Annotated in this window: 99 protein-coding genes, 7 tRNA genes and 1 pseudogene (1 of these 107 running past the window's edge); 87 read left to right on the top strand and 20 right to left on the bottom strand. The window is 44.7% G+C overall.

From position 1 onward, the window contains the following. From H8704_RS05565 to H8704_RS05600, 8 genes are all read left to right on the top strand, one after another. A partial coding sequence (locus H8704_RS05565; protein WP_249297625.1) for a hypothetical protein occupies window positions 1-497 on the top strand: 497 nt, incomplete at its 5' end. Next, window positions 494-2,701, top strand: a complete 2,208-nt coding sequence (locus H8704_RS05570) for a S8 family peptidase (protein WP_249297626.1) — start codon at window positions 494-496, stop codon at window positions 2,699-2,701. The genes H8704_RS05565 and H8704_RS05570, both read left to right, overlap by 4 nt. 12 nt (window positions 2,702-2,713) lie before the next feature. Continuing rightward, window positions 2,714-3,973, top strand: coding sequence for a leucine-rich repeat protein (locus H8704_RS05575; RefSeq protein ID WP_249297627.1), 1,260 nt, complete (start codon window positions 2,714-2,716; stop codon window positions 3,971-3,973). A 149-nt stretch (window positions 3,974-4,122) separates the two neighbouring features. Beyond that, window positions 4,123-4,593 (top strand): S8 family serine peptidase, encoded by a 471-nt coding sequence (locus H8704_RS05580; protein WP_408611192.1) that lies wholly within the window; start codon window positions 4,123-4,125, stop codon window positions 4,591-4,593. A gap of 10 nt (window positions 4,594-4,603) precedes the next feature. Further along, the gene (locus H8704_RS05585) at window positions 4,604-5,857 is read left to right on the top strand and encodes a leucine-rich repeat protein (protein ID WP_249297628.1); all 1,254 of its coding nucleotides are present in this window, start codon (window positions 4,604-4,606) and stop codon (window positions 5,855-5,857) included. 19 nt (window positions 5,858-5,876) lie between these two features. After that, window positions 5,877-7,313 (top strand): AMP-binding protein, encoded by a 1,437-nt coding sequence (locus H8704_RS05590; RefSeq protein ID WP_249297629.1) that lies wholly within the window; start codon window positions 5,877-5,879, stop codon window positions 7,311-7,313. Continuing rightward, window positions 7,303-7,737, top strand: a complete 435-nt coding sequence (locus H8704_RS05595; RefSeq protein ID WP_249297630.1) for a DUF6483 family protein — start codon at window positions 7,303-7,305, stop codon at window positions 7,735-7,737. Before H8704_RS05590 ends, H8704_RS05595 begins: the two co-directional genes overlap by 11 nt. Window positions 7,738-7,889: 152 nt before the next feature. Continuing rightward, entirely contained in the window at window positions 7,890-9,599 is a 1,710-nt protein-coding gene (locus tag H8704_RS05600) for an AAA family ATPase (RefSeq protein WP_249297631.1), read from the top strand. A 68-nt stretch (window positions 9,600-9,667) separates the two neighbouring features. Here H8704_RS05600 and ispE read toward each other — a convergent pair whose 3' ends face one another. Then, window positions 9,668-10,549: a 4-(cytidine 5'-diphospho)-2-C-methyl-D-erythritol kinase gene (ispE, locus tag H8704_RS05605; RefSeq protein ID WP_249297632.1), complete on the bottom strand. Its 882-nt coding sequence runs from the start codon at window positions 10,547-10,549 to the stop codon at window positions 9,668-9,670. Between the two features lie 334 nt (window positions 10,550-10,883). Here ispE and H8704_RS05610 point away from each other — a divergent pair, with 334 nt between their 5' ends. From H8704_RS05610 to H8704_RS05620, 3 genes are all read left to right on the top strand, one after another. Further along, window positions 10,884-12,074: a M15 family metallopeptidase gene (locus H8704_RS05610; RefSeq protein ID WP_249297633.1), complete on the top strand. Its 1,191-nt coding sequence runs from the start codon at window positions 10,884-10,886 to the stop codon at window positions 12,072-12,074. Between the two features lie 35 nt (window positions 12,075-12,109). Continuing rightward, on the top strand, window positions 12,110-12,838 hold the full coding sequence (locus H8704_RS05615) for a lysophospholipid acyltransferase family protein (protein WP_182439548.1): 729 nt from the start codon (window positions 12,110-12,112) through the stop codon (window positions 12,836-12,838). Between the two features lie 71 nt (window positions 12,839-12,909). Further along, window positions 12,910-13,440: a hypothetical protein gene (locus H8704_RS05620; protein ID WP_022464727.1), complete on the top strand. Its 531-nt coding sequence runs from the start codon at window positions 12,910-12,912 to the stop codon at window positions 13,438-13,440. Here the strand turns inward: H8704_RS05620 and H8704_RS05625 are convergent, their stop codons facing one another. Both H8704_RS05625 and spoIIR read right to left on the bottom strand, forming a co-directional pair. After that, on the bottom strand, window positions 13,441-13,875 hold the full coding sequence (locus tag H8704_RS05625) for a DUF1934 domain-containing protein (protein ID WP_022464726.1): 435 nt from the start codon (window positions 13,873-13,875) through the stop codon (window positions 13,441-13,443). A gap of 57 nt (window positions 13,876-13,932) precedes the next feature. Then, complete coding sequence (gene spoIIR, locus H8704_RS05630) at window positions 13,933-14,733, bottom strand: stage II sporulation protein R (RefSeq protein ID WP_249297634.1); 801 nt, start codon at window positions 14,731-14,733, stop codon at window positions 13,933-13,935. 279 nt (window positions 14,734-15,012) lie between these two features. On the opposite strand from spoIIR, the gene H8704_RS05635 reads away from it, so the two are divergent. The 9 genes from H8704_RS05635 (at window position 15,013) to H8704_RS05675 (ending at window position 24,911) form a co-directional block, all read left to right on the top strand. Next, on the top strand, window positions 15,013-17,457 hold the full coding sequence (locus H8704_RS05635) for a transglycosylase domain-containing protein (protein WP_249297635.1): 2,445 nt from the start codon (window positions 15,013-15,015) through the stop codon (window positions 17,455-17,457). Between the two features lie 5 nt (window positions 17,458-17,462). Next, complete coding sequence (locus H8704_RS05640; protein WP_249297636.1) at window positions 17,463-18,317, top strand: YdcF family protein; 855 nt, start codon at window positions 17,463-17,465, stop codon at window positions 18,315-18,317. Between the two features lie 41 nt (window positions 18,318-18,358). Then, complete coding sequence (locus H8704_RS05645) at window positions 18,359-19,048, top strand: AzlC family ABC transporter permease (protein WP_249297637.1); 690 nt, start codon at window positions 18,359-18,361, stop codon at window positions 19,046-19,048. 18 nt (window positions 19,049-19,066) lie between these two features. Beyond that, entirely contained in the window at window positions 19,067-19,384 is a 318-nt protein-coding gene (locus H8704_RS05650; protein WP_022464721.1) for an AzlD domain-containing protein, read from the top strand. Window positions 19,385-19,405: 21 nt separating this feature from the next. After that, window positions 19,406-20,365, top strand: a complete 960-nt coding sequence (locus H8704_RS05655; protein WP_249297638.1) for a glycosyltransferase family 2 protein — start codon at window positions 19,406-19,408, stop codon at window positions 20,363-20,365. Window positions 20,366-20,515: 150 nt separating this feature from the next. Beyond that, window positions 20,516-21,094 carry a DUF4358 domain-containing protein gene (locus H8704_RS05660; protein ID WP_182458391.1) on the top strand — a complete coding sequence of 193 codons (579 nt, stop codon included), beginning with the start codon at window positions 20,516-20,518 and terminating at the stop codon, window positions 21,092-21,094. Between the two features lie 30 nt (window positions 21,095-21,124). Continuing rightward, entirely contained in the window at window positions 21,125-22,261 is a 1,137-nt protein-coding gene (locus H8704_RS05665; RefSeq protein ID WP_249297639.1) for a DHHW family protein, read from the top strand. Between the two features lie 16 nt (window positions 22,262-22,277). After that, window positions 22,278-23,723 carry an MBOAT family O-acyltransferase gene (locus H8704_RS05670; protein ID WP_249297640.1) on the top strand — a complete coding sequence of 482 codons (1,446 nt, stop codon included), beginning with the start codon at window positions 22,278-22,280 and terminating at the stop codon, window positions 23,721-23,723. A 27-nt stretch (window positions 23,724-23,750) separates the two neighbouring features. Next, on the top strand, window positions 23,751-24,911 hold the full coding sequence (locus tag H8704_RS05675; protein ID WP_249297641.1) for a DHHW family protein: 1,161 nt from the start codon (window positions 23,751-23,753) through the stop codon (window positions 24,909-24,911). 58 nt (window positions 24,912-24,969) lie between these two features. Here the strand turns inward: H8704_RS05675 and H8704_RS05680 are convergent, their stop codons facing one another. From H8704_RS05680 to H8704_RS05690, 3 genes are read right to left on the bottom strand one after another with little or no spacing between them, the layout of a single operon-like run. Then, window positions 24,970-25,920: an AEC family transporter gene (locus tag H8704_RS05680; RefSeq protein WP_118679046.1), complete on the bottom strand. Its 951-nt coding sequence runs from the start codon at window positions 25,918-25,920 to the stop codon at window positions 24,970-24,972. Between the two features lie 44 nt (window positions 25,921-25,964). Further along, window positions 25,965-26,294 carry a rhodanese-like domain-containing protein gene (locus H8704_RS05685; RefSeq protein WP_249297642.1) on the bottom strand — a complete coding sequence of 110 codons (330 nt, stop codon included), beginning with the start codon at window positions 26,292-26,294 and terminating at the stop codon, window positions 25,965-25,967. Between the two features lie 55 nt (window positions 26,295-26,349). Continuing rightward, the gene (locus H8704_RS05690; RefSeq protein WP_249297643.1) at window positions 26,350-26,547 is read right to left on the bottom strand and encodes a hypothetical protein; all 198 of its coding nucleotides are present in this window, start codon (window positions 26,545-26,547) and stop codon (window positions 26,350-26,352) included. Window positions 26,548-26,766: 219 nt separating this feature from the next. On the opposite strand from H8704_RS05690, the gene H8704_RS05695 reads away from it, so the two are divergent. From H8704_RS05695 to H8704_RS05730, 8 genes are all read left to right on the top strand, one after another. Then, window positions 26,767-30,258: an InlB B-repeat-containing protein gene (locus tag H8704_RS05695; protein WP_249297644.1), complete on the top strand. Its 3,492-nt coding sequence runs from the start codon at window positions 26,767-26,769 to the stop codon at window positions 30,256-30,258. A gap of 31 nt (window positions 30,259-30,289) precedes the next feature. After that, the gene (ybaK, locus tag H8704_RS05700; RefSeq protein ID WP_249297645.1) at window positions 30,290-30,769 is read left to right on the top strand and encodes a Cys-tRNA(Pro) deacylase; all 480 of its coding nucleotides are present in this window, start codon (window positions 30,290-30,292) and stop codon (window positions 30,767-30,769) included. Window positions 30,770-30,882: 113 nt separating this feature from the next. After that, the gene (locus H8704_RS05705) at window positions 30,883-32,262 is read left to right on the top strand and encodes an Ig-like domain-containing protein (protein ID WP_249297646.1); all 1,380 of its coding nucleotides are present in this window, start codon (window positions 30,883-30,885) and stop codon (window positions 32,260-32,262) included. A 46-nt stretch (window positions 32,263-32,308) separates the two neighbouring features. Further along, window positions 32,309-32,932, top strand: coding sequence for an NUDIX hydrolase (locus H8704_RS05710; RefSeq protein ID WP_283241949.1), 624 nt, complete (start codon window positions 32,309-32,311; stop codon window positions 32,930-32,932). Between the two features lie 322 nt (window positions 32,933-33,254). Further along, window positions 33,255-34,661: an ABC transporter substrate-binding protein gene (locus H8704_RS05715; RefSeq protein ID WP_022464709.1), complete on the top strand. Its 1,407-nt coding sequence runs from the start codon at window positions 33,255-33,257 to the stop codon at window positions 34,659-34,661. A 95-nt stretch (window positions 34,662-34,756) separates the two neighbouring features. Beyond that, window positions 34,757-35,677, top strand: coding sequence for a carbohydrate ABC transporter permease (locus tag H8704_RS05720; protein WP_249297647.1), 921 nt, complete (start codon window positions 34,757-34,759; stop codon window positions 35,675-35,677). A 2-nt stretch (window positions 35,678-35,679) separates the two neighbouring features. Then, on the top strand, window positions 35,680-36,558 hold the full coding sequence (locus H8704_RS05725; protein WP_022464707.1) for a carbohydrate ABC transporter permease: 879 nt from the start codon (window positions 35,680-35,682) through the stop codon (window positions 36,556-36,558). 176 nt (window positions 36,559-36,734) lie between these two features. After that, entirely contained in the window at window positions 36,735-38,735 is a 2,001-nt protein-coding gene (locus H8704_RS05730) for an ABC transporter substrate-binding protein (protein WP_249297648.1), read from the top strand. Between the two features lie 84 nt (window positions 38,736-38,819). Here the strand turns inward: H8704_RS05730 and trhA are convergent, their stop codons facing one another. Continuing rightward, the gene (trhA, locus tag H8704_RS05735) at window positions 38,820-39,545 is read right to left on the bottom strand and encodes a PAQR family membrane homeostasis protein TrhA (protein ID WP_022464705.1); all 726 of its coding nucleotides are present in this window, start codon (window positions 39,543-39,545) and stop codon (window positions 38,820-38,822) included. Window positions 39,546-39,786: 241 nt separating this feature from the next. Between trhA and H8704_RS05740 the strand changes: the two genes are divergently transcribed. The 7 genes from H8704_RS05740 (at window position 39,787) to H8704_RS05770 (ending at window position 42,577) form a co-directional block, all read left to right on the top strand. Next, entirely contained in the window at window positions 39,787-39,981 is a 195-nt protein-coding gene (locus tag H8704_RS05740; RefSeq protein ID WP_022464704.1) for a DUF951 domain-containing protein, read from the top strand. Between the two features lie 82 nt (window positions 39,982-40,063). Further along, a tRNA-Pro gene (locus tag H8704_RS05745) sits at window positions 40,064-40,138 on the top strand. 58 nt (window positions 40,139-40,196) lie between these two features. After that, window positions 40,197-40,267, top strand: a tRNA-Gly gene (locus H8704_RS05750). A 4-nt stretch (window positions 40,268-40,271) separates the two neighbouring features. After that, window positions 40,272-40,345, top strand: a tRNA-Arg gene (locus H8704_RS05755). 92 nt (window positions 40,346-40,437) lie between these two features. Then, window positions 40,438-40,511, top strand: a tRNA-His gene (locus H8704_RS05760). Window positions 40,512-40,597: 86 nt separating this feature from the next. Then, a tRNA-Gln gene (locus H8704_RS05765) sits at window positions 40,598-40,669 on the top strand. Window positions 40,670-40,891: 222 nt separating this feature from the next. Beyond that, a complete protein-coding gene (locus H8704_RS05770; RefSeq protein WP_249297649.1) occupies window positions 40,892-42,577 on the top strand; it encodes an AAA family ATPase in 1,686 nt (561 codons plus the stop codon). A 121-nt stretch (window positions 42,578-42,698) separates the two neighbouring features. Here H8704_RS05770 and H8704_RS05775 read toward each other — a convergent pair whose 3' ends face one another. Continuing rightward, complete coding sequence (locus H8704_RS05775; protein ID WP_249297650.1) at window positions 42,699-44,570, bottom strand: leucine-rich repeat domain-containing protein; 1,872 nt, start codon at window positions 44,568-44,570, stop codon at window positions 42,699-42,701. 378 nt (window positions 44,571-44,948) lie between these two features. On the opposite strand from H8704_RS05775, the gene H8704_RS14370 reads away from it, so the two are divergent. From H8704_RS14370 to H8704_RS05810, 8 genes are all read left to right on the top strand, one after another. Continuing rightward, window positions 44,949-45,104, top strand: a complete 156-nt coding sequence (locus tag H8704_RS14370) for an ATP-binding protein (RefSeq protein ID WP_022464701.1) — start codon at window positions 44,949-44,951, stop codon at window positions 45,102-45,104. Continuing rightward, the gene (locus H8704_RS05780) at window positions 45,043-45,711 is read left to right on the top strand and encodes an AAA family ATPase (RefSeq protein WP_334299399.1); all 669 of its coding nucleotides are present in this window, start codon (window positions 45,043-45,045) and stop codon (window positions 45,709-45,711) included. The genes H8704_RS14370 and H8704_RS05780 overlap by 62 nt, the downstream gene beginning before the upstream one ends. A gap of 31 nt (window positions 45,712-45,742) precedes the next feature. Continuing rightward, entirely contained in the window at window positions 45,743-46,639 is an 897-nt protein-coding gene (locus tag H8704_RS05785; protein WP_249297652.1) for a glycosyltransferase family 8 protein, read from the top strand. Then, window positions 46,632-50,660 (top strand): leucine-rich repeat domain-containing protein, encoded by a 4,029-nt coding sequence (locus tag H8704_RS05790; protein ID WP_249297653.1) that lies wholly within the window; start codon window positions 46,632-46,634, stop codon window positions 50,658-50,660. The genes H8704_RS05785 and H8704_RS05790 overlap by 8 nt, the downstream gene beginning before the upstream one ends. Window positions 50,661-50,770: 110 nt before the next feature. Beyond that, on the top strand, window positions 50,771-51,292 hold the full coding sequence (locus tag H8704_RS05795) for an RNA polymerase sigma factor (RefSeq protein WP_249297654.1): 522 nt from the start codon (window positions 50,771-50,773) through the stop codon (window positions 51,290-51,292). Beyond that, the gene (locus H8704_RS05800) at window positions 51,282-52,424 is read left to right on the top strand and encodes a hypothetical protein (RefSeq protein WP_249297655.1); all 1,143 of its coding nucleotides are present in this window, start codon (window positions 51,282-51,284) and stop codon (window positions 52,422-52,424) included. Before H8704_RS05795 ends, H8704_RS05800 begins: the two co-directional genes overlap by 11 nt. A 209-nt stretch (window positions 52,425-52,633) precedes the next feature. Beyond that, the gene (locus H8704_RS05805) at window positions 52,634-52,960 is read left to right on the top strand and encodes a PadR family transcriptional regulator (protein WP_022464080.1); all 327 of its coding nucleotides are present in this window, start codon (window positions 52,634-52,636) and stop codon (window positions 52,958-52,960) included. A gap of 36 nt (window positions 52,961-52,996) precedes the next feature. Beyond that, window positions 52,997-54,544 carry a permease prefix domain 1-containing protein gene (locus H8704_RS05810; protein ID WP_249297656.1) on the top strand — a complete coding sequence of 516 codons (1,548 nt, stop codon included), beginning with the start codon at window positions 52,997-52,999 and terminating at the stop codon, window positions 54,542-54,544. Between the two features lie 13 nt (window positions 54,545-54,557). On the opposite strand, the gene H8704_RS05815 is transcribed toward H8704_RS05810, so the two are convergent. Both H8704_RS05815 and H8704_RS05820 read right to left on the bottom strand, forming a co-directional pair. Continuing rightward, window positions 54,558-55,391: a hypothetical protein gene (locus H8704_RS05815; protein ID WP_249297657.1), complete on the bottom strand. Its 834-nt coding sequence runs from the start codon at window positions 55,389-55,391 to the stop codon at window positions 54,558-54,560. A 17-nt stretch (window positions 55,392-55,408) separates the two neighbouring features. Further along, complete coding sequence (locus H8704_RS05820) at window positions 55,409-56,161, bottom strand: hypothetical protein (RefSeq protein ID WP_249297658.1); 753 nt, start codon at window positions 56,159-56,161, stop codon at window positions 55,409-55,411. A 152-nt stretch (window positions 56,162-56,313) separates the two neighbouring features. Between H8704_RS05820 and H8704_RS05825 the strand changes: the two genes are divergently transcribed. The 5 genes from H8704_RS05825 (at window position 56,314) to H8704_RS05845 (ending at window position 63,004) form a co-directional block, all read left to right on the top strand. Next, the gene (locus H8704_RS05825; protein WP_249297659.1) at window positions 56,314-57,750 is read left to right on the top strand and encodes a spore germination protein; all 1,437 of its coding nucleotides are present in this window, start codon (window positions 56,314-56,316) and stop codon (window positions 57,748-57,750) included. A 165-nt stretch (window positions 57,751-57,915) separates the two neighbouring features. Next, window positions 57,916-59,367 (top strand): sodium:proton antiporter, encoded by a 1,452-nt coding sequence (locus tag H8704_RS05830; protein WP_249297660.1) that lies wholly within the window; start codon window positions 57,916-57,918, stop codon window positions 59,365-59,367. Between the two features lie 109 nt (window positions 59,368-59,476). Continuing rightward, window positions 59,477-60,244 (top strand): TatD family hydrolase, encoded by a 768-nt coding sequence (locus tag H8704_RS05835; RefSeq protein ID WP_249297661.1) that lies wholly within the window; start codon window positions 59,477-59,479, stop codon window positions 60,242-60,244. A gap of 12 nt (window positions 60,245-60,256) precedes the next feature. Further along, window positions 60,257-61,120 (top strand): 16S rRNA (adenine(1518)-N(6)/adenine(1519)-N(6))-dimethyltransferase RsmA, encoded by an 864-nt coding sequence (gene rsmA / locus H8704_RS05840; RefSeq protein ID WP_249297662.1) that lies wholly within the window; start codon window positions 60,257-60,259, stop codon window positions 61,118-61,120. 84 nt (window positions 61,121-61,204) lie between these two features. Next, a complete protein-coding gene (locus tag H8704_RS05845; protein ID WP_118676801.1) occupies window positions 61,205-63,004 on the top strand; it encodes an aminopeptidase P family protein in 1,800 nt (599 codons plus the stop codon). 12 nt (window positions 63,005-63,016) lie between these two features. On the opposite strand, the gene H8704_RS05850 is transcribed toward H8704_RS05845, so the two are convergent. The 3 genes from H8704_RS05850 to H8704_RS05860 form a co-directional block, all read right to left on the bottom strand. Further along, window positions 63,017-63,703, bottom strand: coding sequence for a phosphatase PAP2 family protein (locus H8704_RS05850; protein WP_249297663.1), 687 nt, complete (start codon window positions 63,701-63,703; stop codon window positions 63,017-63,019). Window positions 63,704-63,803: 100 nt separating this feature from the next. Then, on the bottom strand, window positions 63,804-64,364 hold the full coding sequence (locus H8704_RS05855; RefSeq protein ID WP_249297664.1) for a DUF5662 family protein: 561 nt from the start codon (window positions 64,362-64,364) through the stop codon (window positions 63,804-63,806). Between the two features lie 101 nt (window positions 64,365-64,465). Then, window positions 64,466-65,362 (bottom strand): helix-turn-helix domain-containing protein, encoded by an 897-nt coding sequence (locus H8704_RS05860; protein ID WP_249297665.1) that lies wholly within the window; start codon window positions 65,360-65,362, stop codon window positions 64,466-64,468. A gap of 222 nt (window positions 65,363-65,584) precedes the next feature. Between H8704_RS05860 and H8704_RS05865 the strand changes: the two genes are divergently transcribed. The 5 genes and pseudogenes from H8704_RS05865 to H8704_RS05885 all read left to right on the top strand — a co-directional run bounded on the left by H8704_RS05865 (window position 65,585) and on the right by H8704_RS05885 (window position 71,541). Next, a complete protein-coding gene (locus H8704_RS05865) occupies window positions 65,585-67,312 on the top strand; it encodes an ABC transporter ATP-binding protein (RefSeq protein WP_249297666.1) in 1,728 nt (575 codons plus the stop codon). A 22-nt stretch (window positions 67,313-67,334) separates the two neighbouring features. Next, window positions 67,335-69,116 (top strand): ABC transporter ATP-binding protein, encoded by a 1,782-nt coding sequence (locus H8704_RS05870; protein WP_249297667.1) that lies wholly within the window; start codon window positions 67,335-67,337, stop codon window positions 69,114-69,116. Window positions 69,117-69,203: 87 nt separating this feature from the next. Beyond that, a pseudogene (locus H8704_RS05875) lies at window positions 69,204-69,386 on the top strand (AAA family ATPase); the annotation flags it as partial. A 255-nt stretch (window positions 69,387-69,641) separates the two neighbouring features. Beyond that, window positions 69,642-70,988, top strand: a complete 1,347-nt coding sequence (locus H8704_RS05880) for an ATP-binding protein (protein ID WP_249297668.1) — start codon at window positions 69,642-69,644, stop codon at window positions 70,986-70,988. 28 nt (window positions 70,989-71,016) lie between these two features. After that, entirely contained in the window at window positions 71,017-71,541 is a 525-nt protein-coding gene (locus tag H8704_RS05885; RefSeq protein ID WP_249297669.1) for an NADAR family protein, read from the top strand. Window positions 71,542-71,613: 72 nt separating this feature from the next. Here the strand turns inward: H8704_RS05885 and H8704_RS05890 are convergent, their stop codons facing one another. After that, the gene (locus H8704_RS05890) at window positions 71,614-72,945 is read right to left on the bottom strand and encodes an ATP-binding protein (protein ID WP_249297670.1); all 1,332 of its coding nucleotides are present in this window, start codon (window positions 72,943-72,945) and stop codon (window positions 71,614-71,616) included. Window positions 72,946-73,397: 452 nt separating this feature from the next. On the opposite strand from H8704_RS05890, the gene H8704_RS05895 reads away from it, so the two are divergent. From H8704_RS05895 to H8704_RS05935, 9 genes are all read left to right on the top strand, one after another. Further along, window positions 73,398-75,221 carry a DUF885 domain-containing protein gene (locus tag H8704_RS05895; RefSeq protein WP_249297671.1) on the top strand — a complete coding sequence of 608 codons (1,824 nt, stop codon included), beginning with the start codon at window positions 73,398-73,400 and terminating at the stop codon, window positions 75,219-75,221. 103 nt (window positions 75,222-75,324) lie between these two features. Next, on the top strand, window positions 75,325-75,825 hold the full coding sequence (locus tag H8704_RS05900; protein ID WP_249297672.1) for a Gx transporter family protein: 501 nt from the start codon (window positions 75,325-75,327) through the stop codon (window positions 75,823-75,825). Between the two features lie 14 nt (window positions 75,826-75,839). Further along, window positions 75,840-76,520: a response regulator transcription factor gene (locus tag H8704_RS05905; RefSeq protein WP_249297673.1), complete on the top strand. Its 681-nt coding sequence runs from the start codon at window positions 75,840-75,842 to the stop codon at window positions 76,518-76,520. A gap of 90 nt (window positions 76,521-76,610) precedes the next feature. Next, on the top strand, window positions 76,611-77,516 hold the full coding sequence (locus H8704_RS05910; RefSeq protein ID WP_249297674.1) for an ABC transporter ATP-binding protein: 906 nt from the start codon (window positions 76,611-76,613) through the stop codon (window positions 77,514-77,516). Between the two features lie 84 nt (window positions 77,517-77,600). After that, entirely contained in the window at window positions 77,601-78,464 is an 864-nt protein-coding gene (locus H8704_RS05915) for a hypothetical protein (protein WP_249297675.1), read from the top strand. Between the two features lie 80 nt (window positions 78,465-78,544). After that, entirely contained in the window at window positions 78,545-79,453 is a 909-nt protein-coding gene (locus H8704_RS05920) for a sensor histidine kinase (protein ID WP_249297676.1), read from the top strand. 55 nt (window positions 79,454-79,508) lie between these two features. Beyond that, a complete protein-coding gene (locus tag H8704_RS05925) occupies window positions 79,509-80,501 on the top strand; it encodes a protein kinase family protein (RefSeq protein WP_249297677.1) in 993 nt (330 codons plus the stop codon). Window positions 80,502-80,624: 123 nt separating this feature from the next. Further along, window positions 80,625-81,980: a PEGA domain-containing protein gene (locus H8704_RS05930; protein ID WP_249297678.1), complete on the top strand. Its 1,356-nt coding sequence runs from the start codon at window positions 80,625-80,627 to the stop codon at window positions 81,978-81,980. A gap of 122 nt (window positions 81,981-82,102) precedes the next feature. Then, the gene (locus H8704_RS05935; RefSeq protein ID WP_022464107.1) at window positions 82,103-83,833 is read left to right on the top strand and encodes a phospho-sugar mutase; all 1,731 of its coding nucleotides are present in this window, start codon (window positions 82,103-82,105) and stop codon (window positions 83,831-83,833) included. A 168-nt stretch (window positions 83,834-84,001) separates the two neighbouring features. On the opposite strand, the gene H8704_RS05940 is transcribed toward H8704_RS05935, so the two are convergent. Continuing rightward, complete coding sequence (locus H8704_RS05940; protein ID WP_022464108.1) at window positions 84,002-84,892, bottom strand: AraC family transcriptional regulator; 891 nt, start codon at window positions 84,890-84,892, stop codon at window positions 84,002-84,004. Between the two features lie 140 nt (window positions 84,893-85,032). On the opposite strand from H8704_RS05940, the gene H8704_RS05945 reads away from it, so the two are divergent. Next, window positions 85,033-87,408, top strand: coding sequence for a cellulase family glycosylhydrolase (locus tag H8704_RS05945; protein WP_249297679.1), 2,376 nt, complete (start codon window positions 85,033-85,035; stop codon window positions 87,406-87,408). A gap of 301 nt (window positions 87,409-87,709) precedes the next feature. Next, window positions 87,710-89,944: a 1,4-alpha-glucan branching protein GlgB gene (gene glgB, locus H8704_RS05950; RefSeq protein WP_249297680.1), complete on the top strand. Its 2,235-nt coding sequence runs from the start codon at window positions 87,710-87,712 to the stop codon at window positions 89,942-89,944. 83 nt (window positions 89,945-90,027) lie between these two features. Here glgB and H8704_RS05955 read toward each other — a convergent pair whose 3' ends face one another. Then, window positions 90,028-91,827, bottom strand: a complete 1,800-nt coding sequence (locus H8704_RS05955; RefSeq protein WP_249297681.1) for a GH25 family lysozyme — start codon at window positions 91,825-91,827, stop codon at window positions 90,028-90,030. Window positions 91,828-91,980: 153 nt separating this feature from the next. Then, window positions 91,981-92,053, bottom strand: a tRNA-Lys gene (locus H8704_RS05960). A 181-nt stretch (window positions 92,054-92,234) separates the two neighbouring features. On the opposite strand from H8704_RS05960, the gene H8704_RS05965 reads away from it, so the two are divergent. From H8704_RS05965 to coaBC, 12 genes are all read left to right on the top strand, one after another. After that, the gene (locus tag H8704_RS05965) at window positions 92,235-92,999 is read left to right on the top strand and encodes a CAP domain-containing protein (RefSeq protein ID WP_249297682.1); all 765 of its coding nucleotides are present in this window, start codon (window positions 92,235-92,237) and stop codon (window positions 92,997-92,999) included. Between the two features lie 136 nt (window positions 93,000-93,135). Beyond that, a tRNA-Lys gene (locus H8704_RS05970) sits at window positions 93,136-93,208 on the top strand. 192 nt (window positions 93,209-93,400) lie between these two features. After that, a complete protein-coding gene (locus H8704_RS05975; protein WP_249297683.1) occupies window positions 93,401-94,585 on the top strand; it encodes a pyridoxal phosphate-dependent aminotransferase in 1,185 nt (394 codons plus the stop codon). 45 nt (window positions 94,586-94,630) lie between these two features. Further along, entirely contained in the window at window positions 94,631-95,695 is a 1,065-nt protein-coding gene (hisC, locus tag H8704_RS05980) for a histidinol-phosphate transaminase (RefSeq protein WP_249297684.1), read from the top strand. Window positions 95,696-95,913: 218 nt separating this feature from the next. Then, entirely contained in the window at window positions 95,914-96,201 is a 288-nt protein-coding gene (rpsF, locus tag H8704_RS05985) for a 30S ribosomal protein S6 (RefSeq protein ID WP_118559033.1), read from the top strand. Between the two features lie 22 nt (window positions 96,202-96,223). Then, window positions 96,224-96,679: a single-stranded DNA-binding protein gene (locus tag H8704_RS05990; protein WP_022464127.1), complete on the top strand. Its 456-nt coding sequence runs from the start codon at window positions 96,224-96,226 to the stop codon at window positions 96,677-96,679. Window positions 96,680-96,716: 37 nt separating this feature from the next. After that, window positions 96,717-96,983 carry a 30S ribosomal protein S18 gene (gene rpsR, locus H8704_RS05995; RefSeq protein ID WP_022304837.1) on the top strand — a complete coding sequence of 89 codons (267 nt, stop codon included), beginning with the start codon at window positions 96,717-96,719 and terminating at the stop codon, window positions 96,981-96,983. A gap of 330 nt (window positions 96,984-97,313) precedes the next feature. Further along, on the top strand, window positions 97,314-98,168 hold the full coding sequence (locus H8704_RS06000; protein ID WP_249297685.1) for a Rossmann-like and DUF2520 domain-containing protein: 855 nt from the start codon (window positions 97,314-97,316) through the stop codon (window positions 98,166-98,168). A gap of 137 nt (window positions 98,169-98,305) precedes the next feature. Further along, a complete protein-coding gene (gene panB / locus H8704_RS06005) occupies window positions 98,306-99,133 on the top strand; it encodes a 3-methyl-2-oxobutanoate hydroxymethyltransferase (protein ID WP_118676869.1) in 828 nt (275 codons plus the stop codon). A 25-nt stretch (window positions 99,134-99,158) separates the two neighbouring features. Next, window positions 99,159-99,998, top strand: coding sequence for a pantoate--beta-alanine ligase (gene panC, locus H8704_RS06010; RefSeq protein ID WP_022464130.1), 840 nt, complete (start codon window positions 99,159-99,161; stop codon window positions 99,996-99,998). Window positions 99,999-100,109: 111 nt separating this feature from the next. Then, window positions 100,110-100,493 (top strand): aspartate 1-decarboxylase, encoded by a 384-nt coding sequence (panD, locus tag H8704_RS06015; protein WP_022464131.1) that lies wholly within the window; start codon window positions 100,110-100,112, stop codon window positions 100,491-100,493. 43 nt (window positions 100,494-100,536) lie between these two features. Continuing rightward, on the top strand, window positions 100,537-101,733 hold the full coding sequence (gene coaBC, locus H8704_RS06020) for a bifunctional phosphopantothenoylcysteine decarboxylase/phosphopantothenate--cysteine ligase CoaBC (RefSeq protein ID WP_022464132.1): 1,197 nt from the start codon (window positions 100,537-100,539) through the stop codon (window positions 101,731-101,733). Between the two features lie 62 nt (window positions 101,734-101,795). Here the strand turns inward: coaBC and truA are convergent, their stop codons facing one another. Beyond that, window positions 101,796-102,554, bottom strand: a complete 759-nt coding sequence (gene truA, locus H8704_RS06025) for a tRNA pseudouridine(38-40) synthase TruA (RefSeq protein WP_249297686.1) — start codon at window positions 102,552-102,554, stop codon at window positions 101,796-101,798. Window positions 102,555-102,827: 273 nt separating this feature from the next. Between truA and H8704_RS06030 the strand changes: the two genes are divergently transcribed. The 3 genes from H8704_RS06030 (at window position 102,828) to H8704_RS06040 (ending at window position 104,726) form a co-directional block, all read left to right on the top strand. Then, window positions 102,828-104,045, top strand: a complete 1,218-nt coding sequence (locus tag H8704_RS06030) for an iron-containing alcohol dehydrogenase (RefSeq protein WP_249297687.1) — start codon at window positions 102,828-102,830, stop codon at window positions 104,043-104,045. Window positions 104,046-104,207: 162 nt separating this feature from the next. Continuing rightward, the gene (locus H8704_RS06035; RefSeq protein ID WP_022464135.1) at window positions 104,208-104,378 is read left to right on the top strand and encodes a DUF362 domain-containing protein; all 171 of its coding nucleotides are present in this window, start codon (window positions 104,208-104,210) and stop codon (window positions 104,376-104,378) included. Window positions 104,379-104,519: 141 nt separating this feature from the next. Further along, window positions 104,520-104,726 carry a DUF1858 domain-containing protein gene (locus tag H8704_RS06040; RefSeq protein WP_022305294.1) on the top strand — a complete coding sequence of 69 codons (207 nt, stop codon included), beginning with the start codon at window positions 104,520-104,522 and terminating at the stop codon, window positions 104,724-104,726. Between the two features lie 137 nt (window positions 104,727-104,863). On the opposite strand, the gene H8704_RS06045 is transcribed toward H8704_RS06040, so the two are convergent. Next, on the bottom strand, window positions 104,864-105,697 hold the full coding sequence (locus H8704_RS06045; protein ID WP_249297688.1) for an adaptor protein MecA: 834 nt from the start codon (window positions 105,695-105,697) through the stop codon (window positions 104,864-104,866). Between the two features lie 514 nt (window positions 105,698-106,211). On the opposite strand from H8704_RS06045, the gene H8704_RS06050 reads away from it, so the two are divergent. The 7 genes from H8704_RS06050 to H8704_RS06080 all read left to right on the top strand — a co-directional run bounded on the left by H8704_RS06050 (window position 106,212) and on the right by H8704_RS06080 (window position 112,395). Next, window positions 106,212-106,445: a hypothetical protein gene (locus H8704_RS06050; protein WP_022464137.1), complete on the top strand. Its 234-nt coding sequence runs from the start codon at window positions 106,212-106,214 to the stop codon at window positions 106,443-106,445. Between the two features lie 280 nt (window positions 106,446-106,725). Next, window positions 106,726-108,447: a glycosyl hydrolase family 18 protein gene (locus H8704_RS06055; RefSeq protein WP_249297689.1), complete on the top strand. Its 1,722-nt coding sequence runs from the start codon at window positions 106,726-106,728 to the stop codon at window positions 108,445-108,447. A 63-nt stretch (window positions 108,448-108,510) separates the two neighbouring features. Next, on the top strand, window positions 108,511-109,215 hold the full coding sequence (locus H8704_RS06060; protein ID WP_118676879.1) for an N-acetylmuramoyl-L-alanine amidase: 705 nt from the start codon (window positions 108,511-108,513) through the stop codon (window positions 109,213-109,215). Between the two features lies 1 nt (window position 109,216). Then, window positions 109,217-110,272 carry an L-threonylcarbamoyladenylate synthase gene (locus H8704_RS06065; RefSeq protein WP_022464140.1) on the top strand — a complete coding sequence of 352 codons (1,056 nt, stop codon included), beginning with the start codon at window positions 109,217-109,219 and terminating at the stop codon, window positions 110,270-110,272. 16 nt (window positions 110,273-110,288) lie between these two features. Continuing rightward, window positions 110,289-110,801 carry an arsenate reductase/protein-tyrosine-phosphatase family protein gene (locus tag H8704_RS06070; protein ID WP_249297690.1) on the top strand — a complete coding sequence of 171 codons (513 nt, stop codon included), beginning with the start codon at window positions 110,289-110,291 and terminating at the stop codon, window positions 110,799-110,801. Beyond that, on the top strand, window positions 110,798-111,226 hold the full coding sequence (rpiB, locus tag H8704_RS06075) for a ribose 5-phosphate isomerase B (protein WP_249297691.1): 429 nt from the start codon (window positions 110,798-110,800) through the stop codon (window positions 111,224-111,226). The genes H8704_RS06070 and rpiB overlap by 4 nt, the downstream gene beginning before the upstream one ends. Window positions 111,227-111,369: 143 nt before the next feature. Beyond that, the gene (locus H8704_RS06080; RefSeq protein WP_249297692.1) at window positions 111,370-112,395 is read left to right on the top strand and encodes a branched-chain amino acid aminotransferase; all 1,026 of its coding nucleotides are present in this window, start codon (window positions 111,370-111,372) and stop codon (window positions 112,393-112,395) included. A gap of 213 nt (window positions 112,396-112,608) precedes the next feature. Here the strand turns inward: H8704_RS06080 and H8704_RS06085 are convergent, their stop codons facing one another. Beyond that, window positions 112,609-114,210 carry a DUF3794 and LysM peptidoglycan-binding domain-containing protein gene (locus H8704_RS06085; RefSeq protein ID WP_182458247.1) on the bottom strand — a complete coding sequence of 534 codons (1,602 nt, stop codon included), beginning with the start codon at window positions 114,208-114,210 and terminating at the stop codon, window positions 112,609-112,611. A gap of 167 nt (window positions 114,211-114,377) precedes the next feature. Between H8704_RS06085 and H8704_RS06090 the strand changes: the two genes are divergently transcribed. Further along, window positions 114,378-115,343 carry the 5' portion of a methyl-accepting chemotaxis protein gene (locus tag H8704_RS06090; protein WP_249297693.1) on the top strand. It continues 807 nt past the right edge of the window, so 966 of the gene's 1,773 nt are visible here — the first part of the coding sequence; the start codon lies at window positions 114,378-114,380; its stop codon lies beyond the right edge, outside the window.

Genomic DNA, 115,343 nt, shown 5'->3' on the forward strand with positions numbered 1-115,343 from the left:
TAGAAAAATTAAATGAGTTTCTACATCCCAAAAAGACAGAACAGGTTGAGGGGGATATTCACATTTATGGAAGCAATATATATGAAAAAATATGTAGGGAATTGACAGATTCTACAGATGAACTAAAAACGGTAGATCTTCGCACCTTTCATTTACTTTATGAACAAAAAATAGTGATAAGGGATCGAATATCCTTTATCATGCATAAATATCACCTTAATGAATTATTAAAAGTAAAAGAGGATTATGAACAAATTGTAGATAGATTTAGAGATATCCGTCTTGTATATTTAAAACAGTTGTATCAAGAAGATGGATATGAGGTAGGAGAAATACAAAGAGTATATTCAAAGGAGGTAAATAATCGTATTGGGAACATGGTTAAAAATGCACAAAAGGAGGAGCGGAAAGTTTTATTAAATTTAGAGGAATTATTGCAAATGATAATTAAAAATAATATTACATATTCAGTTGATGCAAAAGGAGGAAATCAATGAAGAAGAACTTTATTAAGGGAATATCAATTGCGTTATCAATGGTTGTTGCAATGGTTTCCTGTACTCAGGAAATAAAAACAGCAAAGGGATTTGTCGGTGGCTTGTTTTCAGGTAATACATATCAGATTCGTGTAGATGATCAAGGAGAAAGGGAGGGATATATTGTAACGACAAAAAGTCAGAAAGCGTATGAAGGAATAAAGAAAAATCTTCAAAACGAAAAATTAGAAAGCGAGATGTATAAGCAAGAGTCTATTTTTGAAAATGAAAAAATTCTTGTTATGAATCTTACAAAGGAAGAAGCAGAACAAATTGATCAAATGAAGGATGTTGAAACTGTTGAAAAAGATGTGCAGGTTACGGCAAATGAGGTAGTTCCGGTTAATAAGGAAGAGGTTGACCGAGTGGTAAAGGAGAAACGGGAATTTCAGCTTGATCAGTGGAATTTAAAGGCGATTGATTGTGTGGAAAAGGAGATCGATTGTGGAACCCAAGATAAGGAGGAGACATCTCGGGAAAAGGTTAAAGTGGCTGTTTTAGATTCTGGAGTTAGTTATAATGAAGGGATTGATGTGTGTCAGAGGGTTAATTTAGTAAATGAGAGTAATATAAATCCTTGCTTTGAGGATGCAACAGGACATGGAACTGGAATTGCAGGAATGATTGTGGGCAACAAAGAAAAAGGGGGGCTTGATGGAGTATCAAACGATATTGCATTGTATTCGGTACAGGTTTTAGATCAAAATAATGTTGCTCCTGTTAGTCGGATTGTAGAAGGGATTTATTGGTGTATTAATAATGGGATAGATGTTATTAATCTGAGTTTAGGATGTAAATATGATACTGAAATTCTATCAACTGCAGTTCGGGATGCTATAAATGCAGGCATTATTTTAGTTGCTGCTGCGGGCAATGCCGGTGAGGACAATGGACAATTAGAGTATCCGGCTGCCTATAATGAGGTTGTAGCAGTCGGATCTAGTGATGAACATAATCACGTTTCGACTTTTACTTCTGGAAAGAATCAGATTGATGTGATGGCACCGGGAGAAAAGATATGGACTTATAGTATGTTAGGCGGCTATATGGCAGTTGATGGCACAAGTATCGCAACCGCCCAGGTTACAGGAGCTGTTGCCAGAGTTTTACAGGTAAAAAAAGATGCGGATGCAGCATATATCCGAAAGCTGTTGAGGGTAAGTACTACACGGGAAGATGAGTCACAAAAAGTTGGTGTATTGAGTGTAAAGAATATGCTTCAAATAACCGAAACAAATAGTAATATCAATGTGGATATTGATGCAAGAAATATAAAAAAAGATGTTCATTACGATGTTGATAATATTGTGTCGGGGTGCTGGGGAAAAGGAACCCATGAAATAATTGTTAGAACGCAGTATTCTGGCGCATATGTAGATTTAATGGCCAAAGCGGCATATACTGCAGATGAGTTGTTCTCTGCAGACAAAATGTTACATGGACAACATAATTATGTGAGAAATTTACATTTTTTGTATATGGTTGCAAGACGGATTAAAAATAGCTCGACAACTATTAATAATCAGACGAAATTAAACAATTTGTTAAATAGTGTTACGACTACGAATAATAAGGATGGTCATTTTGGAACGGATGATGTGAACAAATTAAGACAAATATTAGTGGACTATTTAAATATAACAGGAATTAGCACAAGTAATGCTGAAAAAGGAGCACGTGTTATAGGATTAGCATCTCATTTATTAGGAGATAGCTTTGCTCATCGAACGATGGTTCCCAAGGATGATACATTGGTAAGTTCGGATTTGTTTAGCAAGGATATGTGGGAAACCTTTAATTGGAAAAAAATACATTTTGTAATTGAAACAAGGGATTTGAAGTTTTTTGATTTGGCAACAACTAATTATGAGGATAATGTATCATTTTACAATCAGCGTTATATGGTGACTCGTACAAGCGTAGGTAACCTCTTAAGTATGTATGGAAGTGATCAGGCTTTTTCTGCGAGATCTATTTATGGGGTGTCGTATGATATGAAACTAAATAATCTTAAAGCTTATGGAGAGAGTAATGGTTGTGTAAATGATGGATTGGAGGCAATCAGTACAGACGTGTATCGTGTAAATAGGAATCATCGAGAACCTTCAAAGTATATATTCGGAAATGAAGACGACTTTTTACAGTATAATTATTTTGTATGTTAGGGAGGTAACACTATGAGAAGACATGGTAAAACAATATTTCTGACAGCAATTTTGGCAATCATTACAGTGTTTGTGATTATGGACAGAGGTTATACGGGAGCAGACAATACGACGGTTGAGACGGATGCTAAGAAAGTTGGTGCGGCAAAGAAAAATCCGGGACCATTCTGGACACTGTCACCAGATGAGCAAAGATGGGTTGATGTGGAAAAAGACGGTCTTTGCTATGATAAAACAATTGCCGTGGATATCTGGGATCATCCGGAGAAATACGGCTTTAAATATTTGGATGACGTGTATCAGCTTATTGCCTTTAAACAGGAATTTGATTCGGAAGGAAATGCAAAATATACAGATGTTACAGTTCCCGAAAAATTGAATGGCATCCCGGTGGTGAATCGTTATTGTTTTGAAGGGCATTACGAGTTAAAAAGCCTTCGGATAAGAGCAAGATACAGCTGCAGGAATGACATTATCTGGTCGGCAATGCCCAGCGGTGACCCCAAATCAATAAAGGGCTGTACGGGTCTGGAACATTACGAGCTGCCAAGGGATGTGCAGTGGCTCAGCAACGATGATCTGGCAGATTGCACTACGATCAAGTCTTTAAATATTCCAAAGAATGTGACTGCTATTATGGAGGATGCGTTTCGCGGGTGCAAAAATTTAAACACCTTTACGTTTGACAAGTTTTCCAATTTGAATAATGTAGACGGATTGCGTAAAACATCATGGTGGAAAGAAAATACACAAAAAAATGGTATGACAATTTATCAAAAATGTCTGGTCGATGCAGGAAGAAAAGGAGGAACGATCACTTTACGGGGGGATAAGGTGGAAAAGGTTCTGGACAGTGCTTTCCGAAACAGCAGAGCGAAAACAATCCGACTGGAAAATATAAAGACACTGAGTTATTCGGCACTGGCGTACAATAAGGCGGAGAAGATTGTTTTGGGAAAAGGAATCCGTACGATTCCGGAGGGTTGCTTTAGCGGTGATAAAAAACTAAAGGAGATCAGAATCACCTCAAAAGAAAAAATAATCTGGGGGAAAAGTGTTGATACAGAGGATAGTTACTATACCGTTGTCGGTTTGGAACAGGAAGCGTTAAAGAAAAATCAAAAAATTGACATCTATATTTACAATGACAAGCTTCACCAAAAGTCGCTTTACCGGGCGAATTTGTCGGCGAAGAAGGTGACACTGCATGTTCCGGCAAAAATGGTGTCGAAGTATCGTGATTGTGTGAAATGCAGGGTGGTGTCGTTATAATACATAATGTCTGCTGATTAAACAGAAAGACACAGATTTACAATCCTATATCTGTCCTAAATCCGGTACAGATGTAAAAAGGAAAAAAGTATTCGTCTCTGCATCTTAAACAGATTCGTAACAAATACGGATAATGCGATGGATGTAAGCTGGGTTTTCTCCAGCTTGGTGGTAATACAGCTCATGCCGTAACAACGTTTGCTTATCCGGCTGCCTATAACGAGGTTGTAGCAGTCGGATCTAGTGATGAACATAATCACGTTTCGACTTTTACCTCTGGAAAGAATCGGATTGATGTGATGGCACTAGGAGAAAAGACATGGACTTATAGTATGTTAGGCGGCTATATGGCAGTTGATGGCACAAGTATCGCAACTGCCCAGGTTACAGGAGTTGTTACCAGAGTTTTACAGGTAAAAAAAGATGTTCATTACGATGTTGATAATATTGTGTCGGGGTGCTGGGGAAAAGGAACCCATGATAATATTGTAAAAGAGGTATGTTCTGGAAATTATATTCATTTAATTTCTCAAGGGGCATATATTGCTGACGACGATTATAGCAAAGTAGTTTTTGACAATGAAGATGATTACTATCTATATGATTATTATATCTGTTAGGGGGGATAGTTTGAAAAAAATAGAATATTTTTTGATTGCAATTCTGTTCATTGGTGGAGGACTCATAATATATGACGGTATTGGTTGTAAAGAAAAAACTGAGATTATTTCCGATACAAAGAGAGCCGGTGCAGCAATGAAAGAAAAGAGCCCTTTTAGCACCTTGTCTCCAGATGATAATAATAAATGGATTGCCTTAAAAAAAGAGGGGTTGTGTTATAATAAAACGACAGCAGTGGAAATCTGGGATTACCCGGAGAAACTGGGGTTTGAATATGATGATCCGGTATATCAGCTTGTGGCATTTGAACAGGAGTTTGATGAGAAGGGGAATGCAAAATATACAGATATTGTGGTCCCTAAAGAAATAGATGATATTCCTGTTGTGTATTGCAAAAGTTTCGCAGGACATTATGAAATTAAAAGTTTACGTGTGGAATCGATGTACAGCAGTTATTCTAATCTTGTTTTGTCGCAGAGCCAGGAAGCCCATGTAGCATCTGTCAGTGGATGTACCAGTCTGGAGTATTACGAACTGCCTATGGGTATACGAACACTATCCGAGGGGGATTTTAAGGATTGTAAGGCGTTAGGTTTTGTTAGAATACCCAAAGATGTAGAATGGATAGGGAGTAAGACTTTTCAAGGATGTAATAACTTAAAGAATATTACATTTGATAAATTCTCCAATATGCGTAATGCGGATGGCTTGAAAACTCTGAATTGGTGGATAGAACATAAGGATAAAAATGGTGGGATAGTTTACAAAAAATGTTTCGTGAATGCGGGGGATAATGCGAGAAAAATTGCTGTTCGGGGACAAAAGGTAAATAAAATATTGGAGAATGCATTTCAATCCAGCAGAGCCAAGAAGATTACATTAGAAAATGTAAAGAAATTGGAGAATTATGCTATGGCTGGTAGTCAGGCAGAAGAAATTGTTTTAGGAAAAGGAATTAAAATAATTCCGACAGGATGCTTTGATAGAAATAAAAATCTGAAAAAAATTAAAATAACTTCAAAGGAAAGAATTATCTGGGGAAAGGATATGCGCACAAGCGGAGAGTTTTATTTGGAAGTCGGACTGGAGCAGAATGCGTTAAGGAAAAATCAAAAAGTTGACATTTACATTTATAATGACAAGATTCACCAAAAGTCGCTTCGTCAGGTGGATTTGTCGGCGAAGAAGGTGACACTGCATGTTCCGGCAAAAATGGTGTCGAAGTATCGTGATTGTGTGAAATGCAGGGTGGTACCGTTATAATACATATTGGAGTGCTTAAATGACAGGATCAGTAATTGATAAAACTGTGATACGCAGAGAAGCAGAGCATATAAACAGGATATACCCGGAGACGACTTCGCAGAAAAAACTGATCCTGTTGGTCAGTGACAATTCATTGGAGACCATCGCTCTGTATTGTTATCATATGATGAAGAGAAATACCGTGCTGTTGGTGGGAGATAAGAAGGTTTCAGATATCGGGGCGTTGATCAGACAATTTATGCCGGATGAGATATTTATGAATCGGAAGAAAGTGAGGGATGCGGAGGCAGAGCCGGATCTGCACAGATCAATGGAGGATTATCAGACGTGCTTTCCATATTATCAGTATGTGCGGTTTCGAAGGAAACGGAGGTCGCCTGATACATTATCATTATATGATGATCTGGCATTACTGATGGTGACCTCCGGCAGCGTTGGTAATGGGAAGCTTGTGGCATTATCTTATGATAATCTCAAAAGTAATGCGCAGGCAATTATTCAATCGCTGGAAATTGATGAAAATGACAGCGCAGGGGTGCTGCTCCCGGTATCCTATGTGTATGGTCTGTCGGTGGTAAACAGCCATCTGCTGGCAGGCGGGAGTCTTCTGCTTCCCGCAGGAAGTATGTTTCAGAGGGGATACTGGGACTTTTTGGAGGCCTGTGGTGTGACGTCCTTCTGCGGTGTTCCTTATACTTATGAAATCTTAGACTGGTTAAGGATATTATCCAGACCATGGAAGAAACTGAGACTTTTGACGCAGGCAGGAGGAGCCATGAGCCGGGATATGAAACAGAAGCTGCTGGAGTGGATCTATGATAGGAGGCATCAGGGTATTACGACACATCTGGCAGTGATGTATGGGCAGACGGAGGCGACAGCAAGGATGAGTACATTCTTTTTGGATCAGCATCCGGATAAGCTGGATAGTGTGGGAAGAGCTGTTCCGGGTGGGGCCTTTCAGATAAAAAACGGAGATTATACAGGAGCCGGCGATATTTACTACCGTGGAGCGAATGTGTGTCTGGGGTATGTGATGGAAAGGGCAGATCTGTCGGGAAATGCAGCTATATGGAGACAGAGTGCCGGGCTTTTGGACACGGGGGATGTAGGGAGGCTGGACGATGAAGGATATCTTTATATTACCGGCAGGAAAAAGAGATTTATAAAATGTAATGGCGTGCGGATCAGTTTAGACGAGTTGGAAAGAAGCATAGAAAACAGATGGAAGGTACCGGTGGTGTGTATTGCAAAGGTTTCCAATGAGCAGTTGACACTGTTTATACGTACAGAGGATTTTGGAAACCTTGATCGAGTGGAACTGGAGGGATATCTGCGGCAGCTTGGGATAACGAAAGGACAGTGTCAGGTTCGGAAGGTTCGGGAATTTCCTTACTGTGACAATGGAAAAATTGATTATGCCGGTTTTTGTGAAGGGCGGAATGGAGAGTAGTGTGGAATTTGAAAATAACGGGTTAAAAAACAGCATTGCCGGAACCCTGCGATTAGTCGGAATACTGCTGTCAGGAGCGTGGAATGATAAATATAAGCAGCCGAGGTTTGTGGAAAATGCGGCACAGGAGGATTTTTATCAGAGGCTTCTGCAGCAGATCGACCGGGGGGAGATCAACGAGGCAGAAAATGAATTGCTTGCATATGTGGAGGAGGCAGAAAGCAGATTGCTGGAAACACAGGAGAGAAGAAAGAGGGCGGAGGATACTGTACTAAATATGGGACTTAGTGTATATGGCTATATGAATGAAAAAGGGGATGACTTTTTGGAGAAAAGTCATTACTGCCGGGATGAGATTGAAGATGGGGTGAGGGGACTGCTGATGCGGTTTGGTGTCAGGATTCCGGTGGAGAAAATCCTATAAATGACACTGTGGAATGCCTTGTGTCAAGGGGAGGATATTGTTATAATATACGCAAAGGTTACTATTCACAGCAGTTTTCTGTGGGTTCTGGCGGTCGTGAATAGCAACACGCAAAGGCGGAGAGTGCAGCATCCGGGAAAGCAGGTGAGCGTATGGCAAAGGTGATAAGCATTGGAAAGCAGAGCTTTTCGGCTTTAAGAGAACAGGATTATTTTTTCGTAGATAAGACCAATTTGATCAAAGAATGGTGGGAGAAGGGGGATGACATTACCCTGATCGCTCGTCCCCGACGTTTTGGCAAGACGTTGAATATGAGTATGTTGGAATGTTTCTTTTCGAATAAGTATGCAAACAGGGCAGATTTGTTTGAAGGTCTTTCCATCTGGGAGGAGGAGAAATACCGAAATCTGCAGGGAACGTATCCGGTGATCTTTCTAAGCTTCGCTTCCGTGAAAGCAGGAAATCCGGAGGATGCAAAAACGCAGATCAAGCAGGAGATCGTGAGACTGTATGAAGAAAACCGATATCTGTTACAAAAGGATATCCTGAGTGATAATGAACGGAAAATATATGATGGAACGACGGTTACCATGGGAGATGCTGCGGCACAAAATGCGCTGAAAAATATGTCGGCATGGATGGAACGTTATTATGGCAGGAAGACGATCATCCTTTTGGATGAATATGACACGCCGATGCAGGAGGCATATGTGCAGGGATACTGGGATGAGTTTACCACGTTTATCCGGAGTCTGTTCAATGCCACATTCAAGACGAATCCCTATCTGGAGCGGGCAGTTATGACAGGTATCACAAGAGTGTCCAAGGAATCTATTTTTTCAGATCTGAATAATCTGGAGGTTGTCACAACGACTTCAGAGCCGTATTCAGACTGTTTTGGATTTACAGAAACGGAGGTATTTACGTCACTGGATGAGTTTGGAATGTCGGATAAAAAAGACGAGGTAAAGCAGTGGTATGATGGGTTTACCTTTGGAAAGCATCACGATATCTATAATCCATGGTCGATCACGAATTATCTGCGAAAGAGAGAACTTCACCCATACTGGGCATCGACCAGCTCCAACAGTTTGGCAGGGAAACTGATACGGACGGCGTCGGCAGATGTAAAGGAGAAGATGGAGGATCTGCTGCAGGGGAAGCAGATCACGGTGAATTTTGACGAGCAGATTGTCTATAATCAGCTGGATCACAATGAAAATGCGATCTGGAGTCTTCTGCTTGCCAGTGGCTATCTAAGGGTGGAGGATGTGGATTACCGGGGGATCACAAGGGAGCCATGGTATAATTTGAGCATTACCAATATCGAGACGCTGAGTATGTTTATGAACATGTTTCGCGGATGGTTTACAAGCAGCGATGCGAAATATGGAGATTTTATTAAAGCATTGGTGGAGAATGATCTGGATGCAATGAATTATTATATGAATAAAATTTCGATGGCAACGTTTAGTTATTTCGATGTTGGAAGTGGAAATAAGGAAAGCGTTGAGCCAGAGAGATTTTATCATGGATTTGTGCTGGGGCTGATTGCGGAGAGAGCAGAGGATTATGAAATACGGTCCAACAGAGAAAGTGGCTTTGGAAGGTACGACATTATGATGATACCAAAGGATATCAGAAAATATCCGGCGATCATCATTGAATTTAAGGTATGTGGACGGATGAAAAAGGAAACCATGGAAGATGCCGTGCAGTCTGCTTTGAAGCAGATTGCAGAGAAGAATTACGATGCAGAGCTGCTGTCGCAGGGGATTCCGGCAGACCGAATCCGGCATTATGGATTTGCATTTGAAGGGAAAAAGGTGCTGATCGGAACGGAACCTGCAGTCTGCCTTTGACAGTTATGCACAGGCATTGAACTATTATTACTGCCGTTATGATTTTATTGCAGAGCTTATGAGGCGGCTTACGCCTCCGGAAGCCGGGTACGGCACAGGATGATATCGTAGTCAGGATATCTTTCCTGTGCTTTTTTTAATGCCATGCGGGCAAGGATTTCATCCTGATAAAGTCCGTATGTGGTAGGACCGCTGCCGCTCATCAGAGAGCCGATCGCACCATTATCCTTCAAAAACTGCTTTAATTCCTCTAAAACAGGATATTCCGGAATCGTAACAGTTTCCAGTACATTGGACAACCGGCGGGCAAGAGAGGCGTCGTCGTGGCGACGGATGCAGTCGATCAGATGCTCGGTATCCGGCCGGTCTGTGATCTCGTCAAGCTTCAGATGAGTATATACATAGCCGGTACTGACAGAAATATCCGGTTTGATCAACAGTGCCCATAAAGGAGACAGGTCCGGCAGCCGGGTAAGGATTTCCCCGATTCCCTCGGAAAGCATAGTTCCCTTCTGAAGGCAGAATGGCACATCAGCGCCCAGAGAAACTCCAATATCACAAAGCTCTCCGAGAGTCAGTCCCAGTTCACAAAGCTCATTGACGCCCAGCAGCGTAGCGGCACAGTCCGAGCTTCCTCCGGCCAGTCCGGCAGCGGCGGGGATATTCTTTTCCAGATAAATGTCAAGTCCGTCTGTGATATGGCAGCGTTCCTGCAGGAGCGCTGCAGCCTTCCAGACCAGATTCTTTTCCGGCGGGATACGATCCGGCAGCTCCTTATTCATGGAAAAATGAATCCCCGGATCGGCGGTTTTGCGGATTGTCAGCTCATCATAAAGATCAATGGTCTGCATGATCATCCGAAGATCATGGTAGCCGTTTTCCCGGCGGCCGGTCACATCCAGAGACAGATTGATTTTTGCGGGTGCTTTTATTGTCAGTGAATCGCTCATAAACAGATACTCCTTTCGGTGGCGGGAACATGGCTTGAAGGATTTCGTAAAGAGCCATTGCTTCCCTGCATTGTCATTATGTTAAGTATAACAGCAAATGGGCAGAAAGTACACCGTATGGAGTATACCGCAACGCGAGCAGATTCCTTAAGAAAAAATTAAGTATTTTTTTTAACAAGATATGGTGTATTCTCTTGAAAATAAAAACAAGATATGGAATAATATATAAAGTACGTCTACGGACAAAGATTGCGGAAAGTGTGCAGTAATCCGTAATATCATACAATAAGATCAGGATACTTTTGCTTTAACATAACAATGGGGGAGAATACAAATGAAACGTGCGGTAGTTGTATTTATTGCATTGATAACAGTTTTTGCGGGCTTATTGTCGCATCAGCTGGGAAATATAAAAGCAGGTTCTGAGGGGCAGACAGACACCTCAGACACCGGATATGAATATTATACCGGAGAGGATCAGTCTGAGGAGGACTCCGGTGTGAAGAAGACAGCCAGACAGAAAAAAAGTCCGCTGATCAAGGTGGATACCAAAGAGGACAGCGTTACGGTTCTGGTAAACCGGCAGTATCGTATGAGTGCGGATTATATTCCGGCTGACCTGGTGGTGCCAAATGTACGTTTCAGTTTTTATGGCACCTATGAAAAGAGCTATGTCCGTCAGGTGACAGCAGATGCTCTGGAGAAGCTTTTTGCAGCGGCAGAGAGGGACGACGTGATCCTGAAAGCGGTGTCGGGATATCGTTCGTATGCGCGCCAGAAGGAGATTTATGACCGGAATGTCCGGAGCCGTGGCAAGTCAGCAACGGATCTTGTATCGGCAAAGCCGGGCAGCAGCGAGCATCAGACGGGGCTTACTCTGGATGTATCCAGCGAGTCGGTGGGCTGCGCATTGGAGGAAAGCTTCGGTGATACTTCCGATGGAAAATGGCTGGCAAAGAACTGTCATAAGTATGGTTTCATCATACGTTATCCGAAGGATAAGACGAAGATCACAGGATACTCTTATGAGCCTTGGCATATCCGTTATGTTGGAAGAAAGCTGGCGACATATCTTTACAAAAAGAATATGACGTTGGAGGAATATTATAAGACTACAACTGTAGATCAGCAGATCAGGGAGCCGGAGGGCAAGATACGGGACGTGCCTGACGACGATAAGAACGAGCCTGTTATGACGGCGGCACCGACACCAAAGCCAGGTCACAAGATCAGCTCTGTAAAGCCGGTGACAGCGACAAAGAAGCCTGTTGTCACCCGGAAACCGACACCGAAGCCGACGAAAAAGCCGGTGAAAAAGCCGGCAGCTAAGCCGACAAGGAAACCGGCACCGAAGCCGACGGAAAAGCCGGTAACCACACCGGCATCCGACCCGGCGGCCAATACCACCGATACGCCATCTACACCGGATGGAAGCATCCCGGAACAGGACGGAGTGGAAACTACCACAGAGGATACTACATCACAGCAGAATACCGGCGAGGATATTGATCTGGGAACCAAATAGTCCGATATAAGCACAGTGCAGAAATGGAGAATCGAATGAGAACAGTTATTGTTGTAATTTATCTGATACTTTATTATGTTTTTAGTATACCGGCATGGATCGTGGGCTGGGTGATCGGAAAGATCAACCCGGACATGAAGCCGAGATATGCACAGACATTGATCCGGAGAGCATTTAAGGATATTTTGTTTATTTCCGGCGTGAAGGTGACAGTGAAGGGACAGGAGAATATTCTTCAGGGGGAATCCGCAATGTATGCCTTTAACCACAGAAGCTATTTTGATATTCTGGTAGGCTATACCACGGGACCGATGCCACTGGCGTTTGTCTCCAAAGATGATCTGGCTCACATTCCGCTGATCACCCGTTGGATGAAGTATATGAAATGTCTGTTTCTGGATCGTAACGATATTAAAAAGGGACTGCAGACGATTCTGGAGGGAATTGAGCTGTTAAAATCAGGTCATTCTGTTTTTATTGCTCCGGAGGGAACCAGAAACCACGGCGAAGAGCTGCTGGAATTTCATCAGGCGAGCTTTAAGCTGGCAGACAAATCCCACCGTCCTATTGTGCCGGTAGCGATGAACAATACAGATGATGCCTTTGAAAATCACTTTCCATGGATTCACAGTACCCATGTGATCGTAGAATATTGCAAGCCGATCTATATGGACGAGTTGGAAAAGACAGAGAAAAAGCATGTGGCAGAAAAGGTACGGGAGATTATCGGAGAAACTGTAAAGAAAAATGCCGCAGAGTTGTAGTTAGGTATTTTCAACTTGGCAAAAATGTGGTATTCTTATGAACAGTTTGAAGAAAGGTTTGGTTAAAGAATATGAATGAATGGATGATGATCATGCCGGTATTTGCAGTAAAGGCATGGCTGATTGTTACAATTATTGTTATCATTGCACTGGTTGCAGGTCTGGTGGCACTGAGCATTTACGGCAAAAAGCTTCAGACCCGTCAGGAGGAGTCACAGAAGCAGCTTCAGGCAGCAGCACAGAATGCATCATTTCTTGTCATCGATAAAAAGAAAATGAAACTAAAGGAATCGGGGCTTCCACAGCTGGTTATTGACCAGACACCGAAGCGTTTTCGTGGACAGAAGGTGCCGATCGTCAAGGCAAAGATTGGAAATCAGATTATGTCTCTGATGTGTGATGAGAAGATCTTTGAGCAGATTCCGGTAAAGAAATCGGTCAAGGCGAAGGTAAGCGGTATCTATATTTTGGAGGTGCATGGACTCCGTTCTACACTGGAGGCACCGACCAAGAAGCGTTCCTTCCGCGCAAAGATGCAGGACAAGCTGACCGGCATGCAGGCAAAAGCCCAGGCGGAAGTGGACAAAACCAAAAAGAAATGATCAAGGTGTTTCTACGATAGAGATGGACATACTGCATTCACTGACAGGGGTTCCGTTCATGTGAAGCTCGTATGACAGATCCACAGAAATTGCCCCATCCTCCTCTGTAATCTTCAGATCGGAGGTGTCAATGCTCAGCGGCAATGATCCAAGGGGTGTCTGATAAAGCGTATTGTGAGCTGTACCAGGTGAAAAATGCATTTTTACCGGGGCAGCTCCTTTTTTGCTTAAGATTACATTATTTTTATCAATTTTCAGCATACAGGAAACTGCCACGGGAGGCGTGTTTTCATCAAGCTCCAGATATTCTTCGTACCGGATAATATGTTTTCCCTGAAAAAAGGCATATTTTCCGGGCTGTTTTGTTTCGATGGTATTTTCATCATTGTCTGTCAGATGGCGGCCGACAATGGAGATCAGTACATTTTCGTTCATAGTAATCCTCATTTCCCATGGTATTCCGGGCAGACCGGATACCGGCCGCCCTCCCTGCTATTGTACGGGATGATCACAGGAATGTCCAGTCTGTCTGTTTAGCTTGTCTGTGATCCAGTCACAGGCGGCGGAATGAATCTCCAGAGACTCATATTCCTCTTTGGAAAGAGAGCTTTGCAGCTTTTCCTTGGAGTCTGCCGGAACGACAGCGCGGGTCTCGTCCACAAAGCAAAGACTTGGAAAAAGGACACACCACCAGTTATGGCCGGAGGCGGCACCGATACGGACGCACAGGGCTTCGTAATTGCCGGCCGGAAAACGCAGATCACCATAATCCTTTACAGGAAAATACTGATTCCCCAGAGTGACCTTGACCGGATAGGAATATCCTTCCATGGCAACGGTTTTCTGCGCTTTCTGCCGGACAGAAGGAATCCGGGCGAGGATCTGGTTTCTGGCATCCTGTACGGAACCGGTGTCCGTCAGACTGCTTTGGAGTTCCTCGATAATGGCATTGCGCACCTTGAGCTTCAAAGCCTGGTCCTGTGCGGTATCGCTGTTGGCAATGACATGGAGACGAATGACCTGCGAAGCAATATTTTTCTGGATCTTTTCCGGAGATTCCTGATGATAGATCAGGGAAGTGTCAGAGCCGGCAGTTGATGTAACAGTGGAAATGCTTTGGGACAGAGACGTCTCACAGTGAAGAATCCGCAATCCCAGCAAAAGCAGAGTAAAAGCCATAGCATAAAGAAAGATCAAAATCAGTATTTTGGGAGATAATATAGTTGGGAGCTGTTCCAAAAGCACCCAGCGCACTTTTTTGTTATTTTTGGTGTTATTTGATATACGATACATATTTATAAATCCTTTCCGTTTTAGTGGATGTCCGCGAAACATTTTGTTGATTGATATGAAGATTTTTGCCCGATTGCCGAAAAATATACAGCGGGAATCAAAATGAGGAGAAATATTATGGCGAACATGCCGCTATTTGGTGTGGAAAGTTTGAAGTATTTAATTTTTTAGGAAATAAATATGACAAGAATCTTATGAATTTATGAAAACGACAGTATAATGATGCAATTTTGAATGAAATATGCTATGATAACCACATTAGAAAGGCGTGATAAAAGTATGAATTATTCAGAAAGAGGCAGAGCGTCAGGAAGCTCTGCAAGAAGAAGCACCTCTTCCTATGGTACATCCTCCGGAAAGAGTGCATCGAATCCGTCTGCCAGAAGACCGGTTCCGGCAGCGCAGACAGGCAAAGGACGCAAGGCAAAACGCAAAAAGAAGCATCCAAAGCTTCGTTTGTTCTTTAAGATATTATTTTTGCTGATCCTGCTGGCAATACTGGCAGTCGTGGGATTGTTTTATTTTAAATATGGCAATACCCTGTTGAAATGGCAGTCAGAGGCAAAAAAGATGGTGCAGGCTTCCACGGAGGATACTTTTAAGTCCTCTGAGGCAAGCTTTATTTATGATTCCAAGGGCAAGGTTCTGGCAAAGCTCAAGGGAGATCATGATTCCTATTATCTTACCTTTGACAAGATCCCGCAGTATGTAAAGGATGCGTTTGTGGTTACAGAGGATCGCGACTTTTACAAGCATGCCGGATATGATCCGAAGGCACTGGTCAGTGCAGGGGTGACCCTGTTCCTTAACAAACTGAGGGGAGAGGATGCGACCAGAGGTGCCAGTACTATTACACAGCAGCTTGCCCGTAATATCTTTACGGACTATCTGCCGTATACGGATAAGTCTTATTCCCGTAAGGTCAAGGAGATTTTCGTGGCCACAGAGATGGAAAAGAAATATTCTAAAGATCAGATTCTGGAGTTCTATATCAATAATGTCTTTTTTGCCAATGGATATTATGGTATTGAGGCAGCGAGCCGGGGATATTTCAGTAAGTCGGCATCTGACCTGAATCTGGCAGAGGTGGCATTTGTATGTTCCATTCCAAACCGCCCTCAGAGCTACGATCCGCTGGAACATTTTGACAATACAGTCAAGCGTAAAAACCGTATTCTTGACCAGATGCTGTCCCAGAAGCTGATCACAGCGGCAGAGTACAGTGATGCCTATTATTCCGATATTGTGATGAAACCGGCGAAGGAGATCAAGAATCAGAACTATCTCACCACCTATGCGGTGAGCTGCGCCACGAAGGCATTGATGCAGAAGCAGGGCTTTGAGTTCCGGTACGAGTTTTCATCGGATGCAGACAGAGCAAACTATGATGCAGAGTATAAGGATTCTTATGAGGAGTGCTACAAGCTGCTGCATTCGGCCGGATACAATATTTATACGTCGTTAAACAAAAAGATACAGGCAAAGCTTCAGAAGGCAGTCAATGAGCAGCTTGCAGGCTTTACCGAGAAGACAAAGGGTGTCTATGCAATGCAGGGAGCGGCCACATGTATCAATAACAAAAACGGAAAAGTCGTTGCCATTGTGGGTGGACGAAAGCAGAAATCTACCACGGGCTATACGATCAACCGCGGTTTCCAGAGTTATCGCCAGCCGGGAAGCTGTTTTAAGCCAATCGCAGTATATACGCCGGCACTGGAGCACGGCTACACCGCCAACAGCATTGTGGATGATACGTATTTTAAGGATGGACCGAGAAATGCAGATGGCCGTTATCTTGGCAAGATTCCACTGCGCACAGCGGTAGAGAAGTCCAAAAACGTTGTTGCCTGGAGGATTTTCCAGGAGCTGACTCCGGCTGTGGGCTTAAGCTACGTCAAGAAAATGAATTTCTCCAAGATTGTGGACAGCGATTATGTACCTGCCGCATCTCTGGGCGGTCTGACAAACGGTGCCAGTACCGTGGAGATGGCATCGGCGTATGCAACGATTGCAAATAACGGTAAATTCCGCAATCCGACATGTATCACAAAGATTACGGATTATGACGGCAATGTGATCGTCAATATGAATAAGCTCACAAGACAGAAGCAGGTCTATAAGCCGGAGGCGGCAGAGGCCATGACGGATATCCTGAAAGGGGTACTTGTTCGCGGTACGGCAGCCGGCAAGCAGCTGAGCAATATGGCATGTGCCGGAAAGACAGGAACCACCAGTGATAAGAAGGATGGCTGGTTCTGTGGATATACACCGTATTATTCTACGGCTGTATGGGTAGGTTATGACAATCCGAGAGCCGTAAGTAATCTTTATGGAAGCACTTATCCGCTGTATATCTGGCATGAGTTTATGGAGGATCTCCACAGCGGTCTGGAATATGCGGACTTTGTATACGATACCGGAAGCTCTGACAGCAGTGATCAGACGTATACCACGACCATAGAGGATCCGAAGGCAACGAAAAAGCCGGAGGAGACCATTGATCCGAGTGCGACTAAGACAGAGACAGAAGATACAGATCCTGTGGTCACAGAGAAACCTCAGGGCGATGAAGTGAATGATCCGTCAAATCCGGATGATACACAGGGCGATAACAATAATAACGACAATACCCAGGCTACGACAAAGCCACAGAAGCCTGCCCAGGATGACACGAATCTTGATGATGTAGGGCAGGAGACTACGGTGGAGGATGTCGTGGAATAATAAAAATGTGCAGATGGATATCCATGCGCCTTCCGGCGGATGGCCGGAGAGATCTGTCAACAGGCAGCGGCCGGGGCAGAGAATGGAGCATAGCTATGAAAAGGAAACGGTACGGCATGGCAGCAGTATTTATTTTAGGGGTGTTATGTATAGGATATTTCATTCTATATATTACAGCTGTAGATATGACGAACAAATTCACATGGTTCTGGCTGCTGATGGGAGCAGGACTTCTTGGAGCCGATGGGCTGTTGGCTGTGCTGCATCATCATGGATATGAGGTGCCGGGAAAGTTGCAGCTATGTATATTGTCAGTATGTGGTATTGGACTTCTTGGATTCCTCGTCATAGAGGGGATTATTGTAGGTTACGGCAGGAGCAAACCGGATCCGGGAGCGGACTATGCGGTGGTGCTGGGAGCCAGAGTTATTGGAAAGAAACCGTCATATAATCTGGAAAAGAGACTGGAAAAGGCGTATAATTATCTGCAGGAAAGTCCGGACACGAAGGCTGTATTGTCAGGAGGCAAGGGACCGGGGGAGGATATCAGCGAGGCACAGGCAATGTATGAATATCTCACGGGGCGAGGCATTTCCGGGGATCGTCTGATCCTGGAGGACCGGTCGGTAAATACAGATCAGAATCTGGGATACAGCATTGCCAAAATGACTGGTTCCAAAGAGAAGGTTGTGATTATCAGTAACCGGTTCCATTTGTACCGGGCACTGGGCATTGCACGTAAGAAAGGTCTGAGCCATGTGCAGGGACTGGGTTCTGAAGTCAAATGGTATACCGCACCGAATATGTATGTGCGGGAAGCATTTGCGGTGATGAAGTATACAATATGTGGCCGGATATAATGCAATAACAGGAGTTCTGCAAAGGGGCAGGAAGGAATACAATGGATGATTTTAAACGGGGGATGCATGACGGCATCCCCATTGCTATGGGATATGTACCGGTAAGCTTTACATTTGGGCTGATGGCGGTCTCGGCAGGGATGACATGGTGGCAGGCACTTTTGATCTCTGTGACCAATCTTACGTCAGCCGGACAGTTTGCCGGACTGGATATTATGGTGGCAGGCGGAGCATATATGGAAATGGCATTGACGCAGTTTATTATTAATCTGCGTTATGCGTTGATGTCATTGTCTCTGTCCCAGAAGCTGGATAGCTCCATGACACTGCCTCACCGTTTTGCCACAAGCTTTGGTATTACAGATGAGATTTTTGGCGTGGCATCCAGCCGCAGCGGAGAGGTCAGCAAGTATTATCTGTACGGTCTGATCAGTATTCCGTTTATTGGCTGGCAGGCAGGGACGCTGTTTGGTGCACTGCTGGGAGGTGTGCTGCCGGCAATGGTAAGCGATGCACTGGGCATTGCGATCTATGGTATGTTTCTTGCCATTATTATCCCGCAGGCAAGGGCGGACAGTGCCTGTCTGAAGGTGATACTGGCAGCAGTGGCAATGAGCTGTTGTTTCCGCTGGATTCCGTTTTTGAAGAACATATCCTCCGGATTTGTAATTATTATTTGTGCGGTAGCGGCTTCTGCAATGGGGGCGTGGCTGTATCCCGTTGACGAATAAAGAAAGGCAGGTTTACATATGGACACAATGCAATTTTTTATATACCTGCTGATCTGTGCAGGAGTGACATATCTGATCCGGATGATTCCCTTTGTGTTGTGCAGGGGCAGGCTGGAAAATCAATTTGTCCGTTCTTTTTTATTCTATGTGCCTTATGCGGTGTTGGGAGCCATGACATTTCCGGCTATTTTTACATCTACCGGATCTGTTGTTTCCGGGACAGCAGGAACGATTGTGGCACTGATTCTTTCGTATCGGCGGAAAGGGCTTTTACAGGTGGCTGTGGGGGCATGTGCCGCAGCATTTCTGATGGAACTGGTCCAGATGCTTTTATAGACAAGAAAAGTGAGGGAGAAGATGACTACATTCAGTTTATGTATGATCGTAAAAAATGAAGAAAATGTATTGGCACGCTGTCTGGATTCTCTGGCTGATCTGATGGATGAGATCATTATTGTGGATACCGGTTCGACGGACAAAACCAAAGAGATTGCGGCAAGGTATACAGATAGGATTTATGATTTCACATGGATCGATGATTTTGCGGCAGCAAGGAATTTTGCGGCATCGAAAGCGACGATGGAGTATATTTACACGGCAGATGCGGATGAGTTTGTGGATCCGGAAAATCACCGGCAGATCAGACAGTTGAAGGAGGTTCTTCTGCCGGAGGTGGAGATCGTGCAGATGTATTACTGCAATGATCTGGGAGACTACAATACCACAGGTAATTTTGAAAGAGAGCTCCGGCCAAAGCTTTACCGCAGACAACGCTCCTTTACCTGGATCGATCCCATTCATGAAACGCTGCGTCTGGACCCGGTGGTTTTTGACAGTGAGATCGAGATCATTCACCGGCCGGAAGAAAGTCACGGATCCAGAGATCTGTCGGCATTGAAACGGCTCCATGAGAAGGGGATTGTCCTGTCGTCAAAGCTTCATCATATGTATGCCATGGAGCTTTTTATTGCGGGAGAGGATGCGGATTTTCTGGCAGCAGAGGAGAGCTTTCTGGAATCGGTAGAGCAGCCGTCCCGCAGTACGGATGAGATTCTGGAAGCGATTTGTGTATTGACGCATATTTACCGGCTCAAGGGCGATATCCATCATTTCATGACATATGCTCTCAAGGGAACCGCAATGGGAGGCTGTGCGGAGCTGTGCTGTGAGCTGGGAGCCTATTATGAGGCATGTGGAGAGGATCAGGAGGCGGCAATGTGGTATTATAATGCGGCGAATGAGACAGAAAGCGTATTAAATATTGCCTGTCACACAACGATCCCGCAGAAGGCATTAGAGCGGCTGACCACCCGCTAGAAAACAGAAATCTGCGCATTTTGACAATACAGAACAACATAATTGCGCAAAAACGTGAAAATGTATTGACTTATAGGAAATGACGAATATATAATCATATTGGTGCTTTGTTTGTAAGCGCAAAAGAGAAACATTGAAATGAGGGTTACCATGATTATAAATAAAGAGAAGAAACAGCTATATATACTGCTGGCGTGCGGTGTGCTGGCACTGGCTGTTTCCATCTGGGCATTTCGTATGGAGAAAAGCACCGGCATGATGGTGTCGGCAGAGATAGAGGACCGCAGCTTACCTTCGGGACAGGATGATAAGGACAAGGCAAAGCAGGCGGACGGTACACTGGATACCGGGGCATTTGCAGGTACCGTGATCAAAAAGGTTGACTTTGATACAAAGCTGGAGAAGATGGAAGATTCCGTTGCACAGAGTATGATAACGACGGCATCAGAGAATACCAGGACCGAGCTGTATATGGGAGAAGGAACAAGTGCGGATGAGCTTCTGATCGTCACAGTGGAGGACGAGGATCAGATGGATCAGGAGATTGAAAATGTACAGAAGCATCTGACAGATATGCGGCAGTCTTTTCAGGATTACCTGCCGAAGGAGGCCAAAAAGATTGACGATGCGGTGATTCTTCAGAGTGGAAAGTACATTGTAGCATGTGTGTCCGGAGACAAGGACACGGCAGGCAGCGTGATCAGAGAGCAGTTAAAAGGGAAAAAATAAGATACCAATGTGTTGCGGCGGAGGAACGAGATGAAAAAAAGGTTTGCACTTTTTATGATAACGGTGGGGTGTGTTGTCAGCTTATCAGCATGTGGTCAGAATAATTCCACAGACAAAAGCAGTTCGTCAGATGCGGTGAGAGAAATCTCCATTGACGGAAACAAAAAATCTGCGGGAGCAGAGACATCCGAGGGCAAAAAGAAAGAGGAAACGGCAACGCAGACACCGGAGGCGAAAACCAAAAAATCTTATGCCAAAATTACCTCAACTGCCAAAGTAGAGAGCTTTGGAGGTACGGTAAAGGTGGGGGACAGTGCATATGAGCTGTACAATTATGTGGACAGCTCTGCCAAAAACTATGCCTCTGTGGTCAATCATGTTGCAGCCGGTCTGAAGGGCAAGGCAGATGTTTATGATATCGTGGTGCCCACCAGTGTAGGCATTACATTTCCGGACAATAAGACCTCAAAGGTTAATTCTACGAATCAGAAGAAATCCATTCATTCCATATACAAAAAAATGAATCGTCAGGTAAAGACGGTGTCTCTGTATGATACGCTGATGAGTCACCGGAAGGAATATATTTATTTCCGGACGGATCATCACTGGACCAGTAAAGGGGCGTATTATGCGTACCGCCAGTTCTGTGAGGCGAAGGGAATACAGGGGCATGAGCTTTCTGATTATCATCAGGAGGGTTTTGGCAGCTTTTTGGGTTCCTTTTATCTGGATACTGATCATAACAAGTCTCTGCGCAGAGATAACGTAAAGGCGTATTTTCCGGTAGATCATAAAAAGATGACTATGACATATCACGATCAGAATGGTGGTAAGTATAAGTCTTCTGTGATCGCCAATGGCAAAAAGTACAGCCTTCAGTTAAAATATTGTGCTTTTCTGGCAGGAGATAATCCGTATACCGTGATCCATAACAAAAAGATCAAGGATGGTTCCGGCTGCGTTGTTGTAAAAGAATCCTATGGTAATGCTTTTGTGCCGTATCTGGCCGATCATTATGAGAAGATTTATGTGATTGATTACCGTTATTGGAAGGGAAGTATTTCCAGTCTGGCAAAGCAGCAGAAAGTGCAGGATGTTATTTTTATCAATAATATTTCCATGACACGGAATGCATATCTGATTGGAAAGATTTCACAGATCAAGTAGATATAAGGGGTAAAAAATGGTTTTTAGCAGTATGGTATTTCTTTGCGGATTTTTGCCGGCTGTGCTGATCGGTTATGCGATCTGTCCGGCAAAATACCGCAATTTCTTTTTGTTTGTCGCAAGTCTGTTTTTTTATGCCTGGGGGGAACCGCGGTATATTGTTATTATGCTGTTTTCCACAGTATTTGATTTTTGTAACGGTCTGCTGATGGAGTACCTGGACCGCAAAGGGAGACCACAATACCGGAAATGGGTACTTGTTCTTTCTGTTGTGATAAATATTGGCATTTTATGTTTTTTCAAATATACAGATTTTGTACTGCAGAGTATATCGCAGCTCACAGGAAATCCGGCACATCTTTTGAAGCTGGCACTTCCCATCGGTATTTCTTTTTACACATTTCAGACGTTATCCTACACTATTGACGTATACCGCCGCGAGGTAGAGGTACAGCATAATATTATTGACTTTGGCATGTATGTGTGCCTTTTTCCGCAGCTTATTGCGGGGCCTATTGTGCGCTACAGTGATATCCAGGACCAGATCAAAGGGCGCAAGGGAAACTGGGAGGAGCGTTTCTACGGAGTGCAGCGATTTATTCTGGGACTTGCCAAAAAGGTGCTTCTGGCGAATCAGATCGGTGCATTATGGAATCAGATTTCCGTGCTGCAGCCTGGAGATATGAGTATGGCATCGGCATGGCTGGGAGCAATCGCCTATACTTTTCAGATATACTTTGACTTTTCCGGATATTCCGATATGGCGATCGGACTGGGATACCTGTTTGGATTCCGTTTCCCGGAGAACTTCAATTATCCTTATATTTCCCAAAGCATTACGGAGTTCTGGAGACGCTGGCATATTACCCTGAGCACATGGTTTCGGGAGTATCTTTATATTCCCCTGGGAGGCAACCGGAAAGGGATGATCCGTCAGATCTTTAATCTGCTGGTAGTCTGGTTCCTTACAGGTTTGTGGCATGGTGCCGGCTGGAATTTCATTTTGTGGGGACTTTACTTTTTTGTTCTGCTGCTGGTGGAAAAGCTGTTTTTGCTGCGGGAGATGGAGAGATGGCCGGAGATATTCCGCCATCTGTATGCCCTGTTTTTTATTGTCGTTGGCTGGGCGGTTTTTGCATGTGATGATATGAACCGGTTACTCACCTATCTGGGAACCATGTTTGGCGTGGATACCGTGGCAGGAAATAAAATATCACTCTATTACTGGAGTACTTATGGATTGTTTTTGATAATTTTGCTGTTGGGAAGTCTGAAGCTGCCGAAGAAAGCAGCAGACAGACTGTATGACCGGCTGCAGCAAAAACTTCTGGCAGTATCGCCGGTATGGGGAGACAGCATTGCATTTGTTATCCGGCTTGTGTGGCTGGCAATGCTTCTGTTGGTCAGTGTGGCATTACTGGTCAGCGGCAGTTATAATCCGTTTTTATATTTCCGTTTTTAAGCAATCGTTTATGGACAGGAGAAAGCAATGGCAAAGAAAGAATTCATATCCGTCGTACTTTTTACGGCAGTGCTGGCGGCCGGCGGAGTTGCGGCGGCACAGGGACAGAAAGAATATTCTGACAATGAAAACCGCTATCTGACGCAGTTTCCCTCGGTCAATGTGGAGGATGTCATGGCAGGCGAGACACAGGAGGAGCTTACCAATGCATTTAATGATCAGTTTCCGGGGAGAGACGGATGGACCGGGCTTTCCACCAGAGTCAAAAAGTGGATCGGAATGAAGGATATCGGTGGCGTTTATCTGGGAAAAGATCATTATTATTTTGAAAAGATTATGAATCAGGATATTTCCCGGACAGATTATTTTCAGAATCTGCGGTTTGTAAACCGTCTGGCATCATTGAGTCCGGGAGCACAGACTACCGTGATGCTGGTGCCGCCGCCGGGCAGGATTTTGAAGGATAAGCTGCCGGTGCATGCTTCTCTGTATGATGCCGATGCGATGTACAAAACAGCCGGGGAAACGCTGCAGGGGGCAAAGCTGTTAGATATCCGCCCGGAGCTGCAGCAGGCGAGAAAAGCAGACAAGGGCACAAAGGACAACGGAAAGCAGGAGAAGGAAACGCAGGTTTATTATCGCACGGATCACCATTGGACCCAGTATGGGGCGTATGTGGGATACCGGGCATACTGTGAGAGCGTAGAAACAAAAGCAGCCTCCTATGCTTCCTTTGGCATTCAAAATATCAGCGATGATTTTTATGGAACATTATATTCCAAGGCACTGGACCGGGATGCCGTGCCGGATACCATAGAGATTCCGGAAAAGCTGCCGGAGGCAGAGATTACCTGTGATGGTCAGACAAGGGATGATGTGTATGATATGACCAAAAAGGATCAAAAAGACAAATATGCGGTTTACTTTGGCGGAAATTACGGAGAAGTAGATATCAAAGTAAAAAATCCGGACAATGACCGGACGCTTCTGATCGTTAAAGATTCCTTTGCCAACAGCATGGTGCCGTTTTTGATGAAAGATTACGCACAGATCCGGATGATCGATCTGCGTTATTTTAAGAAATCCGTTAAGAAATATTTGGAAGAAAATCCTGCGGACGAAGTGCTGGTGCTTTATGAGATGAGCAGCTTTGCCCAGGCAGATCAGTTAAACAAGTTAATGAAATGATGCTCTGGCATAAGAAATATTACGGGCGTGCCGGGATGTTTGGTATGGTAAGTTTTTGTCAATGAATATAGCTCATCATACGCAGTACAAAGATCCAGAAGGTCAGAGTAACAGAGGATAACAGGGTGGTGGCGACAACGATACTGGAGGCCAGAATGTCGTCACCATCCATATTTTTTGCCATAATGTAGGCGGCGGGTGTACACGGAGAAGCCAGCATAATAAGAAGGGCGATCAGCTCCTGATCCCGGAATCCCAGCCATACGGCGATAGGCAGGAAGATCCCGGCCCAGCCTAAAAGCTTCATAAAGGAAGCCACAAAGGTAGGCTTCAATTTGGCAAGTGCCTTGCGGCCCTCAAAGCCTGCACCAATGGAAAGCAGTGCCAGAGGCGATGTCATAACTGCCAGATTGTTGATGGATTTCGTGACCATGCCCGGCAGGGTAAGATTCACATAGGATGCCACAAGTCCGGCAAAAATACCAATGATGATCGGATTTTTTAAAATATTGATAAAGGCTCTGCGGATATTGTCAGAGGAATCCGTACTGTCATGACCACTCTCAAAGGTCAGCACGATCACGGCAAAGATATTATAAAGAGGAACGGAACCGATGATCATCAGCGGAGCCATTCCGGAAGTCCCATAAATATTCTGAATAAAAGCAACACCGAGAATAGCGGCACTGCTGCGGTAGGAACCCTGTACGAAAGCACCTACGGAGTGCTTATCCTTCAGAAACAGCTTTGCCAGAACCCATATGGATACAATCGAAAAAAGCGTTGCTACAAAACAAAATCCCACATATTTAAAATTAAAATGATGCCGGATGTCTGTATCAGCTAGATCCAGAAACACCAGACATGGCAGGCAGACCTTGAAAACAAAGCGGTTTGCCACAGAGGCAAAGTGGTCATCAATGATGCCGATCCGCTTAAAAATATTTCCAAGGATCATCATAGCAAATACAGGTACGGTTGCATTTATACTAAAAATAAAACTATCCATTGTATTTTCCTCCGCCCCAATTTTAGCAGAAGAAAGTCTGATTTTCAAGAAACGGTCTGACCGTGCCAGCGGTGGAAGCCGCCGTTCAGACTCATGACCGGGTATCCCCGGACGGCCAGATCTCTTGCGGTGATCAGGCTGATGTGTCCGGAATCACAGTACAGGACAATATGCGCAGGGAGTGTACCGTGATCTGTCTCGAAACCGGCAAGAAGACCGGAAAACTCATCAACAATGTGTTCCCAGTCCTGCCAGATGGCACCGGGGATATGATTTTTGCCGTAATCCTCCCGGCTGCGGAGATCCACCAGAAGAAGTCCGGGCATTTCCAGATAGTGGGATAATGTTTTTTCTGATATAACCTGATAATTCATGGGACCGCCCCCTGATTCCGTGTTTATGTAATGGGGCCAAAGCCCCGGATGATATTTAGTAGCAGTCTGACTCGTCAGAAGCGTTGTGGCAGTTCTTCGTAGAATTCTTGCTGCTGTTCTTTGCTTTGTTAGAAGCATTGGAAGAATTGCTTGTGTTCTTTGAAGTGTTGCTTGCATTTTTTGAAGAATTGTAGCTGTTGTCGAAATTTGTTGAATTTGATGAATTTGATGAATTTGATGAATTTTTTGCCATAATATTACCTCTTTTCTGAGTGATAATGAATCTGTCGGAATATTCTCTCCGACAGTATTGTGATTGTTGCAACAAATAGTATGGCAAATTTTATAAAAATTATGCAAAAATTCTAAAAAGATTGAAAAAAATGCTTATATACTATATTATGTTATTATCTGCAAAATGTTACGAAATGATTTTCGTTGAGGGAGATTGATTAGAAAATGAGGTGTAAAAATGAGGAGAAACAAAAAGGTATTGAAAGCTGCAGCCTGGGCTATGGCATTTACGATGGTAGTGACCGGTGCGGAGATTCCGGTATCGGTAACGGCGGCGAGGAAGCCGAAGCTTAATCGTAAGAAAGCAACGCTCCGGGTCGGCAAAACCACCCGGCTTCGGGTAAAAAATGCGGGCAAAAAGAAGGTCAAATGGTCCAGCAGCAAGAAAAAAATTGCAACTGTCAATAAAAAGGGAATCGTAAAGGCGCAAAATCCCGGAAAAACCGTGATCAAGGCAAAAGTGGGCGGTAAGGTTCTCAAATGCCGCGTTACAGTCAGAAATCCGATCGACAGTATGCCTTCGGCAGATGTTTCGTCTGCGGTTCCGGTGACTCCTTTGCCGACAAGCCAGGTGGCAGCGACAGGCACGCCAAAGACATCAGCCAAGGTAAGTCCGGGAGCAAGTCAGAAGCCGGGGCCATCCGGTGATCCGGGAGCGTCCGTTTCTCCAACCGGCAGCCCCGATGTGCAGCCGTCCGCTTCCGCAGGCGTTGATCCGACATCCGGTGCAGATGTGCAGCCGTCCGCTTCCACAGATGTTGATCCGACATCCGGTGCAGATGTAAAGCCGTCTGCTTCTGCCGGCACAGACCCGGCAGGCAGTCCGGAAGCAACTGTTATACCGGGCGCATCAGGGACACCGGAGGTTACTGCTTCCAGAGAGCCGATTATTGTGGAGACGGAGGAACCGGAACCGGTTGAGGCGACAGAGACACCGAATCCATATACCTCTGAGGTACAGATCATTACCCGGAAGGACGGAGTAACGGTTGATGTCAGCGCATGGGACGGCCCGGCCAATACATACTATCTCAGAAAGCAGGGAGAAGATTTCTTTGAAGATGGGATGGAAGTTCAGGCAGGTACATACGATATTTATGTTTTCGATGGAGAGACCACAGAGGATACCGGAGTGGATGTAACGGTAGATGGCAAGCATCTTAAGAAAGTATATGTTGATTATTACACCGTCAGCTTTAATGATGAGGGCGGTTCCCTGCTGAGAAACGTGGAGAAGCAGGTGGTCCGTAAGGGACAAAAGGCTGCGGAACCTGATTTTACGCCGGGAAAAGATAATTATTCCTTCAAGGGCTGGTACTGGTATGCGGATGAAGAACTGGATACCGAGCCGGAGTTGTATGATTTTGATCAGGAAGTCACAAAGACAACCAGTCTGATGATCGAATGGGTATATTCAGGGGCAAGCACAGTATATACAGCAGAATATTATCTGGAGAATCTGGATGGTACATATTCTGCAGTACCAACCAAAACGCAAGAAGGAATCAGTGCTTTGTCAGATGCTATTGTGAGAGCGTCTGACTATCCCCAATCTGGTTTTGAGCCTGATGATTCCAAAAATGAAGATGTATCTGTAAAAAAGGGAGAGAACACAGTTGCCCGTTTCTACTATAAGAGAAAAAGCTATACACTGACATGGGAGCTGAACGGTGGCAGCAAAGATCAGCAGACCGCGATTCGGGAAAATATACTGTATGGTCAGCCTCTTGTGGCACCGACAGATATATTAAAAGCAGGATATCACTGCAAAAGCTGGCTGAAGCAGAATGATCTTCCGGTTGTAGACGGAGAGAAGATGCCGGCATCTGATATGACGTTGAAGGCAGTCTGGGAAATAACACAGTATTCTATTGATTATGAACTGAATGGAGGCGTTTTTGTCCAGGGACAGCTTCCGGATAAGACATACACCATTGAGACAGGTTATTATTCCGACAAGATCCCGGTGAAAAAAGGCTACACCTTTGAGGGCTGGGCTGGAGACAATGGTAATACACCACAGACCTCCATTACCATATCTCAGGGCAATACAGGAGATAAGAGCTATCAGGCAGTCTGGAAGACCACAGAATATAAGATTGAGTATGATCTTGACGGAGGAAGCTGGGGCGGTCTGACTCCAATGAGTGCATATACGATTGAGAGCGGGGATATTGCATTACCGGTTCCGGTTCGGGATGGTTATACATTCTCCGGCTGGATTGGCAATAATGGCACAGAGCCGCAGGTAAATGTGGTCATTACAAAGGGAAGCACAGGAAATAAGAAATACATCGCAAACTGGAACAAAAAGGCAACGAGTACACCATCTGCCAGTCCAAGTGCGAAGCCGACAGCGAGCGCAAGTACGAAGCCGACCACAAAACCAACTGCAAGTGCGACCACGAAGCCGACAGCGAGCGCAAGCACGAAGCCGACCACGAAACCAACCGCAAGTGCGACCACGAAACCGACGGCAAGTCCAAGCACAAAACCGACCACGAAGCCGACCACGAAACCAACCGCAAGTGCGACCACGAAACCGACGGTAAGTCCAAGCACAAAACCGACCACGAAGCCGACCACGAAACCAACCGCAAGTGCGACCACGAAACCGACGGTAAGTCCAAGCGCAAAACCGACCACGAAGCCGACCACGAAACCGACGGCAAGTCCAAGCACAAAACCGACCGCGACACCAACGACGAGTCCGAGCACGAAACCGACCACATCGCCGTCTGCTGAACCAATTGTATATCCGGGAAAGATATTGACGGTTGGGCAGTATAAGCTGAGTCTGGGATTGACCAAGGCACAGGTACAAGAGGTAGTAGGCTCAAGTGTTTATAGTAAAGCGCCGAGAGGAACATCACCACAGGGCTATGAATCATATACATTTAATCTTGGTGATGATTTTAAGAAAGTGATTGAGGTGCAGTTTAAGAATAATGTTGTTGTGGAAATGTCAACCATCGGCAGCTTTAGCTATGGAGATGATGTACAGTCGGGAAATACCACCTCTGCATTAAGCAGCAAAGGTTTCTCTGATAAAAGCGGAAGCTACAAGTATACACTTTATAGCAAATCGACAGACAAGGAATATATTGATGTGGTAGTAGATTCCCAGAGAGGCGGGCAGGTTTATGGTGTTCAGATCTTCGATAAAAATCTGGGATTACTGGATAAGCTGTTGTACCCGAAAAACTGTACCTATAATTCCGGTGTGAATAAGTATCAGGCAAAGCTGTCAGCATATTATCTGAACGCATATCGTGTGTACCATGGTGTATATGAGATGTCTATTTCTGAGGAGGGCGTTGCACAGTCGCATAGTGAGTATATGGCGGAGCATAACAGCGATACGATGGATGAGGGGAGTACAACCTGGGAAACCCGTTTTGATGATAATTACAATAATGGCGGGGGTTTGTTCTGCAAAGCAGAATATACTTCCTATGGAAGCCCGGACGCATTTTCTGCAGTGACCTACGCTATTGCAAAGCAGGGTTCTGATACGAAATTCTATCAATACATTCTGATGACAGAGCGTGCGGATAAGAATGGGGATATGCAGGAAGTATCTGATCTGCATATTGAATGTGGCTTTGCCAATACAACGTCTGGAAATAAACTGACATTCTCTGCATTTGATTTTTATGAGCCATTGTAAATAAAAATATTGACATAATCAGGAGGCATCTATGGGAAAAGAAACCAAAACAAATGCAATGCGTATTTTAGACCGGCAGAAAATTCCGTATCAGCTAAACACCTACGAATGTGGGGAATTCATTGACGGAGTGACGATTGCTGATCAGCTGGGACAAAGCTATGATATGTCCTTCAAGACTTTAGTTATGACAGGAAAAAGCAGACAATATTATGTGTTTGCTCTTCCGGTAGACAAAGAAGTGGATATGAAAAAAGCAGCGAAGGCCGTCGGAGAAAAAAGCGTGGAAATGCTGCCGGTCAAGGATATTAACAAGGTGACCGGTTATATCCGGGGAGGCTGTACCCCTATCGGTATGAAAAAGCAGTTTCCTACGGTGATCCACGAAAGTGCGGCCGGACTGCCGGAGATGATCGTCAGCGGAGGCCGGCTTGGAGAGCAGATCATTCTGAAACCGGAGGATCTGTGTAAAGTCACAGGCGGCAAATTTGCTGACATTATCCGTGACTGACGCACATAGCAAAATAAACGGTATATTCGGAGGCAGCAGATTCTGCCTCCGATTTTGCAGAAAAAGACAACAGGAGATATTCAGATTGTAGTAGAAAGGAAAGGGTGATTATCATGAAGAAAAATTGGAGAAAAGGACTTGCTGTCATTACGGCAGCAGCACTTGTCATTACAACGGCAGTCCTTCCGGGAGGTGCCAGCGCCAAAGGAAAGGTGAAGCTTAACAAAAAGAAGGTGACCATGAAGGTTGGACAAAAGGTGAAGCTGAAGTTAAAGAACACCAAAAAGAAGGTGAAATGGAAATCCTCCAAAAAGAAGATTGCATCCGTTACTGCCAGGGGAGTTGTAAAAGGCAAAAAGAAGGGAACTGCCAAAATTACCGCCAAATGCGGTGGAAAAAAATATGTCTGCAAGGTGACGGTAAAGGGCAGGGGTGAAAGTATCGTGGAATCAGGGGCACCGGATGCTTCTGCGGCACCGGGCTCCAGCGCAAAACCATCGGCAAAGCCGGGAGCAAGTGCCAAGCCATCCAATAAGCCGGGAGCCAGCAACAAGCCTGCCACCACAACCTCCCAGCAGGTAAAGCCATCCACGGCAGCAGAGAATACACTGGCTGTAGGAAAGTTTAACATTACCTTAGGAATGACAAAGGCAGAGGTACAGACCGCAATGGGAGCGGGACCGGACAGCACCGGCACTTCTCCGCAGGGAAATGAGTCTTATATTTACAACCCATCCGGAGATTATACCAATTATTTTGAAATGCAGTTTCGGGATGATAAGGTAGTGGAAATGTCAACAATTTCTGCATATTTCCGTTATGCAGATCTGGTTTCCTCCGGGGATTCCGCAGATACACTCACCGGTAATGGATTTGCCAGCATGAGCCGTTTTGATTACGAAGCCGGATACAGTTATGAAAAGGGAAGTGCGTTTGTCAATGCCTTTGTGGATCATCAGGGCGGCGGTGGCGTATATGGTGTCCAGATTTTTGATAAGAGCCTGAATTCCAAGCTGGATAATCTGATCATTCCCAAAAATTGTCAGTATAGCCAGGAAGTGGTGGATACCATGCGTTCGGAAATGAGTGATTTCGTCAGTGCGTTCCGTGTATTTAAGGGAAAAGCGGCAATGGGTCCGAGTGCTGTCGGTATCGCCCAGGTTCAGGCGGCAGAGATGGCGGCTGCCGGAAAGACCCAGCAGAGCAGCGCGGACGGAACGACATGGAAAGATCGTTTTAAAGAATATTATGGAGACTACTATAGAGCGACAGAATTTGTAGGGGACAGCTGTGAAGATGCCTTCAGCTTTGTAGTTTATGCGATTGATACCACAAAGAACAACACAGAAGCGACCTCGATCATTTATAAATATATGACGATGGATCAGGACGAGAATGGAGAACCTCTTGACTTCAGTGTAGAGTGTGGCTTTGGCTATAACACCGGTAACAAACTGATTACATTTGGTGTCATAGATATTTATTGCCTGTAACAGATAAGCGACAGGAAAGAGAAATGATTTGGAAGGGACAGAAAATATGCAGGGAAGAGCGCATGGAAATGGCCTGAAACGCCAGACAGATAATAAATTTCTCAACATGTATGAAGTGGATGCCGTCCGGAGGGACGGTGTCCACTTCCCATATTATGTTGCAACAAGAAGAGAGCCGGGGGATCTGATGTATGAGACCGGCATGCTTCGGGCGGACGGAGTGGTGATCTATCCGGTTTACCGCCGTGATCCGGAAAAGCTGGTGATCCTGCGCCAGTTTCGTTATCCGGTCAACGATTATATGTATGAGGTGCCGGCAGGACTTGTAGATCCGGGAGAAGATCCCATGGAAGCGGCAGTCCGTGAACTGAAAGAGGAGACAGGATTTACTTTTACTCCCTATCAGGACTATGATCCGTCACTTCTTCGTCCTTTTATACAGAGCCAGGGAATGTCTGATGAATGTGATGTGACGGTATTTGGCTATGCGGATGGGGATATGGACAGGAGAGCGCCGGAGGCAACAGAAGATATTCAGGTGATCCTGGCGGATAAGCAGGAGATACAAAGAATATTGCGGGAGGAGCTTGTTTCCCTTCGGGCAGCATATCTGTTTACTGCATTTTTAAGAAGTGACCCGCAGAATCCCTTTGAATTTCTGAATATATAAGTTGTGCCGAACGAAAATGTTTAATGTAAGTGGTTTTTTATGACATTTTACCGAAAATCCCCACATTATGTGGGTTGGGACACATTCTCATCACAAAATGTAGTCAAATATGACAACAAAAATAAAAAAATCAAAAAAATACTTGTATAATTTGCTGACATGTGTTATAGTGGTCTTACGGAAAAAGTTGAGGGAACGTTCCTAAACAACGTAATCATTTTCGTAAGGATGGTTACATTTTAAGAATGGTGATACCATGATATTTCTGCTGTGGGTGCAGCATAAATATAAAGCAAACAATTTAATTTAGAGGAGGCTTTTTATGAGAAAGAAAGTATTAAGTGTACTTCTGTGTACAGCAATGGCTGCAACAATGTTAACAGGCTGCGGCGGTTCTGCAGACGACACAAACAAGGGAACAGACAATAATGCAACAAGTGGTGCTTCAAGCGCAACATCTGAGAAGAAATCTACAGCTCAGGTTTCTGACGGTGGTAAAGTTCTTAACATTCGTTGTTGGAACGATGAGTTCAAGAGCCGTATCGAGGATCACTATCCAGGATATAAGAAGACTGGTAAGTGGAAAGGTAAGATCGGCGATGTAGAGGTTAAGTGGACAATGGTTGCTAACGAGGGTAACGCTTATCAGGACGCTTTGGATCAGGCACTTCTGAACCAGGCAGACGCTAAGGCTGATGATAAGGTTGATATGTTCCTTGTTGAGGCTGATTACGCACTGAAGTATGTAAACTCAGATTACACAGTAGACGTTGTAAACGATCTTGGTGTTTCTGAGGATTCACTTTCAAACCAGTACAAGTACACACAGGATATCGTAAGAGATGCTGAAGGAAAGCTTAAAGGATCTTCATGGCAGGCTTGCCCGGCTGGTATGATCTACCGTCGTGACATCGCAAAGAAGGTATTCGGAACAGATGAGCCTGATAAGATTCAGGAAATCTTCTCTGACTGGGATGCTTTCAAAGAGGCAGCTGCTAAGCTGAAAGATAAAGGATATCTTGCAACAGCATCTGTAAACGATGCATACCGTGTATTCTCTAACAACGTAACATCTAAGTGGGTAGAGGATGGCAAGATCAACATTGATGAGAACATCAAGACTTGGGTTGATATGTCCAAGGAAATGGTTGATAACAAAGAGACAGCTACATATGATCTTTGGTCTTCTGACTGGAGCAAGGGCTTCATGAAGAGTGGTAACGTATTTGCTTACTTTGGACCAGCTTGGTTCTTCAACTTCTCAATGAGCGCTGATAAGAAGGGCTCTGTTGGTATCGATGGCGGATGGGCTCTCTGTAAGGGACCTCAGAGTTTCTATTGGGGCGGTACTTGGATCTGTGGTGCAAACGGCACAGATAACTCTTCTCTTGTAAAGGATATCATCGAGAAGATGACAACAGATGAGTCAATCATGACAGACATCGTTAAGAAAGATAACGATTTCGCAAACAACAAGTCTGCAATGGATACTCTTTCTAAGGATAAGAGCTTCAAGAACACAATCCTTGGAGGACAGAATCCACTTCCAATCTTCTGTGACGGTATTGAGAGCATTGACCTCAGCAACCTGTCATCTTATGATCAGGGATGTAACGAGGAGTTCCAGAAGGCTATGAAGGATTACTTCGATGGCAACGCTGATTATGATGCAGCTCTGGAGCAGTTCTATCAGTCAGTTGAGACTAAGTACCCTGACCTTACACACTAATAGCTCGGGCGTATAAAATGTAACATGAATCTGGATGTGCCTGCTTACGGACGTAGGCAGGCACATTTTATACCTAAAAAAGGAGAGAAAAAGAAATGAGCACATCTCCAAAGAGACGAGGAAAAGTTGAAAAACACAATAAATGGGGTTACATTTTCCTGATTCCGTTTGTTGTTGTGTATGTTATTTTCCAGCTGATTCCTTTGATTAGTACCGTCTATAACAGTTTTTATGAAAACTATCGTTCCGGTTTGATTCAGGTCGGACCGAACTTCGTAGGGATGGATAACTACAAGGAATTGTTTGCCGGAGGATACTTCTGGTTGTATTTAAGAAATACCTTAATTATGTGGGTACTTGGATTTGTTCCACAGATTATCGTATCATTGATCCTGGGAGCATGGTTCTCCGATATGAGACTGAATATTAAAGGCTCCCGTTTCTTCAAGACAGTCATTTATCTGCCAAACCTGATCATGGCATCCGCATTTGCAATGCTGTTCTTCGCATTATTTGCAGATACAGGCCCTGTAAATGCTATGCTGACAGGCGCTGGCTTGCTGAAAGAGCCATTCCACTTCTTATCAAATAAATGGAGTGCAAGAGGTTTGGTTGCTTTCATGAACTTCCTGATGTGGTTTGGTAATACAACGATCCTGTTGATGGCAGGTATGATGGGTATTGATCCATCACTGTTTGAGGCTGCCGAGGTGGATGGAGCAACATCCACACAGGTATTCTGGCAGATTACTATGCCGCTGTTAAGACCGATTATGGTTTACGTTTTAGTTACTTCCTTGATTGGTGGTTTGCAGATGTTCGATGTTCCACAGATCTTAACAAACGGAACTGGTCAGCCGACTCAGACCACAATGACACTGATCATGTACTTGAACAAGCACCTGTTTAGTAAGAACTACGGTATGGGTGGCGCATTGTCCGTTGTAATGTTTATTATCACGGGTATCCTGAGCTTGATCGTGTTTAAGGCATTTGCACAGAAAAAGGAGGATTAACGATGGCGAATTCAAGAACACCAAGTGATGAGATTACAAAAGAGGGATTTGGCATTCATGCACGTCGCGCGATTGCATACATCTTTCTGATCATTATCACGATTTTATGTTTGTTCTGGTTTTATGTACTTTTCGTAAATGCTACCAGAACACATAGTGAGATTCAGTTAGGTTTCCATGCACTTCCGGGTACAAACTTTGCTAAGAACTTTTACAATACGATTATCAATGGTTCTCAGCCGGTTTGGAACGGTTTGATCAACAGCGTTATCATTGCTGCACTGAGTGCTGTATTAACAACATATTTTTCAACAATGACGGCATATGCACTTCATGTGTATACCTTTAAATTGAAAAAAGTTATGCATACTTTCATCCTGATGATCATGATGATCCCGACTCAGGTTACCGCTCTTGGTTTCCTGCAGCTGATCATGAAGATGAACTTGATGAACAGTTTTATTCCATTGATAGTACCGGCTGTGGCTTCACCGGTAACATATTTCTACATGAAGCAGTATATGGAATCATCACTGCCGATTGAGATTATTGAAGCATCCCGTATTGATGGTGCCGGCGAGTTCCGTACCTTCAATCAGATGATCCTTCCAATTATGAAGCCGGCAATTGCAGTACAGGCAATCTTCTCATTTGTAACAAGCTGGAACAACTACTTCATTCCATCCTTGATCTTAACGGATGACAAGAAAAAGACACTTCCGGTATTGATTGCCAACTTACGTAGTGCAGACTTTTTGAAGTTTGATATGGGTCAGGTTTACATGATGATCGCGTTTTCTATATTCCCGGTTATCCTTGTTTATCTGATACTTTCAAAACATATTGTACAGGGTGTTGCATTGGGAAGCGTAAAGGGCTGATGCCCTTTATGCCCCGGATAGTAATATCCGGCAGGACCTGATAGTACAATGATCCTCTCTTTCTCATTGTATATGGGGCTGTCTGACAGGAAACTGTCGGGCAGCCCTTTTGGGTTGCCCAAAAATTGTTTGTGTGGTATGCTAAAAAAGAATAGTATATGATTGAGGAGGTAACTATGCATCATTTATGGAAGAAAGGACTGGCGCTTGCGCTGATATTCTGTGTTTCCGTCAGTGGAGTGGGATGTTCTGGGAATAAAAAAGATAAAAAGAAGGAGCCGGCAGCGACGGAAGATGTGTCGTCAGAAAAGGTAACAGAATTGCCAAAGGTTGAGGCAGGAGGCAAGGGAAAGGATAAGTCGGATGTGCCTCTTGTGGTGGCATGTGATGCCTTCGAGAAGCAATTCAATCCATTTTCAGATAAAAATAAAGCGGATCAAAAAGCGGTCAATCTGACGCAGCTCCATCTTTTGACTTTTGACAGGGAAGGGGCTGTGGTAAAGCATGCGATTCAAGGAGAGAAACGTCGTTTTAATGGAGAGACTTTTTATTATGAGGGTCCTGCCAATATAAAGATTCGTCGTGATCACGATGAAGATACCACATCTTATATCATTACATTGAGGAAGGATCTGACCTTTAGCGACGGATCTCCGGTGACAGTGGATGATGTGATCTTTTCTATGTATGCGTTTGCAGATAGCAGCTATCAGGGGGCGGAGACCTTTGGACAGCTTCCGATTATTGGTCTGGAAAAATACCGCGGTACTTCCGGAAAGGACAAGGGAAAAAGTGCTCTGGATATCGATGGGATTGAAAAGGTGACAGATTATAAAGTGAAGGTGACGGTCAGGGGATATGACCGCGATGCCCTTACGGCGTTAAATATTCCGGTCTGTTCCCTGCAGTTTTATGGAAACAAGAAAGAATTTAATGTGCTGGCAGGAAGCTTTGGATTTAAAAAGGGAGATATTTCCAGCCTGGTCAAAAAGAAAAATGCACCGTTTGGTGCAGGACCGTATCAGTATATTAAATATGAAAAGGGCATTGTATATTACGAGGCCAATGAAAAGTATTACCGTGGATGTCCGGAAACGGCATTTGTCCAGTTGAAGGAGGTAGCGGGATCATCTGACGTGCAGAAGCTGGAGGCATTGACCAATGGCGATTTCGATGTCGTGGATATGAGTGCATCCAACAGTGTTATAGATATCATCACAGAGGAGAATTCCAGCGGTAAGCTCACAGGACGAGTATATGGCGGTAAGCTGTGGGATGGAGATTATTATCATTATATTGGTATGAATGCAGAGAAAGTGTGCGTGGACGGAAAAGCGGACAGTACACGTTCAAAAAATATGCGAAAAGCCTTTGCGGTTTTATTTAGCTGTAACAGAAGCAATATGGTAGAGCTGAGCCAGAAGGGAGCCGCAGTAATTGACTATCCTGCGTCCCAGATATCCTGGTCTGTGCCACAGGCAGAGGATGAAGAGTATGAGCAGGCATATAACAAAGATGTAGATGGCAATGTGGTCTATAATAGCAATATGAGCGTAGACGAGCGTGCTCAGGCGGCATGTAAAGCAGCTTTGGGATATTTGAAAAAGGCTGGATTTAAGGTTAAAAAGGGCGTAATAACAGAGGTTCCGGAAAATACACGAAAGAAATATATTATTTACATTCCAAGTGATGCACAGCAGCAGGGTATGCTTACGATTGCCAGAAATGCCCGGAAGCTGTTTAAACAGCTTGGCTTAAAGCTGGAGCTGAAAGAAGGTTGCAGTCAGAAGAAGCTTGAAAAGCATTTGCAGCAGGGAACGGCGCAGATCTGGTGTGGCAAGGCAGAGACGTCAGTCAATGGAGATATGTATGCAATGTATCATAGTCGCCTACAAAAGGACAAAACGGCAGGAAGCCGGAATTATTTCCGGATTCAGGACAGTGATCTGGATGATTATATTGAGGATAGTATGAAAGCGGTAAAGCTGAAAAAAAGCATCTCTCTCTATGCGCAGAGTTATGATAAAATCCTTGACTGGGCGGTAGAAGTCCCGGTATACCAGGAACGTAATCTGACCATATTCAGTACGGCAAGAGTGAATCTGGAGACGGTTGCACAGGATATCAGTCCGTATTATGACTGGATGCAGGATATCCAGCTGGTAGAGATGAAGTAGTGAAAGCAAGCCGGGAAATGACAGAATCGCTGGGCAAAACGCAGGTTTTGCCCTTTTTTTAATGCTCTTAGAAAATATCGGTTGTTATTTTAACAGATAGCTGTACACCATAATAAAGTGACAGAGACTGCCCCCCATAACAAAAAGGTGAAAGATCTCATGGCCGCCAAAGCCCGGATGCAGCCGGTTAAATACAGGAAGTTTTAAGGCATAGATCACACCGCCGATCGTATAAATAACGCCTCCTGCAAACAGCCAGAAGAATGCCTGAGGGGACATGTAGTGATAAATACTGCGGATTGCAAAAATACACAGCCACCCCATAGCGATGTAAATGGTGGAGTTGAGCCATTTTGGAGAATCAACCCAGACCGCCGTAAGGAATAAACCGGCCAGAGCAAGTCCCCAGACGATCAGGCATAAAGGTGTACCGATAGACGATGGCAGAACCAGCATACAGACCGGAGTGTAGCTTCCGGCGATCAAAAAGTAGATCATGATATGATCCAGCTTCTTCAGCAGAAGTGTTGCTCTGTCGTTAGTTATGACAGCATGGTAGAAGGTACTGGCACCGTAAAGCAGAATCATGCTGATAATAAATAAGAGACTGGAAACAATACTTTTGATATGACCGGTCTGCGCGGCCCTTTCTAATAAAAATGGTGCTGCAGAGACAGCGGCGACCATTCCAATAAAATGGGTGATAGCGCTGGCTGGGTCCTTTAAGCGGAATGTTGTATGGGATACAGCCGGAGATTGTGAAATAGCCGTTGATCCCGGATAGGATTGTGAATTTGTAAGTGTAGTCATAATATCCCTCCGTTCTATTGAATTATCCATGTAATGAAAAATGGTTTACAAATACAATACACATAGTATTAAAAACTACTTTATGAAGTATAATATACATCCTTTTCGGAATGTATGCAAGTAGTTTTTTCCTTGTGTGGAAAAAGAACTGTTTATACAGATATTTACAAAAATATAGTAGAAATGTTATGATGAGAGAAAATCCTTACAGGAAATAAAATAAGAAAGCGGGGAAATAAGGATGGAACTTCATGTTGGTGATGTGATCAAAATGAAAAAACAGCATCCATGTGGAGAAAATCGCTGGAAGCTGGTGCGGGTTGGTATGGACATAAAAATGGAATGTATGGGATGCGGACATCGTGTTATGTTGCCGCGAAAGCAGGTAGAAAAGGGCTTTCGAAGCTTTCTTGAAAAAAAAGATGAAAAAAATTAAAAAAAATCGAAAAAAAGTGTTGACATTTTGAGCCGAGTATAATATACTCTTACTTGCGTCACGGAAATGACTTAAAACTTTTCGGGGTGTGGCACAGTTTGGCTAGTGTACCTGATTTGGGATCAGGGGGTCGCAGGTTCGAATCCTGTCACCCCGATTGTGACGCAAGTTATAAATTTAATATAGGGAAGTTGATTTTGGGCTTTCCAATTTATGCGGGTGTAGTTCAATGGTAGAACACCAGCCTTCCAAGCTGGATACGTGGGTTCGATTCCCATCACCCGCTCTTTGTGCTAGTAGCTCAGTTGGATAGAGCAACGGCCTTCTAAGCCGTTTGTCGGGGGTTCGAATCCCTTCTGGCACGTTGATCAGAGAGGATGCTGTTGCTGATATCTCTGATTTTGTTAAGTAAGCAGCTTTTCGTACCAGCGAAAAGTTTGCCACATTATATTTATGGTGGGTATAGCGCAGCTGGTTAGCGCGCCAGATTGTGGCTCTGGAGGCCCTGGGTTCGAATCCCAGTATCCACCTTAGAATCCTTGTTATATCATATAGCAGGGATTTTTGTTATAAATGGTGCTTTTCTGGAAATGCAGAGGAAAGCACAATAGAATAATGGGCTATCGCCAAGCGGTAAGGCACAGGACTTTGACTCCTGCATTCACCAGTTCGAATCTGGTTAGCCCAGTAGAGAGAATCCCTTGTAGACAGCGGTCTGCAGGGGATTTTGTTTTTTTCGGAGGGATGGAGAAAGGCAGAAACGTGTTACTGGGCATTTTGGGATGATTTCCATTCATTTTTGTCATTCTGGCCGCATTTTATGGCTGTGTTTCGACTTGTGCTGGAGTAAAAATATCGTTATAATATAACTAATAATGTTTGATGGCGAATGAGGGAGGCAGGTGAGTGTATGAAAAAAACGATCAGTATAGGAAAGCAGAGTTTTTCGTCTTTACGGGAGCATGACAACTTTTTTGTTGACAAAACTAATTTTATCAAAGAGTGGTGGGAAAAGGAAGATGATATTACATTGATCACACGTCCCCGTCGTTTTGGTAAAACCTTAAATATGAGCATGATGGAATGTTTCTTTTCCAATAAATATGCAAATCGGGCGGATCTGTTTGAAGGGCTTTCTATCTGGGAGGAGGAAAAATATCGGAAGCTGCAGGGGACATACCCGGTAATCTTTTTGAGCTTTGCTGCGGTGAAGGCGGATAATCTGTCAGATGTAAAAGAGCAGATCAAGCAGGAGATCGTCCGGCTTTATCGGAGAAATGGGTATCTGGCAGAGTCTGATTGCCTCAGCGAGGAAGAGAAGAGGGAATATCGGGAGATATCTGTGGAAATGTCAGATGCAAGATTGGCCACCTCTATCAGTGTCCTATGCGAATATATGAGCAGATATTACGGTAAGAATGTGATTGTTCTTTTGGATGAGTATGATACGCCAATGCAGGAGGCATATGTTCAAGGCTATTGGGATGAATTTACATCATTGATCAGAAGTTTATTTAATGCTGCATTTAAGACAAATCCTTTTCTGGAACGTGCAATCATGACCGGAATTACGAGGGTGTCGAAAGAGAGTATCTTTTCAGATTTGAACAATCTCCGGGTGGTGACAACAACGTCAGATCTGTATGCGGATTGTTTCGGTTTTACAGAGGAGGAAGTTTTTTCTGCATTAGATGATTATGGAATGGGGGACAGGAAAGAGGAAGTAAAAAAATGGTATGATGGTTTTACTTTCGGAGAGAAAAGAGATATTTATAATCCATGGTCGATCACCAATTATCTGGAGGAAGGGAAGTTATATCCATATTGGGCATCGACCAGTTCCAATGGACTTGTGAACCGGTTGATCCGGATGTCATCTGCAGACGTGAAAGAGAAGATGGAGGATCTGCTGCAGGGAAAGACGATTGTTGTGAATTTTGATGAGCAGATCGTATATAACCAGCTTGATCAAAATGAAAATGCGATCTGGAGTCTTTTGCTTGCCAGTGGCTACCTGAAGGTGGAAGAGGTCGATTACCGCGGAATTACAAGAGAACCATGGTACACGTTGAAGATTACGAATATTGAGACATTGAGTATGTTTATGACAATGTTTCGGGGGTGGTTTCAGAACTCCGATGCGAACTATAATGATTTTGTTAAGGCATTGTTAAAAGGCAGCTTAAAGGAAATGAATATTTACATGAATGATGTGACACTTGCTACCTTCAGCAGCTTTGATGCCGGAAAGAAACCTTCTGAGAAAAATCAGCCGGAGAGATTTTATCACGGATTTGTTTTAGGGCTTTTGGCAGAATTAAGGGATCAATATGAAATACGTTCTAATCGGGAAAGTGGATATGGACGATATGATGTAATGCTGACCCCATTGAATAAGAATGATAATGCAATCATTATTGAGTTTAAAGTACATGAACCGGAGGAAGAAACTTCTTTGCAAGATACCGTACAGTCCGCTTTGGATCAGATTTCCGAGAAAAATTATGATGCTGAACTGTTAGCTCGTGGAATTCCGGTGGACAGGATCCGTCATTATGGATTTGCGTTTGAAGGGAAAAAGGTCCTGATTGGATAAATGAAAAAGGGCTGTAGAACTAAATAAATAGTTCGACAGCCTTTCGTTTACTCACTTAATGATAAGACCAAATGATTCGTTTGATCAATAATCAATCATCATAGTCAATGTTATCATCACTTTACCAAGGGTAAAGAACCGTTCCGTCACTTTTTACCACTTTTTCTGCATCCCACTCAGAATAGTTTGTGGCGGTGCCATCGTAAATGACCAGAGGAACATTTCTAAAAGCACCTCTTTCAATGGTGGTTACAGTGTTTGGAATGCTGAGCGTGGTCAGCTTAGAGCAGTCAGCAAAAGCGTTGTAATCAATGCATGTTACACTGTTTGGAATGTTAATGGAGGTCAATCCACTACATCCGTTAAAGCAGTCGGAACTGATTTTTTCAATGCCATCAGGCAGAGTGATCGATGTTAATGAGCTGCAGCCGGCAAAAGCACAGGATCCAATTGTTGTCACTTTGTCCGGAATATTAATGGATGCCAGATTAGCACAGTTTCCGAAAGCCCAACTACCGATTTCGGTTATGGTATCCGGAAGTGTGATGGAGGTTAATTTATGATCACTATCCTCCCAAGTAGATTCTTCAAAAACCTCGTCTCCTATTTTAGTTACATTGTCGGGAATCGTAACATCACCACTGACATTTTCACTGATATCCAAAAGAATGCCATTTATTATAAAAAAGTCGTTGCTTTGCAGTTGATTCGCTAAATATGGCGTGCCATTGAATGCATTTTCTCCAATCTCCGTGACACCGAAAGGAATATTGATTGTTTCCAAGTTACTGCAGTCCTCGAAAGCACTGTAACCAATACGGGTTACATTATCCGGAATATCAATGGCTGTCAAGCTGCTGCAACTTTTAAATGTGCCTCCCTCAATACTGCTTATACCGCTCGGAAGCTTAATACCGGTTAAACTGCTACACCCTTCAAAAGCATAATAATCAATGGATGTAACACTTTCAGGAATGGTAACGCTGCTTAAATTATTGCATCCCTCAAATGCTCCCCAATCGATGGTTGTAACTCCATCAGGAATGGAGACGCTGGTTAGATCTTTACAAGAGGCAAATGCGTCTATTCCAATGATGGTGACTCCGTCTGGGATCACGATATCTCCACTTGTTTTTGGTCCATGACGATATAAGATATCATTAATGATCACGAAATCCTCTGTCTGCATACGATTATTTAACCAAGGAGTTCCTTCGAAAGCAACGGAGGAGATAAAAGATACTGTCTTTGGAATGATGATGTTAGTCAGGCTGCTGCAGTTTTTGAATGTATCGCCCTCAATAGATTTTAAACCATCCGGCAGGGAGATGCTTGTTAATTTTGTGCAGCCTCTAAACGCATTGTCGTTTATTTCGGTTATGCCTTCCGGAATAACAAGCTCTCCGGATATGGTGTCGCTGCAGGAGGTAAGGATACCATTCTCGACCGTGATCAGACCGGCTTTCAGATATTCATCCCAGGATTTTGGCTCATCTACAGCGTCTGTCGGCTTGCTGTCCGGAGCCTTGCTTGGAACTGCCGCTGTTGTCCCGGCAGGATTTGGCGCAGCACTTGCGGAAGCAGCAGGCACATTGGATGCCTTTGGCGCAGCGGAAGCGGTTGCAGCCGGTACAGGGGATGTTACGTTGGCAGCCGGTTTGACAGTTACCTTGATGACACATTTTTTCATGCCTTTTGCAGAAACTGTGATTTTTGCAGCTCCGGCTTTTTTGCCGGTGATGCGGATGTTTTTCTTTACTGCTTTGACATTTGCTATTTTTTTGTTAGAGATTTTCACTTTTAATTTGTTGTTTTTGATGTTTTTGGCTTTTACCGTAACGGTTTTTCCGATGGATACGGTTATTTTGGTCTTATTGACCTTGATCTTGGCGGCGGCTTGAGCCCGACCGGTCTGAACCGGCGACAGGATCGTGGTGGTCAGGAGTCCTAGGACTGCAAGACCGGAAATGAGTTGTTTTTTCGTTTTCTTCATTGTTATCCTCCTTGTATTTTGGTGATATGGGGCAAAAGGCATTTTGTCCCCAGTGGATGCGGGGATGTTTCCATGCATCAGTATGGTGAATGACTGCATTGTATCAGGTTCTATGATATCATTTTGATATTCAATAAGTCAACTTAAAGTATAGTTTATCACTGTTAAGATATATTGCGAATTCCGGCCGATAAACCTATGTACAATGTGTTTTCATTGTAATACGAAGGGGGTTGTTGAGTTTTTCCTATTTTGCATCGTAGAATTTTGTTACGCCTCTTGTTTTTTTATGTAATCTTGGGTGGAATATTACCAAATCATGATTTACTAAATCGTGATTTGGTAATATCTGATATAGCATTCCGGGAGGTGTAGTTTATGTTTATTGGCAGAGAAGCAGAGCTTGATTTTTTAAATGATAAATATGAAGCAGAGGGTGGACAGCTTGTTGTTTTATATGGAAGGCGGCGTGTTGGCAAGACGGAAACGCTCAGAGAATTCTGTAAAGGAAAACCGCATGTCTTTCTTTCCTGATTATTCTGAACGGGATAAAGTGATTTCGTATTCCGTTCTTGGAGGTATTCCGCATTATTTAAAACAATGGGATCAGAAGCTGTCGGTTGCGGAGAATATTAAGAGGAATATTTTAACAAAGGGATGTATTTTATACAGTGAGGTTGATTTTCTGCTGCATCAGGAGCTTCGGGAAACTCCGGTTTATAATTCCGTTATTGAAGTGGTAGCACTTGGCAATACAACCTTAAACAGTATCAGTCAGAGGTCGTTAATGGAGGACACTTCCAAAACAAGTGTATATCTGAAAAATTTGATCGAACTTGGGATTGTCCAACGGGAATTCTCGGTTGATGCGAAAGGAAAGGAACGGGCAAATGGCAATAGAGGAACATACAGGCTGACAGATAATTTCTTTCGTTTCTGGTATGCATTTGTATTTGCTAATTTCTCGCAGTTGGAGGATGGTGATGTAGACGGTGTTTATGAGTATATCGTAGAGCCGGCACTTCACGAATTTGCTGCTAGGAACAGTTACAGGCTTCGTCCTGTTAATTTTTGCAAAATTTCCTGTCGTTGCTACAGGAACTATTGTGGTGAAATAGGAGTTATGGTAACATTAAAGTAAGCACTAAAAATAAAAAAGGAGGAGAATAGGTATGGAAGCGATTCAACCGGCATGTATCCCTGTGAATCTTTGTTTTGCAGCCAATGAAAAATATGCCAGACATCTGGCAGCTGCTCTTTATTCTGTGTTGAAAAACAGAGATACAAAGCGGTTGTATGATGTTCTTATTTTGCATAAGGATATCAGTGAGGAGAGTCAGAAAAGAATTCTCGAAATGGAAAAAGAAGGAAATGTTTTTATCCGTTTTATTTCGATGGAACAATATGAAAAGCAGGTAGCATACGATGTGGGGGCCTATTATTCGGTCGAGACCAATTATCGTTTGTTTCTATTTGGTGAAATGTTCGCAAAGTATGACCGGATACTGTATCTTGACTGCGATCTCATCGTGGAAGGAGATATCAGCGGATTATATGATGTGGAGCTCGGAGACTGCGAAGCAGCGGCTGTCAGGTCGGAGGATTTTCGTCTTTTATCAAAGATTAAAAAGCCCATTTTCATGGATCGTTTTCCCTATAATGTAGACAATTACCGAACAGATGCTCTTGGCATGAAAACGCCGGAAAATTATTTTAATGCAGGTGTTCTTGTCATGGATCTGAAAAAAGTGCGACAAAGGATTACCCAGAAACAGGTATTTGAAATTCTTCATCGTCATAATTATTACTACAATGACCAGGATGTCTTAAATATTGTGTTCGATGGAAGAGTGAAAAATGTGGACTGCCGATGGAATTACATGACCTATATCCCGGAGCAGTTGGCAAAGGAAAATGTAAACAACAGAAAACTTTTTGAGGAGCTTTATCGTGAAAATCCCTGTATTATTCATTATACAAGTGCGGAAAAACCATGGAACAGCGAAACGAAAGTTTTCGGAGACCGATATTGGAAATATCGAAAGGAAATGGAGAGAAAGTATGCATAAAAAGTTTTATTTTAACAACAATCAGTCTCAGATTAAAAGAATCCGGAAAAATTTAAAGCAGCAATGGACGAAAGCGGTATGTATTGGTACTCTTTCAGCAACGGTACTGACGGGAGTCCCGGTATTTCCGGTAACCCACGCATATGCACAGGAGGTAAGCGTTCAGGCAGAAAAAAATGTTACCTATAATCTTCAAGATACGGAATTACTTACCGAGAAGACCATTGCGGATTATGGCGGCACGAAACATGAAGTAACGATCATCGAGATTAATATCACGGAAGACGGTACTTACACGATCACAGGGAGCAATGAGATCAATGGCACTTATATGGATGTACATATTACGGTGGCGGATGGAGTGAAGGCAAATGTGATCTTAGACAACGTAAATATTCAAAATGATGATCTGTATGATCTTGATATCAAAGGTTGTGCCAGCGATGATGAGAGAGACCAATTGTTCCCATTTATGGAGATTATGGGGGCAGCGAACCTGTATCTTAAAGGGAAAAATACCATTACCATACCGGTGTTAGATAAAGGAAATGGAAAAGTTAATACCTCCGTTATTTTTAAACTGTATGGTCAGCTGACTGTCCGTGAAGATGCCGGCACACCGGGTTCTTCTTTGGAGATAAATAATGCAGGTTATTTGCTTCATGGAGGCGGTTCTGACGAATATTCTAGTGTCGGTGGAAGTTTTACGATGGAGTCGGGAACGCTAACGGCATGGGGCGCAAACATAAATTATTTGGAACAATGGCATATGCTGGGAGGCGCGATCAATTGTTATATGTCTAACCTGGTTTATTATGGTGATTATCAGTTTCTGGGTGGAGATATAAATACCACAACGTGGAGTAGAGTGACATTAAAGATGGGTGCGGCACGATTGCTTGGTAGTGCATCAGGAGCGTCGTTTGAGGATAGGAATGGCTATTCGTTACAAAAATTGACGGTTTCAGATCTGCCGGCGAGTCGGAAAGTTACTGCGGTTAACGGGTATCCGTCAAGTACATTGGAAACATCGGAAACCGGAACATTAGAGGCTTATCTGCGAAAGGGCAGTAATGTCATTGAGATTGACGGTAAATCCTATCTTTATAAATGGTATGAAGAAACGTCGAAGCTGGAACGACAATCCGATGCAGAGTTGTGTACGGTTCAATTTGTTCTTGACGGAAGTGAAAGCCCATATTGTACGGTAAAAGTGGAAAAAAATACCGCATTTGGCAAATTATTTAATGATACCCAATATACTTACACATATCAGACGAAGGATGGCACGGAATTTAATGAAAAAACCGAGATCACATCAGACATGACAGTTACAATGAAGTCATATGTCAGGGAGTATAATGTGACAATTGATGGAGTTCCGGAGAAGATGAGTACTCTGCCGGCAGGTAAAATGTATTTGAATCCACCGGAATCTTATGATGGTAGTTCCAAGTATTATTATGATTATGGCAGCTGCTATTATGGGGGAAGCCGTGTGACACGGGATATGACCCTGGAAAGTCTGGATGTCGTTACAGATCATGGCACAGACTATGTGAAAATATCCGACAAAGAAGAGCTGATCCGCTTTTTCAAGATGGCGGCTGTCGATGATCATATCAATGCCAGACTGGAGGCGGATATTGATATGAATGGCGAAAGGTTAACCATTTATATTGGTGATTACGCAGGAATCTTTGACGGAAACGGATATTCCATCAAAAAAATGAAGGGAGAACAAAATGCTACCGGTGCCATCTGTCGTACATTGAAGGGGACGATCCGGAATCTCTGTATCGAAGATATTTGGCTGCCGGGTTCGGAGGATGAAATTGAAAAATATTACGGCAGAGGCTCGGCGGGTGTAATCTGCGGGATTAACCGTGGCCTGATCGAGAATTGTAAGGTAGCAGGAAGTAAGATTACGCTAAATTGTGTTTCTACTAGTGGTATTTACGAGAGTGGTTATGATCCGATGGGTACGGTAGCCGGTGTGAACCTGGGAGAGATCCGTAACTGTCTGGCGGTTAAGAATGAATTTGATACGTCAATATTTAAAAAATTTTCTACAAAACCGGATGAAAGCAAGATTCTTTTCCCAATCGCCGGAAACTATGGAACGATTACAAATTGTTACTATGATGCGACAGAAAATGTGGAGACAGAAGATACAGAGATTCGTGCCGGTATCGGAAGAACGGCAGAAATTTTCAAATCCGGGGAAATCTGCTATCTTTTAAATGATAAGATTTCGGATGGAACGCAAGCCTGGTATCAGAAGCTCTCGGAAGAAACGGGAGATGCTTATCCGACGTTGGTGAAGGAAGAAGGAAACACAGTGTATGATGGTTATGTAAACTGTACCAAAGCATACACCAATGAAAAGGATAGCAAAGAAACACATACATTTACCTATACAGCAAAGGACGATACACTGACTGCAACTTGTAAATGGGCAGAAGATCATCAGGCAAACGCAGTTTTGAAAGTGGCTTCCGCAGTTTATGACAAGAAGGAGCACGGTGCGGATGTGGACTATGAGGATGCGTGGACAGCACTTGGGATTGAACCAGCCGATATTCAGTATTTGCGTGACGGAAAAACTACGACGGATATCACTTCGGTGGGTACTATTACTGCAGTGCTCGCACAGGGAGATGTCAAGGCGGAGAAAGAGTATACGATTGCGAAAGCAGCACAGCCGGATAATGTGCCGGAAGCAAGTGCCTCGGTTCCATTTACGCAGAAGAAGGTAACACAGGATATGCTGAAGCTGGAAAACGGCTGGGAAATTTCCGAAGATAGCATAGGCATGGATATTCCGGAAAAGGAAAGTGTGACAATAGATGTCGTTTATACCGGTGAAGATGCACAAAGTTATGAAAATATTATGGCGAAGGTGCAGGTTCAACGTGCGGCGTGCGGTCATGATCTGGTAAAAGTAGATGCTGTTGCAGCGACGGAATCCAAAGAAGGCAATAAAGAATATTATCTCTGTAAAGACTGTGGAAAACTGTTTGGAGATGCGCAGGGAACGAAAGAGATTACGAAAGAAAGCACGGTATTACCTAAAGTGGAGAAGCCACAGCCTACGGTAAAACCGACAGTAGTGCCGGCTACATCGGTTCCGGTCACATCAATCCCGGCCTCCGGAGCACCGGCAGCGACGCCGGGAACAACGACCCCTGCCACAGGTACACCGGCAACGACGCCGGGAACAACGACCCCGGCCTCCGGAGCACCGGCAGCGACGCCGGGAACAACGGCCCCGGCCACAGGTGCGCCGACAACGACGCCGGGAACAACGACCCCTGCCACAGGTGCGCCGACAACGACGCCGGGAACAACGACCCCGACACCAGATATACCGACTCCTGTACCGGGAACGCCAACGCCGGCACCGGATGCGCCGACTCCAGTACCGGATATGCCAACGCCGGCACCGGGTGCGCCGACTCCAGTACCGGATATGCCAACGCCGGCACCGGGTGCGCCGACTCCGATTCCGACAGCAGCGCCGCAGGAGACGGCACAATCATCTGCAAAACAGTCTTCCGTTCCGAAAACGGAGAAAAAAGACAGCAAACTCACGGATGAGACGGGAGCAACGTATAAGGTGACCGGTACAACGGACAAAAAGCCAACGGTGACGTATATTTCTACGAAGAAAACAGGGAAAGCGTCCATTACAATTCCATCAAGTATTGAAGTAAATGGCGTAAAATATCAGGTGACATCCATTGCGGACAATGCTTTTCGCAAAAATAAGAAGTTGAAAAAAATTACAATCGGAAAAGAGATTGTTTCCATCGGAAAGCGGGCTTTTGAAGGTTGTAAAAATTTGAAAGAAATTGTCATTGAGACAGAGAAATTAAAAGCCAAGACAATAGGCAAGAAAGCCTTTGCAAAGACTTCTTCTGAAGCAGTTGTAAATGTGCCAAAGAAAAAGGCAAAAGAATATAAAAAGCTGCTGCGTAAGAGAGGACTTAGTAAAAATGCGGTATTCAAAACAAAATAGAGAAAGGAGATAAAAAATTAGACTTCCTGAGGAAATGAATCAAAAACATTCTCACGACAATATATAGGTGAAGATCAAAATACGGGAAACCGGACAGGAGGTGTCAGCAGATGTCATCACAGGAAATGGAACAGATCATACAGGAATATGGAGATGACATTTATCGTTTCTGCTTTCACCTGACCGGGAGTCGTGAAGAGGCGGATGATCTTTATCAGGATACTTTTGTGAAAGCGATTCAGATCGGCCACAGACTGGATCGCGGTGGCAATATCAAGAGCTTCCTGATGGGTATTTCTGTCAACCTATGGAAAAACCGGACGAAAAAGGACAAACGTCGGAGAGAATTGATACCGGAAGTCAGTTATGAGAGCGCAGAATGGGTGATCAGCGGGCAGAACGATCCACTGAGCAATATTTTGGAGCAGGAAGTGGGGCGTGATGTGATGACAGCCGTTAAGCAGCTGCCGGACAAACAGAGAGTGGTGGTTCTTCTTCATTATACGCAGGACTATTCCACCGGGGAGATTGCAGGAATACTACACATACCAAGGGGAACAGTGCTGAGCCGCCTGGCCAAAGCAAGACAAAATATCAGATTGTATTTGGAGGGAAGAGGTTATGAAGTATGAAATGGATCGGTTGTTGAAGGATGTCTACCAACAGGAAGTTAAACCAGAGAGTATTCTTAATCAGAAAACCCTTCGAAGAATGCAGACGGAGGAGCAAAACGATATGAAGAAATTCTGGACTTGTAAAAAGATAGCCGTGGCGGCGGTATTATCATGTCTGGTGGTCACACAGGGGGTTGGAGCAGCATATGCGGCGATCAACCATACCAGCATCTTATCTCTTTTTTCGGGGGAAACAAAGGAGATCAGGGATCAGGCAGAAAAGCTCAGGGAGACCGATGTGGAACAGACGCCGGGAAGCAATACGGAACAGTCTGCATATGCCGATTTTTCCGTGAGAGAAGCTCTCTGTGACAAAAACCGGGTTTATGTGGAAGCAGTTGCAAAACCGGCCAGTGACAAGTATCTTTTGGTGCCGGCAGAGTGCTGGTCCGAGAGAAATACATTCTATGCATCGGAGCTGAAAATTGCAGGAGAGGATACCGGAAAGGAAACGATCGCACAGTACGCAAAGCGCATGAATAAGACATGTGTGGAGGTTGGAATGTGGATCAGGGCAGATGATGTGGCTTCCCAGTCTATGGATTACCAGACAGAGGCCGATGGTACTCTCGTATATAACATTAGCTTTGAAAATAATGCGAAGATGCAAAAGCTGGACTATTCCTGTGATACGGTTGTTTATACACCGGATCAGGAGGAACGGGAGCTGAAGGATTCCATTTCCTTTACTTTAAAGGATCAGTCCGGAAAGGCAGAAACACTTTCTTATCTGCCGGAGAAAAAACAAACCATAAAGGGAACCAGGCTGGTTCTTGATGGGATTGATTTTGAGAAGAGTGCATTGAATATGAATTGTACCGTGAAGTATCACACAACAGACCCGAAAGCGCAGACATGGGATAAATGGATCAAAACCAAAGATTCCGATGTGTGCTTCTATCTTCTCGATGGGGATGGAAATGAGATTGCGAGTGAGGGCGGTTATGGAGACGATTCCATGGGCAAAGACGGTGCGCTGACAGAGCATGATCAGTACAGAACAGCCGAGCTTCCGGATACGCTGACTTTCCTGGTGCGTAACTGCATGACGAAGGAAGTGCTGGGAACTGTAACAGTGAAAAGACAATAAGCAAATAAGAGCAAACAAATAACAAACATCTTTTTCTAAATCAAATGATCAAGAATATGGCCAGTCTAAATTTTACTTTAGGTTGGCTATATTTTTAGGTGCAAATTTTTTTAAAATCCGTTGACAATTATCGACCATCGATATATAATCTATTATATCGATGGTCGATATTGTTTTGGGAAAATATCAGGAAAGGATGGAGATTCACAATGGATAAAAGTTTATTGTCAGGCAGTAATACGATGCTGTTGCTACAGCTATTGAAGGATCAGGATATGTATGGCTACCAGATGATTGAGGAGCTTCGGAAACGTTCTCAGGATGTCTTTGAGATGAAGGTTGGCACGCTATATCCGTTGCTGCATTCTCTGGAAAAGAGCGGATTTTTGCAATCCTATGAGGGGGAAGCAGCCGGGAAGAAAAGGATCTATTATCAGATTACCAAGGATGGCAGGCAGGAATTGGAGCGCAAAAAAGGGGAGTGGGCGGAGTATGCGGGAGCTGTGATGCATGTAATGCAGCTGCAGCTTGACTGACCGCATACGGTATCAAAATATGATGGGGGTGATACGATGAGCAGGATAGATCAAGGAAATGACAGAGATAATGTATTACGGGACGATGAGGGTACGATAGCGGAGGGGGATCAAAAGCTGCAATATCTTTCCCGGTTGACGGAGCAGCTGCAGTACCGCCCGGTACGGCAGAAAATTTACCGGGAATATGAGGATCATATTGATGATGAAACGGAATACCGGATCTCAACAGGCATGACGAGGGCGGAAGCGATGAAAGCTGCCGTAGAACAAATGGGAGATCCTGTGGAGACCGGAAAGGCGCTGGATCAGATCCATCGTCCGGAAAAGGTGCTGCTTCCGTGGCTGGGAATGCTTTTTATATTGGGACTTGGCATGGCGTTGGTTTATTGTATTCAACGGGATATGCGGGGGCAGCTCTGGTCACTTGTTTCTGCTGCATTACCCCGGAGAATACAGATTAACTGGATCGACTTGTTTTTGTGTATTATCGTTTTGACGGCTGTGTCCTATATTTCGTACACCAAATATCAGAAGTTCAGTGTATGGGCAGGACTGATACTGATGATCACTCCGGTATGGTATCTGATACACCGGACAGGGATTGGGGGAAATATCTGTCCGGTTCTGGATGATACGGTGCAGCACTTACTGGGAGGGGAAAAGGGCTGGATCACCAGAAGGTATTATTTATTGTATGTCCCGATTTACGGACTGATGATTTCTTACTGGAAAGGAAAACCGCATCAGATGGAGAAGTCTCTTCTGGCAATGGCATTGCCCCTTGTACTCTCCTTTGACTGGTCGGTGACGGACAGTGAGCTGGGAAGCTGGGGAAATTTCACGTTTTGGACAACGGCGTTATATCTGGCATTTGTGTTTGTGATGGCAGTACAGCTGAATATAATTTCTTTGCCCAAGAGGAAAACGGTCCGGATCACGGGAGTTGCGCTTGTGCTGGCAAAGGGAATCTACATGTTGTATGATTTTGCGGTAGTCTGTCATGCACGGTGGTCCGTATATTATCATCATGCAGGCTGGAACACCATGTTTTTGTTCTTCTCGGAGAAACGGAGGCGGGAATACAGTGCATTGTGGAAAACGATTGTGGGGGACGATCAGGTTTCGGCATTGCAGTTATTTCATGTGCAGATGATGCAGGGGATCAAATGGATCGGAACCAGTGACATTCTGACGCAGAAGCTGGCGCAGAATGAATATTCTGCAGAACAGGTGTATTTATATATTACGCATGGAGATTTGAATACCCTTATGGCCTATGTGGGAATTTTGCCGGTGGTGTTTGTACTGGGAGCGTTGACAGTATTTACCGTCTGGCTGGTAAAAAAGGCATGGAGACAGTCAGACCGCACCGGCAGATTGTTAGGAGTATCCATTGGATTTGTTATTTTACTCCGGATTCTTTATGCGGCGGCACAGGCGTTCAGCCTGACACCGGGAAATCATTATGTTGGGCTGATACCGGTCTTTGGGGGGATTGGCACGGAGGATTATAGCGGTATTGCAGAGACTCTGGCATTGTACGGTATGCTGTTAAGCATTTACCGTTACCGGAATGTCTGAATTTTTCTTTCTTTTATTTTCTTCTCACAATAATGACTCCGAAAATCACAATTAAGATAATAACTGCTACGGCAATTGGATAAAACGGCACAGAAGAATTGCCGGAGGGATTCTCTGTTTCGCTGGAGGAAGGCTGGTTTTCAGAGGCGGAAGTTTCGTCGGCTGCAACTGCGTCAGGATTGTCATAATCAAAACCGGATACGGTAAAAGTGATTTCCACATTCTCATCACCGGTTCCCTGCAAAAGCTTCCAGCCGCTTTCCGCGGTTTCGGAAAGTCCCTTGGCAGCGACTTCTTTGACAAGCTCAGCACGCCAGTGATTCAACAGAAGAATGACCATACCACCCTGCAGATAAGGTTCTTCGTTTTCCGGAACACCTTCATCGAAGCTCAGGATTTCTCTGCCGTTGATCGATGCCTTGACATCGGTAAATTTAACCTTATCATTTAACGGAATATCCGTGGCGATGTGAAGCTGGGAGATGTCTGTTTCATTCATGGAATCCAGTCCCTCCAGCTTGACGGTATAGGTGCCGTTGCCGGCGATTTCTGCATTGGTGAGAGTGCCGGTAGCCGCAGTGTCTTTGTTTGTTTCTTTGTCCGTGTACATGAGATTGTCTGCATTTTTGGTATTGTAATAGCTGTTCTGAGACTTTTCATAATAACCCATATGAGTCAGCCAGAGATTGGTGCAGGTCTGGATGCCAAGGGTTGCATGATATTTACCATTGGGATCAAAGGCCGCTTTCTTTTTCCCGGCAGCCTGTGCCGGACTGACCGAAAAAGCGGACAGTGCCAAAGCGGCAGTTAATAAAAGTGCTGTTATTTTTCTGATATTCTTTTTCATTTGATACATCCTTTCTACTATAATATATTTCGGTATGTATACGCCCGGCCTTTTTTGCCGGTACGTTCCACAATATTCAGGGAATACAGGATTCCCAACAGTGTCTGGGCATACCCCACCGGTATGCGGGCAGCTTTGGCAAAATCCTTTGAGGTGTAATCATTGGGAAGTCCCTCCGGGATAAAGCATTTATAATCGGCAGGTCCGCCAATATAAAATTCATCTACAAGCTCCGTAGGAATCCGGTCGAAACGGGAAGAGCCCTTTTTGCGGTCGCGGCTCCAGCCGTTTAATAAGCGGTATTCATCGGCGTCGATGAGAACCAGACACAGGTGAAGATTTGGATTATTCAGATACATTTTTATTTTATAAAGCTCCGGAACGGCATCGTAAATGGTGCCTGTTTTCGGAGATTTTCTTTTGGAAGAAATTTCTCCGGTTTCTTCATCGATCCAGTAAAGATATTTGGTGTGGACGATCGGGTATACGATGGTGACCGGATAATATTTTAAAAAGGTGTCCAGCTTGCGGCGCAGCTTGTTAAAGCCTCTGGTCTGGATCTCGATGATCTCTCCATCCCGTAAAATATCTGCGACAAAATTTTCGACAGGAATCTCCTGATGCTCCGGATCCGATTCATAAAATGCCTTGAGAACGGCATGGACCGTTTTTTCGGACAGGGTGCCAATGCCCATGGAGGCACGTTCCTGATGGATGATCTTGCGGCATGCCTGATGGAATAATATAACGTCGTTGTCACAGATGGACATAAGGTTCACCTCCTGATTAAAATTTTAGACGACACCGGATGGAATGTCAACGCCTGGCATGTATTGATCGGATAAAAACAGGACATACTATGGTTCGACAGAACAGGTTTAAAAATATTGTGCCGCAGACGTCTGCGGAATGGAGGATGCATATGGCGGACATATTTCAGGGCAATTTTCAAAAACGGGATGAGGAGATTAAAAAGCTGCTTCGCATTGAGGACAGCTTTGATCTGATCCGCCGGCGTTTTGTGATCGGTGGCAGACAGGCGGCATTTTATACGGTAGACGGATTTTTGAAGGGTGAGGTTTCGGAGAAGGTGATGGAGTTCTTTTACAAGATCACGCCGGAACAGATGCCGGAAGATTTTGCGGACTTTTTACAGCAGGAGATCCCGTATCTGGACCTGATGAAGCTTGCAGATCAGGAGGCTTTTGTGAAAGCGGTGCTTTCCGGTATGAGCTGCCTGCTGGTGGAGGGCTATGACATTATTCTGGCACTGGATTTCCGGGAATATCCCGGCCGCAGTGTGGACGAGCCGGACAAGGATAAGGTACTCCGGGGGGCGAGAGACGGATTTATCGAATCGTTGATTCCGAATATGGCCCTGATCCGCCGGCGTATCCGTGATCCGGAGTTATCCTTTACGCTGGTGGATATCGGTCGAAGCTCTAAGACGGATGTGGCGGTCTGTTATATGCGTAACCGTGTGAATCCCGGTGTGCTCCGGGAGCTTATGAAGCGTCTGAGGGGCATTGACGTGGATTCTCTGACGATGAACCAGGAGAGTCTGGGAGAATGTATTTTTAAAAAGGGCTGGCTGAATCCGTTTCCGAAGTTTAAGTTTTCGGAACGGCCGGATACCACGGCAGCATGTATTCTGGAGGGAAGCATTGTGATCCTGTGTGACAATTCTTCTGCAGCGATGATTCTGCCCACCTCCCTGTTTGAGATTATAGAGGATGCCAATGATTATTATTTTCCTCCGGTGACAGGGACGTATCTGCGGTTCAGCCGGTTCCTTATTAATGTGGTGTCGATCTTTCTTACGCCGGTCTTTATCCTGCTGATGCAGCATGAGGATTGGGTGCCTCATGCCTTTGAATTTATAAAGATACAGGATCCCATGTATATTCCGCCGGTGGCGCAGCTTCTGATCCTGGAGGTGGCGATCGACGGTCTGAGGATGGCGGCGGTGAATACGCCCAATATGCTGAATACTCCGCTGAGTATTATTGCGGGCATTGTGTTTGGGGATTATACGGTAAAGGCGGGCTGGTTTAATTCGGAGATCATGCTTTATATGGCGTTTGTGGCCATTGCCAATTACAGTCAGAGTAATATGGAATTAGGTTATGCGATCAAGTTTATGAGAATACAGCTTCTGATCCTGACGGGAATATTTGGTCTTTGGGGATTTCTGGCAGGAACTGTGATATTGATCGTAACTCCGCTGTGTACCCGTACGATCAATGGACGTAATTATTTATATCCTTTGCTCCCCTTTGATAAAGTGCAGTTAATGAAGCGTTTTTTCCGGGTAAGTCTTAGTGAAAACGAGAAACTCAACCATCAAAGTTCTAAATAGAACTGCTTATGGACATTATGCACAAAACAAGACTGTTTCATCTTATTAAAAATGGTTGTTTTTTTATGAAATAATGTGTTAAAATGTGCGCGGTAGAAAATGAGATGAGTTTTCTGCCGTGCGTTTTTTTGCGCAAATTTATGATGAAATATGGAGGCGTAGATCATGAAAAAATTAAAATCTGCGGTATGGGGTACAGCCTTGGCGTTATGTGCTTTGATGGCGAACTCTTCCGTGGCGTTTGCGGCGGAGAAGGGTGCAGAGAGTGTTGGAAGCACATTATCACTTTCATATTGTATCCCGTTTGTTGGAATGCTGTTATGTATTGCAATTTGTCCTCTTGTAGTAGGCGAATGGTGGGAAAAATGGAAGCCGGCGGCGGTTATCTTCTGGTCACTGGCCTTTGTGATCCCATTTGCCGTATTTATTGGGGCAGGAACAGCTTGGGAGCAGGTTTTAGAGTCCATTATCGGTGATTATCTTGGATTTATCGTATTGCTGTTTGGATTGTTCTGCGTCGCAGGTAATATCGTGCTGGAGGGTGATCTGGTGGGAACCCCGAAGCTCAATGTGCTGTTGCTGTTGATCGGTACCGCGTTATCCGGCTGGATCGGTACCACCGGAGCAAGTATGGTAATGATCCGTCCGCTGATCCGTGCCAATAAATGGCGTCAGCGTAAAGCACAGATCGTTATTTTCTTTATCTTTCTGGTATCCAATATCGGCGGTTGTCTGACACCGGTTGGTGATCCGCCGCTTTTGATGGGATTTAACAATGGCGTCAGTTTCTTCTGGAGCTTAAATCTTCTGCCGGTTATGCTGCTCAATGTGGCAATTCTGCTTCTGTTATTCTTCATTATTGATAATAACGCATACAAGAAGGATGTGGCAGATGGTCTCAAGCCGGAGACAAGTGAGGAGAAAAAGAAACTGCGTCTGACCGGTGCTCACAACATTATCTTTATGATCGTGATCGTGGCAGCAGTTATCTTAAGCGGTGTACTGCCACAGCAGGTGCCGTTTTTTGCAAAGGGTATCCATTTCTACGGAGAGGTTGAGTTAAGTTATGCATCTATTCTGGAAATGGTAATGATCCTTGTTGCAGCATTCCTTTCTTTCCGCACCACGAAGAAAGAGGTGCGTGAGGAGAATCACTTTACATGGGATGCCATTCAGGAAGTGGCAGTTCTCTTCATCGGTATTTTTATTACAATGATTCCGGCACTCCTGATCCTCAAGGCAAGAGGAAGCGAGCTTGGTATTGAGAAGCCATGGCAGTTCTTCTGGATGACCGGATTCCTGTCCAGCTTTTTGGATAATACACCAACCTATCTGGTGTTCTTCACCACAGCAGTACATTCCGCTTTGACGGGTGGCACAATGGTCAAGGTACTGGATGGAACCATTCCGAAGATCTTCCTGATGGCAATCTCATGTGGTGCCGTATTTATGGGTGCCAACACATACATTGGTAACGCACCGAACTTTATGGTTCGTTCCATTGCGGAGGAAAACGGAATTAAGATGCCTTCTTTCTTTGGATATATGGCATGGTCCGTTAGCTGTCTGATCCCGGTATTTCTGATCGATACATTGATATTTTTCCTGTTTGTTTAATTCGGATTTTCCGTTATAAATTAAAATGAACGATGACGTCCCCAATGATCTGTGGTATGATAGAATGCAGACATTGGGGATTTTTATTTAGAAAGACATGGTGAAAAGGATGATTTTTGATACACATGCACATTATATGGATGAACGGTTTGCAGAGGACCGGGAGGCACTGCTGGCTTCCCTGCGTGACGCCGGAGTAGGCAATGTTGTGGAAGTTGGCGCAAGCATTCAGTCCACAAAGGACGCCGTGGCGTTAAGCAGGAAACATGATTTTGTATATAGTGCCGTGGGAGTTCATCCCGATGGTGTGCCGGAAATGACAGATGAAACGATAGAATGGCTGAAAGGGCTGACCGGAGAGCCGAAGGTTGTGGCGATAGGAGAGATTGGTCTGGACTATTATTATGATGAGCCGGACAGAGAACTTCAAAAGAAATGGTTTATTCGCCAGCTTGAGGCGGCAAAGGAAACAAAAATGCCGGTGATCATTCACAGCCGGGATGCGGCGCAGGATACCCTGCAGATCATGGACGAGCATTGTGACTGGAGTCAGGGTGGCGTGATCCACTGCTTTTCTTATACGGTGGAGACGGCAAAAATTTATCTTAGAAAGGGCTTTTATCTGGGCATTGGAGGTGTGGTTACTTTCAAAAACGGCAGGAAGCTTGTGGAGGTTGTGAAGGAGGCACCGTTAGAGCAGCTTTTGCTGGAGACGGACAGCCCATATCTGACTCCGGTACCCAACCGGGGCAGGCGCAATGATTCCCGGCAGCTTACTTATGTGGTGGATGCGGTCGCACAGATCAAGGGGATTGACAGGGAAGAAGTGATCCGCGTCACAGAGGAAAATGCAAAAAAGATGTATCGTATTATATAGAAAGGAGCGGTTATGGCAACATTAGGAAATCCGCAGAATACCATAGAGATTTTACAGAAATATGATTTTCATTTTCAGAAGAAGTTTGGTCAGAATTTTCTGATCGATACCCATGTGTTGGAGCGTATTGTGGAGTCTTCCAATATTACGAAGGATGATTTCGTGCTGGAGATCGGTCCGGGTATCGGAACTATGACGCAGTATCTTTGTGAGCATGCAGGAAAGGTGATGGCGGTTGAGATTGATAAAAAACTTCTGCCAATCCTTGCAGATACGTTAAAGGAGTATGATAATGTGACGGTGGTGAATGAGGATATTCTGAAGCTGGATATTGGAAAGATCGCACAGGAATATAACGAGGGCAGACCGATTAAGGTGGTGGCAAATCTGCCATACTATATAACAACCCCGATCATTATGGCACTTTTTGAAAGTCATGTGCCATTAGCAAGTGTGACAGTTATGGTACAGAAGGAGGTGGCAGAGCGGATGCAGGCAGGACCGGGAACAAAGGATTACGGTGCATTGTCTCTGGCAGTACAGTATTATTCCGAGGCGGAGATTACCGCCAATGTACCGCCGAACTGCTTTATGCCACGGCCCAAGGTTGGTTCTGCGGTGATCCGGCTGACTTGTCATCAGGAGCCACCGGTAAAGGTTGTGGATGAGAAGTTTTTCTTCCGGGTGATCCGGGCATCATTTAACCAGAGAAGGAAAACGCTTCAAAATGGCCTTGGGAATGATGCCGGTCTGCCGGTAACAAAGCAGCAGACAGCAGAGGCTCTGAGACAGATGGGACTTTCCGAGACGATCCGGGGCGAGGCATTGTCGCTGGAGCAGTTTGCAGAGCTGAGTAATATTCTGAAAACCATGTAGAGCAGAAGAAAAGGGTTATAATTTAAAAAGAACGTACAAATACTAAAATTATAAATTGGTATTTTGAAAGGTGGGTTAAGAGAGATGAAGGTGACGGAAAAATTAGCATTATTAAAAAATCTGATGCAGCAGTATGGGATTGATTATTATTATATTCCGACCAATGATTTCCATGGTTCGGAGTATGTGGCAGATTATTTTAAATGCCGGGAATATATGTCCGGGTTTACCGGATCTGCGGGAAATATGCTGGTAAGCAGGACAGAGACCGGTCTGTGGACCGATGGCAGGTATTTTCTTCAGGCCCGGCAGCAGCTTGCGGGCAGCGGGATCACGTTATTCCGGATGGGAGAGCCGGGAGTTCCGAAGATTTTTGAATATATTGCGCAGCATATTCAGCCGGGACAGAGCCTTGGTTTTGACGGGCGTATGGTGGATGCATTTTATGCCCTGCAGCTCAAAAAGATCGTGGAGGGTAAGGGAGGCAGACTGATTACGGATTTTGATCTGGCAGGTATGGTGTGGCCGGACCGTCCGGCAATTGAAGCAAAGCCTGCGTACAGTCTTGCACCGCAGTTTACGGGAGTGACCCGCGGAGAGAAGCTGGATGCCGTTTGCAAATGGCTGGAAAAGAAACGGGCGGATATGCTGGTGATTACATCTCTGGATGATATTGCATGGCTTTTGAATATCCGCGGAGAGGATATCCATTGCAGTCCGGTAGTATTGGGATATCTGGTCATTAAGCCGTTGGAATGCTTTTTGTTTGCGCATAAAAGTGCTTTCAGCTCCCGTTTGCGGCAGGAGCTGGCGAGGGACAGTGTTATTCTGCGGGAATATGATGATGTGTATGATTATCTGGCCGGGGTCAAAGAAGGCAGCCGTGTGGCAATGGATATGTATGTGGCAAATTACCGGCTGGCTAGCGTGGTGCCGGAAAGTGCCAAAATTATTGGTGTGATCAATCCTGTCAAAATGATGAAGGCGGTAAAAAATCCTGCGGAGATTTCGGGAGAACGTATTGCGCATATTAAGGATGGTGTGGCATTAACCCGTTTTATTTATTGGCTCAAGCAGAATATTCAGAAGATGCCGTTGACCGAGAGGATGGTAGCGGCACAGCTGGAGGCATTCCGGGGGAGTGTAGGAGATTATCTGGGACCGAGTTTTGATCCGATTGCCGCATATGGACCTCATGGTGCTATCGTTCATTACAGTGCTACAGAGGAGACGGATGCCCGTCTGCTGGCGGAGGGATTTCTTCTTCTGGACACCGGTGGCCATTATCTGCAGGGAACCACGGATGTTACCCGGACGATTCTGTTGGGACAGAAAGCAACAGAAGAAGAGAAGAAATATTATACAGCGGTACTCTGTGGAAATCTTCGTCTGGCAGCGGCAAAGTTTAAGAAAGGCTGCAGTGGTGTGGCTTTAGATATTTTGGCGAGACAGCCTCTTTGGAATATGGGGTGTGATTTTAACCACGGCACCGGTCATGGTGTCGGATGTCTGCTGAATGTCCATGAGGGGCCCAATGCGATCCGTTATCGTATTTTGGCACAGCCGGACGGTAACGTGGAAATGCAGCCGGGGATGATCACATCGGACGAACCCGGGGTGTATCTGGAAGGAAAGTTTGGTATCCGTCTGGAAAATCTGATTCTCTGTGTTGAGAAGGAAAAAAATGCTTTTGGAGAATTCTTAGGGTTTGAAACGCTGACTATGGCTCCGTTTGACCGGGATGCCATTGCGCCGGAGCAGATGACAGAACAGGATAAGAAGCTGTTAAACGCATATCATGAAAAGGTGTATGAAACTATTTCGCCATATCTGGACCGCAACGAGGCAGAATGGTTAATGGATGTGTGTGCACCAATCGACTGAATGACGTTGTAACTAACAGTTTGTTTTGGAAGGGGTCTGTGCAGGAATATTTCGTTTGAGGGCGAAAAACTCCGAACGGTACACGACCATATAATAGAAAATGTATAATAGTATGGCACATCCTACATCTATAATGGAGTGCTGCTTGAGAAACATGGTTGAAAGACAGATCAGGATGCAGAGCACCAGAGAGGCTGTCTTCCAGCCTTTTTTATTTTGCAGGGCATAGCTCTGGAACAGTGCAACATGAATTGTGATGGAATTGTAAACATGAATGCTGGGACATACATTGGTTGGGGTATCGCCCTCATAAAGACTTGCTACGATGCGTGTCAGAAAATTGTCTCTTGGCATAACATCGGGGCGGAGTGGCTGAGCATTTGGAAAAATGGTATAAATGATCAGACAGGTAGTCATGCCTAACATCAGGACTGCGCTGCACCGGTAAAAATCAGACATATGCTTTGACTGGAGAAATAAGAAAATAATAGAAACAAATACATACAAGAACCACAAAAAATACGGGATGGCAAACCATTCGCAAAATGGGATCATATCATCCAGTCTGCAGTGTATCATTGCAAAATGTGGGATCTGACGGCGCTCCAGCCAGTTGAACCAAAGCATATATATTGGGAAATACAATACAAGGATCATATATTTATATTTTCGTAGAAAGTTGATAATCTTTTTGCTCATAATACATTTTCTGCCTTTCCAAAAGCCTGCAGCTTGTGGGCTGCAGATAATATCTTTTCGATTGGAAACACCGATGATCATTCCGGGTTCAGGGATCGGATTAATGCTTGGGAGAATGTTTCCAATCTACTTCCATGCGAATATAGGAGAAGGTTGCATCTTCCCCTTCCTCGGCAAGCATATGGAGCAGCTTCTCCAAAAGTGCCCGTGCCTCCGGATGCAGTGGATAGTGGTCTTTATTTTTTTCATAATAAGCAAGTGCAAAGGAGTCGTCGTAGTTTTCGCGGTTGTAGTTTCTGCTCGCAGCGATACGGTCACAGAACATTTCCAGAACATAACGTGTAGGCATTGGCATGCCCTGCAGGCCCTCCTTTGGATCGATCGCCATATCGATCCAATATTCAAAATGATGACGATTACGTCCCTTGTGATGAAGCCAGGCAGAGGAGTATCCCTTTGCCATTTTCTCTCCGTAATTGGGACTGCGCTTTCCACCCTGATAATACTTTACTCCCTGAATGAACTCGGTGGGAGAATATTTTGACCAGTCGTGCATGATCCCCTGCTTGTAAAGGCCTGCTTTAAAACAGTAATGGCGGACCAGATTCTTGTGGTGCAGGATCGTTTTCAGATGACCGGTAAAATTATGCCAATAGTTCATAGTGTCTCCTTTCCGTATAGGGAAAGAACCCTTCCAAGTCACATGATAACAAGTATACCATAAAATGACCGTTTGAAAACTAAAAAGTTTCTTATTTTTCGTTATTTAAGAGTTTTCTTCCATTGCTTTGGTGTCATTCCTTTCCATTTCTTGAAGGTGCGGATCAGATGGCTGCAATCGGCAAAGCCTGTCTCCTGACTGATATAGGTCAGATCCTGATTGGTAAAAAGAAGCAGGTCGGTTGCCTTGTTGATGCGGGTAAATTCGATATATTCCTTGCAGGACTGATTGTAGGTTTCCCGGAACAGTTTGGCAAAGTAGGAATAGCTCATGCCGCACATCTGTGCCAGCTCATGTACCCGCAGAGGTTCTCCGCAGTGCTGCTCGATGTATTTGGAAATAGAGTAGATCGAGGCATCACAATCGTCCGGTGCAGTAATGATGGTGTCTGTATCCACGCCCTTTTTCTGCAGGCACCGCATCAGATAGGTCAGCAGAGAAGCAATATTGGAACAGATCAGTACATCATACCCGTAGGAATGTGTTCGTTTTTCCTCCAGACTGTGGGACAGAAGCTGCAGAATAGGAAGCTCCTGAAGCTCCGTACGGCGGAAATGGATATAATCCGGGTTCTGCTGGTATGCGATCCGGAACAGCTTGGAAAAACGGGTCCGGTATTCATTTGTGATATTTAAAAAATTCAGGTCGATCATAATCACAAAATATTCGACATCCTCCTTCGACTCCGGTGCACGGTGCATAGAGTGAACCGCCTGGGGATAAAAAAGGATCAGATCACCGGGATGCAGCATGTAAAAATCGTTGTCGCACTGGGCCTGAAGATCACCCTTCAGAATGTAGAGCATTTCCAGGTAATAATGCCAGTGAGGACTGACCCCTGCACCGGAAGGTGTTTCCTCCAGCATAAATACCTCCAATGGGGCATTGAGGCGGTCAATATATTGAAAAAATACATTTTTTTTATCAATCGGTTTCATTTTCGGACTCCTTATAATAGGTAAAATACATATTTTCCGGTAAGTGTTCATAAAAAAGTTACAAAAAAAATTAGTTTATAAAATAGATTTATTCAGTTTTTTTCAAGATTCATTATAGCATGCTTGAAAGCTCCATGCTACACTAATTTTCGCTTCATAACAAAATGTAAATCGATGTGAAAAAGAGAGAATTATAAGAAAATAAAAAGGGGGTAGTCGAGAATGACTCCGATGCAATGGTTTTACAGTTTTTTGCGGCAGTATAAGTGGAAAATGTTCTGGGGGCTTGTGCTGGTGACGATCCTGGCTGTGGCATCCCTTGTCAATCCTGTTATTTCGGGAATGATCGTGGATGATGTTATTAATGACGGGCAGACCGGGATGCTGCCATATCTGATCGCACTTTTGCTGGGAACGATCATTATTAAAGGTCTTTGCCGTTTCTTTTCCCAGGTTCTTTTTGAGAAAAGCTCTCAGGGAGTGTTGTACAGTATGCGCGATAAGGTGTACCGCAAGCTTCTGCAGGAGGATTTTGCATTTTACAATAAGAACCGTACCGGTGATCTTATGAGCCGTCAGACCGGAGATATGGATGCGATCCGTCATTTTGTGGCATATGTTATTTATATTGTTTACGAAAATATATTATATTTTGTCTTTGCATTGCTGATGATCTTTATGACAGACTGGAAGCTTGCAGTTTGTATGCTTCCGGTGCTGCCATTGACGGCGCTTACCACATGGAGCCAGTCCAAAAACGTACACCCGGCATTTGGAAAGTGCCGTCAGGCATTCTCCAGCCTGAATACATATGTGCAGGAAAATATCAGCGGCAACCGCGTGGTCAAGGCGTTTGCCAAGGAAGATTATGAGATGGAGAAGTTCGCGGTGGAAAATGACGGTTACCGCGAGGCGGAGCTGGGGGCTGCAAGGATCTGGCGCCGATATGTTCCGTTGTTTGAGCTGTTGTCTAATCTGCTGACTATCATTTTGATGCTGATGGGAGGCTGGATGGTGATCAAAGGGGAGATTACCATGGGTAATTTCGTAACCATCAACGGATATCTCTGGATGCTTATGCAGCCGCTGCGCATGGCAGGATGGTGGATCAACGATGTACAGAGATTTACGACATCTGTAGAAAAGATTTACACTACTTATATTGCGGAGCCGGATGTAAAGAGACCGGTGCATCCGGCAAAGCACAAAAAGCTGGAGGGCAGAGTGGAGTTTAAGGATGTCTCTTACCGGGCCGATGATGAGGATATTCTGCAGGATATCAGTTTTCAGGTGGAGAAGGGACAGACTGTGGGCATTATCGGTACTACCGGTGCCGGCAAATCCACAGTGATCAATCTGTTGTGCCGCTTTTTTGATGCCACAGACGGCGAGGTGCTGGTGGATGGCATTAATGTGAAAAATTACGATATGTATGAGCTTCGTGATAATATCGGTATTGCCATGCAGGATGTGTTCCTTTTTTCGGACACTATCGAGGGAAACATCGCATATGGCCAGCCGGATTGCAGTTTTGAACGGGTGAAGGAAGTTGCGAAGATGGCAGACGCCAACCTGTTTATCAAGGAGCTGCCGGATGGGTATGATACCATTGTGGGAGAGCGTGGAGTTGGTCTTTCCGGAGGACAGAAGCAGCGTATTTCATTGGCGAGGGCCCTTTTGAAGGACCCGGCGATCCTTGTGTTAGATGATACAACATCTGCGGTGGATATGGAGACGGAGAGTTATATTCAGAAGCAGTTAGACAATATCAATCATAGTTGTACCACGTTTATTATCGCATACCGTATTTCTTCTATACGAAATGCAGACAAGATCCTTGTGCTGGATAACGGCAGGATCATTGAGCAGGGAACTCATGACGAGCTGCTTGCCCGGGATGGATATTATGCGACGGTATATCATCATCAGTATCCCGAGATGGCGGGATAAGTCAGAAAGGATGTGAAAATAAATGGCAAGAAATCGATATGATGTGGATGAAACCTTAGAGGATCACTTTGACATAAACCAGTTAAAGAGACTGGGAGGGTATGTGAAACCATACCTTGGCAAGATGTTTTTTATCATGGTGCTGATGCTGAGTTCTTCGGCACTGACCATGCTGATCCCGAAGTTTGTTCAGTTGGAAATGGACCGATATATTCCGCAGAAGGATATGAATGGTATTATCCGTCTGGTGATCTATACCTTCCTGATCGTACTATATTCCGTGATCTGCATGTGGTTAAAGATCGATCAGATGACAAAGGTGGGACAGGATATTATTCACGAGATCCGTGAGGACTTGTTTGCCCATCTGCAGGAGCTTCCGTTCAGCTATTATGACGAAAGGCCTCACGGCAAGATTCAGGTGCGTGTGGTAAATTATGTCAACAATCTCAGTGATCTGTTGTCCAATGGTATTCTGAATACCATTACGGATCTGTGCAACCTGATCTTTATTCTGATCTTTATGTTCTGCACCAGTCCGAAGCTCACATGGATCTGTCTCTGCGGCCTGCCGGTGCTGATCATTTATGTGGTGGTATTAAAGAGAAAACAGCGTGCCAGCTGGCAGCTCCAGAGCAATAAGCAGTCCAATCTCAATGCCTATATTGCGGAGAGTATTAACGGTATCCGTGTTACCCAGGCATTTGTCCGGGAGAAGGAAAATATCAAGATCTTTAATTCGTTGAGCATGAGTTACCGGAAAGCATGGCTCAAAGCAGTTTATTATAACTTTATGATGAGTCCTATGGTGGATCTGATCTCTGTGATCACCACATCCTTTGTATATGTGGTGGGTGTATCATGTATTCTTGGAGGCGGCAGATCCGGTGTGACGGTCGGTGTGCTTGTGATGTTTACGGCATATATTTCCAGATTCTGGCAGCCGATCAATACCATTGCCGGATTTTATAACAGCGTTCTGACGGCAATCTCCTATTTGGAACGTATCTTTGAGACCATTGATGAGCCGGTGGAAGTAACGGATGCACCGGACGCAGTGGAGATGCCGGAGATCAGGGGCACGGTAGACTTTGATCATGTTACTTTCAGTTATGAGGATGGCATCCCGATCCTGAAGGACGTCAGCTTTCATGTGGATCAGGGACAGACGATTGCCATTGTGGGTCCGACCGGTGCAGGCAAGACCACGATCGTCAATCTTCTGAGCCGCTTCTACAATACCGACAGTGGATGTGTACGAATTGACGGACAGGATATTTCCAAGGTGACACTTCATTCCCTGCGTACCCAGATGGGTGTTATGATGCAGGACAGCTTTATCTTCTCCGGAACTATTATGGACAATATCCGTTATGGCAATAAGACGGCTACCGATGAGGAGGTCATCCGTGCTGCCAAAACTGTGCGGGCACATGATTTCATTATGCAGATGGAGGATGGCTATCAGACACAGGTTAATGAGAGGGGAAGCCGTCTGTCTGTGGGACAGCGTCAGTTGATCTCCTTTGCGAGGGCACTTCTGAATGATCCGGCGATCCTGATCCTGGACGAGGCAACCTCCAGCATCGACACTGAGACGGAGATCGCTTTGCAGAAGGGACTGGATGAGCTGCTGAAGGGCAGAACCTCTTTCATCATTGCCCACCGTTTATCTACGATCCAGGGAGCAGACCGCATTATGTATGTGGATAATGGAAATATTATGGAGGCCGGCAGCCACGAGGAGCTGTTGGCACGAAAAGGTCTTTATTATGATCTGTATATGTCACAGTATCAGGGATAAGGTTTTGAGCAGGTTTTTGTCACCCGCATTCCATTTGTAATTATATTAGAAATCCGCTATACTTGAAAGCACAGTATAGCGGATTTTTTTGTAAATAAAAATGTGGAAAAGATAGAACAGATCTTTGGCGATTATCTTTGGAATACGATCAGTATCCGGGATACGGCAGTGGCAAAAGAAAAAAAGGAAAATTTTTATCACGGTATTTTGCTTGGACTTTTGGGATATAAATCAACCTGGCTGATCAAGTCGAATGCAGAGTCGGGAATTGCACGCTATAAGAAAGACTGCAGGGTTGTGGTGGACTAAGGTATTTGCGACTACATCAGGCAGCCTGGCAAAAAGGGGCGGGAGACTGCCTCTTTTTGAATTAAATATTCAAAAAACGGGGCAAAAATAAATTAATAGTATATAAAAAAACGGGGCAAAATGTCGAAAAAAAGATTGAAAAACGGGGCAAAACAGGATGATGATGCTTGAAAAAACGGGGCAAATGATGTATTCTGTCATTGGAGGTATTGTGATATGTACAGAAAAGATTCCATTACTGTTAGAGAATGGCTTAAAAATTCAAATAAAGCATTATTGGTGACGGGAGCAAGACAGATTGGAAAGACATGGCTCATCAGAGATGAAATTGACAAGAGCGATTATACCCGATTTGAAGTTAATTTTATTGATCAGCCGGATATGGTCCAATATCTAAACACAGAGATGAGTGCGGAGGAATTTTTGGTCAAGTTAAAAATGATCATGCCGGAACAATGTAAACCACATGAAACAGTTGTCTTTTTTGACGAAATTCAAAAATGTCCGGAAATCGTAACGAAAATCAAGTTTTTGGTGGAAGAAGGAAGTTTTAAATATGTCATGAGTGGCTCTTTGCTGGGAGTGGAGCTTAAAGGAATTGCTTCTGCTCCGGTAGGATATCTGACGGTTCTGCGAATGTATCCTATGGATTTTGAAGAGTTTATGGTGGCAAATGATGTTTCTGACACCACATTGGAAATGTTAAAGGAGAAATATGAAACCTGTAGTCCTGTGGACGAATTCGTACATCAGAAACTACTGTCGTTGTTTTTTGTATACCTTATTGTTGGCGGTATGCCTGATGCTGTCAAAACTTACATCGAAACAAAAGATATTCGGGAGGTTGATAAAGTACAACGAGATATCGTAACTCTTTATAGAGAGGATTTTACACAGTATGAACTTGAGGACAAAAAGCTTAAGGTTAAGTCGATATATGATATCATTCCTGCTGAATTAAATAAGCAAAATAAGAAATTTGTGTTTACTATGTTGAATAAAGAATTGAAATTTAATCGATATGAAAATAGTTTTTTATGGTTGAAGGATGCGGGTGTGGCTCTGCCTGTTTATAATGTGGATGCGCCGGTTATTCCGCTTCTGGCAGGCAAGAGCAGCAATGTATTCCGGCTTTTTTCGAGCGATATTGGACTGCTCACAGCTGCATATCCGGCGGAAACAAAAATGGAATTGATCAACAAAAACGGAGAAGTAAATAACGGTGCACATTTTGAAAATGCCGTTGCACAGCAATTAAAAGCCAATGGATTTGAGCTGTATTTTTGTAAGAAAAAGAATATTGGTGAGATGGATTTTGTAATCGAAATGAATGGAAAAGTTGTTCCAATTGAAGTAAAGTCAGGAAAATCATATAAAGCACACAAGGCATTGGATCATTTTATGAAAATACCGGACTATCATTTGGAAAGAGCATATGTTTTTTCGGTTGGAAATGTGGAAAAAGTAGGTTCTGTTATGTATCTGCCGGTTTATATGTGTTATCATTTAAAGGAGAAGCAGCTGGGGCGGATGATTGTTGAGCTGGATCTGGATGGCTTGTAAAAAATAATTATATGAGGAGAAATGGAAAATGGCAGGGTTAGAAAATAATAAGGGCTTTATAAGCAATGTGTCAGAGGAAAATGTGATCTGTTTTCATAATCCGGATGAAGAAAACGGATATTTAAGCAACTGGTTTCGTTCAGATTTTATTGTTAATGGAATTTGCTATACTTCTATGGAACAATTTATGATGCATAAAAAGGCAATTTGTTTTTCTGATGATGTAGTTGCGGCAGAAATATTAAAGACAGATGATGTTGCTAAAATTAAGGACTGGGGGCGGTGCGTTTCCGGATATAACGATAGTGTCTGGAATGGTGTACGTCAAATTATTGTATATGAGGGACTTATGGCAAAGTTTTTTCAGAATGAAGAGTTGAAGGAAAAACTACTATCAACGGGAACGGCAGTTTTGGCGGAATGTGCAGTAAGAGACTGTATTTGGGGAATTGGCTTAGCGATGCATGATCCGGAAAGATTAAATGTAGCTCAATGGAAGGGTCAAAACCTATTGGGTTATACGCTTATGCTGGTAAGGGATAAGCTGAGATAGCGCGGGATCAATGTAAAGTAACAAGCTGTGCCATATCTGGATAACAGATATGGTACAGCTTGTTTTGTGATTTTATTGTAACAAAAATGGCATGAAATAAAACGGCTTGTATAATAAGTTTTCTTCTTTATTAACATCCTTTTGTGATAATAAATATATGTTGCGTACATGTTTTGAATATTTCTTATAAAAATGCTTTATAGATTCATGTTTTCCTGTGCCGGAAGATTTAATTTCAAAAGCGTTCATCTTGCTTCCTTCAGAAATCAGAAAATCCACTTCGTAATAATGCGTGCTATTGCTTTTTTCCCATGTGTGATGATAAAGTTCTCTTCCGGTTGCAGTAATCATCTGTGCGGCGAGGTTTTCGTACAGGAAACCGAGATTTGCAGGAAGCTTGTCGGATAGAAGTTTGGCATATATATCATTTTCGATCACTGGCCGGTCGATAAACATTAGCGTGACAAATAATCCGGTATCGGACAGATATAATTTATAGCTGTCAAAGTCTTTTGTGTCTGACAAACTTGTTCCCGGGTCTGTGGAATTATAGCAAGGTAAAATTGTCTTTGAGTCGATCAATTCATACAATAGTTCTTCGGCTTTTGTGTTATTTTTCTTTCCGATGGCAGTTGTGATCCGGTATTTTCTGGAATCCTTTGCTAACTGTGCCGGAATAGAATGATATAGAGCTGAGATCCGGCCGGAGGGATCGATTTTTTTAAAATCATCTTCGTATAGAGAGATGATCTGTCGTTTTACCATATCAATTTGTGAAAAATTTTCACCTGCAATATAAGATTCTACGGCCTGAGGCATGCCGCCTACTGCCATATAGGTTCTTAAGTCGCGCATCAATTTTCTGTTTGTTGCTTGCCCAACTGCTTTGTTTGTATTGTAAATTTGATGCAAAAGTTCATAATTGTTTCCTGTTGCATCACAGAATTCTTCATAATCCATAGGATATATTTGTATTTTCATTTCTTCTGATGGAATTAAAATATCCTGCACATTTTTTTTGATTGAAATCAAGGAACCGGTTTCTAAATAATGGTATCTTCCATCGGCAACAAGATGCTTGACTGCCTGTCTGGCTTTTGGAAAAAGCTGTACTTCGTCAAAAATAATTAGTGAATCTTGTTCGTATAGTGTTATTCCTGTTTCTGCCTGTAATCTTAAAAAAAACATGTTTAAGTTTCCGATATCATCAAAACATTCCAAAATGGTATTTGATGTTTTTGAAAAATCAATCAATATATATGATCTGTATTCATTTTTGGCAAAGTTTTCCGCAATTGTTGATTTTCCGACTCGACGGGCACCTTCCAGTAAAATAGCATATTTATCGGAATAATGTTGTTTCCAGTCTAATAATTTATGATAAGCTTTTCTTTTATAATACATAATTTCCTCCCTTATTTATAGGTATATTAACATAAAATGTGCTTTTCTTCAATGTTAATATACATAAAAATGTGCTTTTCTTCAAAGTTCTAATTGAGTAATTTGTGACTTTCTTCAAAACTTTTTGTTTTCTATTTTGTGCTTTTCTTCAAAATTATATACATAATGTCATAAATTCGTAATGCAGGAGAACTTGCTTGCACACAATTTCTGTGTATAACGGAGTTTCAAAGAGATATCCTGCAATTGTGCAAGCTGAGGTTATGGAGTATAATTGGAAACAAGTAAAGTAATACAGGATTCAATAGAATCGTAAGGGAAACGGTTTCCTCTGTCATAGATTTCCCGGAATAAACATATATATAGTATGATACAGGCGGAACTTGCATCAGCAGAGAAATTTATGCCCCATTTATAACGATATAAACTTCCTCGAAAGGCAGGATATTCCTATGAATATGACCAATAACCACAAAAAAATAATCCCTGTCGCTGCTGTCATTCTCCTTTTTTTGGCGGCAGTTTTTTACATAGGCCTTCGTGAAAACGGCGATAGATCGGGAGGAAGCATTCTTTCACATCCGGCGGTTAAGCAAGAGATAGATTCAAAAGAAAACGGGGCACGTTTCGATGATTTTATGCAGCAGGTATTTCGCCTCATGGTGTCAGAGGATACACTGACATTAAACTATACTCTGAAGGAGCCGGAAAAGTATGGGATCAAGCAGGAGCAGCCGACACTTGGAACATACAGCCTGTCCGATTTTAGGGATGGTATTATGACGGATGAGAACTGGCTGTCGTCTCTGGAGCAGTTCGATTATGATGCGCTGGATCAGGAACAGAAGCTGGAATATGATATTCTTCATACGATGCTTCAGACGGAGCTGAAAAGCTCGGATGTATTGGAATATCAGGAATGTCTGGGGCCGACTACCGGGATTCAGGCGCAGCTTCCGCTGATCTTAGCAGAGTACCATTTTTGGGACAAGGATGATGTGGAGAATTATCTGGCGCTGCTTCGCCAGCTTCCGGATTATTTTGGACAGATCATTGCTTTTGAGCAGATGAAGTCAGAAAAGCATCTGTTTATGGATGATACCACCTGTGAGGCGATCATAAAGCAGTGTAAGGACTTTATTGCAGAGCCGGAGGAAAACTATCTGCTGTCTTCATTTGAGAAGGGAATCGCAGCGATAGAAGGCTTGTCTGCATCCCAACGGAAAAAATATCAGGAGCAGAATAAAACCTGTGTGAAGGAATCGGTGATCCCGGCTTACCAGAGTCTGATCGATGCGTTGGAGCAGTTAAAAGGAACCGGAAACAACGAAGGTGGTTTATGCAATCTTCCCAGAGGGAAGAAGTATTATGAATATCTGATGGAGTCCATGACAGGATCTTCCCGCAGTATCCGTGAGATTGAACGGCTTGTAGACAAAGGACTGAAATATTCCCAGAAGAGAATGTCGCAGATCATCACGAAGTCCCCGGATGCTTATTATGATTCGGAGGATTTTCAATATCCATGTACCAATCCGGCAGAGACGGTGGAGTATCTGAAGGAGCAGATCAGTACCGATTTTGAGCCGTTGCCGGAGGATGTAAAATGTCAGGTGAAATATGTGGATGAATCTCTGGAGGACAGTCTGAGCCCGGCACTTTATCTTACATCTCCTATTGACGACTACAAGGATAATGTAGTATATCTAAATCAGAGCGAGGATTATGATCTTACGGAATGTTTTTCGACCATTGCCCATGAGTCCTATCCGGGACATCTGTACCAGAATGCGTACTTTTTGTCGCAGGAGCCGTCACTCTTCCGGCGGATTGTCAGTGTGGGAGGCTATGCTGAGGGCTGGGGAACCTATGCGGAGAAGTACAGTTATGGGATCAGTGGTATGAGCCGGGATACGGCAGAGTTAAATGCGGAAAATCTCATTGCCACGTTATGTCTGTATGCGAAAGCAGATATTAATGTGAATTATCACGGCTGGAGCCGGAAAAAGCTTGCGGCGTATTTGAAGGACTTTGGCTTTGACGGTTCACAGGCATCCATTGTGTTCGATTCCGTGGTGGCAGAGCCGGTGAGCTATATGCAGTATACGCTGGGATATTTGGAGATCAATGAGCTTCTTTTAGAAGCGAAGGAGGCACTGGGAGAGAAGTTTTCTCTAAAGGAGTTTCATAAATTTTATCTGGGAATGGGACCTGTCCCGTTTATCGTATTACAGGATCGTCTGGATGACTGGATTCGGACGCAGAAGCAGGGATAAGAATATATTCCCGAATAAAAACAGCGGTGGAAAAACTGACAGAGTCAAAAAACATGGATAAAGAGTATAACAGTACATAAAAAGACTGGGAGGAAACGACAGAATGAACCGGACACAGAAAATTGCTTTGAGGGGGATGCTGATCGCTGTGGCATTTGTGTTGTCATGGCTGGAGGCGCAGCTGCCTCCTCTGGGAATGGTTCCAGGCATTAAACTGGGACTGACGAACTTGGTGGTACTGGTGGCCATTTATCGTCTGGGAACGGTGGATGCCATGGTGATCAACGGGATCCGTATCCTGTTGGTGGCATTTACCTTTGGCAATCTGTTTTCTCTATGGTATAGTCTGGCGGGAGGGATGCTTAGCACCATTGTGATGCTTCTTTTGCACCGGACAGGAAGGTTTCGTCTGCCGGTGGTCAGTATTGTGGGAGGTGTTGTCCACAATATTGGACAGATCCTGGTAGCGATGATCGTGCTGGAATCCTCCGGTGTTGCATATTATATGGGGGTTCTGTGGTTTAGCGGCATGATTGCCGGTGCGCTGGTGGGGCTCATTGGTGCAGGCGTGGTGAGCAGACTGCCCGGGCAGAATTTTGAATAAAACAGGAGAAATGTATGAATAAAATACTGATCGTAGAGGATGACGTAAATATCAATAATTTATTAAAGGAGGCATTGTCCGGAAACGGGTACACATGTGGACAGGCCTTTTCCGGAACAGAGGCGGCTTTGTGGCTGGAAAAGGAGTCGTGGGCGTTGGTGCTTCTGGACCTGATGCTTCCGGGAATGACCGGGGAAGAGGTACTGGGACTGATCCGGCGTCAGGGAGATGTTCCGGTTATTGTTTTGACTGCCAAGGATGCCCTGTCAGAAAAGCTGGAGTTATTAACAAATGGAGCAGATGATTATATTACAAAGCCTTTTGATATTGAAGAAGTAGTTGCAAGGGTGCAGATCCAGCTTCGTCATGCGGGACGGGAACAGGCACCGGACCGGATCAGCTGCGGAGAAATATCCTTAGAGAAGGGGACGCATCAGATCTGGATCGGAGGGAAGAAACTGGAACATCTGACCCGTCAGGAGTTTGCAATTCTGGAGCTGCTTCTGGAGCATCCCGGTCAGGTATTCAGTAAGGAAGCCATCTTTACTTATGCCTGGCAGGAAGAATATATGGGTGAGACCAAAACTCTGGACGTGCATATCAGCAATATCCGTAAGAAGCTCAAAAGTCTTACGGAGAAAGAATATATTCAGACGGTATGGGGAATCGGATACCGTTTACAGCCTTCCAAATAATCTTTAGACTTTCTTTACTTTTTCTTAGCGTTATATTAGGAGATACTCTTTATACTGGTAGACATCATAAGGAAAGGATGTAACAAAAGAATGAATGAGATCTTATTAGAAACCCATGGATTGACAAAACAGTTTCGGCGTTACAAGGCAGTCAATGATATTGATATGCATATCCGCCGTGGAGCAATCTATGGCTTTATCGGAAGAAACGGTGCCGGCAAGACTACATTTTTAAAGATGGTCTGTGGACTGGCAAACCCTACGGCAGGGGAGTATTCGATTTTTGGATGTACCGGGAAGGAGCTTTCTCAGGTAAGACCGAGAGTAGGCTGTCTGATCGAGGCGCCGGGCATTTATGCCAATATGACAGCAAGGGATAACCTGATGATCAAGGCAAGGCTGTTTGGTATACGGGATAAAAAGTATGCAGACTGGATTCTCGATACGGTAGGACTTTCAGATGTTGGCAGGAAGAAGGCAGGTCACTTTTCTCTTGGAATGAAGCAGCGTCTGGGGATTGGTCTGGCGATGGTGGGGAATCCTGATTTTCTGGTTCTGGATGAACCGATCAATGGACTGGATCCTCAGGGGATTGCGGAAGTACGTGATATGCTCCGCAGCCTGGCTCAGGAACGGGGACTGACCATTCTGATCTCCAGCCATATTCTGGAGGAGCTTTCTAAACTTTGCACCGACTTTGGAATTATTCATAAGGGATGTCTTATTAAGGAGCTTTCCCAGGAGCAGCTTCTCCAGCAGTGTGAAAAGAGACTGGAGCTTGTGCTGGATGAACCGGAGAAAGCAATGACGGTACTGGATAGAATGAACATCCACAAGTATGAAGCTGTGGACAAAACACATCTGTATGTGTATGAACGTTTAGAGGACAGCATGCTTATTAACCGGGAGTTAGTCACGGCGGGAGTGCTGCCGCGGGAGATGAAGGTGAATCAGGAGGAATTAGAGAGCTATTTCCTGAATCTTACCTCTGCATAGCAGATAAAACATTTTGTAATTTATGAAATGTCAGAGAATTATTTGAGGTATCGGGACGAAAACAGCTTTGGAAAGGATAGAGATATGTGTAATACAATACGAATGGAATTATATAAATTATTTCGAATGAAATCATTTTTCGTGCTGGCAATCATTACCATTGCAATGGTGGTTCTGACGGCGGCATTTCTGGTGGACGATATAGAAGAGAATACCCAGGCACAGTCAACCCAGATCATAGGGATCAATGGCACGGAAAACGGACCGGAGGATAACTCTGTGCAGTTTGGTATTTCAGAAAGCGTAGAGGGGATGGATGTGGATAATCTGGCGGTATTGGAGATTTATGGACAGCATTTATCTTCCGGCCTTTTTATTCTGTTTAATGTAATCTTTCTGGTTCTTTATGTGACGGCAGATATCAAAAACGGATACATTAAAAATATAGGAGGACAAGTAAAACACCGCAGCAGTCTCATATGGTCAAAATGGGCGGCGGCAGCGGCATATGTACTGGTGTTTGATGTGGTAACATTTCTCGTGGAAACAGTCAGCATGAGGATCAGTCTGGGATATCTGCATTGGGGAAGCTTTCAGACGTATCTTCCGTATATTGGCGTTCAGGTGGTTTTGCAGTACAGCTTTCTGGTTGCCTGCATGACGATCACCATGGTACTTCGCAGCCGTGCCTTTGGTATGCTGGCGGGAACCTGCCTTAGTATGGGGGTGGCCGGACTGATCTGCACCGGTCTTGATGCGGTATGTAACAGGTTCTTTTCTGTTAAGGATCTTCACTTGGAAAATTATCTGCTTACCACAAAAATGTCAGAGCTGTTGCCGGGAGCAGGGGCGGCCCAGATCCGGAATATTTTGCTTCTGGCGGTGGCCTATCTGGTGGTGTCCACATTGGTCAGCCTTGTATCGGTAGAGAAGAGAGATCTGCTCTGATGCCAAGGGTCAAAACCGGATAACAATGGAGTGATCCGTGGCGTTGTATCAGTGATCAGCAGGCAGAGAAAGGATGATAGATGGATATGATGATGACAGGTTTGGCGATAGGTTTTGGACTTCTTGCGGTTCTTTTGGGACTCATCCTGCGAAAGCTGATCTGGCAGATCCGGGATCTGGAGCGGCAGATCAGTTTTTTGGAGGAGAAGCAGAGCAACGGAGATGTGGTCTGTGATATCCGCTTTGGCGGAATTGGCGGGCTGACAGACACCTTAAACCGGGTGTTTGAACAGCAGAAATCCAGACGGCAGCAGTGGATCCGGAACGAAAACCGCATTGCGCAGACGTATACGAACCTGTCTCATGATATCCGGACACCGTTAACGTCTCTGGACGGTTACTTTCAGCTTCTGACCCAGACGGACGATCAGGAGGCACAGCAAAGATATCTGCGGATCATACAGGAGAGGATCCATGCTCTGCGGGATATTCTGGAGGAGCTGTTTATGTTTACCAGACTGGAGAGTCGGACGTATGAAATGAAGCTGGAAAAATGTGATTTTAATGCGATTTTGAAAGAAACATTGTTTTCTTATTATGAGGAATGGGAAAACAGCGGCATAGAACCGGAATTTGACATTCCGGAAGGAAAGATGCTTGTGCAGGGAAATGAACCGGCGATCCGGCGGATCCTGCAGAATATTATCAAAAACGTACTGGATCATGGAGGGAGATCGGTTGGAATCTCCCTTTCCGCCATGGAAGGACAGGTGTGTGTCACGGTTCAGAACCGGGTAGCGCATCCGGAGGAAATCGATGTAAGCCGGATCTTTGAACGGTTCTATAAAGCGGATCCTGCGAGAAGCCGGACTTCGACGGGACTGGGCATGGCGATCGCACGGGAGTTGACGGAATATATGAACGGCAGTATCTCTGCTTCGCTGGAGGAAAATATTTTTCAGTTAAAGCTTCAGATTCCGATGGTATAACTTTTCATTATCTTTCATATGATAAAAGAGACGATTGCAAATGGGGGAGGTATCTATGGAAGATAAGCTTGAGGAGATCATCAGACAGTATCCCTGTCAGGTCAGGTCGAGACGACGGACGAGAGGGGCCTTTCTGCTGGAGACCGATCAGGGGCTCCGCCTTTTGAAGGAATGTTCCGCCAGTCAGGCAAGGATTGAATTTGAGGAAAGGGTCAAGGAGCAACTGATCCGTCAGGGAAATCTGCCGGTGGATCATACATATAAAAACAATCGGGAAGAATATTTTACAAAGGATAATTACCGCAATAACTGGGTGATGCGTCAGTGGTATGCCGGAGTGGAATGTGATATGAAGGATCATCCATGTGTAATGCGCTGTGCCGGACACCTGGGGAGGCTTCATGCACTTCTGGAGCTTGGCGGGGCAGAGGAAGGCGTTTACATTCAGAAGGAAAGCATTCGGCAGGAAATGGAACGCCACAATAAAGAAATGAAGCGCGTCCGCAGCTATATTCGCGGCAAAAAACAGAAAAACGAAATGGAGATCTGTCTGCTGGAAGCATTTGATATTTTCTACGGGCAGGCCTGTCTGGCGCAGAGTCTTTTACAGGAATGCGGTTATGAAGAGTTGTGGCAGAAAACTCTGGCAAATGGGCTGGTGCGTCATGGCAGCTATACCTATCATAATGTGCTGTTTATGGGAAAAGATATAGCAACGACAAATTTCGATAAGGCAGAAATCGGCATACAGGTCAGGGATTTATATGATCTTTTGCGTAAAGCGATGGAAAAAAATGCATGGCATCCGGAGCTTGGCCGTTGCCTGATCCAGACGTATGACAGGGAGCGGAGTATGGAAGACAGCGAAAAAACAGTGCTTTATGCCATGCTTCTTTATCCGGAAAAATACTGGAAGCTTGTGAATTTTTATTACAACAGCCGGAAATCCTGGATGTCCTCTAAGAATTTGGAGAAACTGTTAAAGATACGGGGGCAGGAGGAACAGAGAACCCGTTTTCTGAAGGAGGTAAAAGGGATATTGATGTGAACGGATGGCTGTGTTAAAATGTTTGCTGGACAGACAGAGCCTGATGAGGCTTAAGATGATGTACAGATTACGATAAGATTGGTTGAGGCTGCCGTAACCGGTGGCAGAATAATGAGGTTTCCTATGAAAAATAATAAAATCTGGCGCGTCCTGCTATGTCTGGGCGCGTTTTTTATGTGGAGTTCGATGCTGGCGGGATGCGGGCCGGCTCAGGAGCAGCGGACCACGAGAGTGGACCGCAACGGTGGTGCCACGGAGGCACCCGCCAGTACAGAAGGAGTTGTAGTTACCAATGATACGGCGACAAGGCAGCTGACTCTGCGGGATCTGGGCAGTGATATTGAAACGGTCATTGCCTATGATGCCACGGCCACTATGACAGACCGCTATGGTCAGGAGCGGGATGGCAGTGAGATTGAGGTGGGAGAGATCATTGAAGTGAAATATGATCCGTCAAGTGGCAAGCTGCTGGCTACGGATATTCCGGAGGACGTATGGGAGTATCAGGAGGTAGATGATTACAAATTTGATAGTGATGAGAGCAGCCTTTCCTTTGCAGACCGCAAGTACAAATATACGGATCAGACGTTCTTTTCCTCGGACGGAAAGCCTATTGAAATGCTGGAGATCAATAAGCAGGATGTCCTGACGGTGCGGGGGACAGGATACAACGTGTATTCCGTGGTGAAAAGCAGGGGACACGGATACATCCGGTTGTCCCATTATAAGGATTTTATCGGTGGCATGATCGAGGTAGGCGACAGTATGATCTTACCGGTTACCAAAAACATGCTGATCACAGTGGGGGAGGGGACTTATAAAGTAATTCTCAGCAAGAACCATTCTACAGCGGTAAAAAACGTCACGGTGCATAATGGCAAAGAGGTTACACTGGATTTTAGTGATTATGAGCCGGCGGACAGCAAGGTAGGTGTGATCACCTTTGATATCAAGCCGGCAGGGGCGGATCTTACGATCAACGGTACAGCCGTTTCCTATAGAAGACCAATTGCCTTGGCGTATGGAGTTTATCAGGTGAAGGTTGCAATGACAGGATATACGACCTATACCGGCACGCTGGATGTGGAGGAGAAGGCATCCACTGTCAGGATCGATCTGGTGGAGGAAAAGGCAGATACCACAAAAACCACGGCAAAGCCGTCATCCACAAGCAGCAAAACGAGTACGGATGATACCGACAGTACGACCAGGACCAAGAAAATGGACAGTGACCATACCATTACGGTGTCTGCGCCGGAGGGGGCAGAGGTTTATCTGGACAATGTATACAAGGGGCTGGCTCCATGCACCTTTACGAAGGTGATCGGTTCCCAGACCATTACCCTGCGAAAGGACGGTTACACCACGAAGAGTTATTCTGTGGATGTGCTGGACGACGATCAGGATGTGAAATTCAGTTTTTCAGATCTGGGTGTTAAGGAGGAAACTGCGGAAACAACTGCAACTCCGGCACCTTAGAGAGGGGTATTATCAAAAGATTTACAAAATGGTCACAATTTCTGGTTGACAATATCCACTTTTGCATACAAAATAATAGATGGAAAATCAGGCATATGCCATCACTGATAGGAGGAAAAAACATGGACTACAAAGACATCTACAAGGAGTGGCTGAGCAATCCTTACTTTGATGAGGATACCAAAAAGGAGCTGCAGGACATCGCAGATAACGACAATGAGATCAAAGAGCGTTTTTACATGGATCTTGAGTTTGGAACCGCTGGTTTGCGTGGAATCATTGGTGCCGGAACCAACCGTATGAATATTTACACGGTTCGTAAGGCAACACAGGGTCTTGCAAATTATATCAACAAAGCGGGCAAGGCATCTCAGGGAGTAGCCATTGCTTTTGATTCCCGTCATATGTCACCGGAGTTTGCAGATGAGGCAGCACTTTGCCTGGCAGCAAACGGCATCAAGGCATATGTATTTGAATCCCTTCGTCCGACACCGGAGCTTTCCTTTGCTGTTAGAGAGCTGGGCTGTGTGGCAGGCATTAATGTAACGGCGAGCCACAATCCGCCGGAGTACAACGGATATAAGGTATACTGGGAGGACGGTGCCCAGATCACACCACCACATGATACCGGTATCATGGATGAGGTTAAGGCAGTAACCGACTGGAATACAGTCAAGACTATGGATAAGGCAGACGCTGTGGCAAAGGATCTCTATGAGAATATTGGCGCAGCAATTGATGATAAATATATTGAAGAGCTGAAAAAGCAGGTTATTCACTGGGACAGCATTAAAGAAGTTGGAAAGGATCTCAAGATTGTTTATACACCGCTTCACGGAACCGGTAACATTCCTGCCAGAAGAGTGCTGAAAGAGATTGGTTTTGAGAACGTATATGTTGTGCCGGAGCAGGAGCTTCCGGACGGAGATTTCCCAACCGTCAGCTATCCAAACCCGGAGGCAGCAGAGGCATTTGAACTGGCTCTCAAGCTTGCCAAGGAGAAGGATGCCGATCTTGTTCTTGCAACAGACCCGGATGCGGATCGTCTCGGTGTATATGTTAAGGATACCAAGAGTGGCGGGTATATTACGCTCACCGGTAATATGTCCGGCTGTCTGCTGGCAGATTATGAGATCTCCCAGAGAAAAGAGACACAGGGACTTCCTGCTGATGGAAAGCTGATCAAGACGATTGTTACCTCTAACCTTGCAGATGCTATTGCAAAGGATTACGGCGTAGATCTGATCGAGGTGCTGACAGGATTTAAGTATATTGGACAGCAGATCCTGAATTTTGAGACGACCGGAAAGGGAACATACCTGTTTGGTTTTGAGGAGAGCTACGGATGCCTGATCGGTACCCATGCCCGTGATAAGGATGCGATCGTGGCAACGATGGCACTTTGCGAGGCAGCAGCATATTACAAGACAAAGAATATGACTCTGTGGGATGCAATGCTGGCATTGTATGAGAGAGTCGGATATTATAAAGATGGTGTTCAGTCAGTGACCATGAAGGGAATCGAAGGTCTTGCTAAGATTCAGGAGATCATGACAACACTCCGCGAGAATCCGCCGAAAGAGTTCTGTGGTCATAAGGTAACATCCTTCCGTGATTATCAGAAGGATATCATTACAGACATTGCAACCGGCGAGACAAAGCCGACAGGACTTCCGAAGTCAAATGTGCTTTACTTCGATATGACAGACAATGTATGGATGTGTGTACGTCCATCCGGTACAGAGCCGAAGGTGAAGTTCTATTACGGTGTAGTAGGCACTTCTCTGGAGGATGCTGATGCTAAGTCTGAGGCAATGGCAAAGGCAGTATCAGAAATGGTTGCCAATATGTAAGTTTTGAACCGGCAGACGATATTTGCAGAAGTGATCGTCTTATAATAGAATTAAAAAGAGGCTTCCTTATTCCGGGGATTTCCGGAGAGGAAGCCTCTTTTGTATTTCTGTGGGAAAAGATGAGATCAGCCACAATCTGTCTGGAAGGCAAAACATCCGGCAAAATGTTTACGATGCCGTCTGATGCATTTTCCGATAGGTGTTTGGAGTACAGCCATACCGTTGAAGAAACATTTTGGAATAGTAGCTCAAGTGATTAAAACCGCAGGAGGTGGCAATTTGTGTGATGCTGAAGGTGGTATCACTCAAAAGATTGCAGCTGATCTCCATACGATAATCATTGAGAAAGGAGATCGGTGACTGCGACAGGTACTTCTGAAAGATCTTGCAGCACTTGCTGCGGCTGACCATGCCCGCAGAGGCGATATCCTCCAGAGTGATGTGCTCCTGATAATGCTGGTAAATATAGGATACCATCTGCTTCTGTATCTGGATATCAGGATTCTCCTGATTGGAGGTTACATTGTCTTCGATATTACAGTTCTCATAGAGAATGCTCCACATTTCATAAAAATATCCCAGAAGCTGAAACTCGTGGCAGCTTTTGTCCTGCTTCCGGCAAAGACGGATATTCTCAAAAAGCTGTGCAAACACAGCGCCGGAAGGAGAGTTGTTTTCTATGATCACGATATCCGTGGCATAATTTAAGATGGGAAGTACATATCTTCGATACATATAATTGCTTGCCTTTAAAAGCTCCGGATGGATCAGAACCACCATAAACTCACATTCGTGCTGATCATGGTCATATCCATAATGAAGCTGACGGGAATTTATAAAAATCGTATCACCTTTTTTGAAAAGATAATGACGGCCGTTTACGTCATAGTTCATCTCTCCATCAAAGATATACAGAAGTTCCACATCATCATGCCAATGGCAGAGAGCACGCATATCTGTGTAGTTTGACAGTAATCTTTCCTGAACGGCGTAGGAGATTTCAGGAGAGTCATAATGAATGATTTCCGAAGCGTCCTGCATAATTTCTATATCGATCATTTGTAAATATCCTCCACGAAAAAGATACAAAAGTTATAAATATCGTTACAAAACTGATAGCATTGTCCTTTTATTCATTGTAACATATTTTTATGAAAGAAAGAATACATAGTTGCACGAAGAAAAAGGAGGAAATGATTATGGGACGTAAACGTTTCAAAAAGCTTACCGCTTTGACGCTGGCAGTGGCAATGGTATTTACCATGAACGGAATGAGCACATTGTCATCATCAGCAAAGGCCAAAGCAAAGAAGAAGGCAGCACTCAATAAGACTTCTCTTTCCTTAAAAGTAGGACAGACAAAGAAGCTGACCGTTAAGAATAAACCGGCTAAGGCAAAATTAAAATGGTCTACCAGCAATAAGAAGGTTGCAACCGTGAAAAACGGTAAGGTAAAGGCAGTGAAAAAGGGATCTGCAAAGATTACCTGTAAGGTAACCTACAAGAACAAAGGGAAAAAGGTTACGAAGAAACTGACAGCAAAGGTCAAGGTTACTGCAAAGAAGGCAGCAGCAACCGCTACACCGGCAAGTAGTGCAGTAGTATCTGCTGCACCATCTGCGGCACCATCTGCTGTACCGTCTGCAGCGGCGCCAAGCCAGAAACCGGCAACAAAGCCGACAGCTACAGCAGAGCCGATGAATGATCCGGCATGGAAGTCTACGCTGGCACCGGCAGTACCGGATGAGAAGACACAGGAGCTGTTAAAGCAGTCCAATGTAGGTGAGGAGCACAAGTCGGCAAACGGTATCACCACAAAGGATAACGGACTGATGAGAAAAGAGCTTTCCTCTCAGGATCTGATGAGTGTTATGGGTCTTGGATGGAATCTGGGCAACCAGATGGAGCAGTCCAACTGCATGGGCAACTGGAAAACAGTTACGGAATGCGAGACAAGTGCAGGTAATCCGGTAGCAACGCAGCAGACATTTGATGGTCTCAAGAGCTACGGTGTAAATACCGTGCGTGTTCCTGTAGCCTGGTCAAACTTTGTATCTGATGATGGCACATACACGATCAATGAGGAGCTTTTCAATCGTGTAGAGGAGGTCATCAACTACGCATTAAACGACGAAATGTATGTTATCATCAACATCCACTGGGATGGCGGATGGTGGGGAATGTTTGGCGCTGAGGAGATCGACGCCAAGGAAACACCGATCCGGGATGAAGCATGGAAGAAGTATAAAGCATTCTGGACACAGATTTCAGAGCGTTTTAAAGAGTATTCTGATCATTTGATCTTCGAGGGTGCAAACGAAGAGCTGAGTGGCCGTCTGAATGATGATTATCAGCATCCGGAGAAAGGTCAGGCAAACCAGACCGGTAAGCTTGCAAAGGATGCCAATGATATTTACAAGATGGTAAATGAGATCAACCAGACATTTGTCAACATCGTAAGAGAGAGCGGCGGAAACAACGCATATCGCCACCTTCTGATTCCAGGTACAGGAAATGAGTCCTGCGTAATCGGTGGATATGCAAGCGATACCTATCAGACAGACGGAACCATGGATGATCGTTACAAGATGCCTAAGGATACAGAGGAGAATGGTCATTCTAAGCTCAGCGTATCTGTACATTATTACGATCCTACGGATTATGGTCTTTCTGCAACCTCTACAACTACATGGGGTTACCGTGACAGTTGGGGAACCGAGAAGGATTATGAGTATATGTCAAACATGCTTGGTCGTATGAAGAAATTCACAGATGATGGTTATGCCGTTATCGTTGGCGAGTGTGGATGCGTTAAGGGTTACAAGGACAACGTCATTGATTTCACAAGAGAGCTGTTTACACAGTGTCTGAACAGAGGATACTGTCCGGTACTTTGGGATGAGGGTCATTATTTCGAGAGAGAAAAGGGCTACTTTGCATATGGCGATGTTGGACAGCTTTTTGCAGAAATGACCGGATCTACACCAAAGATTCCGGATGGCGTTAAACTGATCAATACAGGCGTTTCCGTTGTGCCAACAGTGGCAAATCCAAACCCTAAGGTAGTTTATACCTGGACCGGTGAATTTATGAGACATACCGGTGATGGCGAGATTCCGGGAAAGATTTATGCAGAGAGAGGCGATCTCTTTGATATGACATATCACGGCATTGGTTATACCACAAGTATTACGGATAGTAACGGCAATCCGACGGATGCACTGCAGGCACTGATTAACGAGGAATTCTGGAATATTCATCTGACTACAGACTGGAGCCAGATCGAGGAGCCTTGTATCCGCGTATATCCAATGGATAATGAGGTAAGTAAGAGTGCCGATCTTCAGATTGGTTATATGAAGAAGGAGAATGGAAGAATCAGCTTTGATGTAGACTATGACCAGAAGACAGGTCAGATGTGGGTTGGTAAATATGTGAAGCTGGATGCAGATTCCCTGAAAGGAAAGTATCATTGGCTTTGGGTTACAACCAACACATATACCGGATGCTCTTTTGTAAAGATTGAGATCTGTGATGGTGCATATAATGCAGACGGAAGCAGATATGGCAACTAATTAGTGTTTCTTCCTTAAACAAGATGATATAAATTTGCAATGGGTAAGGCAGGGTTTCCTTTTTTGGAACTCTGTCTTATTCATTGACGAATTTCTATCAATCAATTATAATAGTAACACAAGCTTTTTTAGAAACCTTCTATGCAAATTGTGTAGGAGGTTTTCGTTATTTGAGTGTATTTTCGTACTGCGAAATATGCCGGCACGGCAGGGATATGGCGCTCAGGCCGGACAGGGGGTACCAGGTATTGCAAATGTTTCAAATCTGCGATATCCGCACATATAATGATTGGAGGAGACTATGCAGGAGAAGTTAGATCAGTGGATCAATTGGGTGGAGTATGATGAATTGAGGGAGGGCAGGCATAACGCCCCTCACAATATTCTTGGATTACATGATTTTGGAAAGGGACAGATTTTTACCGTGTATCGTCCGGAGGCAAAGGCGGTTACGGTGACAGATATGCGGGGAAACCATCCGACCGAGCTGGAGGAGGTAGAGCCGGGCAGTGGTTTCTTTGGAAAGTATGTAGAGACACGCAAAAAGTTAAAGGCACCGTATCTTCTGAATATTAAATATGGTGAGGATGACGTGGTAGTGACAGCAGATCCGTACTGCTTTGCACCACAGATTTCCAGCCTGGATCTTTATCTTTTTGCAGAGGGAAAGCATTATCAGATCTTTGATAAGCTGGGAGCGCATCCGATGGAGATCAATGGCGTCAAGGGTACTTACTTTGCAGTATGGGCGCCTCACGCGAGAGCCGTGAGTGTTGTGGGTAATTTCAATATGTGGGATGGCAGGCTTCATCCGATGCGTACGCTGGAGGTATCCGGGGTATATGAGCTGTTTATTCCGGGAGTAGAGCCGTGGGCTGTTTATAAGTACCAGATTCTGACCCGTACCGATGAGATTTTGATGAAAGCCGATCCTTATGCAAATTGTGCAGAGCTTCGTCCAGACAATGCTTCCGTGGTAGCAGATCTCAGAGGCTTCCGCTGGACCGACCGGAAATGGATGACCAGCCGCCGGAAGGAAACAAGAGACAGCCGCCGCAAGGAGCCTATGGCGATCTACGAAGTGCATCCGGGTTCCTGGCGCAAAAAGGACGATGGTACAGAGGATGGTTTTTATAATTACAGAGAGCTTGCAGTAGAGCTGGCTGCTTATGTGAAGGAGATGGGATATACCCATGTCGAGCTGATGGGGATCGCAGAGCATCCGTTTGACGGTTCATGGGGATATCAGGTGACCGGATATTATGCACCGACACGCCGGTACGGATCTCCGGAAGATTTCATGTATTTTGTGGATTATATGCACAGCCAGGGGATCAGTGTCATCCTTGACTGGGTGCCGGCACATTTTCCGAAAGATGCACATGGTCTCGCACAGTTTGATGGCCAGGCACTTTACGAGCATCCGGACAAACGCCGTGGAGAGCATCCACACTGGGGCACCCTGATCTTCAATTACAAGAAAAAAGAAGTAGAAAATTTCCTTTTGGCCAATGGTCTGTTCTGGCTGAAGAAGTTCCATGTCGATGGTCTTCGTGTGGATGCGGTAGCTTCCATGCTTTATTTGGATTACGGCAAGAATGATGGGGAGTGGCTGCCAAATGAAAAGGGCGGCAATGAGAACTTTGATGCGATCCATCTGTTCCAGCATATGAATCAGGTATTTGAGAAGGAAGAACCGGGAACATTGGTCATTGCGGAGGAGTCTACCGCATGGGCCGGTGTGACTTCGCCAGCACAGATGGGCGGCTTAGGCTTCCTGTTCAAATGGAATATGGGCTGGATGAATGACTTTCTGGAGTATATGCATATGGATCCGTTGTTCCGTGGACCAAATCACGGACGGCTGACCTTTAGTCTGCAGTATGCATACAGTGAAAACTTTATTCAGGTGCTTTCTCATGATGAGGTAGTCCATGGCAAGGGCTCGATGATCAATAAGATGCCGGGAGAGCTGGATGCGAAGTTTGCAAACCTGCGAACTGCATATGGCTTTATGTATGGTCATCCGGGCAAGAAGCTTTTGTTTATGGGACAGGAGTTTGCACAGTTCCGTGAGTGGAGCGAGGCGAGAAGTCTTGACTGGGATCTGCTGGGTGAGGAAAGAAATCATCAGATGCAGGATTATGTCAAGGCATTAAATAAATTATATCAGGAGTACGATGCTCTTTATACCAATGATTGTGATCCGATCGGTTTTGAATGGATCAGTTGTGAAAATGCAGATATGAGCGTAGTAACCTTTGTACGTCGTGGAGCAACGGCCAAAAAGCAGCTTCTGTTCCTGTGTAACTTTACTCCGGTTACAAGAGAAGATATGCTGTTTGGTGTTCCTTGTCCGGGAAACTATAAAGAAATCTTATCTTCCGATGAGGAGCGGTTTGGTGGAACCGGTATTGTAAATCCAAAGGTACTTACGGCAAAGCAGGAGTCTTGCGATGGCAGGGAATATTCAATCCGGATGACATTGCCGCCACTTTCTGTAACTGTGTATGAGTATGACTATAAAGAGAAATAATCAGACAGGGATGAATTTATAGCCGGGAACAGGGAAGTGTTCCCGGCTATATAACATAGCGGAGTACAACGGGAATGAATCATTTATTTGTTGATATAGCTTCCGGACACATATCCCGTGATGACAGTGTTTTTCTTGGTGGAGAAAGCAACCCGGTACCAGGTTGCTTTTTTAACCCGTTTTGTTCCCAGCAGAGGAAGTGCTGTATTTTTCGGAATACTGGTGAGCAGCCTGCCGGAGGTGCCGGCCGTTTTACGAAGATTCAATTTTGCCGTAGTGATTCCCTGCGTATAATAGGTCAGACCGGATCTGGTACGGCTGTAACCGTCATAAACCTTAGAAGAAACGTAATAACGGAAATGATGGAACTTGTTGCCGTTCTTGCGGTATGTCACTCCCACATATTCCAGAGGCATGCCTTTTTTCACAGTCATCAGTTTTGCAGATGACTTCAGCGGCTTTTTGTAAAGTACAAAGTTTTTCTTTGTAATACCGGACTGGCAGGATGCCTTTGTGGCGGCAGTGATCAGTGCGTACTCAGAGTAAACGGTTTTGTCGGAATTCTTATGAAAAGCACGGACTTTATAGTAATATTCATGATTCTTGGAAAGACCGCTGTTTGTCCAGGAGGTAGTATCGCCATCTGCAAGCTGCTTTACTTTTTTGTAGGAACCGTTATAGCTGTCCTTACGGTAAATCTGATAGCCGTCGGCGTCCTCGACGTCATCCCAGGAGAGAACCAGTTTCTTGGAGTAGGATTTGGCAGAGAGGTTTTCTACATCGTCCAGACTGTCAATATCATCCGGTGTTGGTGTTGCCGTAGCGATCGCACCCTGTGTAGTTCCGTGGGAAAAAACAGGAGAAGATGGACTTCCGAGAGTATACCAGTAATTCATGTCCACCTTTGTAGAGATTCCATTAACGGAACCGCTGCTGGAGTACTGCCACATAGAGTAATTTCCGTAGAAGCTGGCGGTAGAATTATTTACAATATTATTATATCTGGCAACCCAGATCTCATATTTCTGACTGAGTCCCACGCCATCCAGATTATTGTTCAGATCGCTGATGTTGGCGTAGATCATAGGGGTATAACCGTTTTGCTTTACCAGGTCGCAGAACGCCGTACAGATGGTCGTATTGGTTTCCTGGGAGAGTCCGCCGTGACGGCTGTTGCTGTTAAGCTCCCAGTCAATGACAACCGGCATGGTAATAGAAGTTTTGTATGGGGCAAGCTTGTCAACAACATACTGCGCCTCCTGAACTGCCTCATCCACATTGATGGCCTCGGTCCAGAAGTAAACACCAAGAGGCATGCCGGCGGCAATGGCATCCTGCATATATGCGGCAAATTTGGAGTCGGTCACCAGGGAGCCGTTGGAATATCCGCGATAGCCAAGACGCAGAATAGCAAAATCAATACCGGCTGCTTTTACATTCTCCCAGTTGATATTACCTTGGTGATAGGAAACATCAATGCCGTTATAAATATTCAGACCATCGTGATCTGAAGCATGAGTGTAGGTTTTGCCGGTATAGCTGCTGACGGTGGATGCGTATCCCTTTAAACGGGAACCGGCAGGATTTACCGATAGAAATCCGGAGGTATCTGTCGTGCCGGAGGATCGGGTGCTGACAGAATTCGTTTCATTTTCTGTATTTCCGCTGATATTTTCCTCGGCGGCAGGCTCGTAGGCGCCGGAAAGACGCTCGTAGCCGGGATCGTTTTCCTCCGGTGGAAGCTCGCTTGCGGCAGGGTCAGCCTGTGTGGCGATCTGAGCGATCTGCTGATCTGCTGCGGAAACAGTCCGTGGGATGCCGGACAGGGATGAAACGATCATGGAAACACTCAGCAGAGTGCTGATTAAAAACTTTTTTCTCATAAATACCTCCTAAGTATTGTCAAATATTTTCTATGATAAAAATATTCAATTAAAAATTATTGCGTGAGTTAATATGTATCAGCCTGACGTAAATAAATATAAGTAGAAAAAAAGCCCCAACCCGATAGACATCTATCAAATTAGGACCTTCAATGCGCGATCAGGGGTTCGAACCCTGGACACCCTGATTAAGAGTCAGGTGCTCTGCCAGCTGAGCTAATCGCGCTCACTCGTCTTTGCGACAACGAACTTATTATATACAACCTTATGACAAAATGCAACCCCTTTTTTGAAAAAAATACAAAAAATTGTGAAATTTTTTTGAAGAAGAAAGGGGAAGTATTTGCAATGCATAGGAATCGTGCTATAATTACTCCAAAAATATTAAAAATAAAGAAGGATTTCATATGTATAAAACAAAATTTACAAAGGGCATTCATCGTCTGCTGATGCTGCTTTTATGCGTCAGTATACTTTCATGGCCGGTGGGAAATGTACAGGCCATAGGCAAAACAACGGCAGCCGTGAGCAAACGCACAAAGACGACGGCAGAGCTTACGATCCGGAAGATATCCGGAGTGACAGGATATCAGGTATTTCTTTCCAATTCCCGCAAGGGCAGATATGTGCAGGTGGGAGCCACCAGAACAGCTTCCTTCAAACTCAGCAAGCTGAAGAAAAACAAAGCATATTATGTAAAAGTGCGTGCGTATAAGACTTCCGGTTCCAGGATCGTAACCGGCAAGTATTCCGGGATCATCAAGATCAATAAGTATGTAGTGGTTACCCTGGCCGATAAGTATGCGGCACAGGTACTGGAGCTTGTCAATGCAGAGAGAGCAAAGGAAGATCTCCCGGCGTTAAAGGCCAGCGATGCATTAAATAAAGCTGCCAATATCCGGGCGAAGGAACTGGTCACAGAGAATTCTCCCAACAGACCGGATGGCAGAAACGGCTGCAGTGTTTTGACAGATGAGAAGATTGTCTATGAGACAGCAGGAGAAAATATTGCTTCCGGTTGTAAGACCCCGAAGGATGTTGTAGAGAAGTGGCTGGAGGATGCAGGTCATCGTGCCCAGATCATGTCATCCGATTATACCTATATGGGGGTGGGATATTATGAGACCACCAAAGGAGATCAATACTACTGGTCTCAGTTATTTATGAACTGACAGAAACAGTCTGGGCATATTATAGTTTTTGGTGTGGAAAGTTTGAATTATTGAAAAAAATTTGAAAAAAGGGGTTGCATTCTTCTGAAGAATCTGTTATTATAGCAAAGTCGCTTGCGAAAGCACAGCGACATAAGCGCGATTAGCTCAGCTGGCAGAGCACCTGACTCTTAATCAGGGTGTCCAGGGTTCGAACCCCTGATCGCGCATTATATATGAAGCATCTGATATTTATATCAGGTGCTTTTTTCTTTGCAGTAAATATTCCCGTTGTGATTGACGGTGCGGTAAACCATTCCCTTGAAAAAACACAAAAGAATGGTATACTTGTATGTGAGACAAAAGGGCGGTCAGACAACGAAGACTGCATGACGGATATCGTACAGAATGGAGGTTCCGCAATGATAGCAAAGAAGATGGTAAAGTATGTAGAGGGTAGTTCTGTTACCAGAGCAATGTTTGAGGAAGGCAAGAAAATGGCTGCAAAATATGGGGCAGAGAATGTCTATGATTTCAGTCTGGGCAATCCCAGCGTGGAGCCGCCTGTCGCAGTAAAAAATGCAATCTGCGAGATTCTGGAAAAGGAAGCCCCATGTTATGTCCATGGATATATGAATAACTCCGGCTATGAGACAGTCCGCAGTGCCATTGCAGCTTCCCTGAATAAGCGTTTCGGGACTTCTTTTGGGGAGCAGAATATCCTGATGACCGTGGGAGCGGCCGGAGGACTCAATGTTGTGTTGAAGACGCTGCTTGATCCGGAGGATGAGGTGATTGCCTTCGCTCCATATTTTGGAGAATATAATAACTATGTGGCAAACTTCGACGGCAAAATGGTTGTGGTATCTCCGAATCCACCGACATTCCAGCCGGATGTGGCAGAATTTGAGAGCAAGATCACCCCAAAAACAAAGGCGGTTATCGTGAATAATCCAAATAATCCGACCGGTGTTGTCTATCGTGAGGAAACCATCCGGGCGATGGCGGAGGTGATGGAGCGCAAGCAGAAGGAATATGGTACAGCGATCTATCTGATCGCAGATGAGCCATACCGGGAGCTTGCATATGATGGTGTTACGGTGCCGTATCTGACGAAATATTATGACAATACGATCGTGGGTTACTCCTACAGCAAGTCACTGTCTCTGCCGGGAGAGCGTATTGGTTATCTGGTGATTCCTGATGAGGTGGATGATTTTGAAAATGTGATCTGTGCGGCAAATGTGGCAAACCGTATTTTGGGCTTTGTCAATGCACCATCGCTGATGCAGCTTGCCGTGGCAAAATGTCTGGAAGAGCAGACAGATGTGGCGGCTTATGACACAAACCGTAAGATGCTTCTGGATGCATTGACAGAGTATGGTTATGAGGTGGTCAAGCCGGAGGGAGCATTTTATCTCTGGGTTAAGACGATGGAGGAGGATGACACGGCATTTGTGGCAAGAGCCAAGGAGTACAATCTGTTGGTGGTACCGGGCAGCTCCTTTATGTGTCCGGGATATGTGCGGATCGCATACTGCGTAGATCCGGAGATGATCAAACGGTCCCTGCCTGCCTTTGAGAAGCTGGCGCAGAGCTATCAGTAATTTGTAAGAGTCAATATATTAACTACACAGAAATGAGGATGAGCAATGAGTACATGGAGAGACAACTTACGGACAATTGAGCCATATGTGCCGGGAGAGCAGCCAAATCTGCCGGATATGGTCAAGCTGAACACCAACGAGAACCCATATCCCCCATCACCAAAGGTGGTAGAGACATTAAAGAATTTTGACTGTGACAGTCTCCGGCTTTATCCGGATCCAAATTCGCAGGTATTGGCAGATGCGCTGGCAAAGTGTTATGGTCTGCAGAGTGATCAGGTTTTTCTGGGGGTCGGGTCAGATGATGTACTTGCCATTGCTTTTATGACATTTTTCAATTCGAAAAAGCCAATCCTGTTTCCGGATATTACATATTCCTTCTATGATGTCTGGGCAGAGCTGTTTCAGATTCCATATGAGAGACCGGCTTTGGATGACCACTTTGATCTGATACCGGAGGATTATTACAAAGAAAACGGCGGCGTTGTGATCGCCAATCCAAATGCACCGACCGGTGTCCTGCAGAGCCTGGATTTCCTGCGGGATGTGATCGAGCATAACCGGGATGTAGTTGTGATCATTGATGAAGCATATGCGGACTTTAGCGGAAGCTCTGCACTGGAGCTTACCAAAGAATATGACAATGTGCTGATCGTACAGACCTATTCCAAATCCCGTTCACTGGCAGGAATGCGTATCGGATATGCCATAGGTAATCCGGAGCTGATCCGTGCAATGAATGATGTGCGCTATTCCTACAACAGTTATCCAATGACCAGGCTTTCTGTGGCGCTTGGTGCAGCAGCACTGGAGGATGAAGCATATTTCCGGGAGACGGTTGCCAAGGTGATCGAAACAAGAGAGTGGACCAAAAAGGAATTGAAGCGGCTGGGATTTTCCTTCCGGGATTCCCAGACCAACTTTATCTTTGCGACTCATGAGAGCGTACCGGCGCAGACGATATTCGATGTACTGCGGGAGAAACACATCTTCGTGCGCCATTTCGGACAGAAACGGATCGAGAATTATCTGAGGATCTCCATTGGAACACAGGCGGAGATGGAGCGGTTTATCCGGGAAACAGAACAGATCATAGCTCAGAACAGATAATGAAAATGTGGCAGGATGATAGTTTTATAAGTCTTAAAAAATGTAAAATAGGTATTGCAATCGCGTGAAAAATGTTGTAAACTATTGATTTGTGATACGTTTATTTTTCCTTGTTCTCTCCTGTCGGGGCAAAGCATGCAGGGACATGCCGCAGTCGGTTATCACACGGAGGCGGAGCCATGGAGAGAGCCAGAGACCAAAAGGAGGTACAGACAACTATGAACAAGTATGAATTAGCGTTAGTTGTCGATGCTAAGATCGAAGAGGATGTAAGAGTAGCAACTGTCGAGAAAGCAAAGGACTATGTAACAAAATTCGGCGGTAACATCACAAATGTGGATGAGTGGGGCAAGAAGAAGCTTGCTTACGAGATCCAGCATATGAAGGAAGGCTACTACTACTTTATTCAGTTCGATGCTGAGGCAGATGTTCCGGGACAGCTTGAGCAGGCAGTCCGCATTATGGATCATGTTCTCAGATTCTTATGCATCAGACAGGAAGCATAGGAGAAAGGAAGGTGTTTCCTAAATGAATAAGGTAATTTTGATGGGTCGTCTGACCCGTGATCCGGAGATCAGATATTCTTCCGGAGAAAATCAGACAGCAGTTGCAAGATACACACTTGCAGTCGATCGTAGATTCAGACGTCAGGGAGATGAGCAGACAGCAGACTTTATTAACTGTGTCGTTTTTGGCAGAGGTGCAGAGTTCGCTGAGAATTATCTTCATCAGGGTACCAAGATTGTGGCAACCGGACGGATTCAGACAGGAAGCTATACCAATAAGGAAGGCAACCGTGTTTATACGACCGATGTAGTTGTAGAGGAGCAGGAGTTTGCCGAGAGCAAAGCGGCTGCAGCAAACTACAACGGAAACAGAGATGGCTATCAGCAGGCTCCATCAAGACCTGAGCCGACACAGGCAGCAGGAGATGGATTCATGAACATTCCGGATGCCATCGAAGAGGAATTGCCATTTAACTAGACTTGGATGGCGGAGATTATGATTAGGAGGTTTTATCATGGCTTATAATAAAGGCGATAGAGACGGTGCTCCAGCAAAGAGAAGACCGATTCGCAGAAGAAAAAAAGTTTGTGCTTTCTGTGCAGATAAAGAGCATGATTTCATTGATTACAAGGATACCAACAAATTAAAGAGATATGTCTCTGAGAGAGGTAAGATTCTTCCTAGAAGAATTACCGGAAACTGTGCAAAGCATCAGAGAGCTCTGACAGTCGCTGTAAAGCGTGCTCGTCATGTAGCACTTATGCCATACACTACAGACTAATAGTCAGACAGACTTATGAGCGGCAGCTCTTTCGAAGTGATTCGGGAGGCTGCCGTTTTTTTTGTTAAGAAAATTTTCATTATCAAATCTTACATTCTATGAAGCGACGGCTTGAAAAAGCCGCCGCTTTGTGCTATTCTGTCCAGTACAGCGAATGATCGATCTGGCAAAGATTTCATTTTCGCTGTACTATATGAGCGGTATTCGGAGAGAAACTGCATCAGGGAGCGCGGCTGGGGCCGCGAAGGTTAATGATATGACAGACGATAGTGGAAATGATTTCAATGAGATTGGAAGCGGGTGCTTCTTATCACCACAGGGAGGTTTCCTATGAGGATCGGAATAATAGGAGCTGGAAAGGTCGGAACGACATTAGGGAAATACCTGTCCATTCATGGAAAGAATGTCACCGGATTTTACAGCAGGACGCATGAAAGCGCTGACGAAGCAGCGACTTTTGCGGAAACAGAGACATATTCTTCTCTTTGTAAGCTGGTGGAGAAGAGTGATGTTATTTTTATTACAACGCCGGATGGCGTGATCCCTCAGGTGTGGGGGGACCTTTTGCATCAGGACATTTCAAATCGCATTATCTGTCATTTTAGTGGTTCATTATCATCTCATGTATTTTCTGGTCGGGAAGAGGCAGGAGCCTCAGGTATCTCGATGCATCCGATGTACGCGTTCAGTGATAAATTCCATTCATACGAACAGTTTCATACAGCGTATCTGACATTGGAGGGTGACCCGGAGGCGGTTGCAGTCATGAAACCCATGTGGGAAGCGATTGGTCATCATGTGCTGACTTTGAAGGCGGAGGATAAGATCAAATATCACGCGGCAGCGGCCATGGCGAGTAATGAAATGCTTGGCCTGATGCAGGCGAGCCTTGATATCCTGTCAGAATGTGGCTTTTCCGAGAAGGATTCTATGGCACTTCTGACACCGTTGGTACAGGGGAACATTGCTTCTATGCTGGAAAAAGGATGTGTGAATGCGCTGACGGGACCGGTAGAACGTGGTGACGCACAGACGGTCCGGAAACATCTGCAGGCACTGGAGGGCAGCAAGGCAGGAAAGATTTATCAGAGCCTTGGAAGCACCATGGTAGAGCTTGCAAAGCGGCGCAATCCTGATCGGGACTATACACCGATCCAGACGTTGTTTGAAAAGAGCGTGGATTAAGCGTTTTAACAGACGACATCCATCTGTCCGTAAAATGGAACAGAACAGAAATCGTTACTGGTTACACACAGATGTGAGCAGTGACAGGAAATGCGACTATCAAAAGATAGCGGATATTCAGAAAGGCTGGTAATCAAATGAAAAACACAGTACAAACATGGAGACAGGCAAAACAGGACGGCGTAAAGATCGCAATGCTCACCGCATACGATTACTCTACGGCAAAGCTGGAGGATGAGGCTGGAATTAACGGGATTCTGGTAGGAGATTCCCTTGGAAATGTAATTCTGGGATACGAGGACACACTTTCCGTTACCATGGAGGATATGATCCATCACGGAGCGGCCGTTTCCCGTGGCGCTAAAAACGCCCTTGTGATGATCGATATGCCATTTATGTCATATCAGACATCCGTTTATGATGCGGTTGTCAATGCAGGACGTCTGATGAAGGAAGGCCGTGGTAATGCAGTAAAGCTGGAGGGAGGCAAGGAAGTTTGTCCGCAGATCAAAGCCATCGTGGACGCAGGAATCCCGGTATGTGCCCATCTGGGACTGACCCCACAGCATGTCAATGCGTTTGGCGGCAATAAGGTACAGGGAAAGAGCACAGAGGCTGCTCAGAGTATTATTGATGCTGCACTTGCCGTACAGGAAGCAGGAGCATTTGCGGTTGTTCTGGAATGTATTCCTGCAAAGCTCGCACAGATCATCACAGACAAGCTGGAAATTCCGACGATCGGTATCGGTGCCGGTGTGGGCTGCGACGGACAGATCCTTGTATATCAGGATATGCTTGGAATGTTCTCGGATTATTCTCCAAAGTTTGTAAAACGGTTTGCTGAGGTCGGAGAGGTAATGAAGGAAGGCTTTGCCAAGTACATAAAGGAAGTACAGGAAAGCACTTATCCGGCACAGGAACATACCTTTAAGATAGATGACGATGTATTGGACAAGTTATATTGATTGGCGTGAAAGGAAGTAAGACAAAATGAAAATTGTAAATACAGTAGCAGAGGTAAGAGAACAGGTAAAAGAGTGGAGAAAACAGGGACTGACGGTTGGATTGGTGCCAACTATGGGATATCTCCATGAGGGACATAAAAGTCTGATTGACAGGGCTGTAGCAGACAATGACCGTGTCGTTGTCAGTGTATTTGTCAATCCGATGCAGTTTGGACCAAGTGAGGATCTGGAAAGTTATCCAAGAGATATGGACAGGGATGCAGCACTTTGTGAGGATGCAGGAGCAAGCCTGATCTTCCATCCGGAGCCATCGGAAATGTATCATGATGATTTTTCAAGCTTTGTGGATATGAGTACATTAACAGGCGGCCTTTGCGGGAAGACAAGACCTATTCACTTCCGGGGAGTTTGTACCGTAGTCTCCAAGCTTTTTAATATTGTGACACCGGACAGAGCATATTTCGGACAGAAGGATGCCCAGCAGTTGGCAGTGATCCGTCATATGGTATCGGATCTCAACTTTGGCATTGAGATCGTAGGATGCCCGATCATCCGTGAGGAGGATGGACTTGCCAAAAGCTCCAGAAATACTTATCTTAGCCCGGAAGAGAGAAAAGCAGCACTTGTATTATCACGTTCCTTGAAGCTTGGTAAAAAGCTGATCGAAGATGGCGAGAAGGATGCCAGGAAAGTGATTGCAGCCATTCGCGGGGAGATCGAGAAGGAGCCTCTGGCAAAGATTGATTATGTGGAGATTGTAGACTGGAATACTCTGGAGCCGGTAGAGAGCACGGAGGGTGAAATCCTGACGGCCATGGCGGTTTATATTGGCAAAACAAGACTGATCGACAACTTTATTAAATGACCCGTCAAACATCATTAAATAACGACGAATCACAAAGAGACAGGCAGAGTGGTGCAATACAAATTGTTTGCTGATTGCAACACACTGATGCAAAAAAGGAGATTGAACAACATGCAGATTACAATGTTAAAGGGCAAGATCCATCGTGCCGTGGTACAGCAGGCGGAGCTTAATTATGTGGGAAGCATTACCGTGGATCCGGAGCTGATGGAGCAGGCGGGAATTCTGGAATATGAACTGGTTCAGATCGTGGATGTGGAAAACGGCAACCGTTTCGAGACATATACAATCGCCGGAGAGCCGGGGAGTGGCATGATCTGTCTGAACGGAGCAGCGGCAAGACAGGCGCAGGTAGGGGATCATGTCATCATTATGTGCTATTGCCGGATGACGCCGGAGGAAGCGAAGGATCACAAGCCGAAGGTGGTATTTGTGGATGAACAAAATCATATCAGCCGTGTGACAAATTATGAAAAGCACGGACAGTTATCGTAAAGATGAAATGATCTGACATACTATACAGCAAGGAGACATGAACATGTTAAAGGGAAAAACGATCGTACTGGGTGTGACGGGCAGTATTGCCGCTTACAAAATTGCAAATCTTGCAAGCATGTTGGTAAAGCTTCATGCGGATGTACAGGTGCTTATGACAAAGAATGCCACCAATTTTATTCACCCGACGACATTTGAGACGCTGACAAGCCACAAGTGTCTGATCGATACATTTGACCGCAATTTTCAGTATAGTGTAGAGCATGTGGCTCTGGCAAAGCAGGCGGATGTGGTTCTGATCGCACCGGCCTCCGCCAATGTGATCGGCAAGCTTGCCAATGGTATTGCGGATGATATGCTGACCACAACGGTTATGGCATGCCGCTGCAAAAAGATCATTTCTCCGGCGATGAACACGGCTATGTATGAGAATCCGATCGTCCAGGACAATCTCAAAAAGTTAAAACATTACGGTATGGAGATCATTGAGCCGGCTGTGGGGTTGCTGGCCTGTCATGATGTCGGGGCCGGAAAGCTGCCGTCCGAGGATATTCTGCTGCAGTATATTCTCAAAGAAGCTGCCTGTGAGAAAACCATGGCAGATAAGCGGGTTCTTGTAACAGCAGGACCTACCGTGGAAGCGATTGATCCGGTCCGCTATATTACCAATCATTCTACCGGGAAGATGGGATATGCCATTGCGCGGGAGGCGATGCTTCGGGGCGCAAAGGTAACGCTGGTGACCGGTCCGGTAGCGATCGACCCGCCAATGTTTGTGGATGTGGTGCCGGTGACGAGTGCGGCAGATATGTTCGAGGCTGTGACCGGCCGGGCACAGGAACAGGATATTATTATTAAGGCGGCTGCGGTTGCAGATTATACGCCAGTTACTACAGCAACCGAAAAGATCAAAAAGAAGGATGGGGACAATGCCATTGCACTGACCCGTACCAAAGATATTCTCGGATGGCTGGGAGAACACCGCAGAGAGGGGCAGTTCCTTTGTGGTTTTTCTATGGAAACACAGAACATGCTGGAAAATTCCCGTCAGAAACTGACAAAAAAGAACGTGGATATGATCGTTGCCAATAATCTTAAGGTGCAGGGTGCCGGATTTGGCGGAGACACCAATGTGGTGACGCTGATCACAGCAGATGGAGCAACGGAGCTGCCACTGCAGTCCAAGGAGGAGGTAGCAGGAAAGCTGCTGGAAGAGATTATGGAGAAAATGCAGGGATGATGCATGGGGCTCATATCAGGAGCTTCTTTGGACCTCCGTCATGCGCAAAGATCGCGTGATTGTCAGTATATTACTTCCACCAGAAACAGCCCCGGTGCCGGAGCGGTAAAACCTGCTTCGCGGCGGTCAAGGGACTGCAGAATGCGGGGGATATCCTCTGCGGATCTCTGGCCGCTTCCAACCTCAAGAAGTGTTCCGGTCAGGATACGCACCATATGATATAAAAATCCATTGCCGTAGAAATCCAGAGTGATCCGGTCGTTATCGTTGGCGATCCGGATATCCCGGATCGTACGGACAGTGGATTTTTTCATGTGGCGGTTATCGCAAAAGCTTTTAAAATCATGCTCCCCCGTCAGATACGCAGCAGCCTTTTTCATTTCTTTTATATCATAGGGGATGCGCGCTTCGTGTCCGGAAGGAATCCGGGCTGCGTAACGCCGTTCAAATACATTAGGCACTATTGCATTGTCGATCACATAGCGGTAGTGCTTTTCCTTTGCATTGAGTCTGGCATGGAAGCGTGTGGGTGCTTCCTCTACCGAAATGACGCGGATATCCATCGGAAGGGCATGATTAAAATAATCCCGGATATAATCGGTATCAGCAAGTTTTTTCTCACAGCGGAAATTGGCTGTCTGTCCCAAAGCATGGACACCGGCGTCTGTCCGGCCGGAGCCATTGACATCGGTTGGAGTACCGGTGAGCTTTCCTGCAATGGTTTCCAGCTTTGCCTGTATCGTGTTGTCTGTATTACCCTGCTTTTGCCAGCCGCTGTAACGGGTGCCGTCGTATTGCAGGATCAGTTTATAGTTATTCATAGTAATCCTCATTTCCGGTGATCTTTTATATGTCACGCATCAAATCCTAAATCTGAAATTATGTCATGTCACAATTCTATCAGAATACATTTCCCGATTCAAGAATGTATCTACTGTCTATGAAAGCCGGTCATATCTTCACAAATCTTTCATATATTTCCATAGATTCTCTGTTGATGAAATATCTCATCAGGTGTAAAATAGAAGTATCAAATTGTACGACAAATCTATCTTGTCGATGGAATTGTCAGATTTTAAAGGAGGGTAATATTTATGGCAAGATTTACGTTACCAAGAGATCTGTATCACGGCAAGGGGGCATTGGAGGCCCTGAAGGACTTTGAAGGAAAGAAGGCAATCATCTGTGTGGGCGGCGGTTCCATGAAGAGAAATGGGTTCCTGGATAAGGCAATCGGTTATCTGAAGGAAGCAGGCATGGAGGTTGATCTGATCGAGGGCATTGAGCCGGATCCGTCTGTGGAGACGGTAATGAAAGGCGCAGCCAAAATGCAGGAGTTTCAGCCGGACTGGATCGTTGCCATGGGCGGTGGATCTCCAATCGATGCTGCCAAGGCAATGTGGATCAAGTATGAGTATCCGGATGTGACCTTTGAGGATATGTGCAAGGTGTTTGGTCTGCCAAAGCTTCGTACGAAAGCAAAATTCTGCGCAATTTCTTCAACTTCCGGAACGGCAACAGAAGTTACGGCATTTTCGATCATTACAGATTATGAGAAAGGTATCAAGTATCCGATTGCTGATTTTGAGATCACGCCGGATGTAGCAATTGTGGATCCGGAACTTGCAGAGACGATGCCAAAGAAACTGGTGGCACATACCGGTATGGATGCTATGACTCATGCGATCGAAGCATATGTTTCTACGGCAAATTGTGATTATACAGATCCGCTGGCACTTCATGCGATCAAGATGATCCAGAGAGATCTGGTAGGCTCCTATGAGGGAGACATGGAAAAGAGAGACAGTATGCATAATGCACAGTGTCTTGCAGGAATGGCATTTTCCAACGCACTTCTTGGTATTGTACATTCTATGGCACACAAGACCGGAGCTGCCTTTGCAGACTATGGTGCACATATTATCCATGGTGCGGCCAATGCGATGTATCTGCCGAAGGTTATTGCATTTAACGCAAAGGATGCCACAGCAAAGGAACGTTATGGAGAGATTGCAGATTTTATGAAGCTTGGAGGCAGTAATGATGATGAAAAGATAGAGCTTCTGATCAAATATCTTCGTGGAATGAATGATGCGTTAAATATTCCTCATTGTATCAAAAATTACGGACCGGACAGTTATCCGACAGAGGAAGGTTTTGTACCGGAGAAAGTATTTCTGGAGCGTCTGCCGGAGATTGCAGCAAATGCGATCCTGGATGCATGCACCGGTTCGAACCCTCGTCAGCCATCCCAGGAGGAGATGGAGAAGCTGCTGAAATGCTGCTATTATGATACAGAGGTAGATTTCTAAATATAAACTTTCACGCTGACATAGTTATGGAGCACCGGAGGTTATTGATAAATTTTCTCGCTTAACACAAATGAGAAAATTGAGTTAGTAAGGTTTTCCTCTTGTAAAAAACAGAAAATTGTATTAGAATGTGGTTATACTAAGAAAAGGAGGATTTATAAAATGGCATATGTTATTGGAGATGATTGTGTAAGTTGTGGCGCTTGTGCAGGCGGATGTCCTGTAGGAGCTATTGCAGAAGGTGCTGAGCACTATGAGATCGACGCTGATTCTTGCATCAGCTGTGGCGCTTGTGCTGGTACATGTCCTTCTGGAGCTATTTCAGAGGCGTAATCATTACACATGAATTACCGGACTGTCCTCGATGGCTTCACCGTGGACAGTCTTTTTCCTTTTCAACACAAACAATGAGTTTTTTAGAATGATATACAGATCCGGCAGAGAGCCGGATATTGTATGAGATGGAGGATTAACATGGACGCTAGAGTAAATAAAGATATGATCATTAGTGATATGCTTCAGATCGATCCGGGTATTGCTGCTGTATTGATGGCATCCGGTATGCATTGCGTAGGCTGCCCTGCATCACAGGGAGAGAGTCTGGAGGAGGCCGCTATGGTTCATGGTCTCAATGCGGACGAGCTGATTGAGAATGTAAACGGCTATCTGGCAAAGAAATAATTATGAAATCAAATGAATACAAAATAAAAGACCTGTTACAAACGGCTGCACCGGTTTGTAACAGGTCTTTTATTTTGTATAGAAACTGCTCGAAACATAATAAAAAAGGGCAAAACCAGCGTTTTGCTGCATTCAGATCAGATACTTGCCAGTACCTGAAGCGCGTGCTCCTGAATCAATGGCTCATAATGTTCTTCATAATAAGAATGGCTTGCATACATATTGTGTACCGGTCTGCCATATTCGCCCATAATATTACAGATTTTATTGAACTCCTCCGGACTGTGTTCGGATTTATGAGCGATCAGATAATATAAGCCGGTTTTTTCATCCTTGTAAACAGTGTTGGAACCATAATAGGTATATACCAGATATTCTGCCAGATCGGTAAGATCCTGAAGATTCCGGAATGAGAATATCTTGATCACGTCGCGGTTTGCAGTATAGTCCTTGGTTTTTGGACGGCGTTCCATGCCTAATGCTTCAGACAGGGAAATGAAGTCACCGTCGGATGTGCTGTGACCGGCATCGTCCGGCAGAGTGGTGGAAGCAGGATCAGATGCCGGAGGTTCCGGTTCCATCAGAATGTCACTGTCAAACAGATCCATATCTGACATATCATCCTCTTCAATAGTAAAGACATTATCTATATCATCCATATCTGTATTTTCAAAATCGGAATCATCATCGGTAAAATGAGAAAATCGTGTATCAAGTTCATCCGGATCATCCACCTTGGTAATCACAAGAACAAGGCTGTCCGGATACATAGGAATCGCCTCTACCATCAAAGGGATATCCTCTGCCTCAAAACCGAATTCGTAAGATGCCTGCTGCATCATATCGCGAAAAAGAGCCTTTGCTTTTTCGCTGCCATAGGCGAGCTCGCTGATTCGAAGTTCCCGGTCACTTAAGTCCTTTTGGTTTAAGGTACAGCGAATCTGATGATCATTAATTTTTTCGATATGCATAGGCTCACTTCCTTTCCATGATTTTTTGTAACAGATGGAGTAGTTTTTATTAAAGCGAACAATCCTTCTGGTTAGTTTGATTATAGAATATTCTTACGCATAAGTCAATTTTGCGTTCCTCTTTATTTTTTGTTGATTTTCACTAAGAAATACTGGCATTTTCTTGTGGGTTTTCTATTATTTGTATTTTTAAATACAATACTGAATAAAAACTGATTTTTCACACTTCTGTTTTGTGAAAAAATGACAGAACAGAGAGTGGTATTTCGGCGCGAAACGCCCTGTTTATGGGTTGTCACGACGGATTATGACGGAGTATAATAGGAGCTGGAGAGACGGTCTTGAAAATGAAGAAAGGAGGTTATAAAAAGTCAGACGAAGGAAGACACATATCCAGCGTATCAGCGAGATGTTTCTCCAGTCAACAATAAAAGTTTATTTCAGGTGGGATGATCAGGAAAACGTATCACAAATTTGTACTTCCGTATCATCCTTATCATAGGAGGGTGTGTCGATGAAGGAAAATACAGGTGATTTAAAAGAGCAGATGTATTCGTGGATATTGGCAGAAATGGAGCAGGCGGAGGCTGCCGGCTTAAGCGTTTCCGTGGATGGAAGACCCTATACTCTGGCAGAGACGGACAAGCTCCATCAGATGATGGAGGAGGCGTATTATATGAAGGATTATGTCGGGGATCGTCAGGGACGGATCACACAGATTGATTTTGATCACTTGGAACATGTCTGACAACGATGTATGGTGTATGGCAGCTATATGCCGTTTAAAGCGAACCAGTATTAGAACCTTTTGATCAAGCAGATGTGCCGTCTGGAAACCGTTGGCCCGGGGACAGACAGGCACATCTGGTTTTTCTTTTTCCGGATACTTAATGATATGATCGGGGCTTTCCGCTCTGCATAAAATGCGAGGATTGATTGTGCGTTGGAAAAGTGATATACTTTTTTCAAATATATGCATTTGATGTGGTTTGATTTACGTCATTTATATAGAAAAGAGGGACTGAGCCATGAATAAACAAAAGAAATTGACGCTGACCTTTATTGCACTTCTGGTTCTTGCCATTGTGATTGCAGGGATTGCTCTGCTGGTGAAAAGGTATATGCCGAGCAACAGGGAGATGGCACTGACAGAATATTTTAAGGTGTCAGAAGGGGAGATGCAGGTGATCCTGCAGGATCAGATTTATGACACAAAAGCTCTGTATGAGAATGGGCAGATTTATGTAGATTATGGGATGGTTCACGATTATCTGAATTCCCGTTTTTACTGGGATTCCAAGGAGAACCAGCTGTTATATACTACTTCTACTGCAGTGATATCCGCTGCGGCAGACAGTCAGGATTATTATACCAATAAAAGCAAGGCTTCTATGGATTACCCGATCGTAAAGGTAAAGGGTGACACGGCTTATGTGGCACTGGATTATGTAAAGGAGCGTACAGCACTGGATTATAAGAAGTACGATAAACCGGACAGAGTGGTGATCACTTATCGTTATAATGAGAAGGCAGATTATGCCAAGGCAAAAAAGAAAGCCAGAATACGTTATCGTGCAAGCATCAAAAGTGATATATTAGTGAAGCTGAAGGAGGATGACCAGGTACGTGTGCTGGAGCAGGGAGACAGTACGAAGTCGGGCGATGGCAATGAATCTTCTTTTGATAAGGTAATGTCTGTGGATGGTGTTGTGGGATATGTCCGCAGAAAAGATCTTGGAAAGATCTATCAGTCGGAATACACGACCGATTTTAAAGAGGAGCAGTATACTCATATTTTGAAGGATGGGAAGGTTAATCTGGTATGGCATCAGGTGACCACAAGCGCAGCCAATGATGGGGTGCTGAACCTGCTCAATGCGACGAAGGGTGTCAATGTGGTAGCACCGACATGGTTTACGGTTTCCGGCAATCATGGTGAGATTACTTCTCTTGCCAGCGATGCATATGTGTCAAGGGCACGCAGCCTCGGAGTTGATGTGTGGGGGGTATGCAATGATTTCAGCAATGACAGCAAGATTGGCAAGGTACTGGAACGGACAACGACCAGACAAAAGCTGGAAAAAAATCTGATCGCAGAAGCGATCAAGTACAGTCTGGATGGCATCAATATCGACTTTGAGCACGTCAGGAAGGCCAATGGGGATGATTTCATCCAGTTTATCCGGGAGCTTGGCATTATGTGCCGCAATAACGGAGTCGTTTTATCAATTGATAATTATCCGCCGACTTCCTATTCTATGTATTATAATCGTAAGGAACAGGCTGCCGTAGCGGATTATGTGATCACAATGGCATATGATGAGTATTATGCAGGCTCTGAGAAGGCAGGTCCGGTGTCTTCTCTGAATTATGTGACAGATTCTACAGAGAATACATTGAAGGAGGTACCGGCGGAGCAGACGATCATAGCATTGCCATTTTACAGCCGTCTTTGGAAGGAAACGACAAAGGATGGAAAGGTTAAGCTGAGCTCAGAGGCATATGGAATGCACTTTGCGAAGGAATCTATGATCGATGCAGGAGCAAAGTTTGAGTGGAATGATGAAAGTGGCATGAATTATGCAGAGTACACCAAGGATGGTGTGGTTTATAAAATGTGGCTGGAGGATCAGACTTCTCTGGAAGAGAAGATGAAGGTGGTTTCAGATCATCAGACCGCCGGATATGCATTTTGGAAGCTGGGACTTGAAGATTCAGCTGTATGGGATATGATCATCAAATATATGTAGTTATTCTATCTGGTTTGGTATATTCATAATATGAAACAAAAGGATATACCGGAGCGTAGAAGCATGAATAACAAAATAAACAGAGTGATGAGCTTTTTGATCCTGGGACTGGCATTTGCAGCCATGATCTTTGAGACAGGAAATGCTGTTTATACATGGTCGAAACAGGCAGACAAAGAGCAGCGTTATACAATTGTAATCGATCCGGGACATGGAGGGAATGATCCCGGCAAGATTGGAATAAATGATGTGCCGGAAAAGGATGTTAATCTGGCGATTTCCCTAAAGTTGAAGGATATTCTGGAACAAAATGACTGCAAGGTGATCATGACGAGAGAGACGGATCAGGGACTTTATCAGGACGGGGATACCAACAAAAAGATAGCAGACCTGCATGCACGCTGTCGGATCATTAACGACAGTGGAGCAGATGCTGTGATCAGTATTCACCAGAACAGTTTTACATCGGAGAGCTCTAAGGGAGCACAGGTTTTTTACCAGACAACTTCCGAAAAGGGAAAGGTTCTGGCAGAAATACTGCAGGAGCAGCTGGTATCCGGACTGGATCCGGAAAACAACAGAGTGGCAAAGGCAAACAGTGATTATTATATGTTAAAAAATACTCAGGCGCCGATGGTGATTGTGGAATGTGGTTTTTTATCAAATACGCAGGAGGCAGAGCTGTTGACGCAGGAGGCATATCAGCGCCGGGTGGCATGGACAGTTGCACTTGGGACGCTGCAGTATGTGAGCGGAGGTCATAATTAAAATGAAAACGATAATGCAAACGATAAACCCGGAGAGCTTTCAGGATGAAGAGCTGCAGGAGGCTTGCAGGATTTTGCAGAACGGAGGTCTGGTGGCATTCCCTACCGAGACGGTATATGGTCTGGGTGGTGATGCACTTCGACCGGAGGCTTCTGCGAAGATTTATGAAGCCAAGGGACGCCCTTCGGACAATCCGCTGATCGTGCATATTGCAGATATGGAATCGTTGGAGGAGGTTGCACAGACGGTTCCGGAAGAGGCTGCGAAGCTGGCACAGCATTTCTGGCCGGGACCGCTGACAATGATCTTTCCAAAGAAAGAGAAGGTGCCGGGGTCTACAACGGGTGGGCTGGATACGGTGGCAGTACGAATGCCAAGTCATCCTGTTGCAAGGGCACTGATCCGGGAGTCCGGCGTTTATATTGCGGCTCCAAGTGCTAATACATCGGGAAGACCAAGTCCCACGAAGGCAGAGCATGTGCAGGAGGATCTGGACGGTAGGATTGATATGATCATTGATGGAGGAGCAGTTGGAATCGGTCTGGAATCCACGATTGTGGATATGAGTACAGGTGTTCCGACAATTCTGCGTCCCGGATATATAACAAAAGAGATGCTGGAGGAGGTATTGGGACAGGTGCAGGTGGATCCGGCGATTCTTTCCAGAACCATCAATCCCAATATCGTAGCAAAGGCACCGGGAATGAAATACCGTCATTATGCGCCTAAGGGACAGATGACTATCGTGGAGGGTAAAACCGAAAAGGTGATCGGGGAGATCAACCGCCTTTGCCGGGAGAAGATGCTGGAAGGACATTCCGTAGCGGTAATTGCTACAGAGGAGACCGAAACAAGATATCAGTGTGACAATGTACGGAGCGTGGGATCGCGCAGAACGGAGGGGTCGATTGCGGCCGGGTTATATGATATACTGAGAGAGATGGACCATATTGGTGCGGAATATATATTTGCAGAGAGCTTTGAACAGGATACGCTGGGAAAAGCAATTATGAATCGGATGTTGAAGGCGGCTGCGTATCATGTGATCAATGTATAGAGAGGGGTACTGATTATTGGATTATTCAAAGATTATTTTTGTCTGTACGGCAAACACATATTTAAGTCCCGTGGCAGAAGCTATGTACCGGCAGTTTACAGAAAAGGAAAGAGAACAGGCAAGAGAACGCGGAGAGAGGGTACCATCCTTTCCGCCATGTTGTTCCAGAGGACTGGTGGTTCTTTTTTCAGAACCCATCAGCCCGAAGGTAAATGTTTCCTTAAGTCAGCATGATCTGCGGCCTTGTTCCCATGAAAATTCTGTGCCGTTAGAGCAGTTTGATATTGGGGAGGATACACTGGTACTCACTATGACCTTCAGTGAAAAGGTTGCGTATCTTGAAAAATATCAGGGCGGTGAGGTATATACTTTGGGAGAATATGTTGGAGAAGATACGGATATTACAGATCCTTATGGCGGGGAAGAGGAGCAGTATGATATGTGTTATCACGATATTGCCCGGCGGATCCGTAAGGTGATACAGATTTTAATGAAAAATGAGAAAGACGAAGGAGGACAAGCAGAATGATTGCATTGGGAAGTGACCATGGTGGATATGGATTAAAACAGGAGATCATCGGATATCTGGAGGAGAAAGGGATCGAGTATAAGGATTACGGATGCTATGATGAAAGTCCATGTGATTATCCGGTATTCGGTAAAAAGGCAGCACAGGCGGTCGTTTCCGGAGAATGTGAAAAAGGCATTCTGATCTGTGGGACAGGCATCGGGATTTCTATTGCAGCCAATAAGATCAAGGGTGTCCGCGCGGCATTATGTCATGATGTATTTAGTGCCAAGGCAACCAGAGAACATAACGATGCAAATATGCTGGCCCTGGGGGCCCGTGTGGTTGGGCCGGGTCTGGCATTGATGATTGTTGATACGTTTTTAAATACAGAGTTTTCAAATGCAGAGCGTCATCAGAAGAGAATCGATATGCTGGAGGAATAACGGCGCAGGGATGTGAAGCCCCGGACAAAATACATCCAAAGCAGAAAAGATACCCTTGACACTCTTCATATCAAGTATTAAAATTGGATTCAATGAATCAATCGTATACATGCATGAAATGTATACAGAATGGAGGAATAGTTATGGCAAAGAAAGATATCGATTGGCATAACCTTGGATTTGGTTATGTAAAAACGGACAAAAGATATGTGTCCAATTTCAAAGATAGTGCATGGGACGATGGCGCATTGATCAGCGATGATACGATTACAATTAGTGAGTGTGCCGGAGTACTTCAGTATGCACAGACTGTATTCGAGGGTCTGAAGGCATATACCACAGAGGACGGTCATGTGGTGTGCTTCCGCCCGGATTTAAATGCAGAGCGTCTTGAACAGTCAGCAAAGAGATTGGAAATGCCGGCTTTTCCACAGGATCGCTTTGTAGATGCGGTCGTACAGACAGTAAAGGCAAATATTGATTATGTACCGCCTTATGGTTCCGGTGCAACTCTTTACATACGTCCGTACATGTTTGGAACCAATGCAGTTATCGGTGTAAAGCCGGCTGATGAGTATCAGTTCCGTGTATTTACTACACCGGTAGGACCGTATTTCAAGGGCGGCGCAAAGCCAATTACAATCCGTGTTTCTGATTTTGACCGTGCAGCACCTCATGGAACAGGCCACATTAAGGCTGGTCTGAACTATGCAATGAGCTTACATGCGATTGTAGATGCACATAATCAGGGATTTGCTGAGAACGTATATCTGGATGCAGCGACCCGTACAAAGATTGAGGAGACAGGTGGAGCAAACATCCTGTTTATTACAAAGGATAATAAAGTCGTTACACCAAAGTCGAACAGTATCCTTCCATCTATTACACGTCGTTCTCTGCTGATCGTAGCCAAGGAGTATCTTGGTCTTGAGGTTGAGGAGAGAGAAGTATATCTCGATGAGGTTAAAGACTTTGCAGAGTGTGGTCTTTGCGGTACAGCTGCAGTTATCTCTCCGGTTGGCAAGATCAATGATCATGGTAAAGAAATCTGCTTCCCGAGTGGTATGGAGGAGATGGGACCAATTACCAAGAAGCTGTATGAGACTCTGACAGGTATCCAGATGGGACGCATTGAAGCTCCTAAGGGCTGGATCAAGGTGATCGAGTAATACAAAATATAAAGAAAATCGGCCGGAAGGCAGATGGAGGCTTTGAAAAATAAAAGACATCGAATGTGAACTATGTTTCCCGGAAACAATTTTAGGAGAGACACAGAGTTATATTCGATGTCTTTATTGTTTTATCAGACAATGTGTTTATTTCACTCATTGCAGTAACATGGCAAAATATGGATTTTTTTTGGGAGGTCGATCATACGGAAATTACAGCCCATCCACCTGTTTTGCAAGTAGCAGGCGATCTCCCGGATGAACTTCCTCTGAGGTGAGTCCGTTAAGCTCCATAATACTTTCCGGAGAGGTCTGGTATTCTTTTGCGATATCCCAGAGACTACTGTTATCACTGACGATAAAGCCTACGATGCCGGGCATTTTCTGAAGACGTTCCAGATCCTGGGGAGCTTCTTCAATCTGTGTGATGACGTTACAGCCGGCAGAGGTGAATACAATAGCACTGACACTGAGAACCACCTTTGCTTCAATTTCCGCCGCATCCAGCATGATCACACTGATCTGGCTGATGTCGGTCTGGAGCAGATAGTGATCCTCAGGGGAAATCCCCTTGATCTCCATAAAATGCTGGAATGGAATAACAGCATTTAAGCTGCCCAGAGGTTGATCGTCATTTTCGGTGATATACAGGATATCCAGAGCAACGATGCCTTCCAGAGCAATGCCGTCTTCCCGGATTTCCTGTTCATCAATCTGGACCCGGCCGGAGGCGGTGCAGATCTGAAGGATTCGTTCCTGTTTATCATCTGGTTTGATCTGATCAGAAACACGGATAACATTTTGTGTTTTAAGCAGGAGCTGTTCAAAGGTAACCGGTTTTTTGGATAGTGTCAATTCGCAGGCGGTCGAATAGGCATCCTTGAGGATCGGAAGCTTAACATCTTCGTAAAATTTCATAGTCATGTTTAGCGGCAGTTCGATCTCAAGAATACGTTGTTCCCCGTCTTCGTCGGGTTTGACCTCCATAGAGCCGCATCCGGGCTGGAATATAATATCAGGAATCATCTGCTCGCTGCATTGGTCGCATTGTACGATACCATCAATGGAAGTCTCCGTTTCCAGATATTCCATCCGGCGCTCCTCATCCACCGGTATATACAACACAAACACATGCAAGTCTCCGGTAATGCGGATGCTGTCCTCCAGAAGACGTGTCTGGAGATTTACAGGGGTCATTTCATAGTAAAGGATCGTGTCAATATCCGGTTTTCCCTTTGGAAGGGTGAGCTCATCTTTGATGCGGAAAACATCCTTCTGCCGGGGAGTGGACCGGGTATAAGAGATATCGTCGAAACGTTTATGAAGTCCCTCCGGGACAAGAGCGTCCATTCCGGCCCGGGCGGCATCGTCCGAGATAATATCGACTCCCGCAGGATAACTTGTTTCGTCCTCTGCCTGACAGTGGAAGCCGGCAATTGCACGAACACTGATCTTGCGGGAGTGTATCAGTTTAATCTGACAGTCCTCCAGATCATAGCTGCAAAAAACGGTATCTGTGTCGGATAAGCTATCCATATTTATCGTTTCTTCAAAGGGAATCTGTCCTTTCATGTTATGTATCGGGCGGATATCATCATTGCTGGCATACAGCAGCTCGAATTGGAGCTGTCCATGTACAATACATTTATTTTGTTCGCAGGTGATCTCAGTAAGCTCCAGGCAGCCATGCTGCTTTATGATAAAATCAATGTCCGGCTTTGTGTCCGGCACATTTACATCATCTTCCAGAGTGGTCTGGATACTGCCGTGGCATTTTATCTGGTTTGTAATCATAGTTTCTAAGGATAATTTCATGGGAATTCCTCCATATATGTGATTTGTTGTCCCGTATGTTTCAATATATGAAAAAAAGAAAAGAGATATTCTAAAAAATAGGGAAAAAGATTGGACAGAAACATTTATCTGATTTATAATATTGTTATATTTTCAAACGAATTCTATGAAATATCAGGAGGGTAATTATGGCTGGAAAGAGAAGGAAAGAGAAGAAAAACGGCAGCAGCAGACTGCGGATCAAAATCATGCTGGTTGCTTTGCTTCCAATGATACTGATGGCAGTGATCGTGGGGATTTCCGCTACACGTAATATGAAAGAGGGTATGCGTCAGGAGATGATGTATGCACTGCAGACAGAGACACATTCTCTGGAGCAGTTGTATAATGCGGTCAACAGTGATACATATTCTGTTAGTGGCGATAAGCTGATGAAGGGAAGCTTTAATGTTACGGATGAGACAGATTTTCTGGATTCCTTTGTGGAAGGAACAGACATGCAGGTGACGGTATTTTATGGGGGCACCCGTATGGCAACGACACTCAAGGACCAGTCAGGGAATCGTCTTACCGGGACAAAGGCAGATGAAGCTGTTACAAAGGCTGTGACACAGGATGGAAAGACCGTAGAGGAATATAATATTGCCATTGACGGAGAGAAGTATTATGCCTGTTATGCGCCATTAAAGGATTCCGGAGATAAGGTGATCGGCATGGTATTTGCCGGCAAGCCTGTGACAGAAGTACAGACATTGATCAGCGAGCGTACCAGTCATATTGTTATTGTGGAGCTGGTAATGATCGTACTCGCTATAATCGTGATCTTCATTCTGACCAAAGGCATCCAGGTGGGACTGCAGGCAGCGGAGAAAGCCGTTCACGGTTTGTCTAACGGTGATCTGACAGTAGCAGTCGAGTCGAAAGCCATGCGCCGTAATGATGAGCTGGGAGATATGACGAAGGGTGTGGCAGTGCTTATGAACCAGCTTCTTGAGGTGGTGAATCATATCCGCACTTCTTCTGAGCAGCTGTTGAAGTCTGGTACGGATCTTAGCAATATGGCAACGCAGACCAGCTCCACCGCAGATGATATCAGTAAGGCGATTGAGGAGATTTCCCAGGGAGCCGTATCTCAGGCAGATGAGATAGAGAGG

Source organism: Jutongia huaianensis (genome assembly GCF_014384985.1).
Classification (GTDB): domain Bacteria; phylum Bacillota; class Clostridia; order Lachnospirales; family Lachnospiraceae; genus Jutongia; species Jutongia huaianensis.

Excerpts from the sequence above, each read along its gene's own strand:
- H8704_RS05570 (WP_249297626.1), top strand. The coding sequence starts at position 494 with ATGAAGAAGAACTTTATTAAGGGAATATCAATTGCGTTATCAATGGTT.
- H8704_RS05575 (WP_249297627.1), top strand. The coding sequence starts at position 2,714 with ATGAGAAGACATGGTAAAACAATATTTCTGACAGCAATTTTGGCAATC.
- H8704_RS05590 (WP_249297629.1), top strand. The coding sequence starts at position 5,877 with ATGACAGGATCAGTAATTGATAAAACTGTGATACGCAGAGAAGCAGAG.
- H8704_RS05595 (WP_249297630.1), top strand. The coding sequence starts at position 7,303 with ATGGAGAGTAGTGTGGAATTTGAAAATAACGGGTTAAAAAACAGCATT.
- H8704_RS05600 (WP_249297631.1), top strand. The coding sequence starts at position 7,890 with ATGGCAAAGGTGATAAGCATTGGAAAGCAGAGCTTTTCGGCTTTAAGA.
- ispE (WP_249297632.1), bottom strand. The coding sequence starts at position 10,549 with ATGAGCGATTCACTGACAATAAAAGCACCCGCAAAAATCAATCTGTCT.
- H8704_RS05610 (WP_249297633.1), top strand. The coding sequence starts at position 10,884 with ATGAAACGTGCGGTAGTTGTATTTATTGCATTGATAACAGTTTTTGCG.
- H8704_RS05615 (WP_182439548.1), top strand. The coding sequence starts at position 12,110 with ATGAGAACAGTTATTGTTGTAATTTATCTGATACTTTATTATGTTTTT.
- H8704_RS05620 (WP_022464727.1), top strand. The coding sequence starts at position 12,910 with ATGAATGAATGGATGATGATCATGCCGGTATTTGCAGTAAAGGCATGG.
- H8704_RS05625 (WP_022464726.1), bottom strand. The coding sequence starts at position 13,875 with ATGAACGAAAATGTACTGATCTCCATTGTCGGCCGCCATCTGACAGAC.
- spoIIR (WP_249297634.1), bottom strand. The coding sequence starts at position 14,733 with ATGTATCGTATATCAAATAACACCAAAAATAACAAAAAAGTGCGCTGG.
- H8704_RS05635 (WP_249297635.1), top strand. The coding sequence starts at position 15,013 with ATGAATTATTCAGAAAGAGGCAGAGCGTCAGGAAGCTCTGCAAGAAGA.
- H8704_RS05640 (WP_249297636.1), top strand. The coding sequence starts at position 17,463 with ATGTGCAGATGGATATCCATGCGCCTTCCGGCGGATGGCCGGAGAGAT.
- H8704_RS05645 (WP_249297637.1), top strand. The coding sequence starts at position 18,359 with ATGGATGATTTTAAACGGGGGATGCATGACGGCATCCCCATTGCTATG.
- H8704_RS05650 (WP_022464721.1), top strand. The coding sequence starts at position 19,067 with ATGGACACAATGCAATTTTTTATATACCTGCTGATCTGTGCAGGAGTG.
- H8704_RS05655 (WP_249297638.1), top strand. The coding sequence starts at position 19,406 with ATGACTACATTCAGTTTATGTATGATCGTAAAAAATGAAGAAAATGTA.
- H8704_RS05660 (WP_182458391.1), top strand. The coding sequence starts at position 20,516 with ATGATTATAAATAAAGAGAAGAAACAGCTATATATACTGCTGGCGTGC.
- H8704_RS05665 (WP_249297639.1), top strand. The coding sequence starts at position 21,125 with ATGAAAAAAAGGTTTGCACTTTTTATGATAACGGTGGGGTGTGTTGTC.
- H8704_RS05670 (WP_249297640.1), top strand. The coding sequence starts at position 22,278 with ATGGTTTTTAGCAGTATGGTATTTCTTTGCGGATTTTTGCCGGCTGTG.
- H8704_RS05675 (WP_249297641.1), top strand. The coding sequence starts at position 23,751 with ATGGCAAAGAAAGAATTCATATCCGTCGTACTTTTTACGGCAGTGCTG.
- H8704_RS05680 (WP_118679046.1), bottom strand. The coding sequence starts at position 25,920 with ATGGATAGTTTTATTTTTAGTATAAATGCAACCGTACCTGTATTTGCT.
- H8704_RS05685 (WP_249297642.1), bottom strand. The coding sequence starts at position 26,294 with ATGAATTATCAGGTTATATCAGAAAAAACATTATCCCACTATCTGGAA.
- H8704_RS05690 (WP_249297643.1), bottom strand. The coding sequence starts at position 26,547 with ATGGCAAAAAATTCATCAAATTCATCAAATTCATCAAATTCAACAAAT.
- H8704_RS05695 (WP_249297644.1), top strand. The coding sequence starts at position 26,767 with ATGAGGAGAAACAAAAAGGTATTGAAAGCTGCAGCCTGGGCTATGGCA.
- ybaK (WP_249297645.1), top strand. The coding sequence starts at position 30,290 with ATGGGAAAAGAAACCAAAACAAATGCAATGCGTATTTTAGACCGGCAG.
- H8704_RS05705 (WP_249297646.1), top strand. The coding sequence starts at position 30,883 with ATGAAGAAAAATTGGAGAAAAGGACTTGCTGTCATTACGGCAGCAGCA.
- H8704_RS05710 (WP_283241949.1), top strand. The coding sequence starts at position 32,309 with ATGCAGGGAAGAGCGCATGGAAATGGCCTGAAACGCCAGACAGATAAT.
- H8704_RS05715 (WP_022464709.1), top strand. The coding sequence starts at position 33,255 with ATGAGAAAGAAAGTATTAAGTGTACTTCTGTGTACAGCAATGGCTGCA.
- H8704_RS05720 (WP_249297647.1), top strand. The coding sequence starts at position 34,757 with ATGAGCACATCTCCAAAGAGACGAGGAAAAGTTGAAAAACACAATAAA.
- H8704_RS05725 (WP_022464707.1), top strand. The coding sequence starts at position 35,680 with ATGGCGAATTCAAGAACACCAAGTGATGAGATTACAAAAGAGGGATTT.
- H8704_RS05730 (WP_249297648.1), top strand. The coding sequence starts at position 36,735 with ATGCATCATTTATGGAAGAAAGGACTGGCGCTTGCGCTGATATTCTGT.
- trhA (WP_022464705.1), bottom strand. The coding sequence starts at position 39,545 with ATGACTACACTTACAAATTCACAATCCTATCCGGGATCAACGGCTATT.
- H8704_RS05740 (WP_022464704.1), top strand. The coding sequence starts at position 39,787 with ATGGAACTTCATGTTGGTGATGTGATCAAAATGAAAAAACAGCATCCA.
- H8704_RS05770 (WP_249297649.1), top strand. The coding sequence starts at position 40,892 with ATGAAAAAAACGATCAGTATAGGAAAGCAGAGTTTTTCGTCTTTACGG.
- H8704_RS05775 (WP_249297650.1), bottom strand. The coding sequence starts at position 44,570 with ATGAAGAAAACGAAAAAACAACTCATTTCCGGTCTTGCAGTCCTAGGA.
- H8704_RS14370 (WP_022464701.1), top strand. The coding sequence starts at position 44,949 with ATGTTTATTGGCAGAGAAGCAGAGCTTGATTTTTTAAATGATAAATAT.
- H8704_RS05785 (WP_249297652.1), top strand. The coding sequence starts at position 45,743 with ATGGAAGCGATTCAACCGGCATGTATCCCTGTGAATCTTTGTTTTGCA.
- H8704_RS05790 (WP_249297653.1), top strand. The coding sequence starts at position 46,632 with ATGCATAAAAAGTTTTATTTTAACAACAATCAGTCTCAGATTAAAAGA.
- H8704_RS05795 (WP_249297654.1), top strand. The coding sequence starts at position 50,771 with ATGTCATCACAGGAAATGGAACAGATCATACAGGAATATGGAGATGAC.
- H8704_RS05800 (WP_249297655.1), top strand. The coding sequence starts at position 51,282 with ATGAAGTATGAAATGGATCGGTTGTTGAAGGATGTCTACCAACAGGAA.
- H8704_RS05805 (WP_022464080.1), top strand. The coding sequence starts at position 52,634 with ATGGATAAAAGTTTATTGTCAGGCAGTAATACGATGCTGTTGCTACAG.
- H8704_RS05810 (WP_249297656.1), top strand. The coding sequence starts at position 52,997 with ATGAGCAGGATAGATCAAGGAAATGACAGAGATAATGTATTACGGGAC.
- H8704_RS05815 (WP_249297657.1), bottom strand. The coding sequence starts at position 55,391 with ATGAAAAAGAATATCAGAAAAATAACAGCACTTTTATTAACTGCCGCT.
- H8704_RS05820 (WP_249297658.1), bottom strand. The coding sequence starts at position 56,161 with ATGTCCATCTGTGACAACGACGTTATATTATTCCATCAGGCATGCCGC.
- H8704_RS05825 (WP_249297659.1), top strand. The coding sequence starts at position 56,314 with ATGGCGGACATATTTCAGGGCAATTTTCAAAAACGGGATGAGGAGATT.
- H8704_RS05830 (WP_249297660.1), top strand. The coding sequence starts at position 57,916 with ATGAAAAAATTAAAATCTGCGGTATGGGGTACAGCCTTGGCGTTATGT.
- H8704_RS05835 (WP_249297661.1), top strand. The coding sequence starts at position 59,477 with ATGATTTTTGATACACATGCACATTATATGGATGAACGGTTTGCAGAG.
- rsmA (WP_249297662.1), top strand. The coding sequence starts at position 60,257 with ATGGCAACATTAGGAAATCCGCAGAATACCATAGAGATTTTACAGAAA.
- H8704_RS05845 (WP_118676801.1), top strand. The coding sequence starts at position 61,205 with ATGAAGGTGACGGAAAAATTAGCATTATTAAAAAATCTGATGCAGCAG.
- H8704_RS05850 (WP_249297663.1), bottom strand. The coding sequence starts at position 63,703 with ATGAGCAAAAAGATTATCAACTTTCTACGAAAATATAAATATATGATC.
- H8704_RS05855 (WP_249297664.1), bottom strand. The coding sequence starts at position 64,364 with ATGAACTATTGGCATAATTTTACCGGTCATCTGAAAACGATCCTGCAC.
- H8704_RS05860 (WP_249297665.1), bottom strand. The coding sequence starts at position 65,362 with ATGAAACCGATTGATAAAAAAAATGTATTTTTTCAATATATTGACCGC.
- H8704_RS05865 (WP_249297666.1), top strand. The coding sequence starts at position 65,585 with ATGACTCCGATGCAATGGTTTTACAGTTTTTTGCGGCAGTATAAGTGG.
- H8704_RS05870 (WP_249297667.1), top strand. The coding sequence starts at position 67,335 with ATGGCAAGAAATCGATATGATGTGGATGAAACCTTAGAGGATCACTTT.
- H8704_RS05880 (WP_249297668.1), top strand. The coding sequence starts at position 69,642 with ATGTACAGAAAAGATTCCATTACTGTTAGAGAATGGCTTAAAAATTCA.
- H8704_RS05885 (WP_249297669.1), top strand. The coding sequence starts at position 71,017 with ATGGCAGGGTTAGAAAATAATAAGGGCTTTATAAGCAATGTGTCAGAG.
- H8704_RS05890 (WP_249297670.1), bottom strand. The coding sequence starts at position 72,945 with ATGTATTATAAAAGAAAAGCTTATCATAAATTATTAGACTGGAAACAA.
- H8704_RS05895 (WP_249297671.1), top strand. The coding sequence starts at position 73,398 with ATGAATATGACCAATAACCACAAAAAAATAATCCCTGTCGCTGCTGTC.
- H8704_RS05900 (WP_249297672.1), top strand. The coding sequence starts at position 75,325 with ATGAACCGGACACAGAAAATTGCTTTGAGGGGGATGCTGATCGCTGTG.
- H8704_RS05905 (WP_249297673.1), top strand. The coding sequence starts at position 75,840 with ATGAATAAAATACTGATCGTAGAGGATGACGTAAATATCAATAATTTA.
- H8704_RS05910 (WP_249297674.1), top strand. The coding sequence starts at position 76,611 with ATGAATGAGATCTTATTAGAAACCCATGGATTGACAAAACAGTTTCGG.
- H8704_RS05915 (WP_249297675.1), top strand. The coding sequence starts at position 77,601 with ATGTGTAATACAATACGAATGGAATTATATAAATTATTTCGAATGAAA.
- H8704_RS05920 (WP_249297676.1), top strand. The coding sequence starts at position 78,545 with ATGGATATGATGATGACAGGTTTGGCGATAGGTTTTGGACTTCTTGCG.
- H8704_RS05925 (WP_249297677.1), top strand. The coding sequence starts at position 79,509 with ATGGAAGATAAGCTTGAGGAGATCATCAGACAGTATCCCTGTCAGGTC.
- H8704_RS05930 (WP_249297678.1), top strand. The coding sequence starts at position 80,625 with ATGAAAAATAATAAAATCTGGCGCGTCCTGCTATGTCTGGGCGCGTTT.
- H8704_RS05935 (WP_022464107.1), top strand. The coding sequence starts at position 82,103 with ATGGACTACAAAGACATCTACAAGGAGTGGCTGAGCAATCCTTACTTT.
- H8704_RS05940 (WP_022464108.1), bottom strand. The coding sequence starts at position 84,892 with ATGATCGATATAGAAATTATGCAGGACGCTTCGGAAATCATTCATTAT.
- H8704_RS05945 (WP_249297679.1), top strand. The coding sequence starts at position 85,033 with ATGGGACGTAAACGTTTCAAAAAGCTTACCGCTTTGACGCTGGCAGTG.
- glgB (WP_249297680.1), top strand. The coding sequence starts at position 87,710 with ATGCAGGAGAAGTTAGATCAGTGGATCAATTGGGTGGAGTATGATGAA.
- H8704_RS05955 (WP_249297681.1), bottom strand. The coding sequence starts at position 91,827 with ATGAGAAAAAAGTTTTTAATCAGCACTCTGCTGAGTGTTTCCATGATC.
- H8704_RS05965 (WP_249297682.1), top strand. The coding sequence starts at position 92,235 with ATGTATAAAACAAAATTTACAAAGGGCATTCATCGTCTGCTGATGCTG.
- H8704_RS05975 (WP_249297683.1), top strand. The coding sequence starts at position 93,401 with ATGATAGCAAAGAAGATGGTAAAGTATGTAGAGGGTAGTTCTGTTACC.
- hisC (WP_249297684.1), top strand. The coding sequence starts at position 94,631 with ATGAGTACATGGAGAGACAACTTACGGACAATTGAGCCATATGTGCCG.
- rpsF (WP_118559033.1), top strand. The coding sequence starts at position 95,914 with ATGAACAAGTATGAATTAGCGTTAGTTGTCGATGCTAAGATCGAAGAG.
- H8704_RS05990 (WP_022464127.1), top strand. The coding sequence starts at position 96,224 with ATGAATAAGGTAATTTTGATGGGTCGTCTGACCCGTGATCCGGAGATC.
- rpsR (WP_022304837.1), top strand. The coding sequence starts at position 96,717 with ATGGCTTATAATAAAGGCGATAGAGACGGTGCTCCAGCAAAGAGAAGA.
- H8704_RS06000 (WP_249297685.1), top strand. The coding sequence starts at position 97,314 with ATGAGGATCGGAATAATAGGAGCTGGAAAGGTCGGAACGACATTAGGG.
- panB (WP_118676869.1), top strand. The coding sequence starts at position 98,306 with ATGAAAAACACAGTACAAACATGGAGACAGGCAAAACAGGACGGCGTA.
- panC (WP_022464130.1), top strand. The coding sequence starts at position 99,159 with ATGAAAATTGTAAATACAGTAGCAGAGGTAAGAGAACAGGTAAAAGAG.
- panD (WP_022464131.1), top strand. The coding sequence starts at position 100,110 with ATGCAGATTACAATGTTAAAGGGCAAGATCCATCGTGCCGTGGTACAG.
- coaBC (WP_022464132.1), top strand. The coding sequence starts at position 100,537 with ATGTTAAAGGGAAAAACGATCGTACTGGGTGTGACGGGCAGTATTGCC.
- truA (WP_249297686.1), bottom strand. The coding sequence starts at position 102,554 with ATGAATAACTATAAACTGATCCTGCAATACGACGGCACCCGTTACAGC.
- H8704_RS06030 (WP_249297687.1), top strand. The coding sequence starts at position 102,828 with ATGGCAAGATTTACGTTACCAAGAGATCTGTATCACGGCAAGGGGGCA.
- H8704_RS06035 (WP_022464135.1), top strand. The coding sequence starts at position 104,208 with ATGGCATATGTTATTGGAGATGATTGTGTAAGTTGTGGCGCTTGTGCA.
- H8704_RS06040 (WP_022305294.1), top strand. The coding sequence starts at position 104,520 with ATGGACGCTAGAGTAAATAAAGATATGATCATTAGTGATATGCTTCAG.
- H8704_RS06045 (WP_249297688.1), bottom strand. The coding sequence starts at position 105,697 with ATGCATATCGAAAAAATTAATGATCATCAGATTCGCTGTACCTTAAAC.
- H8704_RS06050 (WP_022464137.1), top strand. The coding sequence starts at position 106,212 with ATGAAGGAAAATACAGGTGATTTAAAAGAGCAGATGTATTCGTGGATA.
- H8704_RS06055 (WP_249297689.1), top strand. The coding sequence starts at position 106,726 with ATGAATAAACAAAAGAAATTGACGCTGACCTTTATTGCACTTCTGGTT.
- H8704_RS06060 (WP_118676879.1), top strand. The coding sequence starts at position 108,511 with ATGAATAACAAAATAAACAGAGTGATGAGCTTTTTGATCCTGGGACTG.
- H8704_RS06065 (WP_022464140.1), top strand. The coding sequence starts at position 109,217 with ATGAAAACGATAATGCAAACGATAAACCCGGAGAGCTTTCAGGATGAA.
- rpiB (WP_249297691.1), top strand. The coding sequence starts at position 110,798 with ATGATTGCATTGGGAAGTGACCATGGTGGATATGGATTAAAACAGGAG.
- H8704_RS06080 (WP_249297692.1), top strand. The coding sequence starts at position 111,370 with ATGGCAAAGAAAGATATCGATTGGCATAACCTTGGATTTGGTTATGTA.
- H8704_RS06085 (WP_182458247.1), bottom strand. The coding sequence starts at position 114,210 with ATGAAATTATCCTTAGAAACTATGATTACAAACCAGATAAAATGCCAC.